Consider the following 115343-nt stretch of genomic DNA (forward strand, 5'->3'; position numbering starts at 1 on the left):
CAGCGGGCACCGGATCAGCGGCGCAGGCCGCGCCGTTCCATCTCGTCCTCGACCGCCTGACGGTCCTGCCGGACCCGGCGCTGCTCGTCGGCCAGCCGGTCGTACTGGTTCCTGAGGTCGCGGTCGGAATAGTCGCTGTAGGCGTTGCCGCGGCCACTGGCGGACGAGCCTTCATAACGGCGGTCGTCGCGGCTCCGGTCATCGCGGGCCCGGCCGGTCTGCGTCCCCGTCCGGTCGTCCGGGTAGTTGTTCGGGTTGACCGCCCGGTTCAACTGGTCGAGCGCCCCGCCCCACCCGCTGCCCTGCCCGCCGCCTTGCGACTGGGCGAGAACCGGCGACGAGAGGGCCAGAAAGGCCGTGGCCGCCAGGGCAACCACCGGAAAACATGCGCGCATCGGACGATCTCCCTCGATCGGTTGTCGTTTTCAAGGACAACCGCCGGGGACGCCATATGTCACGCCGCCGCCAGCTCCGGATCGGGACCCAGCCCGCCGCGGCCGTGCGGCGCGTCGAGGTCGAGGCGCGGCCCCTTCGGCACGATCCCCGTCGGGTTGATGGTCGGGTGGCTGCCGTAATAGTGCCGCTTGATGTGGTCGAAATCGACCGTCGCCGCCACGCCCGGCACCTGATAGAGGTCGCGCAGATAGCCCGACAGATGCGGGTAGTCGGCGATGCGCTGCCGGTTGCATTTGAAATGCCCGACATAGACGGCGTCGAACCGCACCAGCGTGGTGAACAGCCGCCAGTCCGCCTCGGTCAGCCGGTTGCCGACCAGCCAGCGCTGCGTCGCCAGCCGGGCGTCCAACTCGTCCAGCGCGGCGAACAGCGCGTCGAAGGCGGCCTCGTACTTGTCCTGGGCGGTGGCGAAGCCGGCCTTGTAGACGCCGTTGTTGACCCGGTCGTAGACGAAGGCGTTGACGCGGTCGATCTCCTCCACCAGGTCGGGCGGGCAATAGTCGGCCTTCGCGTCGGTGAAGGCGTCGAACGCGCGGTTGAGCATGCGGATGATCTCCGCCGACTCGTTGTTCACGATGGCCCCGGTCTTTTTGTCCCACAGCACCGGCACCGTCACCCGGCCGCTGTAGCCCGGCTTGGCGCGGGTGTAGACCTCGTGCAGGCGGGTGGCGCCGGTGACCGCCTCCGGCTGCGGGAAGGTCCAGCCCTCCGCCAGCATCAGCGGGTCGACGACGCTGACGCCGATCACCGCGTCCAGCCGCTTCAGCGCCCGGAAGATCAGCGTGCGGTGCGCCCAGGGGCAGGCCAGCGACACCATCAGGTGATAGCGCCCGGCCTCCGCCGGGAAGGGGGTGGAGCCGTCGGCCGACACCCGGTCGCGGAACTGCGCCTCCGTGCGGACGAACGCGCCGCCGGTCGTCTTGGTGTCGTACCACTGGTCGTGCCATTGTCCGTCGATCAGCAGGCCCACGGTTCCCTCCCTTCGGTCGGTATCATCTCGACGGCCCTTGATGGTGACCCATCAAGGGCCGTTGCCTCAATCGCCGGCGCGGGCGTCCGCCCGCTTGGCTTCGCGGGCATGTGCCCGCGGAGCCGCCGTCGCGGCCCTCCAAAGGCACCGGACAGCATCCGGCGCCTTTGGCTTCAGCGCGATCAACCGTGCAGCTTCGTCGCGATCTCGGCGATGTGGCGGCCCTGGTAGCGGGCGCCGTCCAGCTCGACCGCGCTCGGCCGGCGCGAGCCGTCGCCGCCGGCGATGGTGCTGGCGCCGTAGGGCGAGTTGCCCATCACCTCGCTCACGCCCATCTGCCCCTGGAAGGCATAGGGCAGCCCGACGATCACCATGCCCAGATGCAGCAGCACGATGTGGGTGCTGAGGATCGTGCTCTCCTGCCCGCCATGCTGGGTGCCGGTGGAGGTGAAGGCGCCGCCGACCTTGCCGACCAGCGCGCCGCGGGCCCACAGCCCGCCGGTCTGGTCGAGGAAGTTCTTCATCTGCGCCGCCATGTTGCCGTAGCGGGTCGGCGTGCCGATGATGATCGCGTCGTACTGCGGCAGCTCGTCGACGGTGGCGACCGGGATGTTGCTCTCGTCCTTGTAGTGGGCGGACTGGCGGACGCTGTCCGGCACCAGTTCGGGCACGCGCTTCACCGCGACCTCGGTCCCGGCGACGCCGCGGGCGCCCTCGGCCACCGCCTGCGCCATCTCCGACACGTGACCCCAGCTGCTGTAGTAGAGCACCAGAACCTTCGCCATCGTCGCCACTCCCGTTTTGGTTGTCGTTTCGCGGTGGTCGCGGCAAACGGCGCCGCCCGCGGTTCCCCAGAGATAGGGCGTCGGCGCGATTCTGGTAATACCGGATCTTGGCACCTCATTGTTTCTGGGTGTAGAACAATGCCATGGATCGCCTCGACGACATGCTCGCCTTCATCAAGGTGGTGGACACCAAGAGCTTCACCGCCGCCGCCGACCGGCTCAACCTGTCGAAGTCGGTGGTCTCCCGCCGCATCGGCGAGCTGGAGAACCGGCTGGGCGCCCGGCTGCTGAACCGCACCACCCGCAAGCTCAGCCTGACCGAGGTCGGACAGGCCTATTACGAGCGCTGCAGCCGCATCCTCGCCGACCTGGAGGAGGCGGAGCAGGCGGTCGCCGACCTGCACGCCGCGCCGCGCGGCCGGCTGAAGCTGAACGCGCCGGTCAGCTTCGGCGTGCTGCACCTCGCCCCGGCGGTGGCGGAGTTCCTGGAGCGTTACCCGTCGATCGAGATCGACATGGACCTGAACGACCGTTTCGTCGATCTGGTCGACGAGGGGTACGATCTGGCGATCCGCATCGGCCGGCTGCGCGACAGCTCGCTGATCGCCCGGAAGCTGGCGCCGGCCCGCGTCGCGCTGTGCGCCAGCCCGGCCTATCTGAAGAAGCACGGCATCCCGGAGACGCCGGAGGATCTGGGCCGGCACAGCTGCCTGCTCTACACCAACCTGCCCTCGCCGGAGCTGTGGCCGTTCATGGTCGACGGCGAGCTGCGCAACATCCGGGTGTCGGGACCGATCCGCAGCAACAACGGCGACCTGCTGCGCGAGGCGGCGATCGCCGGGCTGGGTCTGGTGATGTCGCCGACCTTCCTGTGCGGCGAGGCGCTGTCGCGCGGCGAACTGGTCACCGTCCTGCCCCGCCATGTGCCGTCGGACACCAGCGTCAACGCGGTCTACCCGCAGAACCGCCACCTGTCGCCCAAGGTGCGGGTGTTCGTCGATTTCCTGGTGCAGCGCTTCGGCCCGCGCCCCTATTGGGACTGCGCGCTGCTGGCGACCATGGCGGCGGATGTGGACACGGAACTGGACGCCGAACCCGGCGCGCTCTGACGGCCTGCCGCCAGGACCGCCCTTACGACGGCGAGTTCGGCCGGCGGCGGGAGCGCAGGTTCAGCGCGGTGGCGAAGGTCGTCTGCGGACCGACCACCGGGCCCTGCGGCACCGGCTTCTTCGGCGCGGTGGACAGGAAGCCGCCGACCCGGCTGCGCAGTTCGACCGCATGGTGCGCCGCCTCGTCCGCGTTGCCCGCCACCTGGCGGCGGACCTCCGGATCGAGCGTGTTGAAGGCGCGCGAGGCGAACTCGAAGGCCGGCTGCGACTTGGTGGCGATCACCTGGCGCAACGCCTTGGACACCAGGACCGTATCCAGCCCGCCCGGCCCTTCCACCCCATCCAGCACGTCGGCGAGGATGCCGATGGCCTGGATCGTGCGGTTGTCGTCCAACGAAAGGTCTTGCGCGTCCATACGGGTCTTCCGATCGTCTCAAGCGGCCCAGCGGGCGCTGCGGCGGTGGGCACCGGAGCGGTTCGGGTCTTGCCCCCGTCTTGGCCTCGGGAGGCACACCCGGTTTGCACCAGAAGCGAATCATAGTGGCTGTGCCGCCATCTGGCAATGGACGCCCGCCCGGCCGCCGGCGAAATCGTTAAGATCGTGCCGTCCGGGTCACGGACCGGGCCGACGCTCAGCGCGGGAACGGAACGGCCGCAGCCAGTTCCGCCCGCAACGCCGGCCACAGCGCCGGCCAGTCGCCGTCATGCGCCATCCCCGGCACCACCCGGACCGGGGCGCCGACGCGGGCGGCGAAGGCGCGCACGACCTCCGGCGGCACCACCCGGTCCTTGCCCCCGGCGATGTGCGATTGCGGCAGCCCGGCCAGCCGCCCGGCCCCCTTCGCCTCAACCTCCGCCGCCGGGTCGAGCGAGCCGGCCAGCGGCGTCAGCCCCTGCGCCTTGACCCAGGCGGCGAGGTCGAGCGGCGCCACCAGCGTCACCAGCCCGTCGACGTCGGTGCGGCGGGCGGCCAGCAGCGCCGCCACCACCCCGCCACCGGAATAGCCGACCAGCAGCAGCCGGTCCGCCCCGCAGGCCCGCTCGGCCTCGTCCAGCGCGCGGCCCAGCGCGTCGACCACCTCGGGCGCGAAGCGGCGGCTGGTCCAGAGCGGGACGGTGCAGGCGGCATCGCCCGCCACCCCACCATACTGGCAGGGCCGGGCGAGATAGAGCAGCCGCGGCGCCGGGTCCAGGCGGGCCAGCGCCAGCGCCACCGGGTTGTGCGGGGTCGGGTCGCGCGACGGCTGGGTCGGCGTGGTCCAGGCGTGGCCGTCCCCCTCGATGTAGACGACCAGCGGCCCCGCCGTCCCGGGGCGCAACCAGCCGGCCAGGGTGAAGGGCGGCGCGGCGAAGCGCTGCGGCATCATCCCGGCCGACCGCGCGGCCTCGTCCGCCGCCTCATACAGCGCCTCCGGCGTCGTGGCGCAGCCGGCCAGCAGGGCGAGCAGCAGCAGGGCTCCGGCCCGGATCACGGCGTCGCCGCCCGGCCGGGCAGGCTGGTGGCGAAGGCGGGCGGCAGGAAGCGTTCCATGCAGTTCGCCTCCTCCCCCACCGCCAGCGTCTCGATGAAGCGCGCGGCGATGGTGCGGCCGCAGGCGCTGGCGCCCAGCACGTCGTGCCCGAGCCCGCGGAACGGCAGCAAGGCCGCCCGGTGCAGCGTCCGTCCCAGCGCCTCCGCCCGCGCCGGCACGGTCAGCGTGTCGTAGACCCCGGTCAGGATCAGCGCCGGCACGTCGGATTCGACCGGCCGGTAGAAGCCACCGTCGGCCGGCGCCAGCGCCAGCGCCGGGCAGGCGGCGTCGTAGTCAGTCTCCACCGCGTCGGCGACGATGTAGGGCCGCAGGCTGACCGCCGCGCGCCGGGCCGCCGCCGCGTCGACGCGCGGGCGGTTCTCCCGGCAGCCGACCGTCAGGTTCAGCCCATAGGCCAGCGTGTCGAGCGCGTGCCAGAAGGAGGACGGCATGACCAGCGCCGCCACCGCCGGGTCGTCCAACACCCCGGCCCCCCCGATCCCGGCGTCCGCCTCGCCCCGCGCGCTGACGACCCGCTCGGCGTGGTCGAGCAGCGCCGGCAGCGGAACCATCCCGCCGGCGTTGCCCAGCCGCAGCGCCAGCACCGCGGCGACCATCGGCCAGTCCAGCCGCAGGTCGCTGACCCGCCCGCTGCCGGGATGATGCAGCCGCAGCGTCAGCGGCCGGCGCTCCAGCGCGGCGGCGAGCCGTTCGACCGCGTGGTCCAGGCGGGGAAAGGCGCGGGCGCAGGCCGGCTGCGCCGCGCAATCCTCCACCATGCGGCGGTGGGCCTGCCGGATCGCGGTCAACCGGTCGAGGTCGAGCCAGGTCGCGTCGGCCGCCGCCGGGGAGTTCAGCACCAGACTGCGCACCGCCGCCCCGTCGATCCGCAGCAGCGCCTGCGCCAGCACTCCGCCGTAGGAGGTGGCGACGACGTTCCACGCCGCGATCCCCAGCGCGCCGCGCAGCGCCCGCAGGTCGGCGGCGCTCTGCCCGCTGTCGAAATCCTCCAGCCGATAGCCGGCGTCGCGCAGCGGCGCGAGGCAGGCGACGGCGTCCGCCGCGGTCACGCCGCCGAACCAATAGCGCAGCGGGTCCAGCGCCGGGCAGCGCAGCGAGGGCCGCGACCGCCCGGTGCCGCGCTGGTCGACCAGCAGCACGTCGCGCGTGGCGCGCATCGGCGCCAGGATCGCCGCGGTGCCGCGCGGGTCGTCGCTGCCGCCCTGCCCCGGCCCGCCGCTGAGCAGCACCACCGGATCGACGGCGGTGGCGCCGTTCAGCGCCGGCAGAATCATCACGAACAGGTCGAGCGGCGGACTGTCCGGCCGCTGCCAGTCCGACGGCACCCGGACGCTGCGGCAGCGGGGCGCCGGCCCGGCCGGCAGCGGCCCGTCGGGGCACGGAACCTCGCCCAGCACCGGCTGGACCGGCAGCGGCGCGGCCACTGGCGCGGCAGCGGCCGGCGGTGCGGCGGGCACCGGTTCGGGAGCCGGCGACGCCGGCGTGGCGACGGTTGCCGGCGCTGGTGGAGCGGCCAGCCGGTCGATGGCGTAGCCGAGCAGCCCGCCGGCCGCGGCGCACAGCGCCAGCAGGCCGACCGCCCAGGCGAACCGCCGCCGGCCCGACACCGGCTACTCGGCCACGGTGGTGAAGAAGGCGGAGCGGGCGTCGTAGCCGGTGGGTTTGTCCCCCGGCTTGTCCTTCGGCAACGCCGCGCGCAAGGCCGCGAGATAGCCGCCGGCGGGTTCAACCTCCGGCCGTTCGGCGGCGAACAGCGGATCGCGCGTCACCAGCGCCAGGATCATCGCCGGCCCATAGGGCGGGGTGATGGTGTAGACGCGGTCGCTCGACGACTTGGCGACGCCCAGCGTGATGGATTTCGCCGAATCGCCCAGCGCCAGCCGGTTGTCCCGCCGCAGCGGCATCGGCAGCATGTGGATGACGTTGCCCTCGATGTCGAAGTAATCGACGGTCAGATAGCCGCCGGTGGCGCCGGCGGTGACGTTGACCTCCAGCTTGTCACCCTTGCGATAGACCAGCGACGGCCGGTTGAAGGCGAGGCCGAGGCTGCCGCCGTCGATCCCGTCGGCCGATCCCGGCAAGCCGGCGACGCCCAGCGCCTCGCACAGCGGCCAGGGCCGCAGGTCGACGCGGGCGCTGACGTCGATCCCCGCCGGCAGGCCGGCGATCAGCGTGCGCAACGCCTGCGCGTCGTCGTCCTTGCCGACATAGCCGGTGATCCGCAGGCCGCTCGCCCCGTCCTCCACCGTCCGCAAACCGGCGCAGGCGAAGCGGCCGGTGCCCGCCTCCAGCGTCCGGCGCGCGTCGGCCAGCGAGGGGCCCGGCGCAGGGGTCGGCGGCGCGGTCGGAACGACCGGAGCAACCTCCGGAGCGGGCGGGGGCGCTGCGGCCGGTGGGACGACCTGTGGAGGCGCCGGAGGCTGCACCGGCGGCGGCGTGACCGCAGGCGCGGGGCCGGGCGGCGTCGACGCCACCTCCGTCGCGGGCGGCGGAACGGCGGCCGGTGCAGGGGCCGGCGGCGTGGCCGCCGTGGTGGTCCCCGTGATGGCCGCCGTGCCAGCGGTGGTGGTCGCCGTGGTGGTGCTCGTCGGCGCCGGCACCGGCGCCGGCGCCGGGGACGGCTGGCCGAACAGGACGAAGCCGGCGACGCCCGCCGCGGCGACGCCGACGCCGGCCGCGGCGATCAGGCCGACCGGGGTCTTCTTCTTCGGCCCAGCCGGAACGGCCGCGTCCCGCGCCGGCTTGGGCGTGTCGGCGGGCGGCGGCGGCGGGGTCACCGCCGGAAAGGGCGTCGCCTCGAAGGGGGTGATGTCCGGCGGGCGGTGGGTCAGCGCGCCGACCAGCTCGGCCATCGTCTTGACGCGGGCCTGCGGGTCGGGCTCCAGCATCGAGCGGAGGACGCCGCGCAACGGCTCGTCCAGGGCGGAGAGGTCGGGCACCGTCATGCGCCGCTCGATCATCGCCTGCGGCGTCCGCCCCATGTCGAGCGGCCGGCCGAGCGCCACCGCGGCCAGCACCAGCCCGGCGCTGTAGATGTCGGACTGCGGCCCGACCTGCCCGCCGAACAGCCCGAACTGCTCGGGCGAGGCGTAGCCGTATTTCCCGGCGAAGGCGTCGCCGATGACCGTCCCCGCCCCTGCCGCCGTCTGCTTGGCGATGCCGAAATCGATGATCTTGGCGTCGGCGATGCGGCGGCCGGGCAGGATGACGTTGTCGGCCGACATGTCGCGGTGGATGATGCCGCGCTGGTGCGCCGCCGCCAGCCCCGAGGCGATGCGGTCGAGCAGGATGGCGACCGACCCGGCGTCGAGCGGCCCCGCCTGCATCACCTCCTGCAGGGACGGGCCGTCGAGAAACTCCATCGACAGCAGCAGCCGGCCGTATTCGTCGCGGAAGACGCCGTCATAGGCTACCACCGCCTCGTGCCGGATGTCGCGCAGCGCCGCCGCCTCGCGCCGCAGCAGCTCGACCATCTTGGCGTCCTGCGCCAGCTCCGGCCGGATCACCTTGACCGCGTGCCAGGTGTTCATGTCGATGTGGCGGGCGCGGTGGACCTCGCCCATGCCGCCGCGGGCGATCAGCCCCTCCACCAGATAGGTGTGGCTCAGCAACGTGCCCGGCCCGATCGGCGCCGGCGTCCCCCGCGCCGCCTCCACCCCCGACAGCGAGGAGGCGGTGACCGGCGGCGCCGTCAGCCGGGTCGCCTCCTGGTCGGTCGTCTGCGGGCCGGCGGCGGGCGGCAGCGCGGTGGGCTCGGAGGGGTCGGCGGGCGTCTGGGCCATGGCGCTGGGCAGTCCGGCTGAAGGTTGTGAAGCGGGCGGTGTCCGGGACGGAGGGATCAGCCGGACCCGTCCGTGCCGGCGCGCCCGTCGCCGCGCCCATCGCCGCCCGCGTCGCCGCCGCCGTCGCCGCGGACGAACCGGTCGTACTCGCGGGCGATGGCGTCACCGACGACGCGGTCGAAATCCTCTTCCAGCTCGACCACCAGATCCTTGTACAGCGCCTCGTACTGGTCCCAGTAGCGGGCCTTGCGCGCGGCCGGGACGATGCTGTCGAGCAGCCGGGTTTCCAGCCGCTGGCTGAGCGCGCCGGGGTCGAACTTCGCCACCACCTGCTTCAGCGCGGTCTGCAGCGCCGCGGCGTAGGCGAGGTGGTGGACCTGCACGTCGCTCGCCGCCTCGCGCACCGCGTCGGCCATCGGCAGGAAGCCGCGCAGGCGCGGGTCGGCCAGCACCGACACCGCCTCGTCCAGCGTGGCGCAGCGCTTCAGCGGGTTCTCGCCGGCCGGACGGAAGCTGGTCTGCTCCAGATGGAACTCGTCCTTGAAGTGCGAGCGCGCCTGCAACGAGGCGTGCAGCGCCCCCAGGCTGGCCCGCAGCGCTTCGCCCAGGCTGCGCATCATCGCGGTCGGATCGGGAACGCCGCCCGGCGGCAGCGCCGCGCCGAACCCCTCGTAGAAGGCGGCGATGGCGGCGGCGGGGGCCGGATCGGACACGGCGTCGGCCACCCGGACGGGGGTGGGAGGAGGCACCGGAACGGCCGGCGGGCGCGGCGGGGTGACGGCGGCATCCAGGTCCGCTGGCAAGTCCGCTGACAAGCCCGCCGGCAGATCCGCCGGCAAGGGCGGCAGCGGATCGGCGGGCGTGCCCGCCACCGCGGCAGCCGGGATCGGCGCCGGCCACGCCTCGTCGGCGGCCGGCTCCGGCAGCGTCTCGTCGATGTTCCAGTCGTCAGGCAATGGTGCGGGCAGCGGCTGGGCACTCGCCGCCGGCACCGCGAAGACCGGAACCGCGGGCGCCGCGGACGGCGGCGTGCCGAAGATCTCGTCGTCCCAATCGTCGGGGATGGTGCCGAGGCCGGACGGCGCGCGGTCGTCCAGCGGCGGAAAGGGCGGGCTGACCGGGCTGATCGACAGCGCCTGGTTCAGCGCACCGGAATGGTCGTCGACGGTGCCGAAGCGCCAGTCGTCGTGCCCGGCCCCCTCGCGAGGCGGCTCGCCGCCGCTGTTCGACGCGGTCCAGACGTCGAAGGGCGCATCCTCCGACCGCAGCGGCTGGTGTTCGAAGGGACGGGACGCCGACGGCCCGGCGTCGACGCCGAACGGACCGTCCAGCGGCCCGGCCCCCGCGTTGCGGTCGAAGGGAAAGGCGCCGGCGATCTCGGTGAAGGACGGGGCGGCCTGCGTGTCGATGGTCGCTTCGATGACGAAGCGGCCGATGCGGATGCGGTCGCCCGCCGACAGCACCGCCGGCACGTTGCGGCCCAGCGGCCGGTCCGACCCGTTGAGGAAGACGCCGTTGGTGCTGGTGTCGACGACGCGGAACTGGGCGCCGGCGGTCTCGAACACGCAATGCTGGCGCGACAGCAGCAGGTCGGGATCGGGCAGGATCCAGCCATTCTCCGCCCCGCGCCCGACCGTGAGGCGGCCGCCCTGCAACGTCTTCTCGGCGTTGCCGCCCAGCGACGCCCGATGGTCCGACACGATCCTCAGCCTCAGCATGCCACGCTCCGCCCTTGCGCCTCAGCCACCGACGATCACCGTCGGGGCGCCGGTGACGATCACCCCGCCATGGGCGGTCTGGTCGCCCAGCCGCGCCGCCGGACGGCCGCCGACCACCACGGTGGCCGATCCCTTGACGATCACGTCGGGCGGGCCGACGCAGACGCACAGGTCGGTCACCACCGCCGCCGGCAGGAATTCGATCAGCACGGTCGGCACGCCCGGGCTGACGATCGGCCCGCCGACATGGGGAACCGGGCCGGTCGTCATCGGGCAGCTGTGCATGTCGGTCAGGCGGGCGGCGGGCGGCATCGACGGGTTCCTCACGCGACAGGGTGTCAGGCCCGCGGCGCGGCGAGCGGGATTTCGGCGCGGAGCGGCACGCCGTTCGGTGCTTCGAACAGGACCAGCGCGCCGGCCGCCGCATCCTCCATCATGAACCGGAAGCCCGGGCCGAACAATGCGGCGCACTGCGCCGCGTCGCAGGTCGGCAGGAAGGCGGCCAGCACCACCGGGTCGTAGAAGCGGAACAGATAGGTCTCCCCCGCCTCGCCGTTGACGATGGTCAGCTTGCGGAAATGCCGGCGCACCGCGTCGATGTCGCGGTCGGCCAGCACCAGGATGCCCCAGCCGCGGCCCCAGCCGTCGCCCAGCAGCCAGTCGGTGACCGCGCTGCCGCGCTCCAGCCGCACCAGATAGGGCGCCACCTCCGCCAGCTCGCCGGCGGTGTCGCCCTGGTAGAGCGAGCGCATGTCGGCGCCGTCCTCGTGCGCCAGCAGGCCGGGGTAGAGACCGGGGTCGCGCGCGGCGTCGACGATCATGTACAGCGCGCGGGCGTCGCCCTCCGGCCACAGATGGTGGGCGAGGCGGGCGGGAATGCCGGCGGTGGCCGGATTCCCGGCCGGACCCAGGCTCGATCTCATGCGGTCCCCGCCCCCTCGCAGATCTCGCACAGCGGCGTGTTGGCCGCCGCGGCGTTGCGCATCACCATCGCCTGGGCGGCGGCCTTCGGGGTGTGACTTTGCGCCGGGCGCGGCAGTTTCGCCTTGGGCGGCGGCGCCAGCGTGCCGCCCTTGTCCTTGTCGGCCGGCGTCGGCTTGTCCGGCGTCGCCGGCGTCGCCACCAGGCCGTTGGGCGCGCCGCCGCTGTTGATCAGCACCATGGTGCCGTTCATGGCGATGCCGGCGGCGCTCAGCGTGATGAAGTTGCCGCCGACCTTCAGCGTCAGCGACGCGCCGGCCTCCAGGCACAGGTTGGCCCCGGCCTTGACCGCGTAGTTGGTGCCGATCTTGTCGTGCAGGTCGACGCCCACCGTGCGCGACACGCCGCCGCCAACCGATTCGACATGGTCGCCGTCGATGGTGGCGTGGTGGTCCTTGCCCACCCGCTCCCACAGGCCGCCGGCGACCTCCAGATGCTGGCCCGCCGCGACCGAGGTGCGGCTGTCATGGCCGATGCGCAGGTCGTAGTCGCGCTGGGCGTGGATGAAGACCTGCTCCTTCCCCGCCTTGTCCTCGAAGCGGACCTCGTTGAAGCCGCCGCCGCCGGGCGTGCTGCGCGTCTTGACGCCCGAGCGCGTCTTGTGCTCCGGCAGGGCGTAGGTCGGCAGCGCCTCGGCGTTGTTGACGACGCCGATCACCAGCGGCCGGTCGGGATCGCCGTCGACGAAATCGACCAACACCTCCATGCCGATGCGCGGCACCGTCTGCACCCCCCACTGGTGCCCGGCCCAGCTCTGCGCCACCCGGATCCAGCAGGAACTCTTCTCGTCCGACCGGCCGCGGCGGTCCCAATGGAACTGCACCATGATGCGGCCGAACTTGTCGGTGTGGATCTCCTCCCCCGCCGGGCCGACGACGAAGGCGGTCTGGATGCCGCGGACCGACGGCTTGGGCGTCCGGCGCTGCGGCCGCACCACCATTTTCGCCGGCAGGGCGCGGAACTGGTTGGTGTAGGAGGCCTTGCGCTTGTCGCCGGGCAGGAAGCCCTCGTTGCAGGCGTCGAACGCCACCTCCGCCACCACCACCGGCTGGTTGTTCTCCGCCGCGGTCGGGTGCTCGGCCAGGGCGAAGGTGACGCCGGGGTGCAGGGTGCGGCAGGCGCTGGTGCCGCGCACCCCCTCCAGCCCGTGCTCCTCCGTCTCCATCCGGCGGCGGGCCAGCGCGCTGCCGGCGTCGCGGCTGGCGTAACGGCCGGGATACTCGAACAGCTCGTACTTGGTCGAGACCGGCACGGTGGCGACCGACGACTCGCTGCTGTCGAGCGCGGTGCGCGGCGCCTGGAAGTCGTAGTCCTTGGTCGCCCAGCGGCCCGACGCCACGGCGTACACCCGCTCCCACCGCTCCACCTGGTCGGCGTACTGGCCGCTCGGCATGAAGCGCAGGGTGTTCGGCGTCATCTTGGCGTAGCCGGCGGCGCTGTCGGACAGGACCAGCGTGTGACGGTCGCGTTCGTGCGTGAAGTAGTAATAGATCCCCTCCTCCTCCAGCAGCCGGCTGATGAAGTCGAAGGCGGCCTCGTTGTACTGCACGCAATATTCGCGCGGCTGGTAGCTGCCGGTCAGGCTGCGGAATTCGAACTGGGTGAAGCCGAACTCCTGGAAGATCGTCTCGACGATCTTCGGCACCGTCATCGGGCCGCCGCCGCCCAGGCTGTGGAAGATGCGGCAATCGCTGGTGTAGGACAGCAGCGACAGCCAGGGCACCACCTCGATGCTGTAGCAGCGCTGGTCGCGCCCGACCGGCACGCCGACGCCGAGCGAGCGGGCGATGCCGTTGACATAGTGGCGCTGCCCATCGGGCTGGCGGACGCCGATGGTGACGCTGTTGCCGACGATGGTGTCCGGCGTCAGCGGGTCGATCGGGCCGAGCGCGTCGATGGTGTAGAGGAAGGGGCTGGACAGTGCCTCCCGCCCGCGCACCCGCTCCGCCAGCAGCAGGTCGGGGCCGGCCGGGGTTTCCAGCGACAGCAGGCGGTCGTCCTGGACGAACTGCATCACGCCTCCTCCGCGTCGAACGCCGGCCAGTCGGATGCCGGCCCGTCGCATGCCGGGTCAGCCAGGAACGCGGTGAACGCCGCGGCGTCGGGCAGGCCGGCGGTGGCGAAGCTCCGCCCGTCGCCGCCCTCACCGCCCCCCGGCCCATTTGTCGTCCACCAGCGGGCGCCGGCGGGCGCCGACGCGCCGGCGGGTGGGGCCGGCAGCGCGGCGATGGCGGCGACGAAGGCCTCGACGTCCAGCGTGTGGCTCAGGGCCGACAGCGCCAAGCCCTCCGCCGCGTCGAACCAGCCCTGGTCGGTGTCGGCGCCGCCGGGGGTGAAGAGCGTCACCAGCGTCAGCGGGAAGTGGCGGCCGGCCTTGTCGACGCTGGGCATCAGCACGCCGGCCGCGGCCAGCGGCCCGCAGACCCCGGCGCCCAGGGTGAAGCGCCAGACCGGCGCGTTGAGGTAGCGGCCGAGCCAGCCCTCCCCCAGCGCCGCCCGGCTGGCCTGCATGCCGTCGAGCAGCCAGTCGTGCCAGGGATCGGCGAAGGCGCGCGGCAGCCCGCGCAGCAGGAAGTCGCCGCGCGCCGGCAGCTTGCCGAAGCAGCCGGCGTGCCCCCTCGCAGGCGGGCCGATCACAGGCTGACCCGTCACAGGGCGTCTGGGCATCGGAAGTCCTTGAGGTCGCGGATCGAGAAGGGGTTGAGCGCGCTGGTCATCCGCACGTCGAACCCGACCGACTTGCCGGCGGCGCCGAAGGACAACGGGATGCGGTCGGGCACCGACCCCTTGCGGCCGCGGTTGGCGTCCAGCGTGCGGAACCACGCCCAGCTTCCGGTGCGCTGGGTCGTCTCCGGCGGCTCGGTCGGCTGGCCGGTGAAGGTGACGCGCAGGTCGCCCGCCCCGCCCGGCTTGGGCCATTGCAGCCCCTGCGCCAGCGTCGCGTTGCGGGCGAAGGTCAGGTGCTGGCCGTCGACATCCAGGTCGACCTGCTCGACCCCGGGGCCGAGAAAGGTCGGCCGCAGCTCGAACCGCAGCGACGGCACCCGGCCGCCGTCGGGGAAGAAGGCGTCGCGGATGGCGCCGGCGTGCTGGAACGCCGGCAGCACCGCCGCCGGAATGCCGAGGTCGGCCGCCGCCGCCTGCCAGCGCCACGGCTCCCGGGTGGTGTCGACGAAGGGGCGCAGGCGGTTGGTGAAGAAGGCGTCGATCAGCCCGCCCGGTGCAAACAGGCGGGCGAAATCGTCCATCCCGACATCGGCCGACGCCCCGCGGACGAAGGGATAGCGGTTGTCGAGCGCGCGGCGGCACCAGGGCAGCACGTTGCTCTGCCATTCGGCGTTGATCTGCGCCCGCGCCCCGCTGAGCGTCCGCGCGGTGCCCTGCGCCACCAGATCCTCGGTCCAGCGGCGCACCGGCTGCGGGTAATAGGCCATGTCGGTGGCCAGCGCCTGGAACACCTCGCCGCCGCCGTTGGCCGCCAGATCGAACAGCCGCTGTCCGGCGCCCTGCCCCAGCGACAGCCGGGCCAGCACGGCGTGCACCCCCTCCAGCCGGCGGACCAGCTCCTCCAGCCGGGCGTTGCCGCTGTTGCGGGTGAAGTCGTTGAGCGGGCGGAAGCGGTCATCGACCATCTGGCCGACCAGCTTGGCCATGCCGCTGTCGGCGACCGCCGCAGCCACCGCGGCCACGGCCGGCGACGATGCGGGCGAGAGGGCGGCCGGCGCCTCCGGCAGCCGTTGCAGGGTGGTTTCGCCGGCCACCGCGCCCAGCAGCTTCGCCAGCGGCGAGGCGCGGCCGGACAGGATGTTGACCTCCTCGCCCAGCGCCTGCGGCGTCGCCGCCGGCACCAGGGTCAGGTCGTTCAGCAGCGTGTCCCAGCGGCCGGCGTAGTCGCGCAGGTACAGCGTCAGCGCCGCCGCCTCCAGCTCCGCCCCCGCCTCCTCGCCGCGCGGCGGGCCGAGCAGCCAGCTCAGGTCGCGCACCGACCGCCCCGCCGCCGGCAGCGACGGCAGCATCACCGTGGTGAAGCCCTGCTGGGTGTAGAAACCGGCGATGCCGTCGCTGAGCCGGGCGCCCGACAGGCGGCGGAACACGCGGTCGCCCTCCGGTCCGGCCTGGTCGGACGGCCGCCATTCCGGCAGCTTGCGCGCCGCCTCGCCGTCGCGGATCGCGGCGTAGACGCGGGCGGCCAGCGGCGTCCGGGCCAGCACCTCGCGCGCCTGACGGACCAGGGCGGCGTCGAGGTTGACCTTCGGCAGGCCGGCCGGGCTGGCCAGCCCGGCGTCGAGATGGGCCAGCAGTTGCTTGGTCTCGTCCTCCGCCACCGGCGGGGCGGCGCGGCGCAGCCAGCCGGCCAGCCACGCCTTCACCGCGTCGCCATCGACCGGCCCGGCGCCGCCCAGCCCGAGATAGAGGCGGAACAGCGCCTCGACCGCCGGGGCGTCGTCCGCCTGCAGGCGGTCGCGCAGGTCGCGCTGCACCCGCACCAGCAGGCGCGGCACCAGCAGCCCGTCGACCGCGCGGCGGTACAGCGCGTCGCCGGCCTCCTCCAGCTTGTCGCCCTGGTACAGCCCGAAATCGAGCGCCAGCTTCCGTTGCAGCGCCAGCGTGTCATGGCCAGCGGGCAGGCCCCGCAGGTCGTTCAGCACCGGCAGGACGCGGCGCAGGTCGTCGTCGGCGACGGTGCCGGCGGCCAGCGCCTCGGCCTTCGGGCGGTAGGCGTCGACCGCCTGCTGCTCGCGGTCGATCAGGCCGCTGTTGCCGAGATAGGCGGCGACCCAGGCCGCCGTCGCCGCCAGCGTGACCAGCCCGAACAGGCTGTAGGCGATGCGCGGCAGCCAGACGCGGCGACGCTCCGCCGCCGGGTCGAAGCCCACCATGTTGGCTTCGCGGAACACCAGGTCGGACAGCAGGCTGCCGAGGAAATAGCTGCGCTGCTGGCCGGCGGCGACCGCGCCGCCGCGCAACGGCGCCGCCGGCAGGCCGAAGCTTTCGGCCAGCCCGCCGATCAGCCGGTCGATCTGCGTGCCCTCCTGCGTGCCGCTGGTGAAATAGACGCCGCGCAGCCGCAGGGCCGGTTCGTAGCGGTTGGCCTTGAAGGCGGCGGCGACGAAGTCGAGCAGCGGCTCCTTCAGCGAGGCGAGCTGCGACGGGAAGGCGAAGATGGCGCCGCGGCGGTCCTGCGTCTGCTCCTGCTGGATGCGGTCGACGGCGCGCGCCGACAACCGGCCGGCGATGCCGTCCAGCTCGCTGCCCAGCGTCGCCATGCCGGCGTCGGTCAGCTCGCTGTCGGCCGCCGGCAGGGTGACGCCGACGATCTGCCGGCGCTCGTCGCGGTTCAGGTCGTGGAAGAACTCGTTGAAGCCGGCGATCAGGTCGGCCTTGGTCAGCAGCAGATAGACCGGCGCCTTGACCTTCAGCGTGTCGTACAGCTCGCGCAGGCGGCGGCGGATGGCGGCGGCGTGCTGCGCCCGCTCCTCCGGCCCGGCGGCGGCGAGGTCGGGCACCGCCATGGCGACCAGCACGCCGTTGATCGGCTGGCGCGCGCGCGACGTCTTCAGCAGGGTCAGGAAGGCGCCCCAGCCGGTCTGGTCGACCGCCTCGTGGCTGTCCTGGGTGGTGTAGCGGCCGGCGGTGTCGAGGAAGATCGCCTCGTCGGCGAACCACCAGTCGCATTGCCGGGTGCCGCCGACGCCCTTCAGCGGCCGCCCGCCCGCCGCCTCGGCCAGCGGGAAGTTCAGGCCGCTCTTCAGCAGCGCGGTGGTCTTGCCGGCGCCGGGCGGGCCGATGATGACGTACCAGGGGGTGGTGTAGAGATAGCCGTCGCCCAGCCCCCGCTGCTTGCGCCCGGCCTTCAGCAGCGCCAGCGAATCGGCGAAGGTCTTGCGCAGGCCGGCGACCTCCTCGGCCGATTCCATCGCGGCGATGCGGGCGCCCTCGCCCCCGGCCCCGCCGCCGGTCAGCTCGGCGGTCATCCGCTCCTCGGCGCGGACGTCGCGGCGGCGCAGCAGCAGCAGGACGAGGACCAGGATCGGGAAGGGCACGGCGGCGGCCACCGCCAGCCACGGCATCTCCAGCCCGGCCAGCGGCGCCAGCAGCGCGATCAGCGCCGCCGCGATCACCGCGCCGATCAATCCCAACACCGCCCGAGAGCGCAATGTGGCGGTCAGCCGACTCATTCCAGCACCCCTGTCCTTGGCTCAAGCCATTGGCTCGAAGGGCCCCCCGGCGAACCGGACGGGCCACCGCTCACTTCTTCAGAATGATGTCGATCCGGCGGTTCGCCGCCCGCCCCTCGGCGGTGTCGTTGGTCGCCACCGGCTCGGTGTCGGACCGCCCCTCCGCCTTCAGCCGCGCCTTGTCGGCGAACAGCGGCGCGAACTCCGCCAGCACCGCCTCGGCCCGCGCCTTGGACAGGTGCCAGTTCGACGGGAAGCGCAGGCGCCCGCCGCCGGTCATCGGCACGTTGTCGGTGTGGCCGGTGATCAGCACCGCCCCCGGCTCGTCCGCCACCGCCTTGCCGACGCGCAGCACCGACGGCCGCACCTTGCCGTTCAGCGCGTCGCTGCCGCTGGCGAACAGGTTGGAGCCGCGCATCCGCACGGTGACGGTCAGCGCGTCCTCCGTCACCTCGACCAGCCCTTCGGCGATCTCCGGTTCCAGGAACTTGCGCACGCGCTGGACCTGGGTGGTCTGCGGCGGGGGCGGCGGTTCGATCTGCGGCGCCGGGGCCGCCTGCGCCGCCGCGATCGGCGCCGGGGTCTCGATCACCACGGCGCCGTGCGGCGGCAGGCCGCCCATGCCGGCGAACAGCCGGTCCGACCCGCCGTTCAGCAGCAGGCTCAAGCCCAGGAACAGCAGCAGCAGGAACAGCGCGGTGCCGGCGCCGGTCACCCAGACCGGCGCCATGCTCTTCGGCGGCCGGTACTCCATCGCCAGCGCCGCGGCGTTGGGGCACAGGATGCGGTCGGCGCTGCCGCGGTGCTTGACCAGGATGGCGTAGACGTCCTCGCGGATGCGGGCGTGTTCGCCGTCCTGCCGGCCGGCGACGCGGTAACGGCCGCGAAAGCCGAGCGACAGGCAGAGATACATCAGCTCCAGCAGGTCGCCGTACTTGCCCGGATCCTGCCGGGCCGCGGCCAGCCGGTCGTAGAACTGGTCGCCGCCGACCACGTTCTTGTGGAACATGCTGGTGACGTTCTGCCGCGTCCACGCGCTCTGGCTGCCCCAGGGGGAGTTCAGGACGATGTCGTCGATCAGCGCGCACAGCGCGTAATGGGCGGTGGCCTGCGTCGCCGGGTCCAACCCGGATTTCATCACCCAGAGCTGGAAGTCGCGCAGCGCGGCGATCACCCGCTGGCGCAGCGCCTCCAGGTCGGGCACCCCGATCTCGGTCAGGGTGGCCTCGGTCAGGCGGGTCGCCAGCAGCAGCACCGGCCAGGCGGCGGCGACCAGCGCCGACCGCGCGGCGAAGTTGGCGGCCGGCAGCGGCTCGCCGGCGCCGGCCGCCTCGGCCCGCACGGGTGCCGCCGTCGCGCCGCCGCTTGCGGCCGGGCGCCGCCCGCCCGGCGTCGGCATCAGGACCGTGCGTTCCGGTTCCTGTTCGGGCAGGCCGCCAAACTGATCGCCGCCTTGCATATCCACCCCAACACGCGCGCCGGCCCAGGGGTGGGCCGGACCGTCTTTTCCAGCAGTGTGAACGAACCAACCACGATGAATCTAGCCATTTCTGGCAAGCGATTCCGGCAAGTTCCGCAACCTATGGTGAAAGAGTTACCCCGTTCGGAGAGGACGCCTCAGGGCGACGCCCCCGGTGACGAGGCCAGCGGAAACGGGTTCAGCTCGTTGCCGCCGGTCTTGAAGATGGCGGACTGGTGCCACTGCTTCTCCTTGGCCATGCGAGGCACCGCCCGGTTGACATACTGGCCCAGCGTCAGGTTGTAGATCGCCTCGTCGCCCGGCAGCAGCGCCTTGCCGTTCAGCCCGTCCAGCACCGCGCGGGCGAAGATGCCGTTGCGGCCGTCGTAGCTGTCCAGCGCCTCCTCCTGCTCCGACGAGGCGGCGAGGAGATAGCGGGACCCCATGTCCTGGTACAGCTTGTCGACCGAGCCCGCCGACACCGCGCCCGAATGGCAGGTGTCGAGCAGGACCAGCACGTTGCGGGCGGAAATCGCGCTGACCAGCCGGTTCAGGTCCTTCTCGGACAGCGCCTGCTCGTTGATCGACTGGGCGGTGGCGGCGGTCACGTCCTGGGTGACGAAGTGATAGAGCTTGACCGACGGGTCCTTCGGCGAGGGCACGATCACGCCATGGCCGGCGAGGTAGAGGACGACGGTGTCCTCCTCCCGCGCGGTGGTGGCCAGCGCCTCCAGCCCGGCGACGATGGCGGCGCGGCTGGCCTGCTCGTCGTAGAGGGTGGTCGACAGCGCCAGCGACCGGTCGCGGTCGTAGCCGGCCGGGATGCGGTCGCGCAACGCCGCCGCGAAGGACGAGGCGTCGGCGCGGGCGAAGTGCAGTTGCGTCCCCGCCGGCCGGTAGCGGTCGATGCCGACGACCAGGGAGAGCAGCCGCGGCTTGCCGGCCAGGGTGCGGTCCGCCGGCGTCGCCTCCGCCGGCTTGGCCGTTGCGGCGGGCAGCACGAAATCGACCAGCGGCGAGCGCTCGTAGATCGCGTCCGACCCGTTGTAGGCGCGGATCTGGACCCGGTTCGACCCGGCGTCGAGCCGGACCACATTGACCCGCTCCACCGGATCCGGCGCCGGTGCCGGGTCGCTGGTGCGGGAAAACGCGCGCGAGGCGTCCTGGCCGCTGACGTTGCGGCCGTTGCGGAACAGGTCGACCGAGCCGATGCCGCCACCGGTGTCGGTGACGCGGTAGCGCAGCCGCACGGCGCCGACGCCCTCCGGCACGGTGATGGACAGGCGCGGTTCCTCCGACGCCGTCTCCAGCGCCGGGGATGCCGGCGTCGGCTTGACCGGATCCTTGACGCGGGAGAAGGCGCGGCTGACCGGCGTGGCGTCGAGCGGATGGCAGGTCTCGGTGTCAGCCGGGACCGAACTGGTCGCGGCCGGGGCGGCGGGCGCCGGCTCCGCCGCGCCGGTGCCGAGCGCCAAGCCACGGCTGGCGGCGGGGACGGTGCAATAGTCGAGCAGCGCCACCTGCGGCCGGCGCTGGGTCAGCAGGCGGATGTCGCCGATGGCGGCCAGACGCGCCGCGATGTCGGCCTGGCCGGTCTGGCGCAGCTTGGCCCGCACCAGCTCCGGCGCGTCGAACACGCGGTAGACCTGCTTGAACTCGACCCACTGGCTGCCCTTCTTCTTCGGGTCGTTCAGGTGGAAGCCGACCAGCGTCTCGCCGCCGCTTTCGGAATGGTCGAAGAAGGCCTCGGGCGTCCACAGCACCCAGCGGCGGCCGTCGCGGTGGGGGAACAGCGCCGCCAGCTCCTCCAGCGGGCGGGCGCCGCCGGCCAGCGCGTACCAGCGCAACGTCCCGTCGCCCAGCGCCGCCACCGCCACCCGCCCGTCGGCCGAGGCGACCACGCCCCACACCGCGGCCGGCACCTCGGCCCGCGCCAGCTCCGCCCCGGCGGAATCGAGCAGGCGCAGGCTGAACTCCCCGCCCAGCAGCACCCGGCGCTGCCCGCCCAGCACGGTGACGCTGCGCGCCCACTCGCCGCTGTCGAGCTTCACCGGCTGGCGGTTGACCGTCGGGTTGCGGCTGTTGCGCCAGTCGGCGACGGCGATCCCCGGCCCCTCGGCGGTCGGGCGGTTCATGCCGGGAAGCGCGTCCGGCGCGGTGGTCAGGCTGCGGGCCAGCACGTCGAAGCGCATCGGCCGGCGGCCGCCCTGCTCCATCCCGAAATCGACCACCAGCCCGTCGTCCGACAGGGCGAAGCGGCCCTGCGGCAGGTCGCGGAAATCGGCGACGTCGCCCATGCGGGTGTAGAGCGCGGCGCCGGTCGGCCCGATCACCCCCCACCCCGGATCCGCCGCGGCGAAGGCGACGCCGCCGCCATGCAGGGCCAGCAGATGGGTGACCGAATCGCGGGCGACCGGCGTGTCGCCGTAGGCGCCCTTGCCGCCGTCGGCCCAGCGCCGCACCACGCTGCGCTTGCCGTCGGTGCTGGCGGTGCCGGCGGCGACCAGCGCCGCGTTGGGGCCCGCCCCGTCCCAGGCGACGGCGGCGAAGCTGCCGCCGGTGATGCCGGTGGTCTTGGGGCTGAATTTCGGCTTCAGGTCGCCGCCGCCCAGCACGTCGACCCGAGTCTTGTCGGCGTAGCCGACCGCCAGCAGCGCTCCGTCCGGGGAAAAGGCGACCGAATAGGGCGTGCCGCCGTCGGCCGGCTTGCGCTTGGCCTTCGGCTTGAAGGCGGAATCATAAAGACGGATGTTGCCGTCGAAGGAGGCGGTGGCCAGCCGCCCGTCGGGGCTGAAGGCGACGGCCGACGCCCGCGCCTCGTACCCGGCATCCTCGGCGACCAGCCGGAAGCTGGCGCTGTCCCACACCCGCAGGCCGGCGGTGCCGCCGAACACCCCGGCGACGAAGCGGCCGTCGGGGGAGAAGGCCAGATCGTTGACCACCTGCGGCTGGCCGGGAAGCCGCGCCTTCAGCCGCTGCGCCTTCACGTCGAACAGGTACAGCGTGACGCCGTCGCCCCAGCTCGCCCCGGTGTTGCCGGCGGCGACCGCGGTGGCGCCGTCGGCCGACAGCGCCACGGCGTAAAGCGCCCCCTCGTCCCCGACCTCCATCGGCACGCGCAGGACGCCCAGCGGCTCGCCGCTGTCGCGCGCCCACAGGCGCAGGGTCTTGTCGTTGGACACGGTGGCGATCAGCCGCCCTTCGGCGTCGGCCGCCAGCCGGTTGACCCGGGCGGTGTGGCCGCCCGTCTCGATCCGCAGGAACGCGCCGGTGGAGGCGTCCGCCGCCAGCGCCAGCCGCGCGGCCGGGGCCACGGCGACGGTCAGGACGGCGGACGCGACGAGCGCGACCAGCAGGGCGGCGGCATGGCGCCGCAGACGGTGGACACAACCGACCATGATCAATCCGCTTGCACTGTTTCGTCCGGCGCCGCTGGAACGCGCGGCGCCGGAGACGTTCGGAAAACCGCCGGTCAGACGGCGTCGAGGGCGGCTTCCTTCTGCGCCATCTGCTGGATGGCGTTGGTCGAGGCGTTGATCCGCTCCGAGGTTTCGAAGGCGGTGTTGGTGCGGGCGACGACCGGGTTGGTGCTGGCGGTGGTGGTCGCCTTGGCCTTCTTCTTGGTCGGCGCCGGCTTGGCGGTCACGGCGTTGCTGCGGATCTTCTGGGCGGAGCCCGGCTCGATGTTGTCGGCGGCGACCAGATACTCGTCGCGGCGCTTGACGATGTTCTGGTTGATGCTGCTGGCGATGGCGTAGTCCTTGTCCAACTGGCCGCGGATCAGCGCCAGACGCTGCTCCGCCTCCGGCTTGCCGAGGCGGTTGGCGCGGTAGTCGGCCTTGACGCGGGCGATCTCGGCCCGGCGGCAGTTGACCAGCTGGTCCAGCGCCACCTGGGTGCGGTCCAGGTTCTTGTTCTCGGTGTCGAGGTCGTTCATCACGCCCAGGATCGCCTGATCACGGCCCTGCTGCATGCGCGAGTTCCAGTAGCCGCCCAGCGTGCCCACCGCGGCCCCCGCCGCGGCGCCGATCAGCGCGCTCTTCAGGTTGCCGCCGGCCAGCGCGCCGGTCAGCGCACCGGCGCCGGCGCCGATGGCGGCGCCCTTCAGCATGTCCTCGGCGTAATAGTTGCCGGTCGAATCGAGCGCCACCCGGTACTGGTAGCAGGCGTCGCTGCCGTCGTTGGCGCCGATTCGATCCTGCTGGGTGGTGACGCAGCCGCTTACGGCCATGGCGAGAATGGTGACGGCGACGAAGCCGGCCTTGGCGCGGTTGGTTCTCATAACCTTGATTCCCGTGTTTTTCATCTTTTGGTGTCTCGCTTCGACCCGGCCCGATCGCATGGCGGCGCCCCCACAGCGGCGAAAGCGATCAGCGGCATCGGGTTTCAATCGCAACCGTGCCACAGCAATCACGGCAGAGGAAGGGGACATTACTACCAATTCGTGCGGCCTTTTATGGATTACCGCTGCGCGCAGCCCAGTCACGGCGCAGTGGGCGCTTAGTAACGGGCGGCGGCGCGCGACGCCTCATAGTGTTTTCCGGATAGATATATTCGCCAAACATGACCATGGCATAGGCGGTCATAGCGCGCCCGGCGAGCATTACCGGCACGCTTCGATACCATCACTCGACCGGCGGGCGGGAGATGACGCGTGCAGCGTCGCAGCCGGGCAACTCTGGCCCGGAACGCAAAATCTCAGGTTGCCAATGGAAGCCGAGGCCAGCCGGGCCCAGCGACCGGAGCCGGCCGGCGTCCAAACGCGGAAAGGCCGGCGTCGTTGCGGAACGCCGGCCTTTCGAAACGGGGGTGGTCCGGTCAGATCGAGATGCGCAGCGATTCCCGGTTGACCGGCGGCGCGTCGGCGGCCGGGGGGGTCATCGGGCGCGGCGGCATCGCGGCGGCCGGGCGCAATCCGGCTGGGCCGGCCGGGGGAGCCGCCGCGACAGCGGGAGCCGGGGCCGGGGCCTGCGCCGCCTGCTGGGCGGCGACGAACTCGCCCTGGGCGGTCAGGCCGCTGGCGACGTTGCGGTTGATGTTGACCAGCGTTTCCGTCTTGGAGAAATCGAGGTCGATCAGGCGGGCGGTGGTTTCGCGGTCGACCAGCAGCGACAGGGCGGCGATGTTGGTCCGCACCTCCTGCGGGTGTCCGCAATCCTCTTCCGTGATCGCCGCCTGGAAGATGGTCCACAGGCGCTGGTTCAGTTGCAACGCCTCGCGGAAGGCGGTCTGGTCCTTGGCATGGCTGGCGGCGATGATGCGGCGCGCCGCCTCCGCCAGGGCCCAGGCCTCGACGTCGCGCGGATTGTCCGAGGTCGGCTTGTTGGCGTAGGTGGGTGTCGGCTTCATTCCAAAACCTCGGGGGAAAACCCATCCGATCGGGGCACGTTTGCCCCTTACGTTGCTGCCGAAGTGTTGATCATCCAACCGGCTTTGTCAACGCAACGGGGGTAGCCCGACCGCTTCCCGGGGGCGTTGCCGCAAACTGGTCACACGGGTTACCCCCTTCGGATCGGTCCGCCAGCAGGGCGGCGGCCACCGCCGCAACATTATCCTCCGTGATACCGTCCATCAGGCCGCGGGCCTGGCCGTCGGCGGCGACGCGGCGCAGCAGCTCGTCGCGCGGGACGCTGCCGGTGACCACCCGGCCACGCGGGCCCCACGGGCCGTAGATCTCCGGATAGCCGGGGCCGAACAGGCCGATGGTCGGCACCCCGGCGGCGGCGGCGATGTGCATCAGGCCGCTGTCGTTGCCGACATAGAGCGCCGCCCGCTCCAGGCAGGCGGCGGCGGCCATCGGATCGGTGCGGCCGGTCAGGTCGATGGCGCGCGGCCCCAGCGCGTCGAGCACCGGCCGCGCCCGCTCGCGCTCCGGCCCGGCCGCCAGCACCGCGACCCGCGCGCCGTCGAGTGGCCCGCCCGCCCCGGTCAGCCGCAGCGCCAGCCGGGCGAAACGGTCGGCCGGCCATTCCTTGCCCTGCCAGTTGGCGGTCGGCCCGATCGCCAGGAACGGCCCGGTGCCGGCCGGGATCAGGGCGTCGGCCTCCGCCCGCGCGGCGGCGTCGATCCACAGCCGCGGTGCCGGCGGCGGCGACAGGCCCAGCACCGCCGCGTTCTCCTCCACCTTGTGCATCGGCTGCGCCGCCTTGGCGTGGAAGGCGCGGCGCCGCGCCGGCACCAGCCGCCCGACCGCCGAGTTGCGCAGGTCGACCACCAGATCCCAGCGCGTCGTCACGCAGTCCAGCCACAGCCCGAGCCAATGGCGGGCGTAGGACCGCTTCGGCAGCGGGATCAGCCGCTCCAGCCCCGGCACCGCGCGGAACAGCGGGGCCGGCAGCGGTCCGCAGGCGATGGTCAGCCGCGCGCCCGGCCAGGCGGTCGTCAGGTGGTCGAGCAGCCCGGTCGCCAGCACCGCGTCGCCCAGCCGGTTGGAGGTGATGAAGAGGATGCGGCTCACGACACGCCGTCCGCGGCGGCGCCGGCCTCGCCCGCGGCCGCGGATCCACCGGTGCCGCCGCGCCGACGTCCGCCCTTCAGGGTCAGCCCGCGCGACATCACCCACAGCGCCGGCAGCAGCGCGGCCAGCGGCATCGCGTACATCAGCGGCACGAAGACCGTCGCCTTGCCGGCGAGGCTGGTCAGCCCCAGCGCCCCGGCCTGCAGCCCCATCACCAGCAGCACGGCGATGGTGACGCGCGAGGACTGGCCGCGGCGGTTGAACTCGCCCGACAGCAGCGCCGCCAGCGCCACCAGGGCGTAGCTCAGCGCCAGCAGCGGCGAGGAGAAGCGGTGGTGCAGCTCGGCGATCAGGCCGCGGCGCATGCGGTCGTCCTGCGCCGGGACGCCGCCCGCCATCAGTTCGGCCGTCGAGCGTTCGCGCGCGTCGGGCCAGCGTTCGGCCGCCTGCGGCGCCACCGCCTTCAGATCGACGGCGTAGCGTTCGAAATACAGCTGCGACAGCCGGTTGGTCTTGCGGTCCAGCTCCTGCCGGTTGCCGTCATAGACGACGAAGCGGGTGCCGTCCGGCCCGGTCTGCATCACCGCGCGGTCGCCCATGATGGTCACCGGCTTGTCGGGCTGGCGGCCGTCGTGGATCAGCACCTTGTGCAGGTTGCCGTCGGCGTCGCGGTCGCGCAGGAAGACGCTGAAGCGGTCGCCGACCTCGTTGAACACGCCCTCGCGCAGGAACAGCTGCGAATAGTCGCTGCGCACGGTGTATTCCATGCGCACCAGCTCGCGGTGGGCGGCCGGGGTGATCCAGATGTTCAGCGCGTAGACGACGACCATCACCCCCAGCGCCATGACGATGGCCGGCGTCGACAGCGAGAAGGGGCCGACGCCGGCGGCGCGCATCACCACCAGTTCGCTGTCGGTCGCCATCTTGTTGTAGGTGAACAGGATGGCGCCGACCAGCGCCAGCGGCAGCACGATGCCGAGGAAGGTCGGCACGGTCAGCAGCAGCAGCCACAGGAACATGCCCATCGGCGCGCCGGCGCTGACCACGATCTCGATCAGGCGCAGCGACTGGCTGAGCCAGATGGTCAGCGTCAGGCCGGCCGTCGAGTAGAGGGTGGCGATCAGCAGGTTGCGGAACAGGTACCGTTGCAGTCGGTTCATGGACATCGGCCGGGGCTATGCTCGGGCCGCAAGCTGACCGCCCCGGCCCGCCGGGTCAAGTGTTGAAAACCGGGGGCGGAAACACGGGGTGGGGAAAGCGCTGGCGTCCGCCGCGGCCAGCCGGTAAGACGAAGGTCATGGCGACGATCCAGGACGCGCTGACCGCAGCGCTGGCGCATCATCAGGCCGGCCGGCTGGCCGAGGCCGCGGCGCTTTACCACGCCGTGCTCGACGCCGCCCCCGGCCACGCCGACGCCGCCCATCTGCTGGGGGTCGTCCATCTCCAGTCCGGCCAGCCGGAACGGGCGGCGGCGCTGATCCGCACCGCAATCCAGGCCAGCCACCGGGTCGCCGACTATCACGACAACCTGGGCAGCGCGCTGAAGGCGCTCGGCCGGCTCGACGAGGCGGTGGCCGCCCACCGGCAGGCGCTGCGGCTGCGGCCGGACTTCGCCCAGGCGCTCTACAACCTCGGCAACGCGCTGGAGGCGCTCGGCCGGCTGGAGGAGGCGGTGACCGCCTTCCGCCAGGCGGCGGCGCGACGGCCGGGCTACGCCCGGGCGCGCTTCAACCTGGGCAACGCGCTGGCCGCGCTCGACCGCCGGGCGGAGGCCGACGACGCCTACCGCGCCGCTATCGCCGACGATCCCGGCTTCGTCGAGGCGCACGCCAACCGCGGCGCCCTGCTACTGGCGCTGGGCCGCCCGGCCGACGCCGCGGCGGCGCTGGCCCGCGCGCTGGCGCTGCGGCCCGACCACGCCCCGGCGCTGGCCAACCGCGCGGCGGCGCTGCGGTCGCTGGGCGACGGGACCGCGGCGGAGCGGGCAGCGCGGCGCGCCGTCGCCGCCCGGCCCGATCTGGCCGACGCCCTGCTGCGGCTGGGCGAGCTGCGGCAGCAGGACAACCGGCTGGGCGACGCCGCCGCGGCCTACGCCGCCGCCCTCGCCTGGGACCCGGCGCTAGCGGCGGCGCACGCCAACCTGGCGCTGGTCCGCCAGATCCAGGGGCTGCTCGACCCGGCGGAGGCCGGCAACCGCCGGGCCCTGGCGCTCGACCCGGCGCTGGCCGAGGTGCGCTCCAACCTCGCCTATCTGCTGCTGTTCCGGCCGGGGGTGACGCCGGCGGCGGTGCTGGCGGCGCACCGGGAGTGGGACGCCGTCCATGGCGCGCCGCACCGCGGGCGCTGGGCCAAGCCGCCGAAGACTTCACCAAAATCTCCGCTGACGGTGGCGATCCTGTCCGGCGACTTCCGCCGCCACCCCGCCGGCCTGTTCGCCGTCCGCACGGTGGAGGCCCTGCCGGAGCACGACGTCCGCCTGCTGCTCTACGCCAACCAGACCGAGGCCGACGCCGACGACGTGACCGCCCGGTTCCAGCGGGCGGCGGCACGCTGGACCCCGGTCGCCGGCCTGCCGGACGCGGAGGTGGCGGCGCGCATCCGCCACGACCGGCCCGACCTGCTGATCGATCTGGCCGGGCACAACGCCCGCGGCCGGCCGGGGGTGTTCGCGCGCAAGCCGGCGCCGGTGCAGGTGGCGTGGTCGGGCTACATGGCGACCACCGGGCTGGCCGCGATGGACGCGCTGGTCGCCGACCGCCACCATGTGCCGCCCGGCCTGGAGGTCTTCTACGCCGAGCGGGTGTTGCGCATGCCCGACGCCTTCATCGCCTACGACCCGCCCGGCGGCGACGACGCGCTGCCGCTGACGCCGCCGCCCTGCCTGTCGGGGCAGCCGGTGGTCTTCGGGTCGTTCAACATCCTGACCAAGCTGAACGACACGGTGCTGGCGGCGTGGGCGGCGATCCTTGCCCGGCTGCCGGACGCCACGCTGCTGATGAAGACCAAGGCGCTGTCCTGCCCGGCGACCGCCGCCCTGTGGCGCGGCCGGCTGGCCGCCGCCGGCATCGCGCCGGAACGGGTGACGATGGTCGGCGCCAGCTCCAGCCTGGACCACATGCGCTGGTGCGCCTCGGTCGACGTCGCGCTCGACCCCTTCCCCTTCGCCGGCAGCACGACGACGCTGGAAACGCTGTGGATGGGCGTGCCGGTGATCACCCTGCCGGGCGACACCTTCTCCAGCCGCCATTCGCTGGCCTTCCTGAGCGTCGCCGGGGTCGAGGGCTGCGTCGCCGCCGACGCCGCCGACTATGTGGAGCGCGCCGTCGCCTGGGCGAACGACCGTCCGGGACTGGCCGAGTTGCGACGGACGCTGCGGAGCCGCATGGCCGGCGGGCCGCTGTGCGACGGGCACCGGCTGGCCGCGGCGCTGGCGGCCGAACTGCGGGCGCTGTGCGCGCCGTCGTGAGCGGCGGTTGCAACGGGTGGTGGGCGGGCCATCCGGTTCGCGTCGCCGCCGCCATGACAGAGTTGTAACGCATCACAGATTGTAACCGATCTAAATTGTCGCCATGATCAAACCATCCGGCGGATCGAAACGAACCCCGGAGCCCCCTCTGGCCGGAGAGCATCGATGGTTGATCCGGCGGCGATACGTCGCGCGATCCTCGAGGTTGAACAGGCGATCGGCGCGGCGCGGGCGCGCGGGGAGGCCACGGCCCGCGACGGCGCGTCGGTCCTGGCCCGGCTCTACACCGTCTACGCGCAGAGCGTGCTGAACGCCCACGGGGTGGCGGTCGACCTGGACGACCTGTGCTGCCGCAGTTGCCGCAGCTGCGGCCCCGGCCTCTGCGTGCGCGACCAGCCGGGCAACGCGCTGCGCGCGCTGTAGCATTCCCCGCCATCCCCCCATCCGATTGGAACAAACCCGACGCCGCCACCGTTGAGCGTGGGCAGTACCCCACTGCCGACCAATGCGGGATCCCGGCGCATGCGCAGCCCTCACGCCCTTGCCCTCACCCTGTCCGCGGCGGTGGCCGCGCTCACCCTCACCGCCTGCGGCGACGAGGCGAAGCTGCCGGTGTCGGCCGGCACCGGCCCGAGCCCGACCCTGCCGGAGCCACGCTCCTCGCTGATCCCGACGGTCAACATCGCCGACGCCGTCGGCTGGCCGCAGGGCGCCCAGCCGGTCCCGGCCGAGGGGTTGACCCTGACCGCCTTCGCCGGCGGGCTCGACCACCCGCGCTGGCTGCTGGCCCTGCCCAACGGCGACATCCTGGTGGCGGAGACCAACGCCCCGCCCAAGCCGGAGGACGGCAAGGGCATCAAGGGCTGGATCATGGGGCTGGTGATGGACAAGGCCGGCGCCAAGACGCCCAGCGCCAACCGCATCACCCTGCTGCGCGACACCGACGGCGACGGCAAGGCCGACAGCCGCACGCCCTTCATCGAGGGGTTGAACTCGCCCTTCGGCATGGCGCTGGTCGGCAACGACCTCTACATCGCCGACAGCGACGCGGTGGTGAAGGTGCCCTACCACGAGGGCGACACCAAGGTCACCGCCGCCCCGGTCAAGGTGGTCGACCTGCCCGCCGGGCCGATCAACCACCATTGGACCAAGAACATCATCGCCAGCCGCGACGGCTCGAAGCTCTACGCCACCGTCGGCTCGAACAGCAACGTCGCCGAGAACGGCATGGCGGCCGAAGAAGGCCGCGCCGCCATCTGGGAGATCGACCTGAAGACCGGCGCCCACCGCATCTTCGCGTCGGGCCTGCGCAACCCCAACGGCCTGGGGTGGGAGCCCGACAGCGGCGCCCTGTGGGCCGCCGTCAACGAACGCGACGAGATCGGCAGCGACCTCGTCCCCGACTACATGACCTCGGTCAAGGATGGCGGCTTTTACGGCTGGCCCTACAGCTATTACGGCCAGCATGTCGACAAGCGGGTCGAGCCGCAGCGCCCCGACTTGGTGGCCAAGGCGATCCCGCCCGACTACGCGCTGGGGCCGCACACCGCGTCGCTCGGCCTGACCTTCTCGCGGCCGGGCAACCTGCCGCCGTCGCTCAGCCACGGCGCCTTCATCGGCCAGCACGGCTCGTGGAACCGCGAACCGCGCAGCGGCTACAAGGTGATCTTCGTGCCCTTCCAGAACGGCATGCCCTCCGGCCCGCCGGTCGACGTGCTGACCGGCTTCCTCGACAAGGACGGCAAGGCGCAGGGCCGCCCGGTCGGCGTCACCCTGGACCGCAACGGCGCCCTGCTGGTCGCCGACGACGTCGGCAACACGGTCTGGCGCCTCAGCGGCGGCGCCGCCGCCCAGTCGGCGGAACGGCCCAGCCCGACGGAGTGACGAAGGGGCGGAGACCACTCCCCTTCCGCCGCGGTTGGGGCGATACTGTGAGCCCGTCGCCCCTCAGCCGCCGGCCCGCCATGATCTACCTCGACCATCTGGCCTCGACGCCGCTCGACCCGCTGGTGCTGGAGGCGATGCTGCCCTGGATGCGGCCGGACGCGGCCGGCAACCCGCACGCCGCCCACGCCGCCGGCTGGCGCGCCGCCGACGCCATCGAGCGGGCGCGGGCCGAGGTCGCCACGCTGGTCGGCGCCCAGCCCGGCGAGGTCGTCTTCACCGCCGGCGCCACCGAGGCCAACACCCTGGCCCTGCTGGGAAGCCTGCCGCCGGAGGGCGCCTGCGTCGTCTCGGCGGTGGAGCACGCCAGCGTGCTGGGCTGCCTGCCGGAGTTGCGGCGGCGCGGCCATCCGGTGACGGTGCTGCCGGTCGACGGCGACGGCCGGGTCGATCCGGCCGCGGCGGAGCGGGCGCTGGCGTCCCTGGACGGCACGCCGGCGCTGCTGTCGGTGATGGCCGCCAACAACGAGGTCGGGACGGTCCAGCCCCTCGCCGAACTGGCCGAGATCGCCCGGCGCCACGGCGCCCTGATGCACAGCGACGCGGTGCAGGCGCTGACCACCCGGCCAATCGCCATGGGGCCAATCGACATGGCGGCGCTCGGCCTCCACGGGCTCAGCCTGTCGGGGCACAAGATGTACGGGCCGATGGGCATCGGCGCGCTGGTCGCCCGCCCACCCTTCCGACCGGCGCCGCTCTCCCCCGGCGGCGGCCAGCAGCGCGGGCGCCGTCCGGGCACGCTGCCGACACCGCTGTGCGTCGGGCTGGGCACCGCCTGCCGGCTGGTGCGGGAGCGGCGGGAGTCCGACACCGACCGCATTCATAAGTTGCGCGACAGGCTGTGGCAGCGGCTGCGGGACGGGCTGCCGACGATCCGGCGCAACGGTGCGGCGGACGGCTTGGCCGGCTGCCTGAACGTGACCCTTCCCGGCATCGACGCCGCCGACCGCCTGCTGGAACTGCCCGACCTCGCAGCCGCCACCGGCTCCGCCTGCCACAGTGGCGCCGGGGAGCCGTCGCATGTCCTGCTGGCGATGGGGCGCAGCGCCGCCGACGCGCACGCCACCCTGCGCTTCGGCCTTGGCCGCGACACCACCGCCGCGGAGGTCGACGCCGCGGCGGCCCGGCTGATCGCCGTCCTCGGTGGATGAGGCTTCAGAACGTCATGCGCGCGCCGAGCTTCATCACCGCCCCGGCCGACTCCGGGCCGGTTTCCAGATTGGTGTCGGCGACCAGCTCCCAGCGCGGGGTGACCTGGTAGGACAGGTCCGCAAGGTACCGGTCGGTCGGCGCCGCCCCGTCCGGCGCGGCGCGGCGCAGGCGGAGCGACAGGGTCATGGCGCCGCGGGCGTAGGCGACGGCGGCGTTCCAGCTGCGGACCGACACGCCGTCGGCCTCCTCCTGCCGGCGCAGGTCGCCGTCCAGGGTCACGCTGCGCCACGCCAGTTGCGTGCCGACGATCCAGGATTCGCGCGGCAGGCGCCGGGACCAGTCGCGCACCCGCGCCCGGCTGGTGCCGGCGGTCAGACGGGCGCTCACGCCGCCGACGCGGGTGGTCTGGCGCACCGCCGCCTCGACCATGTGAAGCGCCTCGCGCGGGTCGGGCACTTCGCCGTTGCCGCGCGGCAGCGGGGTGTAGCTGGCCCCGATCTCGAACCCGCGCAGCATCGGCGTGTAATAGGTCAGCTTCGCCGTGCGGCCGCCCGCCGCGGTCAGCGGCTGGGCGCCGGGCGCCACCAGCCGGCTGCGGGCGCCGTCGGTCTGCCCGATCTCCAACTCACCCCAAGAGCCGTCGACGGCCAAGAAATGCTTTTGATTGGAAACACCAGCCTGATTGTAGAGAATATCCGCGGATGCCCCACCGGCCGAAAAGACCGCCATCGCTGCCAGACATGGCATGGTGATATGTCGTTTCATCGGTAAGACCCGCGCTGTTTTGTCAGGGTTCGACTGTCCGCTCCGTCGATCCCGCTGCTGTCTATCCTTTCGCATTTGAAAGATGTTCGTCGAAAAATCGGACAAAAATGTGGCCTGTCCTTTGTTCGTTGCGGCGCAAAAAATTGGGCGGGTTCGCTCATTACGCGAACCCGCCCCAGGGGAGGACATTCAGGGTGTTTCGGCCGTCACACCAGGGCGCGCACCGTCACCCCGGCCTGTTCCAGCGCGCGGCGGACCGCGGCGGCCATGGCGACCGCCGTCGGGGTGTCGCCGTGGACGCAGATGGTGTCGGCGACGATCGGCAGGCGGGTGCCGTGGCGGCTTTCCACCGCGCCGTCCAGCACCATCCGCACCACCCGCGCCGCGGCAAGGTCGGGGTCGTGGATGACCGAGCCAGCGATGCTGCGCGGGGTCAGGCTGCCGTCGTCCTCATAGCTGCGGTCGGCGAAGGCTTCGCGCCCGACCCGCAGGCCGACCGCCTCGCCGGCCCGCTCCATCGCGCTCAGCGGCGGCACGACGAACAGCAGCGCCGGGTCGACCGCCTTGACCGCGCGGGCGATGGCCCCGGCCAGATCGGCCTCGACCGCCGCCATGTTGTAGAGCGCGCCGTGCGGCTTCACATGGGTGACGCGCTGCCCCGACAGCGCGGCGCAGGCCTGGAGCGCGCCGATCTGGTAGGCGACCAGCCGCTCCACCTCGGTGGCGCCGATGCCGCGGATGCTGCGGCGGCCGAAGCCGGCGCGGTCCTCGAAACCGGGATGGGCGCCGATCCGCACCCCCTTCTCCCCCGCCAGCTTGGCGGTGTCCGCCATGATGGTCGGGTCGCCGGCGTGGAAGCCGCAGGCGATGTTGGCGGAGGTGACGATGTCCAGCATCGCCCGGTCGTCGCCCATCGTCCAGGCGCCGTACCCCTCCCCCATGTCGCAGTTCAGATCGATGGTCGGCATGGTCATTCCCGCTCCTGATGTCCGGACGGCGCCGGACGGGTTTTGCTTCCGGGTGGGCAGCGCCCCCGGATCATTCCGTTCACACCGGATCCGACTGTCGCAGAGAGCGGATGAAGCCGGCAACCTGGGTCCGCATCGCGCCCATCTGGAGTGCGAGGGAGCCCGCCGCCCCATCCAGTTGGCGGGAGGCGTCGCCGGTCCGCTCCGCCGTGCCGGTCGTCGCGTTCACCTCGCCCAGCAGGGCGCGCACGCCCTGGGCCGCCTCGGCCACGCCGCGGCTGATCGCGCCGGTGGCGGCGTCCTGCTGCTCGACCGCCGCGGCGATCGAGGCGCTGGTCTCGCTCAACGCGTGGACGACGCGGGTGATCTCGACGATCTCGCCGGCGGCCAGACCGGTGGAGTCCTGGATCGCCCGGACTTGGGTCTCGATGTCCTCGGTCGCCTTGGCGGTCTGGGTCGCCAGCGCCTTGACCTCGCCGGCCACCACGGCGAAGCCCTTGCCGGCCTCGCCCGCCCGCGCCGCCTCGATGGTGGCGTTCAGCGCCAGCAGGTTGGTCTGCTTGGCGATGGCGTTGATCAGCGTCACCACCGCCGACACGCGGTCGGCCGCCTGCACCAGCCCGGTGACCTGACCGGTGGCGCTGGTCGCCCGGTGCGACGCCTCGCCGGCGATCGATTGCGCGTGCTGGGCCTGGGCCGAGATCTCGCGGATCGACGCCGCCAGCTCGTCCACCGCCGCCGCCATGCCCTCGACGGAACCGTTGACCGACGCGGCGTTGACCGCCGCCTGCCGGCTGGCGTGGCCGTTGCGTTCCGCCATGTCCGACAGGGTGCGGGTGGCGTCGCCCATCGCCCCGGCGGTGTCGGCGACCTCCGACAGGACGCTGCCGACCTGACGCTCGAAGTCATCGGCGACGCTGGCGATGGCGGCGCGGCGCTCCGTCTCGGCGCGGCGGTGCAGCTCCACCTGCCCGGCCTCCAGCCGCTGCTTGGCCGCGCCCTGCTCCTTGAACACCTGGACGGCCGCGGCCATCCGGCCGATCTCGTCGCGACGCTCCAGCGACGGCACCCCGACCTCGCTTTCACCACCCGCCAGCCGGGTCATCACGGCGGTCAGCCGGACGATCGGCCGCGTCGCCCGGCGCACGATCAGGAACAGCGCGCCGCACAGCGCCAGCAGCGCCGCAAGGCCGCAACCGGCCAGCCGCCACGCCCGCTCCCACGCCTGGCGCTCGGCCCGGCGCGGCGACAGGTGGATCTCCACCGCGCCCAGCCGGTCGGTGCGGCTGCCGGCGCTGCGCAGGATGTCGGCGCGACGGACCAGGGTGGCCGGATCGGCCGCCGACACGTCGCCGCTGGCGGTGAACACCGCGCCCTTGGGGTCGAGCACCCGGCTGCCGACGTAATCGGGGTCGTTGGCCAGCGCGGCGAGCTGCGCCGCGGCGGACTCCTGGTCGACGTTCCACAGCGGTTCGGCCAGGCCGCCGGCGATGACGCGCACCGTCACCGCGGCGCGGTCCTCCAGCGCGACGCGGGCGTCGTCCCGGTTCATGGCGACCACCGCGGCGATCGCCGTCCAGGCGATCACCGTCACCATCAGCGCGATCGGCCAGACCACCCGGAGCGCCAGGGTCCGGCCCACAAGCTGCACCATCATGTCCATTCCCCCACTGGTCGCCGGACGGGCATCGTCAGTCCCACCCGGTGATGGCGCCGCCGATCAGGTTGAAGCTGAGCAGCCGGGCGCTGTCGGTCAGCGCGAAGCCGCCGGCCGACCGCAGCAGCCCCGGCAGGCCGGCCAACACCGCGCGGTGGCGCGCGCCGATCCGCCCGGCCTCGGCGGCGTCGACGGCGCGGAAGCGCACCGGGTCGCCCGGCCGCATCTGCGCGAAGCCGCCGATGTCCGGCCCGATCACGCAGGCGATCTTGGGATAGCCGCCGGTGGTCTGGCGGTCGGCCAGCAGCACGATCGGCCGCCCGGTGCCCGGCACCTGGATCGCCCCCAGCGGAATGCCGTCGGAGGTGATGTTGAAGCCGCGGGCGTGCTCGATCGCCGGGCCGTTCAGCCGGCAGCCCATGCGGTCGGCCTCATGGCTGACGGTGAACGCCTCCTCCAGGAAGGCGGCGATGCCCCGGGGGGTGAAATAGTCCTGCTGCGGCCCCAGCATCACCCGCACCGTGCCGCCCCGCGCCGGCAGCAGCGACGGGTCGAGCCGCTGCTCCCCGCGGTCCGCCGCCCGGTCGAGGCGCAGCGGCAGCCGGTCGCCGGCCTTCAGCGTCCCGCCGTCCAGCCCGCCCAGCCGGCTGCGCACATGGGTGGCGACGCTGCCCAGCACCGGGCGCAGCGCAAAGCCGCCCTCCACCGCCCAATAGCCGCGCGTGCCGTTGCGCAACGGGCCGATGGTCAGGGTCTGGCCGTCGCGCAGGCGCAGGCTGGTCCAGGACGGCACCGGCTCGCCATCCACCGCCAGGGCGGCGTCGGCGGCGACGGCGACGCGCACCGGCCCGCCCTCCGCCGTCAGGCTGTCGCCGGCCAGGGTGAACTCGACCGCCCCCTCCGCCGCCGGGTTGCCGACCAGCGCGTTGGCGGCGGCGTGCAGCAGCGGATCGGCCGCCCCGGCGACCGACACGCCGTAGCGCTGGTAGCCGATCCGGCCGCGGTCCTGCACCGTGGAACTGGGGCCGGCCGCGACGATGCGGAGATGCGCGGTCATGCGACGGCTCCCTGGTCGGCCCCGCGGTCGGCGGCGATGGTCTCGCTGTCCGGGACGAAGCCGGGCAGCGCCTCCAGCCGGTCATACTCGGCGGCGGAGATCGCGGTGAAGCGGATGCGGTCGCCCGGCGCCAGCAGGAAGGGCGGCTCGCGCCGCAGGTCGAAGGTGCGGGCCGGCGTCCGCCCCAGCAGATGCCAGCCGCTGGGCATGGCGATCGGCGAGATGGCGGCCTGCTCACCGCCCTGCATGACGCTGCCGGCCGGCGTCACCATCCGCGGATTCTCGCGCCGCGGCTGGTGCAGCACCGCCGGCAGGCCGCCCAGATAGGCGAAGCCCGGCGAGAAGCCCAGCATGTAGACGCGGTAGTCGGCGGCGCAGTGCAGCGCGACCACCTCCGCCGCCGTCAGGCCGCTGCGCCGGGCCACCTCGTCCAGATCCTCGCCATGGGCACCGCCGAAGCAGACCGGCACGATCCAGCGCAGCGCCGGTTCCGCCGCCGCCGCGCCGAGACCGGCGGCAAGGTCCAGCAGCGCGCCGCCCAGCGCGTCGGCGCCGGTCAGCGCCGGGTCGAACTGCACCAGGATCGAGCGGTATGTGGGTACCGTCTCAACGATGCCGGGCAGGCCGGCGTCGGCGATGCGGCGGTCCAGCCGGTGGACGGCGTCGTTCAGGGCCGGCTCGATGCCGTCGCCGAGTTCCACGATCAGGGCGCTGTCGCCGGCGGCCCGCAGGATGGGCGGCGGGACGGCCGGCGGGACGAATGGCGACGGAGGGGTCACGCTCATGGATGGTCCCAAGGCTGTCGGGGTGGAACGCCGGTCCGACGGATCGGGCCGGCGCCGTGATCAGCGGGCGTACTTGTCCAGCACCCGCTGGTAGGCGCCGCTGGCCTTCATCGCCGCGACGCCGGCGTCGAAGTCATCGCGCAGCTTGGTCGTGTCGCGCGCCTTGGTAAAGGCTATGTAGCTGGGGATGTCCTGCACCGCCGGCGTCAGTTCCGTCACCCGGTCCAGCGCGCCGGCCTGCTTCAGGAAATACTGGGCGACGTAGCGGTTGCTCGGCATCACCTCGAACCGGCCGGACAGCAGCTTCTTCACGTTGCTGTCGCTGTCGTTCGACTTCTCCACCGCCGGCAGGATTCCGGTCTTGACCGCGTCGTCGATGATCGGGCCGTAGCTGATCTGGTTGACGACGCCGAACCGGTGGCCGGCCAGCTTGGCGAGGTCGCCGTCGAAGCGGACCGGGCTGTCCTTGGCGACGAACAGCGACACCACCTGCGGCACCAGCACCTGGGTGGAGTAGGTCAGGAACTGCTCGCGCTCCGGCGTCTTGTAGGCGGTGAAGACGGCGTCGGCCTTGCCCTCCCGCACGGTGTCGAGCGCGCGGGCCCACGGCATGATCTCGACCGACACGCTGTGGCCCGCCGCCGCCATCGCTTCGGTCACGATGTCGTAGGCGATGCCGGCGGGCTTGCCGCCGTCGTCGTAGATCAGCGGCGGAAAGCTGAGCGCCACCATCTTGAGGTCGGCGGCGGCGGCCGGCAATCCGGCGGTGGCGAGCAGTCCGCTGGCGAGCAGAATGGTCTTCAGCGTGCTGGGCACGGGGCAAATCTCCTCTCATGCCCGCAGGACGGGGTCTTGCGGGGCGGCCGGGAACGAACGGGCGGACGGAAGAGGCGGGCGGCTACAGCACCGACAGATGCGTGTTCAACAGGTCGGTGATCAGCATGGCGCCGGGGCTGTGGGTGATGGCGATCGGCGGGCGGGCGTTGCGGATCGCGACCTGTGGCGTCACCCCGCAGGCCCAGAACACCGGCACCTCGCCGGGCTCCACCGGCACGGCGTCGCCATGTTCGGGGGCGGCGATGTCACGGATGCCGATGGCCGCCGGGTCGCCGAAATGCACCGGCGCGCCGTGCACCGACGGGAAGCGCGAGGTGATCTGGATGGCGCGGATGGCGTCCTTCGGCACCATCGGCCGCATCGACACCACCATCGTGCCTTCGAAGCGGCCGGCCGACACGCAGGGGATCGTCGTCTCGTACATCGGCACGTTGCGGTCCAGCGCGATGTGGCGCACCGGCACGCCGTCGGCCAGCAACGCCTCCTCGAACGAGAAGGAGCAGCCGATCAGGAAGGACACGAAGTCGTCGCGCCACAGGGCGGTGACGTCGGTCGGGCTGTCGGTCAGCACGCCGTCGCGATAGACGCGGTAGCGCGGCACGTCGGTGCGGATGTCGATGCCGGCGCCGAGCGTGGGCAGCGCCGGATCGCCGACCTCCGACACCGCCAGCAGCGGGCAGGCCTTCGGGTTGGCCTGGCAGAAGCGCAGGAAGTCGCCGGCCCAGTCGGCCGGCAGGATGGCGAGGTTGGCCTGGACATGGCCGCGGGCGAGCCCGGCGGTCGGGCCGGCGTGGGCACCGCTGCGGATGCGCAGGCGTTCGGCGGCGGCGGAGAGGGGGGTGGTCATGGGTGGGGATCCGGGGTTCGAATGTTTCGTGGAACAGCTTTGGCTTCGCATTGCCCCCACCTCAACCCTCCCCCGCTCTCGCGGGAGAGGGCGCCTTCTGCGAAGCGGCGGCAGTCCCCTCCACCTCGAAGAGGGGGAGGGTTAGGGAGGGGGCAACCGGGCGGAAGGCCCTCACATGCCCAAATACGCCTGCCGCACCTCGTCGTTGCCGAGCAGGTCCTGGCCGGACCCTTCCATCACGACGCGGCCGGTCTGGATGACATAGCCGCGGTCGGCGATCTCCAGCGCGCGGTGGACGTTCTGTTCGACCAGCAGCACGGTGATGCCGCGCTGGCGGATCAGCTGGATGGTCTCGAAGATGCGGGTCACCAGCTTGGGCGCGACGCCCCAGGACGGTTCGTCCAGCATCAAGAGGTCGGGCTGGCTCATCAGGCCGCGGCACATCGCCAGCATCTGCTGCTCGCCACCCGACAGGGTGCCGGCCTGCTGGCGGCGGCGGTCGCCCAGCACGGTGAAGGTGTCGTAGGCGAATTGGAGCGTTTGCTCGCGTTTCGCCGCATCGCTGGTGGTGAAGCCGCCCAGCATCAAATTCTGCTCCACCGTCAGGCGGGGGAACAGGCGGCGGCCTTCCGGCACCAACACCAGCCCGCGCTTGACCCGCTCGTGCGCCGGGACATTCGACAGTTCCTGCCCCTTCAGCGTGATGGAGCCGCCGTCGAGCACGTTCAGCCCAGCGATGGCGCGCAGCGTGGTCGACTTGCCGTTGCCGTTGCCGCCGACGATGGCGACGATCTCCCCGCGGTTCAGCGACAGGCTGACGTCGCGGATGGCGGGGACGCGGCGGTAGCTGGACTGGATGTTGCGGACCTGCAGCATCGGTTCCGCCGACATCGACGGCACCGGCACCGAACGCACCGGTTCGGACAGGGTCGGTTGGAGCATGGTCTCACTCCCCCAGGTAGGCGGCGATGACCGCCGGGTTTTCGGCGATCTCCGCCGGGGTGCCGTCGGCGATCTTGGCACCATAATCCAGCACCAGCATGCGGTGGGCGATCGGCATGATGCCCTCCATCACATGCTCGACGATGATGCTGGCGATGCCGCGCAGGTGGATGCGGTGGACCAGTTGCGACGCCTCGCGCACCTCGGTCGGGTTCAGCCCGGCCATCACCTCGTCCAGCAGGATCAGCTTGGGCTCGGTGGCGAGCGCGCGGGCGACCTCCAGCCGCTTCTGCTCCGACACCGTCAGGTCGGACGCGGGGGTGTCGGCGCGGTGGGTCAGGCCGACGAACTCCAGCTCCTGCTCCGCCCGCTCCCGTGCCTCGGCCACCCGCTTGTTGCGCAGCATGGCGCCGACCATCACGTTCTCCCGCGCCGTCATCGACTGGAAGACGCGGACGATCTGGAAGGTGCGGGCGATGCCGAGCGCCGCCGCCGCTTCCGGGGTGGAGCCGGTGATGTCGCGCCCCTCGAAGGCGATGCGGCCGCTGGTCGGCGTGTGGAAGCCGGCGAGGCAGTTGAACAGGGTGGTCTTGCCGGCGCCGTTCGGGCCGATCAGCCCGACGATCTCGCCGTGGTGGATGATGAAGCTGATGTCGCGGTTGGCGATCAGGCCGTCGAAGGCCTTGCCCAGGCCGTCCACGGCCAGCAGGGGGGCGGTGTTCACGGGCGGACCTCCAGCTTGTCGGCCTTGGCCGTCTTCGTTCCGCCCGGCAGACGGCGACCGATATGGCGACGCAGATCGGACAGCAGCCCCAGCACGCCGGACGGGCTGAAGACGGCGACCAGGATGATCATGGCGGCGTAGATGATCATGTCAGTGCCGGACCCGGTGCTGCCGAACAGGGTGCGGCTGTACTCCTCGATGGTGATCAGGATCACCGCGCCCAGCACGGGCCCCAGCAGCGTGCCGACCCCGCCCAGGATGGCGATCAGCGCGATCTTGATCGACACGGTGGTGGCGAAGACCGAACCGGGGTCGATGAACATCTCCTTCTGGGCGTAGAAGCTGCCACCCAGCGCGGTCAGGAAGGCCGACACCGACAGCGCGATCAGCTTGTAGCGGGTCAGGCTGACGCCCAGCGCGCGGGCCGCTTCCGGCTCGTCCTTGATGGCGCGGAAATAATAGCCGATGTGGCTGCGCTCGATCGCCCAGGCGACCGCCACCGTCAGCACCAGCAGGCCGAGGATCAGGTAATAGTAGGGCAGCTTGGCCAGGAAGATCAGCGCGCCCCAGCCGCTGCGGTCCATCGGCAGGGTGAGTCCGACGGCGCCCTCCAGAAGGTCGCTGTTGGTCACCAGGATCTGCATGATCTCCGCCACCGCGATGGTCGCCATGGCGAAATAATGCCCCTTCAGCCGGAAGCAGGGCCAGCCCATGGCCAGCGCGAACAGCGCCGCCACCAGCCCGCCGGCCACCGCGCCGATCCACGGGCTGATGCCGAGCGACACCAGCAGCATGGTCGAGGTGTAGGCGCCGATGCCGTAGAACACCGCATGGCCCAGCGAAACCTGACCGGCGTAGCCGCCGACGATGTTCCAGGCCACGCCCATCTGGGCGCCCATCAGGATCAGGATCAGGAAGTTCTGCTGCGACGGTTCGGTGACCGCCAGCGGCAGGACGGCGGCCAGGGCGAGCAGGGCGACCGCCCCGATGGCCTTGCGCGATTGCGTCATGGTTCCGGTCGTCATCAGGCTTTCCCCAACAGGCCCCGCGGGCGCACCAGCAGGACGATCAGCAGCAGCGACAGCACGATGGCGGTCTTGTATTCCGGGCCGATCAGGAAGCCGCCCAGCACCTCGATCAGGCCGACGATGATGCCGGCCAGGAAGGCGCCGGTGATGCTGCCGAAGCCGCCCAGCACCACCACCACGAAGGCGATCAGGATGAAGTTCGATCCCACCTCCGGGAAGATCGGGAAGAAGGTGGCGATCAGCCCGCCGGCCAGACCGGCGCAGGCGGCGCCGATGCCCCAGGCCAGCGCGAACATCTTCTGCCCGTCGATGCCCATCAGGGTGGCGGCCTCGCGGTCGATGGCGGTCGCCTCCAGCGCGGTGCCCAGGCGGGTGCGGTGCAGGAACAGCCACAAGGCCCCCGTCACCCCGACCGCGCCCAGCGCCGCGACGAACTGCGGCAGGCCGAACTGCACCGGCCCCAGCGCGATATTGCCGCTGATCAGGCTGTTGGAGATCAGCCGGTGGTCGGGCTTCCAGAAGAACTGCGCCAGACCGCGCAGCAGGATCATCAGGCCGAAGGTCGCGAAGATCTGCGACAGCATCGGCGCCTTCAGGATGCGGCGGATGACGGTCTGGTAGACGATGACGCCGACGGCGAACAGCAGCAGCGCGGTCATCGGCAGCGCGATGATGGGATCGATGGCGAACAGGGCGAAGGCCCAGAAGCTGGCGTACATGCCCAGCATCAGGAATTCGCCGTGGGCGAAGTTGACGATGTCCATCACGCCGAAGATCAGCGTCAGGCCGACGGCGACCAGGGCGTAGATCAGCCCGATCAGCAGGCCCGAGACGAGCACTTGGATGAGAATGTCGGCGGTCATTGCCGCGCCCCCTTTGGCAACAGGGTGGGCCGGAGGGTGATGACGCCCTCTCCCGCCTCTCGCGCAAACGCAGTTTGCGCTGACGGCGTCAGGCGGATCGAAGATCCGCCGAGAGCCCCGGGAGAGGGGGAAAACCCCCACGTGGGACGTTCAGACGCTCAGCGGCCGTCCCAGGCGGGCATCGGGTAGACGACCGGCTTGGTCGCCACGTCGAACGGCCACACCGTCACATACTGGCCGTTCTGGACCTGCACGATGATGCCCTGGCCCAGCTCGTTCTGGCCGTTGGCGTCGAACTTGACGCCCTTCCACGGCATGATCAGCCCGGCGGCGGGAATGTCGGTCTCCTGCAGCGCCTTGCGGATGGCGTCCGGCTGGGTCGAGCCGGCGCGGTCGATGGCGTCGGCCAGCACGGCGATGGCGGTGAAGGCGCGGGCCGAGTTGCCGTTGAAGTTCACGCCCGACCGCTCGCGCATCAGGTCGTTGACCTGGCGGATCAGCGGGTTGCGGTCGGCCTGGTCCAGCGCCCAGACCTCGCGGCTGATGATGTCCTCGCCATCCTTGCCCATGGTCTTGAGGAATTCGCTGTCGTTGAAGCCGGCGTCGTTGGCCAGCAGCATCTTCGGCAGGAAGCCCAATTCCTTGTAGGTCTTCATCGACAGGATGGCGTCGCCGAGGTAGCTGGATTGCATGATGACGGCCGGGTTGGCGGCCTTCAGCCGCTGCACCTCCGACGTCATCTGCGTCGTCTTGGCCGGGTAGACGATCTTCTCGGCGATGGTGAACTTGCGCTCCTCGGCCAGCTTGGTCTGCAGCTTGGTCGTCTCGTTGCCCCACAGCGTGTTCTCGTTGAACAGGCCGATGCCGCGCAGGTTGTCGCCGGTCTTCTTCTCCATATCCTCAAGGAAGGTGAAGAAGTTGGTGACGAACAGGTCGTCGTGCGGGGTGGTGCGGAAGAACCATTTGAACTTGCGCTGGGTCAGCGTCGCCGACGAGGACTCGCCGTTCAGGAACGGCACGCCATAGCGTTCGGCGACCTGGCTGGCGGTGGCGGTGACGTTGGAGAAATAGGCCCCGGCGAGCGCCGACACCTTCTCGCTGGTGATCAGCCGTTCCGCCTCGGTCGAGCCGACCTGCGGGTTGCCCTGGTGGTCGCCGAAGATCAGCTTGATCTTGGCGCCCTTCAGGTGCGGCATGCCGACGCCGGCGACCAGGCCGGCCGGCGCCGGGATCTCCTTGTTGACGATGGCGGCGGCCAGCTCGGCCGCGGCCTTCAGCTCCACGCCGGTGGAGGCGGCGGCACCGGTCAGCGGGTAGATCACGCCGATGCGGATCTCGTCCTCGGCACGGGCGGCGCCAGCGGTCAGGCCGCCCAGCGCGGTGGTCGCCAGCAGGGCCGCCGCGGCGATCATGCGGGTCATCGTCCGGCGCCGGACCGGCATCTGGCGGGTGAGTTGTCGGCGCACAGGGGCCGTGGCCGAAGACCGCGTCTTCGTACCCGTAAACCGCATCGTGGAATCTCCTCTGTTCAGTGCCGTCGATGAATCGTTGGGATGGATCGGTGGCGGGTGGCGCGGCCTTTTCGGCTCGGTTGTTTGCGCCTCTGACAGAATGATGACACGAACAGTATCAACCCCGTCCAATCGTATCTTTTGATCTCAATTGATAATCAGACGCTATCAATCGGCGACCGAACTCCCGCCCCGTTCTCCGCCCCGCCGGGCATCATCGCCTGATACTGGCCGGCCACCTCCACCGCCAACTGGGCAACGACCGAGGCCATGTGGTTCTCGCCATTGGCGGGATAGGCGGCGCAGAAAGTCATGCCGGGCAACGGCTCCTGCGCCCGGATCAGCCGCAACCGTCCTTCGGCCAGCTCGCGCTGGACGATGACGGTGGGGATGACGCTGACGCCGACCGCGTCGACCGCCATGCGCACGACGCTGGCGAGCGAGCTGTTGCCGAACATCCGCACCGGCAGCCCGATCGACGAGAACATCTCGCGGATGACGCCATAGGGCTGGGTGGTGCGGGAAAAGGTGATGATCGGCCAAGCCGCCAGATCCTGCAGCGACACCGGTTCCGCCGGCAGCGCCAGGGCCGGGCTGGCGACCCAGCCCAGCGGGTAGCTGCCGACCGGCATCGTCTTGAACCGGATGTCGGTGTAGGAGGCCAGCATCACCGCCACGTCGATCTCGTGCCGGGTCAGCGCGTCGCGCAGGCTGGGCGAGGTTTCGACCTCGATCTCCAGCGACACGGCGGGGTAGAGCGCGTTCAGCCGTTCGATCAGCCGGCTGAGCCAGGTGTGGACCACCGTCTCCGCCACCCCCAGCCGGATGACGCCGCGGATGGCGCTGCGGTCGGCCACCGCGCTCAGCAGTTCGGCACGGAGTTCCATCATCCGCTCGGCGTAGGTCAGCAGCACCATCGCCTGCGGCGTCGGGGCGACGCGCCGCCCGACCCGCTCGAACAGCACGACCCCCAGCTCGTCCTGCAACTGGGCGATCCGGGCGGAGACCGCCGGCTGCGTGGTGTTCAGCCGCTCCGCCGCCCGGCGGAAGCCGCCCAACCGCATGGTCCAGATGAAGGTCTCCAGCGACTTCAGATCCAGCATGCTCCCCCCACCCGGCGCGGACGGCCGATCATAGCATGCGGTTGCGCCTCAGCGATCGCCGTCCAGCGCGGCCAGTTCAGCCTCCACCACCGCCAGCCGCTCGCGCAGGCGGTCGCGTTCCGCCTCCAGCGCCTCGCGCCGGCTGACATGGTCGATCGCCTTGTCGCGCAAGTCCCGCTTGAAGCGGACGATCTCCGGCCGGGTGACGTCGGGACGGATCAGGTTGCTCTGGTCGGCCAGCCGGAGCTGCTCGGTGGTCAGGGTGGCGAGCTGGTAGACGGTGGCGTAGCTCGGCGGCAGTTTCGCCCCCGGCAGCCGGCCGCTGTCCACCGCCTCCGCCACCATGCGCAGCTGGTAGGCGACCTGATAGCCGAAGGGCAGCTCGTTCTCGACCATCGCCTGGAACTCGCCGTGCGGCAGCCGCATCCGCGCCTGGACCAGATAGCGGCCGATCAGCAGGAACTTCTCCTGGGCGCTGCGCCACAGGGTCGAGATTTCCTGGACGAACTCCTCGCGCCGCAGCAGGTCGATCGGCGCCTCCGCCATGCGCTCGATGCGCTCGTCGACCGCCATGTGACGGCGGGCCTGCGCCTTGGACACCTGCTTGAACCCGCTCATTGCGCCAGCTCCAGTTCGTGACGGACGAAGGCCCAGACCCCGGCCACATGCTCGGCACCCTTGCCGCCCTTCAGTTCCAGCAGGCCGAGCCCGCGCCCGGCGGTGAACTGGATGTCCTCGTAGTCGGGCACCTCGACCGGGCAGATCCGGCCGTCGCCCAGCAGCTTGCGCTGCGCCTCGGTAAAGCCGCGGGTGCGCGGCTTCACCCGGTTCATCACGAAGGCGGCGTTCTTGCCGTAGCGGCGGACGAAGCGCATCCACGGCCGCACCGAATCCAAATCGTCGTCGCTCTGCCCGGTCGGCACCACGATCAGGTCGGACGACAACGCCAGCAGCTTGAACTCCTCCGGATGGTCCTCGATCGACGGCGGGGTGTCGATCACCAGCAGGTCGAAGCCGTCGATGCCGTTCAGCGCCGCGCGGATGTCGACCGACGTCATCCCGCCTTCGAAATGGGTGATCGGCACCATGCCGTCCGGCCGCTTGGCGAACCATTTGGTCAGGCTGCGCTGCGGGTCGAGGTCGAGCGTCGCCACCGCGCACCCGTCGAGCGCCGCCGCCACCGCGATGTTGCGGCTGAGCGTCGTCTTGCCGATCCCGCCCTTTGGACCGTTGACCAGCAGGCGCTTCACCGGCCTGTGTCCCGTGTCGTTCGTCATGCTCGCGACCCTTTCCGCCATCGGCTGCTGCCGTCTTGTAGCAAAGCGGAACCGTGGCGCAAATCTAAGACATGTCTTAGGTTCGACGCGCCCGGTCCAGGGTGTCGTTCGCGCCACAGCCCCAGAGGTCGCAGACCGGGGTATGCAAGACCGAACCGCCCCATCATCGCATACGCCGCACCGCGCCGGCCAGCACCGGTCGCACCGCCGCGGCTCCCGTCCCGCCACCGCTGCCTCCCGCCCGCTCCCCGGCCAGCACGATGGCACGCAGACGGTCGGCCAGCGCACGCTCGCCGGCGCAGGCCTCCTCGCACAGGGCGCGGATCTCGGCGATGCTCGGCCGCCATTTGCGGGTCCGCCGCCAGACCCGCGCCGCGTGGTCGATCGCCCAGGCCGGAAACTCGCCCAGATCGTCGGCCCAGTCCATCGCGAGCAATTGCTCCACCTCCGGCGTCGTCGCCTTCGCCGGGAAATGGCTCAGCAGCGCCAGCACCCGGCCGAGCAGATGGTTGGCCGAGGCTGGAGCCAGGATGCTCTCCTCGATCTCCACCAGCGCGCGGCGGGCGAGCGCGGCGTGGCGCGGCGTGACCTGCGCCGGCGGGGTCCATTCCTCGGCGACATCGGCGAAGCCGTCGTCGGTGAAGCGGCTGCGCCGGCCGATCCGGCCGCTGTCGAGCAGCTCCCGCAGCGGATCCGGCAGCGCCTCGCGCAGCAACCGCCCGCGCAGGGCCGGCGCCATCGCCGGGTCGAACGGCAGCGGCAGGCTCGGCGTGGCGGCGGGCGTCGCCGGTCCGGGAAAGGGGTGCAGGTTGGTCATGCCCGCACCCACGGGCCGGCCGCGGTCGGCGCCATCGCCCCGGATCCGGCGTCGCCGTTCAACCGCGCGGCGACGCTGGCCCAGGCCGACAGCCGTTGTTCGGCCTCGGCCGACCGCGATGGTGTCGGCCGGACCGCCGTCCTGTCCGCCTTGCGGCCGCGGTTGCCGGCCGCGCGGTCCGTCGCGGACCCAGCGGGAGCGACCAACCGCGCCATGTCCTGCAGCAGCCACGACCGCCACGCCGCGCCGGCGTCGCGGTAGCGGTAGCCGTGGGCCCGGCATTGCTGGACGAAACGCTCGGCGTGGCGATCGATGTCGGCCGCCGGGAAGCGGGCCTCGGCCCACCGGCGGTCGGCGGCGGTCGGCACCCAGTCCTCCGCGACCGTTTGAGCGGCAATCGGTTGACCCGTGCCTCCATCCGCACGCTGGTCGAGCGAGTCCGGAATCTGTTCTGGTTCAGGCTGTTCCTGACTCGCCGCTGGACAGGGGGAGTCCATGGCCGAGTCAGCGGGACTGTCCACCCCCGCACCCCCGCCGCTGCGCGTTCCCGCCCCTTGCGGGTCCGTCGCCGGCGTCAGCGCCAGCCGATAGCGGCAGCTCAACCGGCCGCCGTTGGCCGAGCGGCGATGCTCGATCGCCACCAGCCCGAGCGCGTCGAGCCGGCCCAGGATCCGGTTGACGGTCGGCCGGCTGCGTTTCAACTTGCCGGCCAGCGTCGCCTGCGACGGCCAGCAGACCCCGCTGTCGTCGGCGTAGGTGCTCAGCGCCGCCAGGACGGCAAGGCCATCGGCGTCCAGCTCCGGATGGTCGAGCCACCAGGCGGGGATGCGGCCCCAGCGGCCCGGGTGGGGGGCAGGGGCTGCGGGTGTGGTGTGGGCGGTCATGCGATCGGAACTCCTCCGCTCATCTGCGGTCACGTTTGGACCGGAGGATTCGAAGCGCTCCGCGGCAGAGTCGAATCGCGGGCTCCGGCTCCATGGAGCGGCAGCCCGCAGCCCGTCAGCCATAGCCCGCGACCGTGAAGCCCCGGCCCGCGATCCTGGAGCAACAGCCCGCGATGCCCGGCCGAATCGGAATCCTGGCGTGTTTGGCCGCGGATATGGAGCCCCGGCCCGCGATATCCCGCCCCCGGTCATGGAGCCATAGCCCGCGTTTCGGCCGTTTCCGGCCGGGTGCGCCGCTGGCTGCGGCCGTTCCGGGGGTGGCATGGAGCCACAGCTCGCGGTTCCCATCCCCCCGCCGCCCGGTTCCCGGCCGATTCCCTATGGAGTCGCAGCCCGCGGTCGGCCGGTGGCCTTATGCCCAGGCCGGCCGCGGCCCAATCGCGGGCTGTTGCTCCATCACCGCGGGCAAAGGCTCCATCATCGCGGGGAAGGGCGCCATCACCGCGGGCTGTCGCTCCACCCCGAAGGCGGTAAAATCCTTCGGTTCTGTTGCACCCGGCGCCGTGGCGGGCCATGGTTGGTCCCGACCTTCGGAGACGATGATGAGCAAGATGGCCTCGACCAGCGCCGCGCAACTGATCCTGTTCGAGCTGGAAGACCGTTCGCAGTCGCACCTGATCGCGCTCTACGATCTGGCGCCGCGCTTCGTCTTCGTCTCGCGCGACAACGACAAGGACAAGGTGGCGAAGGACAAGGGCGAGGTCGTCACCAAGGACAGCTTCATCAAGTCGGTGCGGCGCGAATTCGCCTTCCGCGGCCGCAACTACCGCCTGACCGTCCAGCCCGCCCGCATCGACCGGCTGGGCCCGGCGAAGAAGGACGACCGCGCCCCCAGCGGCGCCCCGGATCTGGTCGAGGTCGAGATCTTCCCGTCGGAGCGCGAGCAGGTGGTGGAGCAGGTGGTGCGCCGCCTCGCCATGGACCGCTCGCGGCTGTCGCTGACCGGCGAGAACCGCGACAAGGTGCAGATGCGCTTCAGCCTGTATGAAATCCAGCGGGAGCTGCGGGCGGTCAACCACACCCTGTCGATCCAGGACATCCGCGAATCGCTGACCATCCTGGCGCGCTCGCGCATCATCATCTCCACCGGCGGCAGCGCCGAGCCGGGCAAGAAGAGCCGCGGGCAGAACCTGCTGGAATCCACCGCCTTTCCGGTGCTGGCGATCCGCTCGCGCCCGGATCTGGTCGACGAGGACGGCGGCGTCGAGGAAACCTACCTGGAGTTCAACCCGCTGGTCTCCGCCGCGATCCGCGACCTGGAGTTCAAGCCGGTGTCCTACGCCTGGCTGATGAAGCTGAAGTCGCCGGTGTCGCGCTGGCTCTACAACCGGCTGTCGATCGAATACGACACCGCCGACGACGACGCCAAGCCGGTGTCGATCAGCGCCGACGAGATCATCAAGAACAGCGGCATGAACGAGTGGTCGCGCCGCCGCGACACGCTGCGCGTGGTCACCTCCGCGGTCGACGCGCTGGTGGAGGAGGGCATCCTCGACATCGCCGACAAGGAATACACCAAGGTCGGCAAGCGCATCGACGCCATCGACTACGTGCTGACCCCCTCGGCCAAGTTCCTCGATCAGGTGCGGCGCGGCCGGCGGGTGCAGACCACCAACATCGACCTGCTCAAGGCCCTGGTCGGCAACGCGATGCGCCCCGACGGCTTCGTCCCGCTGAAGGCCGGCGAGGCGGCGGAGATGCGCCACAAGCGGGCCAAGCGGCTGGCCGGGCAGGCCCAGTCGGAACAGGCGGCGCTGCCGTTGCCGAAGAAATGACCGGTTGGTAGACGGCGGAGGCTGGTGTGGCCCTGACGGTGGCGACCTGCCAGTTTTCGGTGTCGGCTGATCCAAGGACCAACGGGGCGGAGATTCGCCGGTTCATCGGTGAAGCAGCGGCGCAAGGCGCCAACATCGTTCATGTCGGGGAGTGCGCCCTGTCCGGCTATTGCCGGTCGAACTTTCCCTCTTGGGAGGGCTATAACTGGCTCGCCCTGCGTGATGAAGCGCAACGGGTGATGGATGCCTGCAGTCACCATGGCATCTGGGCTGTGGTCGGCAGCAGCCATCCGCTGTCGAACACCAACCATCCGCACAATTCTGTCTACATCGTCACGCCGGACGGGCGGCTTGCCGACCGCTATGACAAGCGCCGCTGTTCGCCGGGAGATCTGACCTGCTACACGCCGGGAGATCACCCCGTTGTCTTCGAGGTGAAGGGAGTCCGTTGCGGCGTGCTGGTTTGTATGGAGGAGCGCTTTCCTGACCTTTGGCAGGCTTACGCGAATGACGGCGTGACTCTCGTCTTTCACAGCACCTCGGGCAGCCTGACGGCCGCGGCTGACACCGACTGGACGGGAATGACCGGCATTCTTGCCCGGGCCAATGCGCAGCACCATCAGCTGTTCATCAGCCAGGCGTCATGGTGCCCGCCCTTCCAAGAGTTTCCCAGCCTGTGGGTGGAGCGCGGCGGGCATGCGTTCCGCCAATGCGACCGGCATGTGGCCGGAATGATGCTCAACCGGATTCCCGACGATGCCGAGAAGGACGGGTTTTACGGAATGGTTCGGCGTTTTCGCGCCGAGGCGCGGAGTGGGGCTCTGTATGCCGGTCACCGGTGCGACGACCCGCGAAGCCGGGACCGGACAACGCTCTGAGGCATGATGACGGGTTCAGGACGTCTTGACTCCCGAACCCGCCACCGGGCCACGCCGGGTACTAAGCCGGCGTCGCGCATGAAAGCGCTCAGCGCGGCAGCAACCGCCGCGCCAGCAGGGTGATCGCGGTCCCCAGCACGGCGCCGGCCAGCACGTCCGACGCCCAATGCCGGTGCCGCACCACGCGGCCGCTGGCCAGCGCCGCCGCGGTCCCATAGATCACCAGACTTTGCGCCGGCGACCGGCTGACGGTTGCCAGCGCGGTGGCGGCGGCGAAGGCGCTGGCCGCGTGGCCAGACGGCAGCGACCGGGCGCTGATGCGCCAGCCCCGCTTGCGGCGTGGCGCGCATTCGTCCGGACGGCGGCGCTTGACGAAGCGTTTGATCGAGCGGCTGGCGGTGGCGGTCGCCACCAGACCGACCACGCCGACGCCGCCGGCGCGGCGCAGATCGGCGTTCCCGGTCAGCACCCCGACGCCGCAGGCGATGGCGAAGCCGGGGATCAGGACATGCCGCTTTATGACGTAATGGCCCGCGGTTGCCAGCGCTTGGCTGACCGGGCCGGGGTCGCAGGTGACGGCGTCGTGGAGCTGCCCGTCCAGGCTGTCGATCGCGCTCAGGGCGGGCTGGAGAAGCTCCGGTGCCGGCGTGCCGCCATAGCCGATCGCAATCGCTCCATCCCCGCCCGTCGTCCCTGCCGTCTCCCTCGTCGTCCCGATGGTGTCGCTCATGCCGTCATTCCCCTGCACGTCGCGCCGCATGCGCCGGCGCCGCAGGGGAACGCGGCCTGGGCGGGAACGGTTCCGCCGACGGCGGGCGGATCAGCCCTGCGCCGGCCGCCAGCCGACGACGGCGTCCAGCACCGCCGCCAGCACCCGTTGCAGCCGCTCCGCCCGGTCGGGGCGGTAGGCGAAGGGCGGCGCCTCCTCGTCCATGTAGCGGTCCTGGGCAAGCTCCATCTGCAGCGCCTGGACGCCGTCGGCCGGGCGGCCGTACCAGCGGGTGATGTGGCCGCCGACGAAGCGGCCATCGGTGACGCAGCTCAACCCCTCCGCCGCCGCGGCCCGCTCCATCGCTGCGACGACACCCTTGATCAGCCCCGGATCGGCGCTGGTGCCGCGCGCGGTGCCCAAATTCAGGTCGGGCAGCCGCCCGTCGAACAGCCGCGGCACATGACTGCGGATCGAGTGGGCGTCGTAGAGCAGGGCGAAGCCGTGGCGGGCCTTGACCCGCGCCAGCTCCGCCGCCAGGGCGTCGTGGTAGGGGCGCCAATAGCTCTCGACCCGCTGCGCCACCTCCGCCGCGTCGGGCGCCCGACCGTCGCGGTAGAGCGGGGTGCCGTCGAACAGGATGTCCGGGCACAGGCCGGTGGTTGCCTGCCCGGGATACAGGCTCTCGCCGCTGGACGACCGGTTGAGGTCGATGACATAGCGCGACAGGCGGGCGCTCAGCAGCGTCGCCCCCCGGCCGCGGGCGAAGCCGTACAGGCGTGGCATGTGCCAGTCGGTGTCGCGCAGGGTCAGCGCCTCGTCGGTCAGACGCTCCGCCAGGCCGGGGAAAAGGCCGGTGCCGCAATGCGGCATGCTGATCACCAGCGGCCCGTCGCCCCGAACCAGATCATACACCGCGTCGCTCATCGCACCGCCTCCAGATCCACCGGCATCAGCGCGTCCAGCGCCCCGTCGCGCACCATGGCGCCGATGGCGGCCAGATCCGGGGCGAAGTAGCGGTCGACCTCATAGCGCGGCACCTGCGCCCGCACCGTGGCGATCGCCTGTTCCAGCCGGTCCGACGTCGTCAGCGGCCGGTGGAACTCCAGCCCCTGGATCGCGGCCAAAAGCTCTATGCCGACGATGTCGGCGACGTTGCCGGCGATGTCGCCCAGCCGCCGCGCCGCAAAGGTCGCCATGCTGACATGGTCCTCCTGGTTGGCGGAGGTCGGCAGGCTGTCGACGCTGGCCGGGTGGGCGAGCGACTTGTTCTCCGACGCCAGCGCCGCCGCGGTGACATGGGCGATCATGAAGCCGGAGTTCAGCCCCGGCTCGGCGACCAGGAAGGGCGGCAGGCCGCTGATGGTGGTGTCGATCAGCATGGCGATGCGGCGTTCGGCCAGCGCGCCGATCTCCGACGCGGCGATGGCGAGCTGGTCGGCGGCCATCGCCACCGGCTCGGCGTGGAAGTTGCCGCCGGACAGCACCTCGTCGGTGTCGACCAGCACCAGCGGGTTGTCGGTGACGCCGTTCGCCTCGATGGTCAGCGTTCGCGCCGCCTGCCGCATCTGGTCGAGCACCGCGCCCATCACCTGCGGCTGGCAGCGCAGGCTGTAGGGGTCCTGCACCCGGTGGCAGTCGGGACCCTGGTGGCTGGCGTTCAGCGCGCTGCCGGCCAGCACGTCCCGGAAGGCGGCGGCGACGGCGATCTGACTGGGCTGGCCGCGCAGCGCGCTGATCCGGCCGTCGAACGGCCGGTGGCTGCCCTTGACCGCCTCGACCGACAGGGCCCCGGCGACCAGCGCCGCCTTGAAGGTCCGCTCAATCTCGAACAGCCCGGCCAGCGCCAGACCGGTCGACACCTGGGTGCCGTTGATCAGCGCCAACCCTTCCTTGGCCTTCAGCTCGAAGCGCGGCAGGCCGGCGATGCGCAGCCCCTCGTCGGCCGGCAGGATCTCGCCCTTCACCCGGACATGGCCGATGCCGAGCAGCACGCCGCACAGATGGGCGAGCGGCGCCAGATCGCCCGAGGCACCGACGGAGCCCTTGCCCGGCACCACCGGCAGCACGTCGGCCTCATAGAGCTTCAGCAGCGCGTCGACCAGCGCCGGCCGCACGCCCGACGCGCCGACCGCGAGGCTGACCGCCTTGATCACCAGGATCAGCCGGACGACTCCGTCGGCCAGCGGCGTGCCGACGCCGGTGGCGTGCGACAGGATCAGGTTGCGCTGGAGAGTCTCCAGATCCGCCGAGGCGATGTGGGTGTGGGCCAGCTTGCCGAAGCCGGTGTTGACGCCATAGACCGCCTCGTCGCCGCCGGCGATCTTGTCGATCAACGCCCGCGAGCGCTCCATCCGCGGGTAGGCCGCCGGGTCGAGCGTCAGGGCCGGACGGCCGCGATAGACCGCGCGCAGGGTGTCGAGCGACAGGTCGCCCGGAACCAGAGTGATGCTCATCCCAGAAGTCTCCCAAGAGTGTTCTTGAAGCGGTCGGCGATCTCCTCCTCGCGCGGGTGGCGGCGGTCGCGGACGATCGGGCGTCCGGCGATCACCACGTCGCGCACGAGGGGGGCGTTGCCGGCGAAGATCCAGCCGTCGAGCAGCGCGTCGCCCTTGCGCGCCGCCAGCAGCGGGTGGTCGGTGTCGAGCGTGACGAGGTCGGCGCGCAAGCCCACGGCGATGCGTCCGGCGGCGAATCCGCTGGCCTGCGCCCCGCCCGCCTGGGCGTCCTCGACCAGCCGGCGCGCGGTGGAGCGGCGCGGGCCGCCGGCCAGCACGGTGCGCCGGCCGCTGGTCAGCCGCGCGCTATATTCCAGCCAGCGCAGATCCTCCACTGGGCTGACCGAGATGTGGCTGTCCGACCCGATGCCCCAGCGCCCGCCCTGCTCCAGGTACGGCTCGGCGGCGAAGAAGCCGTCGCCCAGATTGGCCTCGGTCGTCGGGCACAGGCCGGCGACGGCGCCGCTGGCGGCGACGCCGCGCAGCTCCGCGTCGGTCATGTGGGTGGCGTGGATCAGGCACCAGCGGCCGTCGACCGGCTGCGTCTCTAGCAGATGCTCCACCGGGCGGCGGCCATGGTGGGCGAGGCAGTCCTCGACCTCGCGGCGCTGCTCGGCGATGTGGATGTGGATCGGGCCTTGCGGGTGGGCGGCGACCGTCTCGCCCAGCAGGGCGTCCGGCACGGCGCGCAACGAATGCGGGGCGATGCCCAGCCGCACGTCGTCGTCGTCGCCATAGGCGCGGCGCAGGGCCTCGGTCAGCCGCGCGAACCCTGCCCCGTCATGGATGAAGCGGCGCTGCCCGGCGGTCGGCGGCGTGCCGCCGAAGCCCGACGCGTTGTAGAGCACCGGCAGCAGCGTGATCGGCAGCCCGACCGCGCGGGCGGCGGCCACCGCGCGGTGGCTCATCTCCGCCGGGTCGGCGTAGGGCCGCCCGTCGCGGTCGTGGTGCAGGTAATGGAATTCGGCGATGGCGGTGAAGCCGGCCTTCAGCGTCTCGACATAGAGCTGGGCAGCGACCGCCTCGAAATCCTCCGGCCCCATGCGGTCGAGCGCCCGGTACATCACCTCGCGCCAGCTCCAGAAGCTGTCCGACCCGTCGCCCGAGGCCTCGCCCATCCCGGCGATGGCGCGCTGGTGGGCGTGGGAGTGCAGGTTGGCGATGCCGGCGACCGCCGCCCCGGCGAAGCGCTCGGCTTCGGCCGGGCAGGGCGCGCCGCTCACCACCGCGACGATCCGCCCGCGGTCGTCGGTGGTGACCAGCACATCCTCCGCCCAGCCGTCCGGCAGCAGCGCGGCGGCAAAAAACAGGTTGCTCATGCAAGCGCCCTCGCTATTATAGACAACACTATACAAGTATAGGCAACCGGCTGCCAAGAGGGTTGCTGAACGAACTTTCCCTCTCCCGCCCCGGGAGAGGGAGGGGACCCGCCGAAGGCGGGGAGGGTGAGGGGCAGGGCAAGAGTCCAGGAGCGCATGGTTCCTTGGGCAAACCCTTACCCTTCCCATGGCCCGCGCCATGGGCCCCTTCCCTCTCCCGGGGCGGGAGAGGGTGCAAGGAAAGGACCGAACCGATGCCGACCAGCGCGCCGTGGGATTCCCTGTGGATCGACCTGTCCGTCGCGACGATGGACAGCAAGGCCGGCCCCGACGGCTACGGCGCCATCGCCGACGCCGCGGTCGGCATCAAGGACGGCCGCATCGCCTTCGTCGGCCCGCGCAGCGCCTTGCCCGACGCGCCCGACGCGCTGGCGACCGAGGTCCAGTCCGGCGGCGGCGGCTGGATGACCCCCGGCCTGATCGACTGCCACACCCACCTCGTCTATGGTGGCAACCGCGCCCGCGAGTTCGAGATGCGGCTGAACGGCGCCACCTACGAGGAGATCGCGCGGGCCGGCGGCGGCATCCTGTCCACCGTCACCGCCACCCGCGCCGCGGACGAGGACACGCTGCTGGCCGCCACCCTGCCGCGGCTCGACAGCTTGCTGGCCGAGGGCGTCACCACGGTGGAGGTCAAGTCCGGCTACGGCCTCGACACCGAGACCGAGACGCGCATGCTCTGCGTCGCCCGCCGGCTGGGGCAGGTCCGCCCGGTGGAGGTCCGCACCACCTACCTCGGCGCCCACGCCCTGCCGCCCGAGTTCAGGAACGACCCCGACGGCTACATCGACCGCATCTGCGCCGAGACGCTGCCGGCGATCGCCGAGGCCGGTCTGGCCGACGCGGTCGACGCCTTCTGCGAGGGCATCGGTTTCTCGGTCGCCCAGACCCGCCGGGTGTTCGAGACGGCGCGCCGCCTCCGCCTGCCGGTGAAGCTGCACGCCGAACAGCTCAGCAACCTCGGCGGCGCCAAGCTGGTGGCGGAGTTCGGCGGCCTGTCCGCCGACCACATCGAGCATCTCGACGAGGACGGCGTCGCCGCGATGGCGCGGGCCGGCACGGTGGCGGTGCTGCTGCCCGGCGCCTTCTACGCCCTGCGCGAAACCAAGATGCCGCCGATCGACGCCTTGCGCCGGCATGGCGTGGCGATGGCGCTGTCGACCGACAACAACCCCGGCACCTCGCCGGTCTGCTCGCTGCTGCTGATGCTGTCGATGGGCTGCACCTTCTTCCGGCTGACCCCGGCGGAGGCGCTGGCCGGCGTCACCCGCCACGCCGCCACGGCGCTGGGGCTGGACGACCGCGGCGTGATCGCGCCGGGCAAGCGCGCCGACCTCGCGGTCTGGCGCATCGAGCATCCGGCCGAACTCGCCTACGCCATCGGCCTCAACCCCTGCGTCGCCGTGGTCAACGCCGGCGTCGCCCGCTCCCCACGCATCGGGGGAACTGCGGCATGAGCGACGTCGTCTCGGTCACCCAACCGCGCTACGCCCAGATCAAGGACACCATCCGCCGCCGCATTCGCTCCGGCGACTGGCCGGAGGGCTTCCAGATCCCGTCGGAGCACAAGCTGCTGGAGGAATTCTCGGTCAGCCGCATGACCGTCCACCGCGCGCTGCGCGACCTGACCGACGAGGGGCTGCTGACCCGCGTCCAGGGGCTGGGCACCTTCGTCGCCGAACGGCCGCCCAGCGCCGACGTGGTGGAGCTGCGCAGCATCGCCGACGAGATCGCGGCGCGCGGCAATCGCCACGCCTGCCGGGTGGAGCAATTGCTCGCGGTCACCGCCGACGCCGGGCTGGCCCGCCGCTTCAACCTGCCGGTCGGCGCCAAGCTGTTCCATTCCATCGTCGTCCACAGCGAGAGCGACGTGCCGGTGCAGCTGGAGGAACGCTGGGTCAACCCGTCGGTGGCGCCCGACTATCTCGACCAGGACTTCACCCGACAGACCCCCGGCGACTATCTGATTCGCCTGGAATCGGCACCGCAGGTCGAGCACGTCATCGAAGCGGTGGCGCCGACCGCGGAGATCGCCCGGCTGCTCGACATCCCGGTCAGCGAACCCTGCCTGCGCGTCACCCGCCGCACCTGGGTCGGCGGGCGTGTCGTCACCGTGGCGATGCTGGTCCATCCCGGCAGCCGCTATCGGTTGGGCGCCCGCTTCCAGTTGCCGCCGCCCTAGACGCCGTCGCCCGCGGCCGCCCCCCATCACATCATCCTCCCACCAGGAGCCTGCCACCGATGTCCTCCCGCCTCGACAACCAGCGCGTCATCCGTGCCCCGCGCGGCCCCGAACTGAGCTGCAAGAGCTGGCTCGCCGAGGCGCCGATGCGCATGCTGATGAACAACCTCGACCCCGACGTCGCCGAACGCCCGCAGGAGCTGGTGGTCTATGGCGGCATCGGCCGCGCCGCCCGCGACTGGGACAGCTACGACCGCATCGTCGCGGCGCTGAAGACGCTGAACGACGACGAGACGCTGCTGGTGCAGTCGGGCAAGCCGGTCGGCGTCTTCCGCACCCACGCCGACGCGCCGCGCGTGCTGATCGCCAACTCCAACCTGGTGCCGCGCTGGGCGACCTGGGAGCATTTCAACGAGCTGGACCGCAAGGGTCTGGCGATGTACGGCCAGATGACCGCCGGTTCCTGGATCTACATCGGCAGCCAGGGCATCGTGCAGGGCACCTACGAGACCTTCGTCGAGGCCGGGCGCCAGCATTACGACGGCAGCCTGAAGGGCAAGTGGATCCTGACCGGCGGGCTGGGCGGCATGGGCGGCGCCCAGCCGCTGGCCGCGACCATGGCCGGCGCCTGCATGCTGGCGGTCGAGTGCCGCCCCAGCAGCATCGAGATGCGCATCCGCACCGGCTACCTCGACCGCCACACCGCCGACCTCGACGAGGCGCTGGCCTGGATCAACGCGGCCTGCGCCAAGGGCGAGGCGATCTCGGTCGGCCTGCTCGGCAACGCCGCCGACGTCTTCCCCGAGCTGGCGCGCCGCGCCGGCACCGACCTGACCGCCCGGCCGCACATCGTCACCGACCAGACCTCCGCCCACGACCCGGTCAACGGCTACCTGCCGCAGGGCTGGACCCTGGCGGAGTGGGAAGCGGCGCGCGAGAGCCAGCCCGCTGCGGTGGCCGCCGCCGCCCGCAAGTCGATGCGCGTCCAGGTCGAAGCGATGCTGGCCTTCCACGGCATGGGCATCCCGACCGTCGATTACGGCAACAACATCCGCCAGATGGCGAAGGAGGAGGGGCTGGAGAACGCCTTCGACTTCCCCGGCTTCGTCCCCGCCTACATCCGCCCGCTGTTCTGCCGCGGCGTCGGCCCCTTCCGCTGGGCCGCCCTGTCCGGCGATCCGCAAGACATCCTGAAGACCGACGCCAAGGTGAAGGAGCTGATCCCCGACGATCCCCACCTGCACAACTGGCTCGACATGGCGCGCGAGCGCATCCAGTTCCAGGGCCTGCCGGCGCGCATCTGCTGGGTCGGGCTGGGCCAGCGCCACCGTCTGGGCCTCGCCTTCAACGCGATGGTGAAGTCGGGCGAGCTGAAGGCACCGATCGTCATCGGCCGCGACCATCTCGACAGCGGCTCGGTCGCCAGCCCGAACCGCGAGACCGAGGCGATGAAGGACGGCTCCGACGCGGTGTCGGACTGGCCGCTGCTGAACGCCCTGCTGAACACGGCGAGCGGCGCCACCTGGGTCAGCCTGCACCATGGCGGCGGCGTCGGCATGGGCTTTTCGCAGCATTCCGGCATGGTCATCGTCTGCGACGGCACCGACGCGGCGGCCCGCCGGATTGAGCGCGTGCTGTGGAACGACCCCGCCACCGGCGTGATGCGCCACGCCGACGCCGGCTACGACATCGCGATTGAGTACGCCAAGGAGCAGGGGCTGAACTTGCCGTTCTTGGGGTAGGGGGTTTGGGTTTGTGAGAGTGGGGGCGTGGGAGGCGATGGGCCTCCCACATCCCCTGTCAGCGGCGGAAAATAGGTCGTGCTGTCGTAGAGCCAATTGAGGGTGTGGATTGGAAATTTGCTCTCTCGTAATAAGAGACTTGGCACGAATTGTCGCACAAAATGCGATATTTTGATCATTTTTCACCAACCAGCGAGCGGCTTCTTGACGAGCTGTTGTATCCGAATTATCGTGGCGGCCATTTTTAATAGAGAAAAGATCGGCAGGCTTCCATGCGTACTTTTACAGGAGAAGAATTCGAAGATGAGGTAAAAAGAATTTGCAGGAGCCTTTTTTCCGACTCGATCGGCCAGGGCTCGGAGAAAATTGATGGCCGAGAACGTGATGGTGTGTTTTGGAATGGAAGTTTTTTCACAGTTGTTGAAGCAACAACGGACAAGAAAAAAGACAAGGCGTCATACGATGCCAAAAAAACTCATGATCTTGTCGCGAAGAAGCGTTCTGAAGGCAACATGGCCCAAGGGTATTTGGTAACCTTACATGAGCCAACGGCTGATCAGCGTGCGGTAGTAAAGAAATATGAGAAAACGACGAAGATTATATCGTTTGACGAGTTGAGGTCTCTGCTTTTTGATGCGGCAGGATATCTGAGAATCCGGTCGGAAAAGCCATTCGGATCGGTATATAACCATGTTTCTCATACGTTTGAAGTTCCGCGCTCTGAATTTGTTGCGCCAACTATTACCCGCGCTCGTACTGGAGAAATTGTATCTGTTGATCACATCAGCCAAGTGGTACAGCATTCCGCGAGGATGATTATCACCGCAGAATATGGTATTGGGAAGAGTATGTTGTTGCGAGAAGTTTATTTCTCGCTTCTAAAGGAGTTTTCTCAGAATAATAGTTTTCGTTTTCCGATTGCGATCAATTTGCGAGAACATCTAGGGCAATCGGATCCCGTTGAACTTCTTGAAAGGCACGCCAGGAATAACGCAGCTGATCCTAGGAGATTGGTTGCTGCCTGGAGTGCCGGGTATGTAGATTTGATTATCGACGGCTTTGACGAGTTGTCGACGCGAGGTTGGACTGGAGATCATCGAAAGTTACGAGAGTTCAAGCGTAACACGCATGCCGTGGTAAAGAATCTGATCAAACAGACTCCAAGTAAGTCCTCTATCATCATTGCTGGCCGGGTGGCATATTTTGATTCCGACAGCGAAATGCGGGAAGCTCTTGGAGCTCCAGACGGGTTATTTGATCATTTTCTGATTCAACCCTTCGATTCAGACCAAGCCGCTGAATTTTTGAGCCGAAAGGGACGCGATGACCCACTTCCGCAGTGGCTTCCAACGCGTCCGCTTTTCTTGAGCTATTTGATAAACAAAAATCTAATTAAAGAAGCTGTAACTATTTCCTCGCATGGCTCGTTCCCTGAGGGCGCAGCTTGGTCGGCGCTTCTTGGAATGATTGCGTCACGCGAGAGTGAGCAGTCAGAGGGCGTAGATAAAGACGCGATCCTTCAATTTTGGGGGTTGTTGGCTACCAAAGCCAGACAAGGCAATGCTATTCAGAAAAGCTTCTCTCCAAAGGAAATGGATGAAGTTTTTCATGAGGCCACTGGAAATACCGTAAGCGAAGAGGAGCGTCGAGTGCTCCTTCGGTTGCCTGGCTTGGGCATCTCTCCAAATGACGCCTCGAATCGGACCTTTATTGATGTCGACTTTCTTAATGCAGCGAGTGCAAATCTAGTAATATCGCATATTAGGTACCCTTATGGTGATGAGGCATATAGAGCTGACCTCCGCAGCATTGCTCAGCAACTCAATCAGGTGGGGACTCATGTTGTCTGTTCAATGATCGAGACTGAAGGCATCTCTCCAGGCCTACTTAGCGCATGTCTTTCTAAAGAGATAGATGAAGGAAACTATGCGCTAGCTTTTGATCTTTTCTTTCCTGCGATTTTTCTAGGGGAATCGCAGAAATACATGAAATTTGAGGGGCTAGATATTGAGGAACTTGATATCTGCCAAGAAGTATGGGACTCAATCAGGGTTAAATTTTGTAATTGTCTGATTTCAAACTTGGTTCTTCCTCCGGATGGCCCGCTTCCTTTAGATCTACAATTTGTAGATTGCTTAATAGGCAATATTGATGGTCGCTCATCTGAGCGAGATTTGCCGGAAAGAAGCTTTGTAAACTGCGAAGTTGGGAATTTCTCAAGCTCGTATTCAGTAAATAATGAAGTTCTAGGATCCGAACTGCCAATAGGGGTTCGAGTCTTGGTGGTTACACTGAGAAAGGTGTATGCTCAATCCGGTATTTCCAGGCTTGAAAGTGCTTTGCTGCGCGGTTTGGATCATAGATCGCGAATGATCGCTCCAGATGTCATTGAGTATCTAAGGAAGCACGGATTTCTTGTCGAAAGTGGAAGGCAGGGGAAAACTATCTATGCAGGAACACGCTCTATGCGTAAGGATGCGCTTGCAATCATTCAGTCTCCTGCAACACACCAAGCGCCGGTTCTAGATGCGTGCAGGAAGCTCTCCTGAATAATGAGCTTTTTGCCACCTCAAGCCATCCAATGGCTTGGAGAAATCGTTGGTCTAGATGGGCGGTTCCAACCTCCGCTTATCAGCCCCCCGCCGTCGTGATAGGAATGAACAACTCCTGTCTCGGCCGCGGAGGGACCGGCATGTTCCATCGGCACCCGTCATCCGCAACCCTCTGCAACATCGTCATTCCCGGGCATCCGCGAGCCCGCTCCGCCACGGTGCCCGCCCGCCGATCCGGCGCATGGAACAGTGAAACAGGACGCCGTTCCTGTTTCACCCGGTTTCAAACGTTCCATCCGCGTTCATCCCACGGCGGCGCTCCCGGTCCCTCCGACCGCCGTTGCCCGTCAAGACCCCAGGTTGATGATCTCCACCCGGCGGTTGACCGCGCTGGCCGGGTCGGCGGGGTTCAGCAGTTGCTGCGCGCCGCGGCCGACCGCCACCAGCCGGCCGGGCGCGACGCCGAAGGTCCGCGTCAGGTAGGCGCCGACCGAGGCGGCGCGGCGCTTCGACAAAGCGAGGTTGTAGTCGGGCTTGCCGACGCCGTCGGTGTGGCCGGTCAGTTGGAAGCGGTAGGCGCTCAGCTCCGGCGAGGTCAGGGCGCGGCCCAGCTCGTTCAGGATGCCGGTCGCCGTCGGCGTCAGTTCCGCCGAGTTGAAGGCGAACTCGACCTGGAAGCTGATCCGCGGCGCCGCCGCCGGCGGTTGGGCCGGGGGCTGGGCTTGGGCCTGCACCGGGGCAGGGGCAGGGGCAGTCATCGGGGCCTGGGCGGCGGGAGGGGCGGCCGGCCTCACGGTCGTGATGGTGGCGGGCGGCGCCGGGGGCGTGGCCTCCGTCGCGTCGCCGGTGCCAAGCGACAGGCCGCGCGTCCTCGGCGCGTCGGCGTTCGATGGGCCGGCCGGCGCGTCCTGCGGGATCAGCGCCCGGATGAAGTCCTCCGTGGTGGTCGGCGCCCCGCTTGGGTCGGTCGCCTGCGCGGCGCCGCCCAGCGCCAGCAGCAGGGCCAGACCGGCGGCGCCCGACCGCCACAGCCTGGGGCACAGCCTGGGGGTGAGCGCCCCGTCGGCCATCGTCCCGGCCATTGCCCCGGCCGTCGTCCCGTTCCTCATCGCCGCTGCCCCCCGGTTTCCGATCCAGACCAATTCGGCCGCATGCTAAACGATGGCGTGCCGGCGTTCCAGGGGGCGACCGGGGGCGTGACGGCGGCGGACCATTTTTGCCGCAGCGTCGGGTGGTGCCCGGTCTTGCTCCCGCCACAGTGCGGCGATACCGTGCAGCCCACGCCGCAGCCGTCCCGTGGGATCATGCACGACATCGTCATCCAAGTCCTCGGCGTTGCCGGGCTTCTCGCCCTCGTCAGCTTCCTGCCGCCGCTGGCCGCCCGCTTCCAGGTGCCCTACACGGTGCTGCTCGCCGGGGTCGGGGTGGCGCTGGGCGCGGTGATCCAGACCTTCGCCGGGATGCCGGGCAAGGACCCGTTCCACGACTTCCTGAACTCGCTGGCCGAGCTGGACATCTCGTCCGACGTGCTGCTGCACGTCTTCCTGCCGATCCTGCTGTTCGAAACGGCGCTGGCGGTCGATGTGCGGCGGCTGTTCGACGATCTCGGGCCGATCCTGCTGATGGCGGTGGTGGCGGTGTTCGTCTGCACCTTCACCGTCGGCTACGCCGTCAGCCTGTTCACCCCGCTGGGGCTGGTCGCCTGCCTGCTGCTCGGTTCCATCGTCGCCTCGACCGACCCGGCGGCGGTCATCGGCATCTTCCGCGACCTGGGCGCGCCGCGCCGGCTGACCACGCTGGTCGAGGGCGAGAGCCTGCTGAACGACGCCGCCGCCATCGCGCTGTTCACCCTGCTGCTCGACATGCTGACGCGCACCTCGCACGGCGGCGGTGCCGGGGTGGCGGCGCTCGATTTCCTGCGCGATTTCTCCGGCGGCGTCGTCACCGGCTACATCTGCGGCCGCATCGTCTGCATGCTGGTGGAGCCGGTGCGCAACCAGCCGATGGCGGAGATCACGCTGACGGTGGCGCTCGCCTACCTCTCCTATGTGCTGGCGGAGCATTACGTCGGCGCGTCGGGCGTGGTGGCGGTGGTGTCGTCGGCGCTGGTCATCGGCTCGGTCGGGCGGACCCGCATCTCGCCCGCCACCTGGGGGGCGATGGAGCATGTCTGGCGGCAGCTCGGCTTCTGGGCCAACTCGATGATCTTCCTGCTGACCGCCATCCTGGTGCCGCGCCTGATGGCCGATGTCGGCTGGGGCGAGCTGGGGCTGGTGGTGGTGGTGGTGGTCGCCGCCTTCGCCGCGCGCGCGCTGGTGCTGTTCGGCCTGCTGCCGCTGTTGTCCTGGGCCGGCCTGGCGCAGCGGGTCAGCCACTCCTACAAGGCGGTGATGCTGTGGGGCGGCCTGCGCGGGGCGGTGTCGCTGACGCTGGCGCTGGCGGTGACCGAGAATTTCCGGGTGAACGACCGCGTCCAGAGCTTCATCGCGGTGATGGTCACCGGCTTCGTCTTCGTCACCCTGTTCGTCAACGGCGCCACCCTGCGCTGGCTGATCCGCGTGCTGAAGCTGGACGAGCTGACGCCGGTGGAGCGCGCCATGCGCAACCGCGCGCTGGCGCTGTCGACCGACAGCATCCGCGACCGCGTCGCCGTCGTCGCCAAGACCTACGAGGTCGACAGCGTCGTCAAGGACGTGATGGTCGCCCGCTACGAGGAGCGGCTGAAGCAGATCGACCAGGAGCGGCAGGAGGAAGCGCCGCTGCGCGACGAGGACCGGGTGACCATCGGCCTCGCCATCCTGGTCAATCGCGAGGAAGAACTCTATTACGCCCACTTCTCCGAAGGGGTGGTGTCGCGCGGCGTGATGGACATGCTGGCCGGGCGCACCGGCCGGCTGCTCGACGCGGTGAAGCTCCAGGGCCGCAACGGTTATCGCGCCTTCGAGGAGCCGTTCATCGCCTTCTCGCCCTGGATGCGCGGGGCGAGCTGGCTGCAGCGCCGCTTCGGCATCCACCGCCCGCTGGCCCGCCGCCTGTCGATGCGGTTCGAGGTGCTGGTGGCGGTGCGCACCGTGCTGCGCGAGCTGCTGGCCTTCACCCGCGACCGGCTGGCCCGGGTGCTGGGGCCGGAGGTGGCGTTCGAGCTGGAGGGCATGCTGGTCGGCCGGCTCGGCATCGTCGAACAGGCGCTGGCGGCGCTGAAGCTGCAATACCCGGACTACGCCGTGGTGCTGCAGAGCCGCTACGTCGGCCGCGCCGCCCTGCGGCTGGAGCACGCCGAATACCGCGCCATGCACGCCGAATCGATCATCAGCCAGGAGGTGCTGACCGACCTGGAGCGCGACCTGGAGCAGCGCCGCCGCGCGTTGGAACGGCTGCCCAAGCTGGACGTCCGCTTCGACGTGGCGGAGCTGGTGCGCCGGGTGCCGTTGTTCGCCGGGCTGCCGGCGGAGCGGGTGACGACCATCGCCACGCTGCTGCGCGCCCAGCTCGCCCTGCCGGGGGAGACCATCGTCCGCAAGGGCGACCGCGGCGACGCCATGTTCTTCATCGCGTCGGGCGCCGTCGAGGTGCTGGTGCCCAACCTGGCGGAGCCGGTGAAGCTCGGCACCGGCGACTTCTTCGGCGAGATGGCGTTGCTGTCCCGCCAGCGGCGCAATGCAGACGTGCGGGCGCTGGGCTATTGCCAACTGCTGCTGCTGGATGAGAAGGATTTCCGCCGGCTGGTGCAGAAGGACGCGGACCTGCGCTCCCACATCCAGGCGGTCGCCGAGGCGCGCCGTCAACCGACCCCGTCGGCCCCGGCGGTCCCCGCGGCGGGCTGACCGTACGGGAAGGGGACATCGAATGAGTGAGGCCGCAACCGGCGCCAAGGTGGGGGGCGGCCAGCCCTGGCTGCGCCTGATGCCGGGACTGTTCGTGCTGCTGTGGAGCACCGGCTTCATCGGGGCGAAATACGGCCTTCCCTATGTGGAGCCGCTGACCTTCCTGCTGCTGCGGCTGGGGCTGGTCGCCGTGCTGCTGGCCCTGGTGGCGCTGGCGACCCGGGCGCCCTGGCCGCGCGACTGGCGGACGGCCGGCCGCATCGCGCTGGCCGGGCTGCTGGTCCACGGCGTCTATCTCAGCGGCATCTTCATCGCCATCGCCCATGGGCTGCCCGCCGGGGTCACCGCGCTGGTGGTCGGCATCCAGCCGCTGCTGACCGCGGCGCTGTCCGGCCCGCTGCTCGGCGAGCGGGTGACCGGCCGGCAATGGGCGGGCCTGCTGCTCGGTCTGGTCGGTGTCGGGCTGGTGGTGCGCGAGAAGCTGGCGGTCGACGCGGCGCATCTGGGTCCGCTCGGCTTCGCCCTGGTGGCGCTGGTCGGCATCACGCTCGGCACGCTCTACCAGAAGCGCCACGGCGGCGGCATGGATCTGCGCAGCGGCACCGCCATCCAGTACGCTGCCACCGCCCTGGCGCTGGCGGTCGTCGCGCCGCTGACCGAGACGATGCAGGTGCAATGGACGGGGGAGTTCGTCTTCGCCCTGCTGTGGCTCTGCTTCATCCTGTCGGTCGGCGCGATCTTCCTGCTGTTCGCGCTGATTCGCCGGGGCGCGGCGGCCAAGGTCGCCAGCCTGTTCTACCTGACCCCGCCGGTCACCGCGCTCATCGCCTGGGCGATGTTCGGCGAAAGGTTGGGCGTGGTGGCGGTCGCCGGCATGGCGGTGGCGGTCTGCGGGGTGGCGCTGGTCAACCGGAAGTGACGGCCTGAGGTGAGCGTGGCGGTCCGGCGGACTGACGCTGGCTGGAAACGGAACGGTCGGCGTTGGCGTCCGGCGTTGGACGTTGCGAGGACCGATGCCGAGAGATTTCGCTGGATCGTCAGCCTCATCAGCAATTTAATACGTCTGACAAATCGATAAATCCCCGGGAGGGAACCGATGGCGGACGCGCTCGATTTCGGCAGCTTCGACTACATCATCGCCGGCGGCGGCACGGCGGGCTGCGTGCTGGCCAACCGGCTGTCGGCCGATCCGGAGGTGTCGGTGCTGCTGCTGGAGGCCGGCGGCAAGGACAATTGGGTGTGGCTGCACGTGCCCGCCGGCTATCTGTTCTGCATCGGCAACCCGCGCACCGACTGGTGCTTCAAGACCGAGGCGGAGGCCGGGCTGAACGGCCGCAGCATCCATTACGCCCGCGGCAAGGTGCTGGGCGGCTGCTCGTCGATCAACGGCATGATCGCCATGCGCGGGCAGGCGCGCGACTACGACGAATGGGCCGAGCTGACCGGCGATCAGCGCTGGCGCTGGGACGAGGTGCTGCCGGTCTTCAAGGGGACCGAGGATTACTGGCGCGGCGCCGACGACATGCACGGCGCCGGCGGTGAATGGCGGGTGGAGCGGCAGCGGCTGCGCTGGGACCTGCTCGACCGCTTCGCCGAGGCGGCGCAGCAGGTCGGCATCCCGCGCAACGACGACTTCAACCGCGGCGACAATTTCGGCGTCGGCAGCTTCGAGGTGAACCAGAAGGGCGGCGTCCGCTGGAGCGCCGCCAAGGCGTTCCTGCGCCCGGCGCTCGACCGGCCGAACCTGAAGCTCGCCATCGAGGCGTCGATCGACAAGGTGGAGATCGCCGACGGCCGCGTCACCGGCCTGCGCTTCACCGTCAAGGGCGAGCCGGCGCGGGCGACGGCGCGAATCGAGACGGTGCTGGCCGCAGGATCCATCGGCTCGCCCGCCATCCTGCAACGCTCCGGCGTCGGCCCGGCCGATCACCTGAAAAAGCTGGGCATCCCGGTGGTGCTGGACGCGCCGGGCGTCGGCGCCAACCTGCAGGACCATCTGCAACTGCGCATGATCTACAAGGTCGACGGCATCGTGACGCTGAACAAGCGGGCCGGCAGCCTGATCGGCAAGGCGATGATGGGGCTGGAATACGCGCTGTTCCGCAAGGGGCCGCTGACCATGGCGCCGAGCCAGCTCGGCGTCTTCGCCAAGTCGGGGCCGGAGGCCGCGACCGCCGACCTGGAATACCATGTGCAGCCGCTGTCGCTGGAGAAGTTCGGCGACCCGCTGCACGCCTTCCCGGCCTTCACCGCCAGCGTCTGCGACCTGCGCCCGGCGTCGCGCGGCTGGACCCGCATCACTTCGGCCGACCACCGCGACAACCCGGCCATCGCCCCCTGCTACCTGTCCGATCCGGTCGACCGGGCCAAGGCGGCCAAGGCGCTGGCGCTGACCCGCCGCATCGTCTCCCAGCCGGCGCTGGCGCCCTATCACCCGCAGGAATACAAGCCCGGCCCCAGCTTCCAGACCGCGGAGGAGCTGGCCAGGGCGGCCGGCGACATCGGCACCACCATCTTCCACCCGGTGGGGACCTGCCGCATGGGCCGTCCGGACGACCCCACCGCGGTGACCGATCCGGAGATGCGGGTGAAGGGGCTGCGCGGGTTGCGGGTGATCGACGCCTCGGTCATGCCGACCCTGACCTCGGGCAACACCAACACGCCGACGGTGATGATCGCCGAACGCGGCGCCGCGCTGATGCGGGCGGAGCGGCGGGCGGCGCTGCGCGGCTGAAGCTCAGGGCTAAAGGTCGGGGTCATCCAGCAGGGCGGCGAACACCGGGCCGGGAACACCCCGGCCGATCGGCCGCCCATCCACCGACAGCAGCGGGCGCAGGCCGAGGCTGTTGGTCAGCAAAGCCTCGTCGGCGTGGGCAAGGTCGTCGAGGCCGAGCGGCGCCTCGACGGCGCCGTGGCGCTCCAGCAGCAGGGCGCGGCGGATGCCGGGCAGGGCGCCGTCGGACAGCGGCGGGGTCAGCAGCCGGCCGCCGATCGCCAGGAACAGGTTGGCGACGCTCGATTCGGCGAGGCGCCCGGCGCCGTTCAGCAGCAGCGCCTCGTCGGCGCCGCGGTCGGCCGCCTCCTGCCGCGCCAGCACCGAATCCAGGTAGTTCAACGACTTCAGCCGCGACAGCGGCGAGTGTTCGTTGCGCCGGGTGCTCCGCGCGACGATTGCCGTGACCGGCGTGGTGAGGTGCCCGGCCGGGGCCAGCGTCATCAGCACCGTCGGGTTGGCGTCGGCCGGCGGCAGCACGCCGCGCGCCCCGGTGCCGCGCGACACCGTCAGCCGCAGCACCCCATCGGCCACGCCGCGGGCGGCGATCAGCGCCGCCATCGCCGCGGCCATCGCCGCTGCGTCGTGGGGCAGCGCCAGCCGCAGCACCGCCGCCCCGGCGGCCAGCCGCTCCAGATGGCGGGGGAGGTGGCGCGGCGCGCCGTCCTTGACGCGGATCGTCTCGAACAGCCCGTCGCCGAGCGTGAAGCCGCGGTCGGCCGGGTCGATCCGCGCCGCGTCGGCGGCCTGCAGGCGGCCGTTCAGCCAGACGGTCATGCCATCCCCTCATCGCCCAGCTTACCGACCGCCCGCAACTGCGCGCGCGCCTTGACCAGCATTTCCTCATGCTCCGCCGCCGGGTCGGAATCGGCGACGATGCCGCCGCCGGCCTGGGCGATCACCGCGTCGGGCGTCACCGACAGGGTGCGGATGACGATGTTGCTGTCCATCGCGCCGTCGAAGCCGATCCAGGCCACCGTGCCGCAATAGGCGCCGCGGCGGGCGACCTCCAACTCGTCGATGATCTCCATGGCGCGGATCTTCGGTGCGCCGGTGATCGACCCACCGGGGCAGGCGGCGCGCAGCAGATCGACCGGGCCCAGGCCGGGCCGCAATTTGGCGGTGACCACCGACACCAGGTGATGGACGCTGGCGAAGCTCTCCAACCCGTAGAGCACCGGCACCCGGACGCTGCCGATCGTGGCGACGCGGCCCAGGTCGTTGCGCAGCAGGTCGGTGATCATCAGGTTTTCCGCGCGGTCCTTGACGCTGGCGACCAGTTCCGCCGCCGCCGCCGCGTCGGCCGCCGGATCGGCGTAGCGCGGCCGGGTACCCTTGATCGGCCGCGTCTCGATGGTGCCGTCGGCGCCCAGCCGGATGAAGCGCTCCGGCGACGCCCCGGCCAGTTGCAGGCGCGGCCCGCAGTTGAGGAAGGCGGCGAAGGGCGCCGGGCTGAGGCGGCGCAACCGCTCGTACAGCGCGTAGGCGTCGACCGGCGCGGTCGGCGTGTCCGCCAGGAAGCGCTGGGTGAAGTTGGCCTGATAGATGTCGCCGGCCCGGATATACTCCAGCACCCGCCCGACCCGGTCGAGATAGTCGGGGCGCGACAGCTCCGACCGCCAGGGCAGGGGCGCCGGCCCGGCCGATGGTTGCGCCGATGGTTGCGGGGGCGGAACGGACAGCCGTTCGGCCATGCGGCGGGCGCGGTCCTCCGCCTCCGGCCGGGCGGCGATGACCCAGGCGCGCCGTTCCAGCCGGTCGAAACCGGCGACCACGTCGTAGAGGCCGAACGCCATGTCGGGCTGGCCGCCGGGGTTGCCATGGCGGGAGCGCAGCCCTTCCAAAGCCGTTCCGGCTTCGTAACCGATCAGCCCGACCGCGCCTCCGGTGAAGGGCACTGGTCCCGGCGGGGCGGGCGCGTGGGCGGCGAGCGCCTCGGCCAGCGCGTCGAAGGGCGATCCGGCGACCGGCCGGCCATCCACCAGCGTCTGCCCGCCGACGGACTCGACAGTTTGATACGGTTCCGCAACGATATAGGCGTGGCGGCCATGGCTCGGGTGGGCAGCCGCGCTGTCCAGCAGCATCGCCCAGGGCTGGGCGCTCCACGGGCGGAAGGCGGCGGCGGGATCGTCGCAGGACAGGGGAATCGTCAGCATGGCGGCACCCGTGCAGCGGCCCTCACATCTGAATCGTAGCACCGCCGTCGACGACCAGCACATGGCCGTTGACGTAGGAGGCCGCGGCGGAAGCGAGGTACACCGCCGCCCCGGCGATCTCCTCCGGCCGGCCCCAGCGGCGCATCGGCGTGCGGTTGGCGAAATAGGCGGCGCGTTCGGGATCGCCGGTGATGGCGGCGTTCGTTTCGGTTGCGAAAAAGCCGGGGGCGATGGCGTTGCTGGTCAGCCCCTGCGGCCCGTACTCGGCGGCCAGCGCCCGCACCATGCCGGTCAGCCCGGCCTTGGCGGCGGCGTAGACGCTGTCGTTGGCCCGGGCGATCTGCCCGGCGATCGAGGTGACGGCGATCAGCCGCCCGGTCCGCCGCGGCAGCATCAGCCGCGCCGCCTCCCGCGCCAGGATCAGGCCGGAGGCCAGATCGACGTCGAGCAGCGCCGAAATCTCGTTGTCGGAGAACTCGGCCAGCGGCTTGCGGTTGCGCTGCCCGACATTCTGCACCAGCACGTCGAGCCGGACATGCTCCCGCTCGATCCGGCCGAAGGCGTCGCGCACCGCCGCCCGGTCCGACACATCGAAGGCCAGCGCCGACGCCGTCCCGCCGGCCGCGGTGATCTCGGCCACGCGGGCCTCCAGCGCCGCGGCGTCCCGGCCGTTCAGCAGGACATGCGCCCCGGCCCCCGCCATCGCCCGCGCGATTTCCAGCCCCAGCCCGCGCCCGGACCCGGTCACCAGGGCCATCTGGCCGGCGAGCGAGAAGGTCGACAGGTAGGGTGTGATCGGTCCGGCCATGGCTGCCCCCGGGATGTCGCGGAACCGCTCCCGTCCGAGCGGCGGTCCGAGATGTAGCAGACCCGTGGGCGCGATGGCACCCCGGACGACGCCGGCGCCCGGACGTCGGCGCAACACCGCTTTTGATTGCAGGAGCTGGGGCTCAGTATCGGGGCGGCGCAGTTGATAATCGCCGGAAGCAATTGATCATCTTTCACGAAAGAAATATTCGCGACAACGTTCATTCCGATCGAGCTTGAGCTTGTGCGTTTTCGCGCCTCTTCGTATGATTTCGCCGACGCGATTGAGGTAATCACGCAACCCGGCACTGGATTGTGTCCGGTGTCTTCCGGAGAGGGTTTATGACGAGACGGCGTTCCAACGCGGTGATGGGTGCGGTTCAGGCCGGCGACATCATGGTGAAGAACTGGCAGGGCATGACCAGGAGCGGTGTCATCATCAGGCTCGGGCAATTGTTCAGCAAAGGCAAATCGGACTTCACGCACGCCGGCATCGCCAGCTCGCCGACCGCCATCATCGAGACGAACAGCGCCGGCCTGCAGGAAAACAGCCTGCTGTCGACCCGGGGCGATCTGACCTACGACGTGTTCCGCTGCCTCATCCCCGGCATCGGCGCCGGCGCGGCCCAGGTTGCCGCCATGATGCTGCAGAACTTCACCCAGGGCGGCAGCGCGCAATTGCCCTACGACAGCTGGGGGGCCGTCAAGTCGCTGGGCGGCGGCTCGGCCAGCCAGTCGTCCGACCGGGTCAACAAGCTTCTCGACAAGCTGCTGGCCGGGGGCTCGGAGGGCTTCTTCTGCTCCGGCCATGTCGTCTACTGCTACATGGTGGCGATGGAGCAGGCCAACATCGCGGTGCAGGGCAGCTTCCCGCTTCAGAACATGCAGGCGGTCTTCGGGCTGGAAAGCCGTTACTACAACCCGTCCTTCCTGCACAAGCATCTGAGCGGGAACCAGAACTTCAAGTTCATCGGCAAGGTGAAGGGCGCCGTGCTGGTTTAAGCGCGCCGGACGCCCTTTCCCCAAAAAAACAGGCTCCGGATGCGATGCATCCGGAGCCTGTGCTTGTGCGTGACAATCGGTCAGCCGTCCGGCGTCAGTGGACCGACGCCTCCCGCCCCGGTGCGCTGGTGGGGACCGCCGGCAGGGCAAAGCCGAGCGGCGGGCGTTCGGGCGCCTTGAAGCCGTGCGGCCGGTCTTCCTCGACCACCACGCCGTCCAGGGCCAACCGTCCATCCACCACCGACAGGGTCATGGTGGTCTTGCCCTCGACCTCCTCGTCGAGCAGGCGTTCGGCGATGGGATCCTCGACGAGGCCCTGGATCGCCCGCTTCAGCGGACGGGCGCCGAAGGCCGGATCCCAGCCCAGATCGCCCAGCCGCCGCTTGGCCGCGGCGTCCGCCGCCAGGGTAACGCCGCGCTCGGCCAGCCGCTCGTTGACGCGGGCGAGCTGGATGTCGACGATCCGCGCCATCTGGTCGCGGCCCAGCCGGCGGAAGATCAGCACGTCGTCCAGCCGGTTCAGGAACTCCGGCCGGAAGGCCTTGCGGACGGCGTCCATCACCTCGACCGTGGCACCCGCCATGTCCTCGTCATCGCCCAGGGCGCTCAGCGCCTCGGCCCCCAAATTGGAGGTCATGATCAGGATGGCGTGGCGGAAGTCGGCGGTGCGGCCCTGGCCATCGGTCAGCCGCCCGTCGTCGAGCGCCTGCAGCAGGACGTTCAGCACGTCGGGATGCGCCTTCTCCACCTCGTCCAGCAGCACGACCTGATAGGGCCGCCGCCGGATCCGCTCGGCCAGCGAGCCGCCGTCGTCGTAGCCGACATAGCCCGGCGGCGAGCCGATCATCCGGCTGACCGCGTGCTTCTCCATGTACTCCGACATGTCGAGGCGGGTGATCGCCGTCTCGTCGTCGAACAGGAAGGCGGCCAGCGCCTTGGCCAGCTCGGTCTTGCCGACGCCGGTCGGGCCCAGGAACAGGAAGGAGCCGGTCGGCCGGCTGGGGTCCTTCAGCCCGGCGCGGGCCCGCCGCACCGCCTTGGACACCGCGCGCACGGCCTCCTTCTGGCCGACCACGCGTTCCGCCAGCTTGTCCTCCATGCCCTTCAGCCGCTGGCGCTCGCCCTCCAGCATCCGCTCGACCGGGATGCCGGTCCAGCGGGTGACGACGGCGCCGATGTCCTTGGCCGTCACCTCGTCACGCTCGGTGCTGGCGCGCGATTCGGCGTCGGCCAGGCGCTTTTCCAGGTCGGGCACCACGCCGTAGGCCAGCTCGCCGGCCTTGGCCCAGTCGCCGTCGCGCTGGGCGCGCTCCAGCTTGGTGCGGGCCTGGTCCAGCTCCTCCTTCAGGCGGCGGCCCTCGGTGCGGCGGGACTGCGAGGCGCGCCACTCCTCCTCCATCGAGGATTGGCGGGCTTCGGCCTCGACCAGCTCGCCCTCCAGGACGTGCAGCCGTTCCTGCGAGGCGGCGTCGGGCTCGGCCTTCAGCGCCTCGCGCTCGATCTTCAGCTGGGCGACGCGGCGGTCAACGGCGTCCAGCGCCTCCGGCTTGCTGTCGATCGCCATGCGCAGGCGGCTCGCCGCCTCGTCGACCAGATCGATCGCCTTGTCGGGCAGCCGGCGGTCGCCGATGTAGCGCGAGGACAGGCTCACCGCCGCGACCACCGCCGCGTCGGCGATGCGCACGCCGTGGTGCACCTCGTACTTGCCCTTGATGCCGCGCAGGATCGACACCGCGTCGTCCACCGACGGCTCGTCGACCGTCACCGGCTGGAACCGGCGGGCGAGCGCCGCGTCCTTCTCGATGTACTTCCGGTACTCGTCCGGCGTGGTGGCGCCGACACAGCGCAGCTCGCCGCGCGCCAGGGCCGGCTTCAGCATGTTGGCGGCGTCCATCGCCCCGTCGGTGCGGCCGGCGCCGATCAGCGTGTGCAGCTCGTCGATGAACAGGATGATGCGGCCATTCGCCTCCTGCACCTCGGCCAGCACCGACTTCAGCCGCTCCTCGAACTCACCACGGAACTTGGCGCCGGCCAGCAGCGCGGTGAGGTCGAGCGCCAGGACGCGGCGGTCCTTCAGCCCTTCCGGCACGTCGCCGGAGGCCAGGCGCTGGGCCAGCCCCTCGACCACGGCGGTCTTGCCGACGCCGGGCTCGCCGATCAGCACCGGGTTGTTCTTGGTGCGCCGCGCCAGCACCTGGATGGTGCGGCGGATCTCGTCGTCGCGGCCGATCACCGGGTCGAGCCGGCCCTGCCGCGCCTCTTCGGTCAGGTCGCGGGTGTAGCGGGCCAGCGCCTCGCCGGAGGTCGTTTCGGTTTCGGCATCGGCCGGATGGTCCTTGCGCTGGGCGTCGGCGGCGGCGGCCAGCGCGTCGGCGTCGACGCCGGCGCGGCGGAACAGCGCGCGCAGCGGCCCGCTCTGGCGGGCCAGGCTCTCCAGCAGGCGTTCGGCGGTGACGAAGCGGTCGCCGCCGCTGCGCGCCGCGGTGACGGCGCCCTGCAGCACGGCGGCCAGCGCCGGCGACATGTAGAGCGGCTGCGGACCCTGGTTCGGACCCGGCTGCACCGGCGCGTGGGCCAGCTGCTCCTCGGTGGCGCTCTTCAGCAGGTCGGGGTCGCCGCCGGTGTCACGCACCAGCCGCGCCGCCACGCCGCTGGCGTCGTCGATCAGGGCCTTCAGCAGATGTTCGGGGAGAAGCTGTTGATGCCGCTCGGCAAGGGCGGCGATCTGCGCGGCCTGAATGACGCCGCGCGCGCGATCGGTGAATTGACCGAAGTCCATCCGGCACTCCGTTTCCATGGTCTCCCGCCCAGCCATCCGGCGCGGGAGAAGCGCCCGCCCGGCCCGCAGAATGCGCGGCCGCCCGGTGCTTCATCGTAGAAATGGTTAACGCTCCGGCGGCGGTCAAGAGGGGGGCCGGACCGGTGCCGTGGCCGTCGCCGTGGACGATTTGAAACCGGATGAAGCCTTCTGGGCCGCACCTGGACCGCACCCCGGCGATCCCTGCAGTTTTTGGATGAGCGGCCGGCGGCGCCCTGTGCCAACACTGTGGGGCGGACCCGCGGCACCCGCGGCTCCGCGCGCTCGAACACAGGAGTGACGTGAATGTGTCTGTTGTGCGAAACGGCGGCGGGTGGACTGTCGCGCCGCCACCTGTTCCGGACCGGCGCCGCCCTGGCCGCCTCGGCCGGCGCCTTGACGATGCCCTCCGTTCCGGCCCTGGCCAAGGAGGCGGCGCCGGCCGCCAACGCCATCGCGCCCGACAAGGCGTTGCAGCGCCTGCTCGCCGGCAACGCGCGCTATGTGGCGAACGTCTCCCGCAACAAGGACTTTTCCGCCGGGCGGATGGCGCGGGCGCGGGCGCAATTCCCGATCGCCGGCATCGTCAGCTGCGCCGATTCGCGGGTTGCCCCGGAACTGGTCTTCGACCAGGGCCCCGGCGAACTGTTCATCGTCCGGGTGGCCGGGAACTTCGTCAATGACGACGGCTTGGCGAGCCTCGAATACGGCGTCAAGTTCCTGAACATGCCGCTGATCCTGGTGCTCGGCCACAGCGGCTGCGGCGCCGTCAGCGCCACGATCAAGGCGATCCAGGACAAGGCGGAGCTGCCCGGCCATCTGCCGGCGCTGGTCGACGCGCTGAAGCCCGGCGTCGAGGCCGCCATTGCCCGCAACCCCGCCAACCTGCTGGCCGAGGCGACCGCCGAGAACGTCCGTCACAACGTCCGCCGCCTCGGTCAGGCGGAGCCGATCGTGTCGGCGCTGGTCGCCGAAAAGCGGGTGAGGGTCGTCGGCGGCGTCTACGACATTGCGACCGGCAAGGTGACGCTGCTCTGACCGTGGATGGCCCGATCCGCGTCGGCCCGTTCCGCCGCCGCGGCGAGCCAGCTCACCTGTTGGCAGAACCAGCGCTCGATCGTCCCGGAGAAGCGGGGGGCAAGGCGCAGGCGTTGGCGGCGGTCGTCGTGGAGAACCAGACCCCGCCGTTCCATGGCGTTGATCAGATTGCGGATGTGCGACTTCGACACGCCAAGCGACCGCGCAAGGTCGGCCGCGGGCGCCGCGAGCCAGCCGCCCGGCGACAGCCGGAGGGATTGCTCGGCCAGCGTCAGGGCGAGGTACAGGCCGCTGTCATGCTCGTCGAGCCACGCCAGATCGGGAAAGCGCGTCAGCGGCCGGATCGAACGGTCGAGCCACGGCGCGCACTGGTGGATGACGGCGTCGAAGAAGGCGCGATCCGAGCGGAGCCGGCCGGCATGCCCGCCGCCGATCACCGACAGCTCCGCACCCGACAGCCCAGCCGCCGCCAGCCGTTGATGGCAGTCGAGATGCAGCGCCACCCAGTCGCGCAGGCCGTCGAGGATCAGTGGTCCGGGCACCAGATAGCGGATGCGCCCATCCGTGGCGTCGCGCTCGGCCTGGACGATGCCGAAGCCGCGCAGCAGGGCGATGAAGGCGGCGGTCTGGCGGGCGCCCGGCAGGCGATCCTGGATCCGCGTCACCGTCGGGCGGTCGCCGGGCGACCGGGCGGTGACGTGCATCATGACGATCAACGCCGCGATCTCGGTCGGCGCCCGTTGCCCGAACAGCTTCATCATCAGGCGCTGCCCGCGCAAGGGCGCGACGAGGCTGTCGCAGTAGAAGGCCAGGACCGCGGGAAAGTCGGGATGCCGGCGCAGCCATTCCGGATCCGATGCGGCCGGATAATCAGCGTCCATCACTCACGCTCCGTTGTCATGTCCCGATGCCAGTGCCCGTGCCCGAGGCGCCGGCGGCCCGTCCGTCCCGATTGTGCGGCATCGGAATGGTTACGACACGATCATGATGACGGGAGGGGGCGGTGTCGACCGGCTTCGACGCCGGCCCCGGCGCGCCGCCCGCCCACGCCATATTGACACGCGATCCCCGCCTCCCCCTTCATAGCGCAGCGTTATCGGGGTGAGGGGGCCGCGCGGCCATGGATCTGCGGCAGTTGCGTTACTTCCTGGGCATCGTGGAGCATGGCTCGATCTCCCGCGCGGCCGACGCGCTGCGGGTGGCGCAGCCGGCGCTCAGCCTGCATCTGAAGCGGCTGGAGGAGGATTTCGGCTGCCAGCTCGTCCTGCGCACGGCGCGCGGCGTGGTGCCGACGGAGAGCGGGCGGCGGCTGGCGCAGCGGGCGGTGTCGCTGGTCGAGGCGATGGACAGCCTGCGCGACGAGGTGCGCGCGGTGGAATCGGTGCCGGCCGGGCCGGCGACCGTCGGCATCCCGACCTCGCTGGGGCCGGTTCTGACCGTGCCGCTGGCGCTGGCGGTGCGCCGTGCCCACCCGCACATCCGCCTGCGCGTGGTGGAGGGGCTGTCCGGCCACATGCTGGAATGGGTGCTGTCGGGGCAGGTCGATCTGGCGCTGGTGTTCGGGGCCAAGGACATGGGCGGGCTGGAGACCGAGCTGGTGGCGCGCGAGAAGCTGCATCTGGTCGGGCCGGTCGACGACCCGCTGCTGCGCGGCCGCAACGCGATCCCCTTCGCCGAGGTGCTGGCCCTGCCGCTGATCCTGCCCGGCCGCCCCCACGGCGTGCGCGAGGAGGTTGAGCACGCCGCCCTGCTGGCGCGCGGCAGCGTCGGCGTCGCCATGGAGATCGACGCGCTGGAGCAGATCAAGGCGCTGGTGGCGGAAGGCTGCGGCTACACCGTGCTGTCGGAGCGGGTGGCGCGCTACGGCGCCGCGGCGGACCGGCTGACCGGCCTGCCGATCGCCGACCCGCAGATCGACCGCACCATCCTGCTGGCCCACGCCGCCGGCCGGCCGATGACGGTCGCGGCGCGGGCGGCGCACGGCATCCTGCGCGACATCCTGGCCGGGCTGACGGTGGACGGCGGCTGGCGCTGAGGGCGGGCACGCCTGCCTACCCGTTCAACGTCGCATTCAGGGCCGCGTTCAGGGCGTCGCGCAGGCGGGCGGGCTGGATCGGCTTGTGCAGCAGGGCGCATTGGGCGCCCGCCGCCTCGCGCAGGCGGTCGGCGGAGGTGTCGCCGGTCAGCAGCACGCCGGGCACCTCGCGCGACAGCCGCCGGCGGACCATGTCCATCACCATCAGGCCGGTGGTTCCCTCCGGCAGGCGGTAGTCGGCGAGGACGAGGTCGGGGGCCTCGCCGGCGTCGAGCCGCTCGCTCGCCTCGGTCCCGCTGCCGGCCTCCACCACCCGGTAGCCCCAGTCCTCCAGCATCAGGACCAGCGCCATCCGGATGACGGCGTCGTCCTCCACCAGCATGATCAGGTGGTCGCCGTTGGCCGACAGGGGAGGGTGACGGCCGCCGGCGCCGTCGGCGGCGATCCGCTCGTCGGTCAGCGGCAGGCTGACCAGGAAGCGGCTGTCGCGGCCGAGGGCGGAGGTGACGTCGATGCGGCCGCCCAGCATGGTGACCAGCCGCTTGGCGATGCTCAGCCCCAGCCCCAGCCCCTCGCGGCGGTCGCGGGCGGCGTTGCCGACCTGGAAGAAGTCCTGGAAGATGCGGTCGATGTGCTGGTCGGCGATGCCGATGCCGGTGTCCCACACCTCGATCTGCAGACGGCCGCCGCGCCGTCGCGCGCCGAACAGCACCCGCCCGCCGGGGGCGTAGCGCAGCGCGTTGGCCAGCAGGTTGCGCAGCACCCGTTCCAGCAGGCCGGGGTCGGTCCGCGTCGTCAGCGCCGGCGCCACCAGCCGCAGCCGCTGCCCGCCCTTCGCGGCGACCGGCGCGAACTCGCCGTGCAGGCGCGTCATCAGGGCGCCGACATCGACCGCGACCGGGTCGGGCCGGATCAGCCCGGCCTCCAGCTTGGAGATGTCGAGCATACCGTCCAGCATGCCGCCCAGGCCGCCGATCGAGGATTGCAACTGCTCCGCCAGCCGCCGCGCCTCGTCGGGCAGCGTCTCGTTCAGCATCAGGTTCGACAGCAGGATCAGCGCCTGCACCGGCTGGCGCAGGTCGTGGCTGGCCGCCGCCAGGAAGCGTTCGCGGGCGTCGAGCGCCACGTTCAGCTCGCGCTCCAGCGCCTTCACCGCGGTGATGTCGGCGACGCTCGACACCACCGCCTCGACACCGCCGGCGGCGTCGGCGACGGGGTGGCTCGACACCCGCAGCCAGCGGGTCGGCGCGCCCGCCTCCTCGCCCTCGACGATGCCGACGATGCGCTCCACCACCGGGGCGCCGCTGCGCGCCGCCTCGGCCGCCGGCGGCAGGCCGTGCAGGCGGTTGCCGTTGGCGTCGATGAAGCGGCGGCCGGCGGTGGTCCCCGGCAGGCGGGCCGGCCCGTCGGCGTCGAACGGCGCCGCCGTCGGGTCGAGCAACGGCCGGGCCGGGCCGTCCATCAGCCGCTCGGCCATCCGGTTGGCCAGCAGGATGCGGCCGTCGGAATCGATGCCCAGGATGCCGTCGCCGACCGACTGCAGGATGTGGTGGTAGTCGGCGCGGGCGCGTTCGGCCTCGTCGCGGGCGCGCTGGACCTCGCGCAGCCAGGCGTTCCGCTCGGTCAGGTCGGTGATGGTCAGCAGCACGTCGCCGCGGTCGCCGTCGTCCAGCGCCACGGTGCGGGCGTCGGTCAGCCCGTCGATGACGGCGCCCTGCGGCCCGACATAGCGGAACTCCTGGCGCAGCCACTGGCCGGTCTGGCGCAGCCGGGTCAGCGCGCTGAACAGCCGGCCATGGTCGACCGCCTCGACCAGCAGGGACAGCGGCCGGCCCTTCAGCCGCAGCATCGGCAGGCCGAACTGGCGCTCCGCCGCGGCGTTGGCCTCGCCGACGATGCCGGTGGCGTTGACCGCCAGACAGGCCAGCGGCACCGACTGGAAGAGCTGGAGATATTGCAGGCGCGACGCCTCCAGCGCCTGCTGGGCGCCGCGCAGCTCCTCGTTCTGGATCTCCAGCTCGGCCTGATGGACGTACAGCTCGTGCAGCACCTCCTTCAGCGAGGTGGCGGTGACGTCGGCCGCATCGAACCCGCCGCCGCTGAGGATGGTCTCGGCGCGGCGGCGCAGGCGGCCCGAGGGATCCTCGGTCATCGGCCGCCCCCGGCCGCGGCCGTATCGCCGGCGGCGTCGCCATCCCGGTCGTCCAGCCGGCGTTCCATCAGCTTGCGGTTGGTGATGTTGATGTGGCTGACGACGAGGCCGCCGTCGCGGTCGTTCAGGCGGGTGGCGTGCATCAGGAACCAGCGCTGTTCATCGGCCGAATGGCAGGGGTATTCGATGGAGAAATCCTCGGCCGTGCCGTCGAGGATGGCGCGCAGCCCGTCATGGACCGCGCCGGCGGCAGAGCCGGGGCCGGCGTCGCCGTCCGGCGGCCGGCAGACGTCGAGATAGTTGCTGCCGACCCCGCAACGCTCCAGCGCCGGGGCGCCGTTGCGCCGGGCGAAGCCGCGCCACGCCGCGTTGACCATGACGATGCGGCCCTGCCGGTCGGTGACCGCGATGTGTTCCGGCAGGCTGTCCAGCACGGTCTGCAAGCGCTCCTCCGCCCGCTTGGTCGCGGTGACGTCGACGAAGGTCACCACCACCCCGGCGACCTGGCTCTTGTCGGTCAGGTAGGGCAGGATGCGGGTCAACGCCCAGCGCCCGTCATGCACCCGCACGGTGCGTTCCAGCGGCTCGTGCCCGTCGAACACCGTCCGGATGTCGGTCAGGAAGTCGGGATAGTCGATGGTGGTCGACAGATGGGCGATCGACCGGCCGACGTCGCGCGGGATGATGTTGATGAAGCCGGCCGCCGCCGGGGTGAAGCGGCGGATGACGAACTCGCCGTCCAGGAACACCGTGCCGATCTCGGTCGAGCGCAGCAGGTTGTCGAGGTCGTTGGTGATCTCGGTCAGCTCCTCCACCTTCGCCTGGTACTCGGCGTTGACCGAATAAAGCTCCTCGTTGACCGATTGCAGCTCTTCGTTGGTGCTCTGCAGTTCCTCGTTGGAGGCGAGAAGCTCCTCGTTGGTGGCCTGCAGCTCCTCGTTGGCGGTTTCCAGCTCCTCGATGGTCGCCTGCAGGTTCTCGCCGCGCGACAGCAGCTCCTGCTCCAGCCCGCGGATGCGCTCGGCGGCGTCGGCGTTGAGGTCGAAGTCGGACTCCGCCACCGGCAGGCTCGGCGGGTGGGCGCGGTCCAGCACCACCAGGGCGAAGCGCCGCCCGGTCTTGCGCGAGACGCAGGGCTGCACCCGCAGGCTGACCGCGGTCACCCCGTCGCGGTCCTTCACCGGAATGCCGGACAGCGCGAACTCCTCGCCGGAGCGGAAGGCGCGGTTCAGCGCGGTGCCGGTGACCATGGCGACCGACGCCGGCAGCAGCTTCAGCGCGTTCAGCGTCGCCCCGCCGGCCGGCACCTTCAGCAGCGACGACGCGTCGCCGAACACATGCAGGATGGTCATCTGGTCGTTGACCAGCAGGCAGGGCGGCACATAGGCCTTCATCAGCGTGCCGATCGCCTCGTCGATCACGCTGCCGTCCTCCGGCGCGTGGGGGTTCGGCGTGCCGTCGTCGCCGGGGCGGTCCGGCGGCGCGGCGACCGTCGGCACCAGCAGCCGCGACAGCCGGAACGGCCCGGCGCGCAGGCTCTGGAACAGCTTGCTGCGGCTGTCGATGGTGTGGAAGTCGGGCTGCAGCTCGCCCAGCGTCTCGCTGGTGCCGAGGAACAGGAAGCCGCTCTGGCGCAGCGCGTACTGGAACAGGCTCAGGACCTTCCGCTGCAACGGCTGGTCCATGTAGATCAGCAGGTTGCGGCAGCTCAGCAGGTCGATCCTGGTGAAGGGCGGGTCGCGCATGATGTTGTGCGCGGCGAAGACCACCATGCGGCGGATGTCGCGCGTCACGGCGTAGCTGTCGCCGCGCGCCGTGAAGAAGCGCGCCAGCCGCTCCGGCGACACGTCCTCGGCGATGGCGCGCGGGTATTCGCCCAGGCTGGCCTGTTCGATGCTGTCCTGGTCGATGTCGGTGGCGAAGATCTTGACGTCGACGCTGCGGCCCATGCGTTCCTGCGCCTCGGCAAGCAGGATGGCGATCGAATAGGCCTCCTCCCCGCTGGCGCAGCCGCAGACCCAGACGCGGATGGTGTCGGTCGGGCTGCGGTTGGCCATCAGGCTGGGGATGACCTTGTCGGCCAGCACCCGGAACGCCGCCTCGTCGCGGAAGAAGCGGGTGACGCCGATCAGCATCTCCTTGTAGAGGGTGACCGTTTCGGCGCTGTTCCGCCGCAGCAGCGCCGCATACTCCTCCATCGACTCGCATCCGGCGCTCTGCATGCGCCGTTCGATCCGCCGCAGCAGGGTGGCGAGCTTGTAGTGCGAGAAATCGACCCCGGTGACCGAGCGGATGACCGCGATGATCTGGGCCAGCGGGTCGGCGGTCTCGTCGCGCGGCTGCCGGTCCGGCATCGGCCGGGCGCGGGCCAGCGCCTTGCGCGCGTGCTCGATCAGCGTCGCCGGCAACTCGTCCGGCGGCAGGGCGGCGTCGATCGGACCGCTCGCCAGCGCGCTGCGCGGCATGCCGTCGAACTGGGCGGTGTCCGGCTGCTGCACGGCGGTGAAGCCGCCGGCCGAGCGGATCGCCATCAGGCCGCGCGTGCCGTCCGACCCGGTGCCCGACAGGATGACGCCGATGGCCAGCGGCCCCTGGTCGCGGGCCAGAGCGGTCAGGAAGATGTCGATCGGCAGGCTCATGCCGCTGCCGGCGTCCTTGGCGCTGAGCCGCAGGTGGCGGTCCTCGATGCTCAGGGTCTTGCCGGGCGGCAGCAGGTAGACGGTGTTGCGCCGGACCGCGACGCCGTCGGTCGCCTGCACCACCGCCATCGCGGTGTGCTTGGCCAGCAGGTCGACCATCAGGCTCTTGTGGACGGGGGACAGGTGCTGGACCACGACATAGGCGAGGTCGCTGTCGCCGGGCACCGCGTCGAAGAAGCGCTGCAACGCCTCCAGCCCGCCGGCCGAGGCGCCGAGGCCGACGATGCAGCAGGCCGGCTCCTCCGCGTCCCTGGGCTCCGGCTCGGCCGATCTGGTATCGGCATCGGCATTCAGAGTGACGGCGCTGTCGGAATCGGCACGCGTATCCGGGTTGTCCGAAGGCACGGTGAGGATCTGGTCCTTGTCGAGAAGACGGGTAAAAGCGCCCGACCGCTATAGCCAACCGCTTCTACCCCGTCAACTTGGCTTGTGTACGGGTGTCCGTTCCGAAAGCCGGATCAGCCGAAGTTTATTTGGCGCCGACCTTTGCCGTCATCGACTGATCATTGGTCCTATATCGAATGTATCAGGTCTGAAACAATTTCGATCGGAAAGCAACCCCGAGGGGAGTCGCCCCGGCGGGAAAGCGGGCCAAGGGGCCTGACGCGCGCGAAAATGCTGCTATGTTTGTTGTCTCGCGCATCGGATGCGGAAGGCAGCAGGGACCGGTCATGAGCTTCACCTCGATCTATCGGCACGGGTTCGCGCGCGTGGCGGCCTGCACCACCCGCTGCACCCCGGCGGACCCCGCCGCCAACCTCGCCGCGGTGCTGGAGGCGGCGCGCGACTGCCACGACCGGGCGGTGGCGGTGGCGCTGTTCCCCGAACTGGCGCTGTCCGGCTACGCCATCGACGATCTGCTGATGCAGGACCCGCTGATCGACGCGGTGGAGCGCGCGGTGCTGGATCTGGTGGCGGCGTCGGCCGACCTGATGCCGCTGCTGCTGGTGGGCGCGCCGCTGCTGCACGAGGGGCGGCTCTACAACGCGGCGGTGGCGGTGCAGCGCGGCCGGCTGCTGGGCGTGGTGCCCAAGGTGCATCTGCCGAACTACCGCGAGTTCTACGAGCGTCGCCAGTTCGCGTCGGGCGCCGGGACCGAGGGTGGGACGATCCGGATCGGCGCCCCCGCGTCGGGCGGTTTGACGGCGCCCTTCGGCCCCGACCTGCTGTTCGCGGCCGAGGACCAGCCCGGTCTGGTCGTCCACGCCGAGATTTGCGAGGATCTGTGGGTGGCGGTGCCGCCCAGCGCCACGGCGGCGCTGGCCGGGGCCACCGTGCTGACCAACCTGTCGGCCAGCAACATCACCATCGGCAAGTCCGACACCCGCCGCCTGCTGGCCAAGTCGCAGTCGGCGCGCTGCCTCGCCGCCTATCTCTACTCGTCGGCCGGGACCGGGGAATCGACCACCGACCTCGCCTGGGATGGCCAGACCTCGATCTTCGAGAATGGCGAGATGCTGGCGGAAACCGACCGCTTCCCCGACGGCGCCCAGATGGCGGTGGCCGACGTCGACCTCGACCTGCTGCGGCAGGAGCGGCTGCGGATGGGCAGCTTCGACGACAACCGCCGCTACCACGGGCTGGCGGCCGGCGATTTCCGCACCGTCGGCTTCCGTCTCGACCCGCCGGACGGCGACGTCGGCCTGCTGCGCGTGGTGCCGCGCCTGCCCTTCGTCCCGGCCAACCTGGAGCGGCTGGAGCAGGACTGCTACGAGGCCTACAACATCCAGGTCGCCGGGCTGGTGCAGCGGCTGCGCGCGGCGCGGATCGAGAAGGTGGTGATCGGCGTGTCGGGCGGGCTGGACAGCACCCACGCGCTGATCGTCGCCGCCCGCGCCATGGACCGGCTCGGCCTGCCGCGCTCCGGCATCCTCGCCTACACCATGCCCGGCTTCGGCACCAGCGAGGGCACCAAGTCGAACGCGTGGCGGCTGATGACCGCGCTGGGGGTGACCGCCAAGGAACTCGACATCCGGCCGGCCGCCAACCAGATGCTGAAGGACATGGACCACCCCTACGCCCGTGGCGAGGCGGTCTACGACGTCACCTTCGAGAATGTGCAGGCGGGGCTGCGCACCGACTATTTGTTCCGGCTGGCCAACCACCACAACGGCATCGTGCTGGGCACCGGCGACCTGTCGGAACTGGCGCTGGGCTGGTGCACCTACGGCGTCGGCGACCAGATGTCCCACTACAACGTCAACGCCGGCGTGCCGAAGACGCTGATCCAGCATCTGATCCGCTGGGTCAGCCGCACCGGCCAGTTCCAGCAGGCGGTGTCGCAGACGCTGGACGCCATCCTGATGACCGAGATCTCGCCGGAGCTGGTGCCGGCCGGGTCGGACAAGGCGCTGCAAAGCTCCGAATCGGTGGTCGGGCCGTACGACCTGCAGGACTTCAACCTGTTCTACGTGCTGCGCTACGGCTTCCGCCCGTCGAAGATCGCCTTCCTTGCCCGCCACGCCTGGGGCGACGTCGCCAAGGGCGACTGGCCGGAGGGCTACCCGCTGGAGAAGCGCCGCGCCTACAGCCCGGCCGAGATCCGCGACTGGCTGCGCGTCTTCCTGCGCCGCTTCTTCGGCTTCAGCCAATTCAAGCGCTCGGCGATGCCGAACGGGCCGAAGGTGACGCCCGGCGGCTCGCTGTCGCCGCGCGGCGACTGGCGCGCCCCGTCCGACGGCAACGCCCGCATCTGGCTGGAGGAGCTGGAACGCGAGGTCCCGGCGGAGTGACGCGGCTCGGGATGGGTTGACGAGGGCGTTCAGCCCCGTCGCCCCCTCAGAACCCCACGAACCGGGTGAAGCCCGCCGCCGGTTCCCGCTCCGTCGTGAAGTTGTTCTCCGGCGCCGACCAGTCGGCGACGCCCAGCGCCATGCCGCTGGCGATGATCTCGCTGTCCGGCAGGCCGAGATGCCGGGCGGTGATGGCGTGGCGGTAGCAGAAGGCGGCCTGCGGGCAGGTCTCCAGCCCGAAGCCGCGGGCGACGATCATCACATTCTCCATGAACATGCCGAGGTCGAGCCAGCCGCCCTTGCCCATGTCGCGGTCGATGCTGAAGAACAGGCCGACCGGCGCGCCGAAGAACAGCCAGTTGCGGCCGTGCTGGCGCGCCATCGCCGCCCGGTCGCCCTTGGCGATGCCGAGCGTGCCGTAGAGGTCCCAGCCGACCTTGCGGCGGCGGCCGAGATAGGGCTCCCGCCAGGATTCGGGGTAGTAGGGGTATTCCGGCACCTCCGGCTCGCCGGCCTCGTGGGCGGCCAGCAGCTCCGCCGACAGGGCGGCGCGCGCCTCCCCGGCGATGGCGTGGACCTTCCAGGGCTGGATGTTCGACCCGCTGGGGGCGCGGGCGGCGAGGTCGAGGATGCGCTCCACCGTCGGGCGCTCCACCGGCGTCGGCAGGAAGGCGCGGACGCTGCGCCGGCCGGCGACGGCGTCCAGAACCGGAAGGACGGGGAGGGCGGGGTGCTGGTCCATGCGTCGTGCGCTCGCGGCTGGCTTCATTCGTCCGGCAGTATGCCCTGCGGCAGGTTCTCGCGAAAGATCACCTCGGCGCGTGGCGTCTCCACGCCCTGCATCGGCGGACGGCCGGCGCGCAGGTTGGTGAAGATCGACACGCCGGCCGACAGCGTGTTGCGCGGGTCCTGGGTGATGACCGCGTCCAGCGTGCCGTCGATCAGCAGCCCGCGCGTCTCGTTGGTCAGGCCATGGCCGATGAAGACCATCTCGCGCTCGCGCCGGGTTTCCTTCAGGGCGCGGGCGACACCCTCCGCCCCGCCGCCGATGTTGTAGACGCCGGCCAGATCGGGGTGCAGCCCCAGCAGCATGCGGGTCTGGCGGCAGCTCTTGCCCTCGTCGTCGTGGCCCTCGCGCAGGCCGACCACCTCGATGTCGGGCGCGATCTCCTTCAGGACATGGAGGAAGCCCATCTCGCGGTCCTCGTGCGCGCGGTAGCTCAGGCTGCCGGCGATCATCGCCACCTTGGCCGGGCGGTGGCGGAGGAAGCGGGCGATCAGGTAGCCAGCGGTCCGCCCCGCCGCCCGGTTGTCCAGCCCGACATAGCCGGCGCGGCGGCAGTTCAGGATGTCGGAGATCAGCGTCACCGTCGGCACGTTGCGTTCGGCCAGCGCGTTCACCGCCTCGCGCACCGCCGGATGCTCCAGCGCCATGAAGGCGACGCCGTCGGCGCGCCGCCCGTGCTGGAACAGGCTGCGGGCCAGCAGCTCCGGGTTGAAGCTCTTGATGAACTCGACCTGCGCCTTGACGCCTTGCGGGGCCAGCGTCGCGTCGGCGCGGCGGATCATCTCGCCCAGCCCGGTCAGGAAGCGGTTGTTGCCGGCCGGCAGCAGGAAGGACAGCCGCATCGGCTTGGGCGCCGCGGCGGCGCGCAGCTCCGCCTCCGGCAGATAGTCCAGCTCCGCCGCGGCCTTCAGCACCCGCTGCACGGTGGCGGCGCGCACCCCCGGCCGATGGTTCAGCACCCGGTCGACCGTGGCGGTGGACACCCCCGCCGCCTGCGCGATGTCGGCGACGCGCGGCAGGCCGCGGCCGGGGGCGGTGCCGTTCGTCGCGTCAGCCACCGGGTCATCCCTCACAGAAGCCATCAAAAACCATCATCATTCGCGTTTGACACTGATCGGTCGCGGACCTACCGTCCATTCAACAATCATCAATTGACATCAGATCACATCAGAAACGCAAGGCCGCAAACAGCCGCGACGGCCGGAACCCCCTGGGAGGATCGACATGACCATTCTGACCCGCCGCACGATGCTGAAGGCCATGGCGACCGCGCCGGCCATCGGGGCGGCCGGTGCCGTCATCGGTATGCCGCACGTCGCCCACGCCGCGGAGTATGAGCTGAAATACGGCAACAACCTGCCGCTGACCCACCCGCTGAACATCCGCGCCCAGGAGGCGGCGGCGCGCATCGCCAAAGAGTCGAACGGCAAGGTCGAGGTTAAGATCTTCCCCAACAACCAGCTGGGCGGCGACACCGACATGCTGAGCCAGGTGCGCAGCGGCGGCCTGACCTTCTTCACGCCGTCGGCGCTGGTCATCGCCACGCTGGTCCCGGTCGCCGCGATCAACGCGGTCGGCTTCGCCTTTTCCGACTACGACCAGGTCTGGAAGGCGATGGACGGCAAGCTGGGCGCCCATGTCCGCGAGGCGATTTCCAAGGTCGGGCTCTACGCCTTCGAAAAGATGTGGGACAACGGCTTCCGCCAGATGACCAGCGGCGACAAGCCGATCAACAGCGCCGCCGACATGGCCGGCCTGAAGATCCGCGTGCCGGTCAGCCCGCTCAGCATCGCCATGTTCAAGGGCCTGGGCGCCGCCCCGACCAGCCTGCAGTTCAGCGAGGTCTATTCCTCGCTGCAGACCCGCATCGTCGACGCCCAGGAAAACCCGCTGCCGATCATCCAGGTCGCCAAGCTGTTCGAGGTGCAGAAATACTGCTCGCTGTCGAACCACATCTGGGACGGCTTCTGGTTCATCGCCAACGGCCGCGCCTGGAAGGGGCTGCCGCCGGACCTGCAGGCCATCGTGGCGGGCGCCATCAACGACGCCGGCATGGCCCAGCGCGGCGACATCAAGGCGCTGAACCAGTCGGTGCGCACCGACCTGGAAGCGAAGGGCCTGGCCTTCAACCAGCCGGGCCCCGACAGCTTCCGCGCCAAGCTGCGCGAGTCCGGCTTCTATTCGGAATGGAAGGGCCGCTTCGGCGACGAGGCCTGGGGCCTGCTGGAGGACGCGGTCGGCAAGCTGGCCTGACCGCAATCGTCCCCCGGCCTCGCCCCCCGCATCCGATGAAGGAGCCCCCCGCCGTGTCGCACCTGACCGAACCGGTCCACGGTTTCGCCGAGCCGCCCGCCGCTGTCCGCGATGACGGCCTCGCCGCCACCCTGCTGCGCCGGATCGACCATGGCCTGTCCGTCGGGGTGGAGGTCGCGGCGGGCCTGCTGGTCCTGGTGGAGATCGTCGTCCTGCTGCTGGGAGTCTCCTTCCGCTACCTGTTCCACACCCCGCTGGTGTGGTCGGACGAGCTGGCCTCGATCCTGTTCCTCTGGCTGTCGATGCTGGGGGCGGTGGTGGCGCTGCGCCGGGGCGAGCACATGCGGATGACCGGGCTGGTCAGCCGCGTCGGCCCGCAGACGCGCGGCGTGCTGGAATGCATCGCCATCACCGCCCCCGTCGCCTTCCTGGCGCTGGTGCTCTACCACGCCGTCGACTACGCGATGGAGGAGCAGTTCATCACCACCCCGGCGCTGGAGGTGTCGAACGCGTGGCGCGCGGCGGCCCTGCCGGCCGGGCTGGGGCTGATGCTGGTGGCGGCGCTGTTCCGGCTGCTGCGGGTCGGTCGGCCGCGGACCGTGGCGGTGGCGCTGCTGCTGACCGGCGCCGTCGTCGGCGGCTTCTGGCTCGCCGGGCCGGTGCTGAAGCCGCTGGGCCAGCTCAACCTGGTGATCTTCTTCGTCGGGCTGGTCGCCGCCAACGTCTTCGCCGGGGTGCCGATCGCCTTTTCCTTTGGGCTGGCCACCTTCGGCTACCTGGCGCTGACCACCTCGACCCCGCTGCTGGTGATGGTCGGCCGGCTGGACGAGGGCATGAGCCACCTGATCCTGCTGGCGGTGCCGCTGTTCGTTTTCTTGGGATTGCTGATCGAGATGACCGGCATGGCCCGCGCCATGATCCAGTTCCTCGCCAGCCTGCTCGGCCATGTCCGCGGCGGCCTGTCCTATGTGCTGATCGGGGCGATGTATCTGGTCTCCGGCATCTCCGGTTCGAAGGTCGCCGACATGGCCGCCATCGCGCCGGTGCTGTTCCCGGAGATGAAGAAGCGCGGGGCGCCTCCCGGCGATCTGGTGGCGCTGCTGGCGGCGACCGGCGCGCAGACCGAAACCATCCCGCCCAGCATCGTCCTCATCACCATCGGCTCGGTCACCGGCGTGTCGATCGCGGCGCTGTTCACCGGCGGCATGCTGCCCGGCGTCGTGCTGGGCGCGGCGCTCTGCTCGGTCGTCTGGTGGCGTTACCGCAAGGAGGATCTCAGCCATGTCGAGCGGACGCCCGGCCGCGAGATCGCCCGGCTCGCCGCCATCGCGCTGCCCGCCCTGCTGCTGCCCTTCGTCATCCGCGCCGCGGTGGTCGAGGGGGTGGCGACGGCGACCGAGGTGTCGACCATCGGCATCGCCTATTCCACCGTCATGGGCCTGTGCGTCTACCGCCAGTTCGACTGGCGCCGGCTGAAGCCGATGCTGATCGAGACGGCGTCGCTGACCGGGGCGATCATCTTCATCGTCGGCTGCGCCACCGCGATGGCCTGGGGCCTGACCCAGTCCGGCTTCTCGACCGACCTCGCCCGCCTCATGGGCGGCATTCCCGGCGGCGGCTACGGCTTCCTCGCCATCTCCATCGTCGCCTTCATCATCCTGGGCAGCGTGCTGGAGGGCATCCCCGCCATCGTCCTGTTCGGCCCGCTGCTGTTCCCCATCGCCCGCGCCGCCGGCGTGCACGAGGTGCACTACGCGATGGTCGTCATCTTCGCCATGGGCATCGGCCTGTTCGCGCCGCCCTTCGGCGTCGGCTACTACGGCGCCTGCGCCATCAGCAAGGTGCACCCCGACGAGGGCCTGAAGCACATCTGGGGCTACGTCGCCGCCCTGCTGGTCGGGCTGGTCGTCGTCGCCGCCATCCCCTGGATTTCGACCGGCTTCCTGGCCCGCTGAACTTGGCCTGCTGAATTTGGCCCGCTGAATTTGGTTGGCCGGGGCCGCCGGTCCCTCCCGATCCCCTCACACCCGGAGTTCGTCATGAGCCGATTTTTCGGCCAGATCCGTCAGGCTGGCTACGTCGTGCGCGACATCGAGGCCGCCATGGACCACTGGAGCCGCACGCTCGGCATCGGTCCCTGGTTCTACAACGAGCGGGTTCCGATCCGGAACTACACCTACCGCGGCGAGGCCTACGAGGTTCACAACTCGGTGGCGCTGGCCAACTCCGGCCCGTTGCAGATGGAGCTGATCCAGACCCGCAACGACGCGCCGTCGATGTACCGCGACTTCCTCCAGGCGGGGAACACCGGCCTGCAGCACGTCGCCTACTGGACCGAGGATTACGACGCCGACCTGGAGCGCCTGCTCGGCCAAGGCTTCAAGCCGGTGATGAGCGGCGAGGTCGGCGAGAAGGGCCGCTTCATCTATTTCGACACCGAATACCACCCCGGCACGGTGATCGAGCTGTCCGAGGTCGCCGGACCGAAGGGCCGGATGTTCGACCTGATCCGCGAAGCGTCGACGGGCTGGGACGGCTCCGACCCGGTGCGGCCGTTTCCGGACCTGAGCAGGCTGTAGGCGGGCGGCGTTAGACCCCCACCCTAACCCTCCCCCGCTGGGCGGGGGAGGGAACTCCGCCGCCTCCCCGCTAAAGCGCTAATCCCCCTCCCCCGCCCAGCGGGGGAGGGTCGGGGTGGGGGCATCCGGCGACCACTTTTCCATGTGACCGAACAAGGCACACCCCATGCACGCCGACCGCATCGAAGCCACCTATCTGATCGAAACGCCGCTCGACCCCGCCAAGGTGGCGGAGGTGATGGCGGGCGAGCAGTCCTGCGGCACCTTCACCCGCGTCCACGGCGAGACCGACGACCTGCGCGCCCGCGCCCGCGCCGTGGTGGAGCGGGTGGAGGAACTCGGCAGCGCCGACACGCCCAGCCTGCCCAACACTTGGCTGGAGCGGCAACGGACCCCCGGCCCCTGGCGGCGCGCCCGCATCACCATCGCCTTCCCCACCGTCAACATCGGCGCCAACCTGCCGACGCTGGCGGCGACGGTGGCGGGCAACCTCTACGACCTGGGCGAGGTCACCGGCCTCCGGCTGGAATCGCTGCGCATCCCGCAGACCTACCGCGCGCGGTTCGACTTGCCGCGCCATGGCGTCGCCGGGACGCGGCGGCTGACCGGGGTGGCGGACGGGCCGCTGGTCGGCTCCATCATCAAGCCGAACGTCGGGCTGTCGGCCGAGGAAACCGGGGAGCTGGTCGGCACGCTGTGCGCGGCCGGGCTCGACTTCATCAAGGACGACGAGATCTGCGCCGACCCGGCCCACGCGCCGCTGGCCCAGCGCGTCCCGGCGGTGATGGACCGGGTGCGCCGCCACCAGGACCGCACCGGCAAGCACGTGATGGTCGCCTTCAACATCACCGACGAGACCGACGCGATGCGCCGCCACGCCGATCTGGTGGAGCGCGAGGGCGGCTCCTGCGTGATGGTCAGCCTGAACTGGTGCGGCTATTCCGCGGTGCAGACGCTGCGCCGCCACAGCGGGCTGGTGCTGCACGGCCACCGCAACGGCTTCGGCGCGCTGTCCCGCCACCCGCTGCTCGGCATCGGCTTCGACGCCTATCAGGCGCTGTGGCGTCTGGCCGGCGTCGACCACATGCACGTCCACGGCCTGAACGGCAAGTTCGCCCAGCCCGACGATGAGGTGATCGACGGCGCCCGCGCGTGCCTGGCGCCGCTGGCGGCGGATGCGCCGGCTCCCACCGACGCCGTCCTGCCGGCCTTCTCGTCCGGGCAATGGGCCGGCACGGTGCCGGTCACCTGGGAGGCGGTGGGGACGGCCGACCTGCTGTTCATGTCCGGCGGCGGCATCATGGCCCATCCCGACGGCCCGGCGGCGGGGGTGCGCAGCATCCGGCAGGCGTGGGACGCGGTGCGCGCCGGGCGCACGCTCGACGAGGCGGCGGTGGACCAGCCGGAGCTGCGGCGGGCGCTCGACACCTTCGGCCGGAAGGGCTGAGCATGGCCATCCCCCAACGCGGCAGCCCGTGCGGCCCGCAACTCGGCCCGCAACTCGGCTGGTACGGCGACGACTTCACCGGGGCGACCGACACGCTGGCCGCGCTGGCGAAGGCCGGGCGGCGGGCGCTGCTGTTCCTGGAGGTGCCGGACGTCGCCCGGCTGGGTGCCGCCGGGCGGCTCGACGCGGTGGGGATCGCCGGCGCCTCGCGCAGCATGACGCCGCATGCGATGCGGGCGGAGCTGGAGCCGGTCGGCCGCTTCTTCGCCGCGCTCGGCGTGCGGGTGCTGCATTACAAATGCTGCTCGACCTTCGACAGCGCGCCGCGGGTTGGCAGCATCGGCGTCGCGGTGGACACACTGCGGCCGTTCTTTCCGAACCCGTTCCTCCCGGTGGTCGGTGGCCAGCCGAACATCGGGCGCTATTGCCTGTTCAGCACGCTGTTCGCCGCCGCCGGCACCGGCGGCGCGGTCCACCGCATCGACCGCCACCCGACGATGAGCGTCCATCCCGTCACCCCGATGGCGGAGGCCGACCTGCGCCGCCACCTCGCCGCCCAGGGGCTGGAGGGCGTGGCGGCGCTGCATTACCCCGACTATGGCCTCGACGACAGCGCGCTCGACGTCCGGCTGGAGCGGTTGCTGGCGGCGGCGCCGTCGGCGGTGCTGCTGGACGTCGGGCGGACGGCGGACCTCGCCACCGTCGGCCGGCTGATCCGGAGCCACGCCCGGCGCCAGCCCCTGCTGGCGGTGGGGCCGAGCAGCGTCGCCCAGGCGCTGGCCACCGACTGGGACGCCGCCACCGCCGGAGTCCTGATCGAGGATACGCCGCTGGCCCCGGCCGCCGGCCCGGTCTTCGTGCTGGCCGGCAGCCTGTCGCCGGTGACGCGCCGGCAGGTCGAGGGCGCGCACCGCTTCACCCGCATCCAGGCCGACGCCGCCGTGCTGTGCGACGACCCCGCCTACGCCGAGGCCCTGCTGATCGAGGTGGCCGGCCACCTGCGGAACGGCCGCCACACGCTGGTGTGGACGGCGCCCGCCGATCCCACCGCCGCCGACACCACGCAGGCCGGCCGGATCGCCGCGACGACGGCGGACTTCGTCGCCGCGGTCCTGCGCATGGTGCCGCTGCGCCGGGTCGGCATCGCCGGCGGCGACACCTCCAGCCTCGCGGTGCGGTCGCTCCGCTGCTGGGGCCTGTCCTACCGCGGCACGCTGGCGCCCGGCGTCACCGTCAGCCGCACCCACGCCGACGACCCGGCCGTCGACGGGCTGGAACTGATGCTGAAGGGCGGCCAGATGGGCGGCGACGACCTGTTCGAACGGCTGCTGGGTTAGCCGGCCGCGACCTCGACCACCGGCTCATGCCGCACCGGGAAATTCACCGAGCGGGCGATGAAGCACTTCTCCGCCGCCTCGTGGTGCAGGGCGACGGCGCGGTCGCGGTCGGATCCCGGCGCCAGCGTCACCCGCGGGCGCAGCACGGCGGCGGAGAACTGGCCGGCGCCGTCGGCCTCCTCCTCCATCACGCCCTCGGCGTCGTCGCTGTAGGCGATCACGACGATCCCGGCGGTGGAGCAGAGATGCAGGTACCAGAGCTGGTGGCAGGAGGACAGCGCGGCGACCAGCAGCTCCTCCGGGTTCCAGCGCGCCGGATCGCCGCGGAAGGCCGGGTCGGACGTGCCGGGGATCGCCGGCTTGGTCCCGGCGGTCAGGGCATGGTCGCGGCTGTAGCCGCGGTAGGACGAGGTGCCGGTGCCGAGATTGCCGGTCCAGTCGAGCCGGACGCTGTAGCGGTGCTGTCGGTTCGCCATCGTTCACTGTCTCCCGTTCTGGCCGTTTATGGCATGACCACCATCAAGAGCGCCGGCAGCGCGACGAAGGCCATGGCGGTGGAACCCAGCACCATGCCGGCCACGTCCTCCGGCGCGTTGCCGTAGCGCAGCGCCCACAGATAGTTGAACACGGCGACCGGCATGGAGCTTTGCACCAGCACGACGCCGCGGATCGGTCCGGTCAGCCCCATCGCCCAGATCACCAGCAGCCCGACGGCGAAGCCGCCGGCCAGCCGGAAGGCCGACATCGACAGCGCCCGCACCGCCCCCGACAGCCGCAGCTTCGACAGCGCGACGCCCAGCGACAGCAGCATCAGCGGCACCGCGCAGTTGCCGAGCAGCGTCGCCGTGTTGCCGATCCAGTTGGGCAGGGCGGCGCCGGTCAACTGGATCGCCACCGCCACCGCCACCGCGTAGATCGTCGGGGTGCGCGCGATCACCCCCAGGTCGAAGCGGCCGGCGGCCATCGCCGGCCCCAGCGTGAACTGCCCCACCGACATCACCGCGTAGAACAGCACGGCGAGGCTGAGCCCGGATTCGCCGAAGGCGAACAGGCAGACCGGCAGCCCCAGGTTGCCGGCGTTGGGGAAGGCCATCGCCGGCAGGTAGACCCGCAGCGACAGGCGGGTCGCCAGCAGCAGCGGCACCGACAACAGCGCGGTCACGCCCATGCAGAGGGTGGCCGCCACCGCCATCTCCGCCATCACGCCGGCGGGCAGGTGCAGCCGGGTCAGCGCCGAGAAGACCAGGCAGGGCGACGACACGTTGACCGCGAAGGTGGTGATGAAAGCGCTGTCATAGGGCAGGTCGGCGCGGTTCCAGCCATAGCCGATGGCGGCCACCAGGAACACCGGGGCCAGGACGGCGAAGGCATCGGACAGAAGGGCAAGCGCGGGCATGGGACGGGACGAGGGCCTTTTGCGCGGACGCCGCAACCGGGGGATCAAGTGGTGGCGGGCCGACGGATGGGGAGGCGGGCAGTCCGCCACCATGGCGGCAACGCGGCCGTTCGTCATCCCCGCAAGCCCGCGCCGGGATGCAAGGCAGCCGCGCAAAGGAACCGGGGGAGCAGTGACCGCCGCCACCGCTCCCGAGTCGCGATGCGAGCAGCGGCGGTTTGCCGCCCCCACGCCGGCCCTCTAACCAAGCTATGGGATTGACAACGCTTGCCTGCGAACGCTTCCGACCGATCAAGCCCGACTTTATGGAAGATTTATCACGAGGCAGTAACGAATTGTAACGAACCTTGAGGCATAAGGGGGCACTCACTTATGGTGAGCTGTTCTCAGCCTGCGGATCCGCATGACATCCTCGCCCGGCGCCAAGACCGTTGTTCGCCCCCTGAACAACAAGGCGCAGCAACAGAAACGCCAGCCCAATCCAAACAGTCGCCGATTCTCGCTGCGCGCGGTTTTGCTTTGGCTTCTTTTGTTGCTGTCGGCTGGTTTGTTTCTTGCCCTCGCTGCGCTTCCCGTGGGTCGCTTGGCCAGCGCCGCGATTTCCGTCGGGGTTGTGGCGGCGGCGTTCGTGCTGGGCCGCTTCGCGCAGAGATTCTGGCACGCCCGCACGCTGACCGTGCTGCTGCTGGCCTTCGTCACCTTCCGCTATTTCTTCTGGCGGCTGACTGGCACGCTGCCGCCGGTGGACGACCCGGTGAACTTCATCCCCGGCGTCACCCTGTTCGCGGCGGAGGCGCTGTCCTTCGTCCTGTTCCTGACCTCGCTGTTCGTCATCATCGACCCGCTGGCGCGCGAACCGTCGGAACCGACCGGCGACCCCGCCTTCTGGCCCAGCGTCGACGTCTACATCCCCTCCTACAACGAGGAGCCGGAACTGCTGGAGACGACGCTGGCCGCCGCGGTCTGCATCGACTACCCGCGCGACAAGCTGCACGTCTATCTGCTGGACGACGGCGGCACCGACCAGAAGCTGGCCCACGCCAACCCGGCGCAGGCCGCCGAGGCGAAGCTGCGGCGGGAGACGCTGACCGCGCTGTGCGAACGGCTGCAGGTCACCTACATGACCCGCCCGCGCAACGAGCACGCCAAGGCCGGCAACATCAACCACGCCTTCCAGAAGACGTCGGGCGACCTGGTGCTGATCCTCGACGCCGACCATGTGCCGACGGTGGGCATCCTGAAGGCGACGGTGGGCTTCTTCCAGCAGGACCCCGGCCTTTTCCTGGTGCAGACCCCGCATTTCTTCGTCAACCCGGACCCGGTCGAATACAACCTCGGCACCTTCGAGCGGATGCCGAGCGAGAACGAGATGTTCTACTACTCGATCCAGCCCGGGCTGGACCGCTGGAACGGCTCCTTCTTCTGCGGCTCCGCCGCCATCCTGCGCCGCGCCGCGCTGGAGGAGGTCGGCGGCTTCAGCGGCGACACGGTGACCGAGGATTGCGAGACCGCGCTGGAGCTGCATTCGCGCGGCTGGCGCAGCGTCTACCTGCCGCGCCCGCTGATCGCCGGCCTGCAGCCGGAAACCTTCGACAGCTTCATCGCCCAGCGGTCGCGCTGGACCCAGGGCATGATCCAGCTCTTCCTGCTGAAGAACCCGCTGTTCAAGAGCGGCCTGACCGTCTCGCAGCGCCTGTGCTACCTCAGCACGATGCTGTACTGGTTCTTCTGGTTCTGGCGGCCGATCTTCCTGCTGTCGCCGCTGTGCTACGCCCTGTTCGGGCTGGAGATCTACCGGATCAACCTGCCGGACTTCGCCTGCTTCGTCATCCCGCACGTCTTCGCCGCCGCCTTCCTGTCGCAGTTCCTGCACGGGCGGATGCGCTGGCCGCTGTTCTCGGAACTGTACGAGTATCTCCAGTCCTTCCACGTTTCCCGCGCGGCGCTGGCGACGCTGATCCGGCCGCGCGACCCGGTGTTCAAGGTCACCGCCAAGGGCCAGTCGGTGGAGGAGGACGGCTTCTCGCCGCTCGCCACCCCCTTCATCGTCACCACCCTGCTGCTGGCCGCCGGGCTGGCGATGTGCGCCTGGCGCTACTCGATGTTCCCGGAGCACCGCGCCGCGATCCTGCCGGTGGCGGTGTGGAACTCGCTGAGCTTCCTGCTGGCGCTGGGCGGGCTGGCGGTGGTCTACGAGCGCAAGCGCGTCCGCCGGCAGGAGCGCTTCACCGTCGACCGCGCCGCGGTGCTGAGGTTCGCGGACGGCACCAGCCTGGATGTCGTCGTCGCCGACGTGTCGGCCGGCGGCGTCGGGCTGAGCGTCGACCCCAAATGGCGCGAGCTGCTGGGCCAGCCCGGCACGCCGGTGCTGACCATCGCCGCCACCGAGACGGAGGCGGCGACCACCACCGGCGTCCGCGTCTCGCGGCTGGAGATGCGCGGCGGCGAGCTGTCGGTCGGCGCCGGCTTCGCCCCGCGCGACCGCCAGGACATCGTCGAGATGGCGCGCTTCGTCTTCGGCAACAGCGTCGGCTGGGACGACTTCCTCGACCGCAAGCGGGTGTCCGCGCCGACCTTCTTCGGCGGCCTGCTGTTCTTCGCCACGCGGGTCGTGCCGCGGTTGGGCCATGTGCTGCTCGCCCTGCCGGGTGCGCTCCGGCGCATCCTGACCTTCCAGGCGCCGTGACGGCCATGATGGCGGGGAACGCGGGCCGGGATGGCCGCCGATCGGGTTGGGTGGGATCGCGCCGCGGCGGCGCGGTCTGGCCGCGGCTGGCCGCGCTGGCGCTGTGGGCGACGCTGCTCCTGGCGGCGGCGGCCCCGGCGCAGGCGCTCGACCGCCGGGTGATCCCGCTGTCGAACCTGCGCGACGGCCAGCCGGAGGTGACGCTGCACGGCGAGACGGAAACGGTCGCGCTGCGCGCCGTGCTGCCGCCGGTGATCGGTCTGACCTCCGTCGTGCTGGCGCTGACCTACGAGAACGGCATCGACATCCTGCCCGAAAAGGGCTCGCTGGCGGTCTACATCAACGGCTCGCCGGTCGCCGACCTGCCGCTGGCCGCCTTCAAGGGTCCGGTCAACGCCGCCATCACGCTGCCGGCCAGCCTGTTGCGGCCGGGCGAGAACCAGATCGTCTTCCAGACCAGCGCCCAGCACCGGGCGATCTGCACGGTGCGCGGCACCTACGACCTGTGGGCGCGGGTCAACCTCGCCGCCTCGTCGCTGACGCTGCTGTCGGACGGCGGCGTTCCCGACCCCGATCTGGCGATGATGCGCCGCCTGCTGGTCGCCTCGGACCGCGCGCGCGATCCGCTGGCGTTGGTCCAGGTCGGCGGCGACATCGACGCCGACCATCTCGGCTGGGGCGCCATCCTGGCGCAGTCCTACGGCCTGCTGCTGGGCGACCAGACGCCGCGCGTGGTGGCGGTCACCGTGCCGCCCAAGGGGACGGGCGGCGGCGCCCAGCCGGCCGTCCCGACCACCATCGACACGCTGCCGCTGCCAAGCGGCAAGAGCATCCTGGTCGGCACCCGCGACCGCATCGCCCCCCTGCTGGGCGAGGCCCGCGCCGCGGCGATCACCGGCCCCTTCCTGGCGGTCTATCCGGTGGCCGGCGGTGCCGGGGGGGCACCCGGCGGCGCCTTCGTCGCCGTCGCCTCCGGCCGCACCCAGCAGGAGGTCGATCAGGCGGTGATGCGGCTGGCCGACATCAACCGGCCGCTGCCGACCCAGAGCGCGATGATCGTGGCCGACGCCGCGCCCCCCGCCGCGCCGCCGCCGCGTCCGGTCCAGGTGGAGGGGCGCTACCGCCTGTCGGAGCTGGGTTTCCCCACCGTCCAGCACAGCGGCTACCGCTACACCGGCCAGGTCGCGCTGACGCTGCCGACCGGCTTCGCCCCGGTCAGCGACCGCGCCATCCTGTTCCACGTCAACGCCGCCTTCGAGGGCAACCTCGGCCCCGGCGCGGTGCTGAACGTCCGGGTCAACGGCCGGTCGGCCGGCGCCATGGAGATCGACAAGCGGTCGAGCGGCGTCATCGAGAATGGCGAGATGCCGTTGCCGATGGCGCTGTTCCGCCCCGGCCCCAACATGATCGAGCTGGAGGCGGAGCTGCCGCCGGCCGGCGGCACCGACTGCGTCTTCGCGGTGCGGCGGCCGACCTTCACCCTGCTCGACAGCTCCAGCATCGAGATCCCCGGCTTCGCCCGGCTGGTCACGCTGCCCAGCCTCGGCGGCTTCGCCAACACCGCCTACCCCTACGGCGGCAACGCCGGGAACGAGCCGGCGCCGCCCTTCGACCTCGTCGTCCTCGGCCGCGACCCGGCCTGGTTCGGCGCCGCCTGGAGCCTGACGGCCAAGCTGGCGCAGCGGGCGGGCGACCTGATGTCGGTGGTGCCCTACACCGGCTGGGACGGCGCCCCCGGTGACAACGCGCTGATCGTCGGGCCGGTCGCCGCCCTGCCGCAGGCGGTGTTCGCCTCGGCGCCGCTGCCGGCCGACCGGCTGGCCGGGCTGCTGGAGGCCGGCGCCCTGATCGCCCAGGCCGGCGCCCGCGGCGAACCGATGCCGGCGGCCGACCGCCGCGCCCTGGCCGACCGGCTGCGGCTGGGCTGGTCCGGCAACGGCACCCGCCCGGCCGTGGCGCGCGCCGGCTCCGTCGCGCCGGTGGCGATGGGCGGGGCGGGCAGCGCGCTGGCGGCGGACGGCGGCGCGCAGAGCCGCTGGCAGCGCATGGCCGGCGACGTCAAGGACGGCGCGGCGCCGTCAAGCGGCTGGGTCCCCGACTGGGCGCGGCGCGGGATGGCGGCGGCGGCCCGCTACATCAACCACTGGACGGTGGAGGAGGCGCCGGTCGACGTCGTCGCCCTGACCGAGAACACCGAGACCCTGCCCGAGGCGGCCCTGCTGCAATACCGCGCGCCGGGGGCGGAGGCGCTGACCTGGACGCTGCTGACCGCGTCGGACTCCCGCTCGGTCGACCGCGCCATGCGCAGCCTGGGCGAGTCCGGGCTGTGGGACAAGCTGCGCGGCGGCGGCGGGCTGTGGAGCAGCGCCGCCCCGGCGATGACGACGCTGGAGGCGTCGCGGCCCTACCAGATCATTCTCAATCCGTTTGACATCGGCAATCTGATCCTGATTGTGGCACGCAACCTGTCACAGCGGATCGAGCTGCTGTTCGCGCTGCTGCTGGGCACGGCGGTGGTGCTGACCGTCAGCATGCGCCTGCTGCTGAAGCACGGGCACCAGGAGCGCAGCGGGTCGGAAGGGGGCCAGCCTTGACGATGGCCTTGAGGGGGATGGTCCTGGGAACGATGGCGGAAGGTCGGGTGGCATGAGGCCGACGAGGCGCGATGTGGTGATCGGGGCGGCCGCCGTCGGCGTGGCGGCGGCGCTGCCGCGTGCCGGGCTGGCGGCGCCCTACGACGCCGCCGCGTGGCGCCGCTACGCCGAACGCTTCCTGCTGCCGGAAGGGCGGATCGTCGACACCGGCAACAAGGGCGTCAGCCATTCCGAAGGGCAGGGCTACGGCATGCTGCTGGCGGTGGCGGCCGGCGACCGTGCCGCCTTCGACCGGATGTGGGGCTGGACCCAGCGCACTCTGCTGGTGCGCGAGGACGGGCTGGCGGCGTGGCGCTGGAAGCCGGACGAGGGCGTCACCGACCGCAACAACGCGTCGGACGGCGACACGCTGATCGCCTGGGCGCTGCTGCGCGCCGCCGACGTCTGGCAGGCCGAGAATTACCGCACCGCCGCGTCCGCCATCGTCAAGGCGCTGGCCGCCGGGCTGCTGGTGGAGCAGGCCGGCCTGACCGTGCTGCTGCCGGGGCGCGACGGCTTCCGCAAGGGCGAGACGCTGGTGCTCAACCCCAGCTACTGGATCTTCCCGGCCATCCGCGCCTTCGCCGCCCTGCCCGGCGGCGAGCGCTGGGGCAAGCTGGCGGAGTCGGGGCTGGTCCTGCTGTCGAAGGCGCGGTTCGGCGCCTTCCAGCTGCCGCCGGACTGGATGGCGCTGAACCCCGCCGGCACCGTCACCGTGGCCGAAGGATACCGCAAGCAATACGGCTACGACGCGGTGCGGGTGCCGCTCTATCTGGCCTGGGACGGCTACCGCGATCCCTATTATTTCCGGCCCTACGCCACGCTGGCGGCGAAATACAGCGGGGCGGCGATCCCGGCGACGCTGTCGCTGCCCCAGGGCACGACGACCCAGGTGGCGGCGTCGGTCGGCATGCTGGCGGTCTACCGGCTGGCCTGCCGCCTTGCCGGGGGCGGCAACGAGGTGACGGTGCCGCCGCTGGCCGCCGACGAGGATTACTACTCCACCACCTTGGCCCATCTGTCGGCGCTGGCGGCGCAAAGCCTGGGGATCGAGCCATGACGCGTTCCGCCCTTCTCCTGCTCGGCGCCGCGGCGCTGGCGCTGCCCATCGCCCTGCCGCCCGCCGCCTGGGCGCAGGCGAACGGCGGCGGCCGCGCGCTCGCCCCCGGCGTGAAGGTGGAGGTGGCGCCGGCGCCCGGCAGCGGCTCCGCCCCCGCCGCCGGCAAGGTCGACGAAACCGCGCTGCGCTATTACGCCCGCATCGGCGACGTCGAGCGGCTGGAGGCGGAGATCGCCCGCCTGCGCGCGCTCGATCCCGGCTGGGAGCCGCCGAAGGACCTGTTCGCGCCGCAGGCCACCACGCCCGGCGTCGACGAAAGCCCGTTCTGGAGCCTGGTGTCGGCCGGCAAGGTGGCGGAGGCCCGCGCCGCCGTCGCCGAGCAGCGGCGCAAGACGCCGTCCTGGCAGCCGTCGGCCAAGCTGCTGCAGGAGCTGGACGTCGCCGAGGGCGCCGGGCGCATCCGCCAAGCCAGCGACACCAAGCGCTGGCAGGAGGTGATCGACGCCGCCGCCGCCCAGCCGGAGGCGGTTGCCTGCAACCGGCTCGACAACGCCTGGCGCCTCGCCGAGGCCTACGCCGAGCTGAAGCAGGCCGACCGCGCCTTCGACACCTACAAGACCATCGTCACCAGCTGCCCCAAGGCCAAGGAGCGGCGCGACACCATCTTCAAGGCGTCGCGCTATCTCAGCCCGGAGCGGCTGCGCGAGCTGACCGCGCTGGGCGCCACCAGCAACCCGGCGACGGGGGAGGATTATTCCACCGTCCGCACCGCCGAGGCGGAGCTGGAAACCGGCCGCCTGCTGGAGCGGCTGGGCAACGCCCGGCCGGGCACCCTGTCGGAGTCCGACCGGATGCGGGTCGAAGGCATCGTGCGCGAGAAGCAGGATGCCGACGGGGCCGTCGCGCTCGGCTGGTACTTCCAGAAGCAGAAGAAGTACGCGGAGGCGCAGTCCTGGTTCGCCCAGGCCAACGGCTGGACCCCGTCGGACAAGGCGGCGGAAGGGCTGGTGCTGGCCTACAACGGGCTGGGCGAGAAGGCCCGGGCGCGCGAGGCGGCCGCCCCGTGGAAGGGCAGGTCGGGCCGCGTCGACCAGGCGCTGAAGGCGGTCGATCCGCCGCGCGGGGCCGGCGGGACCGGCGGCGGCCGTGCCGTGCCGCAGGGGCCGAGCCCGCTCGACCAGGCGCTGGCCCGCCACGACTTCGCCGGCTGCCTCAGCATCATCCGCAGCACCATCGCCAGCAGCGGGCCGACCAGCGCCCTGATGCAGCAGCGCGGCTGGTGCCTGCTGGAGCTGAAACGCCCGTCGGAGGCGGAAGCCGCCTTCGTCGAGGCGCAGGCGCTGGCCGCCAGGGAGCCGGCGGCGAAGGAACCGGCGGGCGGCTCCCGCAAGCCGCCGTCCGCCGGGGTGCCGGCGGCGGCGACGCGGGCGCAGGAGAACGCCTATGGGCAGGCGATCGCCCGGCTGACGACCGGCGACGTCGCCGGGCTGACCCGCGACCTGCCGCGCGCCAACCTGACCCCGGCGCAAAAGGCGGAAATCCGGGCGGCCCTGATCGCGACCGAGGCCAACCGGGCGCTGGAGGACAAGCGCTACAACGACGCGCTGCGCCTGCTCGACGCCCGGCGCGAGCTGGAGCCGGAGCCGCGGAACCTCGGCATCCTGCGCGGCTGGGCGCTGTACAACCTGATGCGCTACGACGAGGCCTACCGGCAGTTCAAGACCATCGACGACCGGCTGAGCACCGAGGAATCGCGTGAAGGCCTGAGCACCGCCTGGAAGACGATCTACCATGACTGGTGAGGGGGAGCGGGTGTCCGGCACAACCACGATGATCCAGGCCACGATGATCCGGCGGGCGGGCCGCGCCGCGCTGTGGGCCGGCCTGTGCGCCGCCACCCTGCTGACCAGCGGCTGCGCCGGCTGGGTGCGGGACAATCTCACCCAGTCGCCGACGCCCTGGCGCCGCGTCCAGCCCACCGCCCTGCCGGTGACGCTGCCGGAGAACCGCGACTTCCCCATCGTCGCCGCCCGGCTGCGCGACACCGGGACGGTCTACAAGTCCTACATCGTGGCGCTCGGCAACCCGACCGTCCTGCCGGGCGAGAACCGCCTGTCGGTCGATGTGCAGACCCTGCCCGACAGCCTGTTCGGCGCCCTGGTCCAGCCGCCGCGCGTCTTCCCGGTGCCGCTCTACACCATGGAGACGCTGACCGAGACGACGAAGCGCGAGTTCCCGGCGATGCGCATCAAGGTCGCCGACGCCGCCCGGCGCAACCATTACGGCGACTACGACTACGTCACCGCGCAGGACGCCGAGAACACCTGCGTCCTGGCCTGGCAGTTGATCACCGACCACAAGCGGATGCTGCCCGAACGCATCGAGGCGGTGCGGCTGGAATACCGGGTGTGCGGCGTCGGTTCCAACGTCCGGTCGCTGCTCGCCCCCTTCGACGGCCTGACCCTGACCCTGCCGGAAACCGTGCTGGAGGCGCTGGAACCGGGCGGGCTGTAGGCGGGGAGGGCGAAGCCCCCTCATGCCGCCTTGGCCGGCCGCGACCGCAGCCGCTCCTCCAGCGCCCGCCAGCGCGGCTCGACCGCCTCCCAGGCGCGCTGCTTGACCGGGCCGAAGCCGCGGATCTCCTGGGGCAGGGCGGCCAGCTCCACCGCGGTGCCCAGAGTCTCCGCCGACAGCCGCTCCAGCATGCCGTCGACCGTCGCTTCGTAGCGGGCGATCAGGGCGCGCTCCATCCGGCGCTCCGCGGTGTAGCCGAACGGGTCGAGCGCTGTGCCGCGCAGCCGTTTCAGCGCCGCCAGACCGCGGAACACCGGCAGGATCCAGCCGCCCAGCGCCATCTTGCGCGGCTCGCCATGGCCGTTGGTCGCGCGCGCCAGCAGGGGCGGGGCGAGGTGGAAGACCGGCTTCCAGTTGCCGTCGAACCGCTCCTTCAGGCGGTCGGCGAAGGCCGGGTCGCTGTGCAGGCGGGCCACCTCATACTCGTCCTTGTAGGACATCAACTTGAAGGCGCTGCGCGCCACCGCCTCGGCCAGCGCGGTGGAGCCGGACGCGATGCGCGCCTCGGCCCGGCGCGCCCGCTCGACCAGCGTGCGGTAGCGCTCGGCGTAGGCGCGGTCCTGGTAGTCGGCCAGGAAGGCGGCGCGGCGCTCGACGATGGTGGCGAGGTCGGTGGCCGGCGCCTCCTCCTCCCGGCCCAGCGTCGCCAGCGCCTCGGGCCGGTGGGCGGCGAGGCGGCCGAAGGCGAAGGCGCGCAGGTTGGCGGCGACGCCGGTGCCGTTCAGCTCGATGGCGCGGGTCAGCGCCTCCAGCCCGACCGGCAGCAGCCCCTTCTGGAAGGCGACGCCCATCAGGAAAACGTTGGCCAGGATGCTGTCGCCGAACAGCGCCGTCACCACCCGGTTGGCGTCGACCACCGCGACCCGGTCGGCCCCGGCGGCGCGGCGCAGGCTGCGCAGCAGGGCGCCGGCGTCCGGCAGCGCCGCGGCGTCGCGGGTGAAGGCGCCGGTCGGGGCGACATGGCCGTTCGCCACCACCCGCGTCCGCCCCAGCCGCACCGTCTTCAGCGCCTCCGGCGAGGCGGCGACCACCGTGTCGCAGGCCAGCACCAGCTGCGCCTGCTTCGGGTCGATGCGGGCCTGATTCAGCCACCCGGCGTCGCGCGCCACCCGCAGGTAGCTGTAGACCGCGCCGCCCTTCTGCGCGAAGCCCATGAAGTCGAGCACGGAGGCCGCCTTGCCCTCCAGATGCGCCGCCATCGCCAGCACGGCGCCGACCGTCACCACGCCGGTGCCGCCGACCCCGACGATCAAAATTTCCGCCGGGTCTTCCGCCACGTCGCGGATCGGCAGCGGCAGCGCCGCCAGATCGTCGGCGAAGCGGGCGGCGACGCGGTCGGGGTCCGGCTTGCGCAAGGCTCCGCCGATCACCGAAACGAAGCTGGGGCAGAAGCCCTCGACGCAGGAATAGTCCTTGTTGCAACTGGACTGGTCGATCTGGCGCTTCACCCCGAACTCGGTCGGCTTGGGCTGCACCGACAGGCAGTTCGACTTCTTGCCGCAGTCGCCGCAGCCCTCGCAGACCAGATCGTTGATCACCACGCGGCGCGCCGGGTCGGTCATGCTGCCGCGCTTGCGGCGGCGGCGCTTCTCGGCGGCGCAGGTCTGCTCGTAGACGATGGCGGTGACGCCGGGGATGTCGCGCAGCTCGCGCTGCACCGCGTCCAGTTCGTCCCGGTGGTGCACCGTGGTGAAGGGGGCGAGGCCGGAGCGGCTGTCGTAGTTCTCCGGCGCGTCGCTGACCACGGCGATGCGGCTGATGCCCTCGGCCGCCAGTTGGCGGGTGATGGCGTCGACCGAGATCGGGCCGTCGACCGGCTGGCCGCCGGTCATGGCGACGGCGTCGTTGAACAGGATCTTGTAGGTGATGTTGACATTGGCGGCGACCGCCTGCCGGATCGCCAGGATGCCGGAGTGGAAATAGGTGCCCTCGCCCAGATTCTGGAACATGTGCGGGCGTTTGGAGAAGGGGGCCTGACCGATCCAGCTCACCCCCTCGCCGCCCATCTGGCTGAGGCCGATGGTGTCGCGGTCCATCCAGGACGCCATGAAGTGGCAGCCGATCCCCGCCATCGCCTTGCTGCCGTCGGGCACCTTGGTCGAGCTGTTGTGCGGGCAGCCGGAGCAGAAATAAGGCGTGCGCGGCAGCGCCGGGGCCGGCGGCGCCTCCGCCGGCATCAGCTCGGCCAGCCGGTCGGACAGGTCGCGCTCGGGGAAGCGGTGGCGGATGCGCTCCACCAGCGCCTTGGCGACGATCCACGGCCGCAGCTCGCCCGTGGCCGGCAGCAGCGGGGCGCCGAACTCGTCGGTCTTACCGACCACGGCGCGCGGCCGCTCGTTGGCCGGCAGGTGATAGAGCAAATCCTTCAACTGGCCCTCGACCACCGGCGCCTTCTCCTCGACGACCAGGATCTCCTCGCCGCCGCGGGCGACGGACAGGGCGAAGTCGGGTTCCAGCGGCCAGGACAGGCCGATCTTGTGGACCGACAGTCCGATCTCCGCCGCCTCGCGCGCGCCGATGCCCAGCAGCCGCAGCGCCTCCATCAGGTCGAGATGGGCCTTGCCGGTGGTGACGACGCGCAGCCAGCCGCCGCGGCCCAGCACGCTGCGGTCGATGCGGTTGACCCCGGCGAACGCCTTGACCGCCCGGACCTTGGCGGCCAGCCGCTCTTCGATCCGCAGGCTCGGCAAATCGGGCCAGCGGTAATGCAGCCCGCCCGGCGGCGGCTCGAACGCCACCGGCCGAAAGGCGGCGTCAAGCGCCGGCAACTGCACGGTGGCCGAGCTTTCCACGCTCTCCGAGATCGCCTTGAAGCCGACCCAGGCGCCGGAAAAGCGCGACAGCGCGTAGCCGTAGAGGCCGAAATCGAGATACTCGCGCACGCCCGCCGGGTTCAGCACCGGCATCGACCACGCGATCATCGCCAGGTCGCTCTGGTGCGGCATGCTGGACGACACGCAGCCATGGTCGTCGCCCGCCACCGCCAGCACGCCGCCATGCGGCGAGCTGCCATAGGCGTTGGCGTGCTTCAGCACGTCGCCGGCGCGGTCGACCCCCGGCCCCTTGCCGTACCACAGGCCGAACACGCCATCGACGGTGGCCTCGCCCGAGGCTTCGACCTGCTGCGACCCCATCACCGCGGTGGCGCCCAGATCCTCGTTCACGCCGGGGACGAAGGTGATGGCGTTGCGCTCCAGATGCGGGCGCGCCTGCCACAGCGCCTGATCCAGCCCGCCCAGCGGCGAGCCGCGATAGCCGCTGACGAAGCCGGCGGTGTTCAGCCCGGCCCGCCGGTCACGCTCCGCCTGGAGCAGCAGCAGCCGGACGAAGGCCTGGGTGCCCGACAGATAGACCTGCCCCTCGGCCCGGCCGTAGCGGTCGTCCAGTCGATAGCCGCGGTCGATCGCTGTGCTGTCCGCGCGCAGGCCGCTCGGCATGCCGTCCATGTCCCGTCCCTCGATTTTCATTCGTTGGGACGAGTGTGCGCCGTTTGCAGGCAAATGATTTTGCGGGTTGGGCCGGGATGAGGGGTGTTCGGAAAATCCTATTGCGGATTGTTTGGGTGTTGAGCGAAATCTTTGCGCGGTGGCCGGGGAAGCGTTTGGGAATTTCCCCCTCCCCGGAGCGAAGGTCGGGTGGAGGAGGCATTGTGCCCTTATGCACCTTTTCGACGGTGGATCTGCCTTTCGGAAAGCAGAATTTCTCATGAAGAGCCGATCATAATCATTTCCGGGGGGCGACGCCTCCGTGACGTCCCAAGCCAAAACCCACCCGATAAAGATCGGGCATGTCGATTCGGTCATCTTTTCGAGTTACAAGTATGCCGAGGCGTTCCAAATCCTTCCGAACCCCATCCCAGCTTCCGGCATGCTGTGGGGGCAGATGGTCTGATGGAATCGCGCTGGCTCCTCCCGGAAACGTTTCGCTCCAGGCACGGGAAATCGTCTCAAAATCGCAGGGGACATTTATCCCTTTAAGGGGCTGCATTGCCGCAGGCACCCATGGATCGTCCTCCGCGACTTGCTCCACACGAATCTGCGACGCCTTCTGAATGCCACGCTTCAAGCTTTCGTAGTGAAGTGCCAGCGGGTAGTCGGCATAGCGGTCAGCGCTATCTTCTGCCGCGCCCATGATAGCGGCTAGGAATGAGCGTGGGGACGTCCAGCCATGACCGTCGGCCAGATGACCAACACTCCAAATATAAGGCACGCCACGACGAGCATCCTTGCCCATTTTGTCCCCGGCCAAAGCTTCGAACAAGCGCCGCTGATAGGGCGAGTCCGACGTCAATACCGGCGGTAGTGACCAGTAACTTCCATGATCGGTCAGCGCATCGGAAGTCGGCAAGACAGACGTCACCACGGAGCGCAGATAGGCGCCGTGCGGTTCTGGGGCATTTATGAGACGCTGCCAAAGCATGGCGTGTAAATCATGCCGGTCCCAGGTGAGGTTGACGCCTGTGGATGTAATTTTCGATGCATCGGGGAAGGAAGTAACGGTGCGCTCCATCTGATCAGGGCGCAGGAATATTTTTGCGCGCACTCGGGAAAGGTCGCGCAGCCATAAGGCAACCCGCAGCAGATCACGGACGATGCGGTTCATCGTTCCCCAATCGTGGCTCGTACGGTCCAGAGCGTCAAAGACGATGAGGCCGAATTTATCGTCAATGAATAGTTTCTGGTTGGCGGCCTCGACAATCTGGGCGAAGGGTTCCGGATGCCGCTCCACCCATTCCGCCGTGGCCATCCATGTCTCGACCGGAACTGATCGATCGGCAATCTGCGCCAGCCACCTCAAAACAACTGCCCGCCAGACGCTGTACGGTTCATGTCCCGCATCAAGCAGGGCCTTAAACGTATCGGGGTCCGGGTAGGACTGGAGGTTCGGCCTCGCCGCATGACCGATCCGAATGATTGTATTGAGCAGTTCGGGTACAGTCGCCCCAATCTGGAAGCGTAATTCAGGGGCGCCCAATGCAGCGGTCCAAAACGACTTGCCAACCCCACGAGCGCCAATGACCAGAACGGCTTCCCGTGTCAGTGCTTTGCGATGAGCCAGCGGAATGTGAAGCGTACCCGGCTTGGGGATATCGCCCGTGCTGTCCAACTCGAACGGGGCCTCTTGGATAGCCTGCCGTATTGCTTGCGGAGTCATCACATCGACCTCCCTTGGCCCACAGCGCGCTCCAGGAAATCCAGCAGCATTCCGAAGACGGCCTTCACTTCCGCCTGATCCACGTGAACCATACGTTGCTGCAAGCTCATCATGCCATACCAGCCCCGGTTCCAGCGGACGGCCAGAGGGGAATGGGGAGCGACGTCATCGTCTTCCTCGAAGTTCCAGCCGCTGATTTCACCAGGCTTGACTTCGTCATAGGTGTCCTCGAACAACGCGTAGGAATCGCTCCTCAGCGCTGTTAGATACTCCAACCGGCGCTCGTCATCCGGCACAAGGCCCGCGACCAGTTGCAGGCGATCCCGAATTTTGGTGATGACGTCGCGGCGCTGCCGCCAATAGGAAAACAGCGCGCGGTATCCGGTCCAGGTCTGCTGGCCTTGGATTGCGAACATCAGCACCGTATGTGCCCCAAGATCGGTCACGCAGGCAGCGGCCACTTCATCAATGCCGGCGCGGGAATCGATGAGGATGACATCCGCCCGATGACGAACCTCCAAGCGGTCGACCAGTCGTTTCAGGCGCATTGACCAGGACTCCAGCGTTCCGCGGTCGTTGCGCTTGGGCATCCAACAACGTCCAAGCTTGGACACATATTCCCCGATTTCCCGGCCATGGGCGGGCACCAGATGAATTGAACCGCTGGTCGGGAGGTCACTGGTGCCGTAGATGTCGGCCAGCAGGGAGTCCCCATTGTCGACCAAATCCTCGACCAGCCAGTCGGTGATGCCGTATTCAGGTTGTCTCTCCGGTGGAAGCAAGGCACTGGAAAGTCCCGGTGATTCGAGATCCAGATCCAGAACGAGCACCCGCTTGCCTTGCATGGCTAATGACCATGCGCTGGCCGCAAGCGTAGTCGACCGACCGACTCCGCCTTTGATCGAAAAGAACACGATGCGTGGTGCGCCGGGGGAGACGTCTGCTATCGACTCCCAGCGGCTTTCCGTTGCCAGACGGTCAACGAACCAAGCCTTGTCGACACCGTCAAGCGGGAATGCCGATGCCCCCTGGCAAGCGTCTTCGCGTGAGGTTTCATAGAGAATTCCCGACCCTGGCGAATGCGCATGAGGTTTGATCCGCTCAGCCAATTCCCCATACACGGCCTCAATCTGTTCTCGGAGGCCAACGGCTGAGGCTGCGCTTTCCGGCACGATCAAGCGAACGCGCCCGTTGAGGTCGCGGTTCACCAACAGCCATTCCAGTTTTGCAATCACCTCACGGTGTGTCAGCAGCACGTCTGTCGTGATGGGCAGGATCCTGTCGAACGTGATCATATCAGCCCCTCCCGCTGTGCCTTTCTAATCAACTCACGGACAACCTGCGCGCCATTCCGATGGGGATCCACCCGAACCGCATCGAAGCTTCCATGATGGGCATAGCGTTGCTCCGCTTTCCAATCGCCAAATGGGTTTGGATCGGGCAACTGATACCCCGTGCCGTGAGGATGGCCGTTCCGATAGCTCTCGAAGCGCATCCATATCTCATTGGCGTGCTTTCGATCTCTATTCCGATCCACCGGGTCTCCTGTGGCGGGGTCTACCGCCATGCCGAACGCCGCCATCAGCCGTTTGAGGCCGCATTCGGAGGCCATGCCATAAAGGTGATCGGCATTTGCCAAGCGGCCTGCTTGGAACAGACGCTCGGCATCGTCCAGGTGCCGCTCGTGCGCATCCAGGAAATCCGCCCGCAAAGTCCTCTCCCCAAAGTCGCTCGGTAACCCTTTGGCCAGGAAACCCGCCATCCGGCCAGGAACATGACTGATGGTCGTCAGCGGCAAGCCATCCTTTAGCACCTTATGACGGCCGATGATAAGTCGTCCGTGGTGGGGTGCACCGTTCACCCTGAAACCGGCTTCCTAACTCCGGCCCCACGCTGCGAAGGCGCGACAAGCCCGCCTTTAACCAAAAACCCAAAACCAGAAAATATTCCTATATTCTCCCCCGCGTGTCCCATCCTCCCGTGGAGCCGCGCCATGCCTCTCGACGCCCGCACCCTTCCCCAGGACCGTCTCCCCCGCTGGGCGGAGGAGCCGCCCGATCCGGCCGACGGCTCGCTGGTTCCCGGATCGCAGTTCCATGAGGAGCAATGGATCATGGCCGCCGGCATGCTGGCGCGCGGCGCCTCCTTCCTCCAGGTCGCCCGCGCCATGGGGTGCAGCCGCACCACGCTGTGGCGGGCCTATTACGGGTCGAAGGATTTCCGCGTCCGCGTCTGGTGGGAGCGCGAGGCGCTGAACCGGGAAGCCGAGTTGCGGCTGTCCTCGTTGCGCGCCCTGGTGGCGGAACAGATCGAGCGGCTGGTGTCGGCCGGCGACCCCTCGACGGTGCGCTGGCTGGCCGAGCGGCTCGGCCTGTTCGCCGGCCTGGACGTCGCGGCCACTTCCGCCAGACCGGCGAGCCGCGCCAGCCGGTTCCCCGAGCCGCCTCCGGCCCCGTCGCCCGCTCCCGACGCTCCGTCCCCCATGCCCGACGCTCCGCATGAAGACCGCCCCGGCGCGCCGCTGGTGGGCCGCCGGGAGGGGGCCACGAATCTCAACCCCGTGACCGCGGCTTCCGCCCCGACCCCCGCGCCGGCGTCCGCATGGAACACCAGCCCGAAGATGTTCCACGATGTTCCATCCGCCACCACCGCCACCGCCGCCCCCGTCACTCCCGCCACGGCGGACGGCCGGCGGCTCACGCCCCGCGGATCAACCCCGCGTACCAGCGCGCCGATTCCTTCGGAATCCGCGCTTGCGTCGTGAAATCGACGCGGACGATGCCGAAGCGGGTGCCATAGCCGCCACCCCATTCGAAATTGTCCAGCAGCGACCAGACGAAATAGCCGCGCACGTCGGCCCCGCGCGCCTTCGCCTCGGCCATCGCGGCGATGTAGGCCTGGAGGTAGGCGAGGCGGTCGGCGTCGACCACCCGGCCGTCGGCGTCCGGCGTCTCGGGCGCCTTGGTGCCGTAGCCGTTCTCGGTGACGTAGATCGGCAGGCGGTAGCGCCGGGTCAGGTCGATCAGCGTGTCGCGGAAGCAGTCCGGATCATAGGGCCAGTCGATGGCGGTCCGTGTCATCTCCGGCGGCGGCGAACCGAAGCCGAAGCCCCAGATCAGGCTGTCGTCGCGGCGGCCGTAGACCGGGGCGTAATGGTTCAGCCCGAACCAGTCGAGCGGCCGGGCGATGCGCGCCATGTCGCCGGGCCGCACATGGGGCTCGATGGCGCGGGCGATGCGCGGCGGGTAGTGGGCGCGCAGCTGCGGGTCGGGGAAGGCCCAGTTCCAATGCTCGTCGAACAGGGCGGCGGCCTCGACATCCTCCGGCCGGCTGGAGGCGGGGCGCATCGGCTGGACGCTGTGCACCGCGCCGATCGAGGCACCGGGCACCAGGGCGCGCAGCGTGTCGACCCCGGCGCCGTGGGCGAGGTTGACGTGGTGGATCACCGCCAGATGGGTGGCGCGGTCGGCGATGCTCGGCGCCCCCCAGCCGAAGGCGTAGCCGAACAGGGTGAAGACCGAGAACTCGTTGAAGGTCGCCCAGCGCTTGACCCGGTCGCCGTAGCGGCGGGCGCAGAGCGCGGCGTAGTCGCCGAACCAGCCGACGCTGTCGCGGTTGGCCCAGCCGCCCAGATCCTGCAACGCCTGCGGCAGGTCCCAATGGTAGAGGCACAGCCACGGCTCGATGCCGCTCTCCAGCAGCCGGTCGATCAGCCGGTCGTAGAAATCCAGCCCCGCCTCGTTCACGCCGCCGCGTCCGCGCGGCAGCACCCGTGGCCAGGAAACGGAGAAGCGGTAGGCGTCGACCCCCAGCCCCGTCATCAGCGCCACGTCGTCGGCCATGCGGTGGTAGTGGTCGCAGGCGACGTCGCCGGTGTCGCCGTTCACCACCCCGCCCTGGGTGCGGCAGCGGACGTCCCAGATGCTGGGGCCCCGCCCATCCTCGGCCGCCGCCCCCTCGATCTGGTAGGCGGAGGTGGAGACGCCCCAGACGAAGCCGGGCGGGTAGGGCTGGGCAGCGGAGGGGCCGGGGGAGGGCGATGCGTCGGTCATGGCGGGCTGCCCCTGTTTCTTGGGTCGTCGGTGTGTCAGGCGGCGATGCTGTTGATGTCGCGGCAGCGGGCCTCGAACGCGTCGGAGATGAACTCCGGCCGCTTGTAATAGCCCTTGATCCAGCTCGCCAGCAGGCAAAGCTCCTCCAGCTTCACCAGCTCGTCCAGCGTCCCTTCGGGGAAGCGGATGCCGAAGCTTTCGGCGATGTATTCCAGAACCTGCTCCACCTGGTCGATCGACAGCTGGATGTCGGTCTCCAGCGTCGCGTTCCGGGTCAGCAGCGTCTCGTCGACCCCGTATTCATCGCGGATCAGCTTCACGATCCAGCGGAACATGTGCATCCAGTTGGAAACACCCTCGATCGACTTACTCATCGCGACACTCGTTTCGGACGAAGGGGGACCGGGCGGCAGAACCGTGCGAAAGGGGTAGGCCGGTCGGCACTATACAGAAGCGGCGGTGAAGAATAACTCAGGATCCTCCACCATTTTGTCCGGACGTGGCAAAAAATCGCGCGGGATTTGCCACCTGCACGGGCATCCGCCCGGCGTGGCTGCCCATGGATTGGGCATGAACCGTCCCGCCAACCGAGCGCGCCGCGCCCCCCGCCGCGGCACGACCCATGCATCGATGGCCGCCAGACCGCAGCGCGAGGCACCGCCATGACGTCACCCATCACCCGAACCGCAACACACCCGGTCGACGAATTCCTGGCGCCCTGGCGGCTGCTGGCGCTCGGGCTCCAGCATGTGCTGGTGATGTATGCCGGCGCCATCGCCGTGCCGCTGATCATCGGCGGGGCGCTGAAGCTGCCCAAGGACCAGGTCGCCATGCTGATCAACGCCGACCTGTTCGCCTGCGGCGGCGTCACGCTGATCCAGGCGGTGGGGATTTGGCGCTTCGGCATCCGGCTGCCGGTGATGATGGGCGTCACCTTCGCCGCGGTCGGGCCGATGGTGGCGATGGCGGCCAACCCGTCGATCGGGCTGCTCGGCATCTACGGCGCGGTGATCGGCTCGGGCGTGTTCGCCATCCTGGCCGCGCCGCTGGTCGGCCGCCTGCTGCCGCTGTTCCCGCCGGTGGTGACCGGTAGCGTCATCGCCATCATCGGCATCTCGCTGATGCGGGTGGGGGTGACCTGGGCCGGCGGCGGGGTGGGCAACCCACGCTTCGGCGACCCGGCCTTCCTGGGCGTCGCGGCCTTCGTGCTGGTGGTGATCCTGGGGCTGATGAAGCACGGGCGCGGCTTCGTCCGCAACGTCGCGGTGCTGCTGGGGCTGGTCGCCGGCATGCTGCTGGCGATGGCGCTGGGCATGGTCGACTTCAAGGGGCTGGCCGACGCGCCGTGGCTGGCGCTGGTCCAGCCCTTCCAGTTCGGCTGGCCGACCTTCGACCCGGTTGCCATCGTGACGATGTCGCTGGTGATGATCGTGGTGATGATCGAATCGACCGGCATGTTCCTGGCGGTGGGCGACATGGTCGGCCGTCCGGTGACGCAGGAGGATCTGGTCCGCGGCCTGCGCACCGACGGGCTGGGCAC

General features: G+C 70.7%; 88 protein-coding genes (1 of these 88 cut by a window edge). 30 read left to right on the top strand and 58 right to left on the bottom strand.

The genetic code is table 11. The annotated features are described in order from the left end of the window. Positions 1-14: 14 nt before the first annotated feature. The 3 genes from TSO352_RS27715 to wrbA form a co-directional block, all read right to left on the bottom strand. Positions 15-395, bottom strand: a complete 381-nt coding sequence (locus tag TSO352_RS27715; RefSeq protein ID WP_109110285.1) for a hypothetical protein — start codon at positions 393-395, stop codon at positions 15-17. A 59-nt stretch (positions 396-454) separates the two neighbouring features. After that, positions 455-1426, bottom strand: coding sequence for a glutathione S-transferase family protein (locus tag TSO352_RS27720; RefSeq protein ID WP_109110286.1), 972 nt, complete (start codon positions 1424-1426; stop codon positions 455-457). Positions 1427-1608: 182 nt separating this feature from the next. After that, the gene (gene wrbA, locus TSO352_RS27725) at positions 1609-2211 is read right to left on the bottom strand and encodes an NAD(P)H:quinone oxidoreductase (RefSeq protein ID WP_109110287.1); all 603 of its coding nucleotides are present in this window, start codon (positions 2209-2211) and stop codon (positions 1609-1611) included. A gap of 143 nt (positions 2212-2354) precedes the next feature. On the opposite strand from wrbA, the gene TSO352_RS27730 reads away from it, so the two are divergent. Further along, positions 2355-3320, top strand: coding sequence for a LysR family transcriptional regulator (locus tag TSO352_RS27730; protein ID WP_109110288.1), 966 nt, complete (start codon positions 2355-2357; stop codon positions 3318-3320). A gap of 22 nt (positions 3321-3342) precedes the next feature. On the opposite strand, the gene TSO352_RS27735 is transcribed toward TSO352_RS27730, so the two are convergent. The 16 genes from TSO352_RS27735 to lptF all read right to left on the bottom strand — a co-directional run bounded on the left by TSO352_RS27735 (position 3343) and on the right by lptF (position 26594). After that, entirely contained in the window at positions 3343-3735 is a 393-nt protein-coding gene (locus TSO352_RS27735) for a hypothetical protein (RefSeq protein ID WP_109110289.1), read from the bottom strand. A gap of 217 nt (positions 3736-3952) precedes the next feature. After that, the gene (locus tag TSO352_RS27740) at positions 3953-4792 is read right to left on the bottom strand and encodes an alpha/beta hydrolase (RefSeq protein ID WP_109110290.1); all 840 of its coding nucleotides are present in this window, start codon (positions 4790-4792) and stop codon (positions 3953-3955) included. Continuing rightward, positions 4789-6459, bottom strand: a complete 1671-nt coding sequence (locus TSO352_RS27745) for an alpha/beta fold hydrolase (protein WP_109110291.1) — start codon at positions 6457-6459, stop codon at positions 4789-4791. Before TSO352_RS27745 ends, TSO352_RS27740 begins: the two co-directional genes overlap by 4 nt. Positions 6460-6462: 3 nt before the next feature. Beyond that, positions 6463-8634, bottom strand: coding sequence for a serine/threonine-protein kinase (locus TSO352_RS27750; protein ID WP_109110292.1), 2172 nt, complete (start codon positions 8632-8634; stop codon positions 6463-6465). A gap of 56 nt (positions 8635-8690) precedes the next feature. After that, entirely contained in the window at positions 8691-10352 is a 1662-nt protein-coding gene (gene tagH / locus TSO352_RS27755) for a type VI secretion system-associated FHA domain protein TagH (protein WP_109110293.1), read from the bottom strand. A gap of 21 nt (positions 10353-10373) precedes the next feature. Continuing rightward, a complete protein-coding gene (locus TSO352_RS27760; RefSeq protein ID WP_109110294.1) occupies positions 10374-10664 on the bottom strand; it encodes a PAAR domain-containing protein in 291 nt (96 codons plus the stop codon). Positions 10665-10690: 26 nt separating this feature from the next. Further along, positions 10691-11275, bottom strand: a complete 585-nt coding sequence (locus TSO352_RS27765) for a DUF4123 domain-containing protein (RefSeq protein WP_109110295.1) — start codon at positions 11273-11275, stop codon at positions 10691-10693. Next, positions 11272-13347, bottom strand: coding sequence for a type VI secretion system tip protein TssI/VgrG (tssI, locus tag TSO352_RS27770; RefSeq protein ID WP_109110296.1), 2076 nt, complete (start codon positions 13345-13347; stop codon positions 11272-11274). Before tssI ends, TSO352_RS27765 begins: the two co-directional genes overlap by 4 nt. Continuing rightward, complete coding sequence (gene tagF / locus TSO352_RS27775) at positions 13347-14000, bottom strand: type VI secretion system-associated protein TagF (protein ID WP_247872467.1); 654 nt, start codon at positions 13998-14000, stop codon at positions 13347-13349. The genes tssI and tagF overlap by 1 nt, the downstream gene beginning before the upstream one ends. After that, a complete protein-coding gene (gene tssM, locus TSO352_RS27780) occupies positions 13982-17512 on the bottom strand; it encodes a type VI secretion system membrane subunit TssM (protein ID WP_109110298.1) in 3531 nt (1176 codons plus the stop codon). The genes tagF and tssM overlap by 19 nt, the downstream gene beginning before the upstream one ends. A gap of 70 nt (positions 17513-17582) precedes the next feature. Then, positions 17583-18911: a type VI secretion system protein TssL, long form gene (tssL, locus tag TSO352_RS27785; protein WP_247872468.1), complete on the bottom strand. Its 1329-nt coding sequence runs from the start codon at positions 18909-18911 to the stop codon at positions 17583-17585. Positions 18912-19129: 218 nt separating this feature from the next. Then, positions 19130-22369, bottom strand: a complete 3240-nt coding sequence (locus tag TSO352_RS27790) for a caspase family protein (RefSeq protein ID WP_109110910.1) — start codon at positions 22367-22369, stop codon at positions 19130-19132. A 74-nt stretch (positions 22370-22443) separates the two neighbouring features. After that, positions 22444-23253, bottom strand: coding sequence for a YMGG-like glycine zipper-containing protein (locus TSO352_RS27795; protein WP_109110300.1), 810 nt, complete (start codon positions 23251-23253; stop codon positions 22444-22446). A gap of 536 nt (positions 23254-23789) precedes the next feature. Then, entirely contained in the window at positions 23790-24320 is a 531-nt protein-coding gene (locus TSO352_RS27800; RefSeq protein WP_109110301.1) for a flagellar biosynthesis regulator FlaF, read from the bottom strand. 70 nt (positions 24321-24390) lie between these two features. Beyond that, positions 24391-25428, bottom strand: a complete 1038-nt coding sequence (locus TSO352_RS27805; protein ID WP_109110302.1) for a glycosyltransferase family 9 protein — start codon at positions 25426-25428, stop codon at positions 24391-24393. Then, positions 25425-26594: an LPS export ABC transporter permease LptF gene (gene lptF, locus TSO352_RS27810; RefSeq protein WP_247872469.1), complete on the bottom strand. Its 1170-nt coding sequence runs from the start codon at positions 26592-26594 to the stop codon at positions 25425-25427. The genes TSO352_RS27805 and lptF overlap by 4 nt, the downstream gene beginning before the upstream one ends. Positions 26595-26725: 131 nt before the next feature. On the opposite strand from lptF, the gene TSO352_RS27815 reads away from it, so the two are divergent. The 4 genes from TSO352_RS27815 (at position 26726) to TSO352_RS27830 (ending at position 31989) form a co-directional block, all read left to right on the top strand. After that, positions 26726-28894, top strand: a complete 2169-nt coding sequence (locus TSO352_RS27815) for a glycosyltransferase family 41 protein (RefSeq protein WP_109110303.1) — start codon at positions 26726-26728, stop codon at positions 28892-28894. 165 nt (positions 28895-29059) lie between these two features. Further along, positions 29060-29317, top strand: a complete 258-nt coding sequence (locus TSO352_RS27820; RefSeq protein ID WP_109110304.1) for a hypothetical protein — start codon at positions 29060-29062, stop codon at positions 29315-29317. 99 nt (positions 29318-29416) lie between these two features. Further along, positions 29417-30778: a sorbosone dehydrogenase family protein gene (locus TSO352_RS27825; protein ID WP_109110305.1), complete on the top strand. Its 1362-nt coding sequence runs from the start codon at positions 29417-29419 to the stop codon at positions 30776-30778. Positions 30779-30825: 47 nt separating this feature from the next. Next, positions 30826-31989 carry a cysteine desulfurase family protein gene (locus TSO352_RS27830; protein ID WP_247872470.1) on the top strand — a complete coding sequence of 388 codons (1164 nt, stop codon included), beginning with the start codon at positions 30826-30828 and terminating at the stop codon, positions 31987-31989. A gap of 4 nt (positions 31990-31993) precedes the next feature. On the opposite strand, the gene TSO352_RS27835 is transcribed toward TSO352_RS27830, so the two are convergent. From TSO352_RS27835 to TSO352_RS27915, 17 genes are all read right to left on the bottom strand, one after another. After that, the gene (locus TSO352_RS27835) at positions 31994-32944 is read right to left on the bottom strand and encodes a porin (RefSeq protein ID WP_348770668.1); all 951 of its coding nucleotides are present in this window, start codon (positions 32942-32944) and stop codon (positions 31994-31996) included. Positions 32945-32961: 17 nt separating this feature from the next. Then, entirely contained in the window at positions 32962-33729 is a 768-nt protein-coding gene (locus TSO352_RS27840; protein WP_199231737.1) for a 5-oxoprolinase subunit PxpA, read from the bottom strand. 73 nt (positions 33730-33802) lie between these two features. Then, positions 33803-35380 carry a HAMP domain-containing methyl-accepting chemotaxis protein gene (locus TSO352_RS27845; protein ID WP_158284637.1) on the bottom strand — a complete coding sequence of 526 codons (1578 nt, stop codon included), beginning with the start codon at positions 35378-35380 and terminating at the stop codon, positions 33803-33805. A gap of 34 nt (positions 35381-35414) precedes the next feature. After that, a complete protein-coding gene (locus TSO352_RS27850; protein WP_109110309.1) occupies positions 35415-36437 on the bottom strand; it encodes a biotin-dependent carboxyltransferase family protein in 1023 nt (340 codons plus the stop codon). Next, entirely contained in the window at positions 36434-37222 is a 789-nt protein-coding gene (gene pxpB, locus TSO352_RS27855; protein ID WP_109110310.1) for a 5-oxoprolinase subunit PxpB, read from the bottom strand. The genes TSO352_RS27850 and pxpB overlap by 4 nt, the downstream gene beginning before the upstream one ends. Positions 37223-37282: 60 nt before the next feature. After that, positions 37283-38038 (bottom strand): transporter substrate-binding domain-containing protein, encoded by a 756-nt coding sequence (locus TSO352_RS27860; protein ID WP_109110311.1) that lies wholly within the window; start codon positions 38036-38038, stop codon positions 37283-37285. A gap of 82 nt (positions 38039-38120) precedes the next feature. Next, the gene (locus TSO352_RS27865) at positions 38121-38906 is read right to left on the bottom strand and encodes a putative hydro-lyase (protein ID WP_109110312.1); all 786 of its coding nucleotides are present in this window, start codon (positions 38904-38906) and stop codon (positions 38121-38123) included. A gap of 171 nt (positions 38907-39077) precedes the next feature. Next, complete coding sequence (locus TSO352_RS27870) at positions 39078-39797, bottom strand: ABC transporter ATP-binding protein (protein WP_199231778.1); 720 nt, start codon at positions 39795-39797, stop codon at positions 39078-39080. A 55-nt stretch (positions 39798-39852) separates the two neighbouring features. Further along, entirely contained in the window at positions 39853-40572 is a 720-nt protein-coding gene (locus TSO352_RS27875) for an ABC transporter ATP-binding protein (RefSeq protein WP_247872473.1), read from the bottom strand. Continuing rightward, a complete protein-coding gene (locus TSO352_RS27880) occupies positions 40569-41597 on the bottom strand; it encodes a branched-chain amino acid ABC transporter permease (RefSeq protein ID WP_109110313.1) in 1029 nt (342 codons plus the stop codon). Before TSO352_RS27880 ends, TSO352_RS27875 begins: the two co-directional genes overlap by 4 nt. Beyond that, positions 41597-42463 carry a branched-chain amino acid ABC transporter permease gene (locus TSO352_RS27885; RefSeq protein WP_109110314.1) on the bottom strand — a complete coding sequence of 289 codons (867 nt, stop codon included), beginning with the start codon at positions 42461-42463 and terminating at the stop codon, positions 41597-41599. The genes TSO352_RS27880 and TSO352_RS27885 overlap by 1 nt, the downstream gene beginning before the upstream one ends. A gap of 158 nt (positions 42464-42621) precedes the next feature. Beyond that, positions 42622-43884, bottom strand: coding sequence for an ABC transporter substrate-binding protein (locus TSO352_RS27890; RefSeq protein ID WP_109110915.1), 1263 nt, complete (start codon positions 43882-43884; stop codon positions 42622-42624). A gap of 248 nt (positions 43885-44132) precedes the next feature. Next, on the bottom strand, positions 44133-45077 hold the full coding sequence (locus TSO352_RS27895) for a LysR family transcriptional regulator (RefSeq protein WP_109110315.1): 945 nt from the start codon (positions 45075-45077) through the stop codon (positions 44133-44135). 48 nt (positions 45078-45125) lie between these two features. Next, on the bottom strand, positions 45126-45695 hold the full coding sequence (locus TSO352_RS27900; protein ID WP_109110316.1) for a hypothetical protein: 570 nt from the start codon (positions 45693-45695) through the stop codon (positions 45126-45128). After that, entirely contained in the window at positions 45692-46354 is a 663-nt protein-coding gene (locus tag TSO352_RS27905) for a ParA family protein (protein ID WP_109110317.1), read from the bottom strand. Before TSO352_RS27905 ends, TSO352_RS27900 begins: the two co-directional genes overlap by 4 nt. A 163-nt stretch (positions 46355-46517) precedes the next feature. Beyond that, the gene (locus TSO352_RS27910) at positions 46518-47171 is read right to left on the bottom strand and encodes a hypothetical protein (RefSeq protein WP_109110916.1); all 654 of its coding nucleotides are present in this window, start codon (positions 47169-47171) and stop codon (positions 46518-46520) included. Then, positions 47168-48055, bottom strand: a complete 888-nt coding sequence (locus tag TSO352_RS27915; protein WP_109110318.1) for a helix-turn-helix domain-containing protein — start codon at positions 48053-48055, stop codon at positions 47168-47170. Before TSO352_RS27915 ends, TSO352_RS27910 begins: the two co-directional genes overlap by 4 nt. 602 nt (positions 48056-48657) lie before the next feature. Between TSO352_RS27915 and TSO352_RS27925 the strand changes: the two genes are divergently transcribed. After that, positions 48658-49890, top strand: a complete 1233-nt coding sequence (locus tag TSO352_RS27925; RefSeq protein ID WP_109110319.1) for a plasmid replication protein — start codon at positions 48658-48660, stop codon at positions 49888-49890. A 26-nt stretch (positions 49891-49916) separates the two neighbouring features. Further along, a complete protein-coding gene (locus TSO352_RS27930) occupies positions 49917-50768 on the top strand; it encodes a carbon-nitrogen hydrolase family protein (protein WP_109110320.1) in 852 nt (283 codons plus the stop codon). A gap of 88 nt (positions 50769-50856) precedes the next feature. On the opposite strand, the gene TSO352_RS27935 is transcribed toward TSO352_RS27930, so the two are convergent. The 4 genes from TSO352_RS27935 to TSO352_RS27950 form a co-directional block, all read right to left on the bottom strand. Continuing rightward, positions 50857-51498: a phosphatase PAP2 family protein gene (locus TSO352_RS27935; protein ID WP_109110321.1), complete on the bottom strand. Its 642-nt coding sequence runs from the start codon at positions 51496-51498 to the stop codon at positions 50857-50859. 90 nt (positions 51499-51588) lie between these two features. Further along, positions 51589-52404 (bottom strand): N-formylglutamate deformylase, encoded by an 816-nt coding sequence (hutG, locus tag TSO352_RS27940; protein ID WP_109110322.1) that lies wholly within the window; start codon positions 52402-52404, stop codon positions 51589-51591. Next, positions 52401-53933 (bottom strand): histidine ammonia-lyase, encoded by a 1533-nt coding sequence (hutH, locus tag TSO352_RS27945; protein WP_109110323.1) that lies wholly within the window; start codon positions 53931-53933, stop codon positions 52401-52403. Before hutH ends, hutG begins: the two co-directional genes overlap by 4 nt. Further along, positions 53930-55294: a formimidoylglutamate deiminase gene (locus tag TSO352_RS27950; protein ID WP_109110324.1), complete on the bottom strand. Its 1365-nt coding sequence runs from the start codon at positions 55292-55294 to the stop codon at positions 53930-53932. The genes hutH and TSO352_RS27950 overlap by 4 nt, the downstream gene beginning before the upstream one ends. Positions 55295-55548: 254 nt before the next feature. On the opposite strand from TSO352_RS27950, the gene hutI reads away from it, so the two are divergent. The 4 genes from hutI (at position 55549) to TSO352_RS27970 (ending at position 61827) form a co-directional block, all read left to right on the top strand. Continuing rightward, entirely contained in the window at positions 55549-56811 is a 1263-nt protein-coding gene (gene hutI, locus TSO352_RS27955) for an imidazolonepropionase (protein WP_109110325.1), read from the top strand. Beyond that, the gene (gene hutC, locus TSO352_RS27960; RefSeq protein WP_109110326.1) at positions 56808-57536 is read left to right on the top strand and encodes a histidine utilization repressor; all 729 of its coding nucleotides are present in this window, start codon (positions 56808-56810) and stop codon (positions 57534-57536) included. The genes hutI and hutC overlap by 4 nt, the downstream gene beginning before the upstream one ends. 59 nt (positions 57537-57595) lie before the next feature. After that, positions 57596-59278 carry a urocanate hydratase gene (gene hutU / locus TSO352_RS27965; protein WP_109110327.1) on the top strand — a complete coding sequence of 561 codons (1683 nt, stop codon included), beginning with the start codon at positions 57596-57598 and terminating at the stop codon, positions 59276-59278. A gap of 272 nt (positions 59279-59550) precedes the next feature. Further along, entirely contained in the window at positions 59551-61827 is a 2277-nt protein-coding gene (locus TSO352_RS27970) for an NACHT domain-containing protein (protein ID WP_109110917.1), read from the top strand. A 350-nt stretch (positions 61828-62177) separates the two neighbouring features. Here TSO352_RS27970 and TSO352_RS27975 read toward each other — a convergent pair whose 3' ends face one another. Beyond that, positions 62178-62939: an OmpA family protein gene (locus tag TSO352_RS27975; protein ID WP_247872474.1), complete on the bottom strand. Its 762-nt coding sequence runs from the start codon at positions 62937-62939 to the stop codon at positions 62178-62180. Between the two features lie 195 nt (positions 62940-63134). On the opposite strand from TSO352_RS27975, the gene TSO352_RS27980 reads away from it, so the two are divergent. From TSO352_RS27980 to TSO352_RS27990, 3 genes are all read left to right on the top strand, one after another. Continuing rightward, positions 63135-65654, top strand: coding sequence for a cation:proton antiporter (locus TSO352_RS27980; RefSeq protein ID WP_109110329.1), 2520 nt, complete (start codon positions 63135-63137; stop codon positions 65652-65654). Positions 65655-65676: 22 nt separating this feature from the next. Then, positions 65677-66573 carry a DMT family transporter gene (locus TSO352_RS27985; protein WP_109110330.1) on the top strand — a complete coding sequence of 299 codons (897 nt, stop codon included), beginning with the start codon at positions 65677-65679 and terminating at the stop codon, positions 66571-66573. Positions 66574-66750: 177 nt separating this feature from the next. After that, complete coding sequence (locus TSO352_RS27990; RefSeq protein WP_109110331.1) at positions 66751-68388, top strand: GMC family oxidoreductase N-terminal domain-containing protein; 1638 nt, start codon at positions 66751-66753, stop codon at positions 68386-68388. Between the two features lie 9 nt (positions 68389-68397). Here TSO352_RS27990 and TSO352_RS27995 read toward each other — a convergent pair whose 3' ends face one another. Genes TSO352_RS27995 through TSO352_RS28005 form a run of 3 tightly spaced genes read right to left on the bottom strand, consistent with a single transcriptional unit; the run spans position 68398 to position 71391 of the window. After that, the gene (locus TSO352_RS27995) at positions 68398-69204 is read right to left on the bottom strand and encodes an aminotransferase class IV (RefSeq protein WP_109110332.1); all 807 of its coding nucleotides are present in this window, start codon (positions 69202-69204) and stop codon (positions 68398-68400) included. After that, complete coding sequence (gene pabB / locus TSO352_RS28000; RefSeq protein WP_109110333.1) at positions 69201-70583, bottom strand: aminodeoxychorismate synthase component I; 1383 nt, start codon at positions 70581-70583, stop codon at positions 69201-69203. The genes TSO352_RS27995 and pabB overlap by 4 nt, the downstream gene beginning before the upstream one ends. A 22-nt stretch (positions 70584-70605) precedes the next feature. Further along, positions 70606-71391 carry an SDR family oxidoreductase gene (locus TSO352_RS28005; RefSeq protein ID WP_109110334.1) on the bottom strand — a complete coding sequence of 262 codons (786 nt, stop codon included), beginning with the start codon at positions 71389-71391 and terminating at the stop codon, positions 70606-70608. 341 nt (positions 71392-71732) lie between these two features. On the opposite strand from TSO352_RS28005, the gene TSO352_RS28010 reads away from it, so the two are divergent. Next, entirely contained in the window at positions 71733-72392 is a 660-nt protein-coding gene (locus TSO352_RS28010; RefSeq protein ID WP_146210803.1) for a hypothetical protein, read from the top strand. Positions 72393-72486: 94 nt separating this feature from the next. Here the strand turns inward: TSO352_RS28010 and clpB are convergent, their stop codons facing one another. Then, positions 72487-75171 (bottom strand): ATP-dependent chaperone ClpB, encoded by a 2685-nt coding sequence (gene clpB, locus TSO352_RS28015; protein ID WP_109110336.1) that lies wholly within the window; start codon positions 75169-75171, stop codon positions 72487-72489. 324 nt (positions 75172-75495) lie between these two features. Between clpB and TSO352_RS28020 the strand changes: the two genes are divergently transcribed. Beyond that, on the top strand, positions 75496-76227 hold the full coding sequence (locus TSO352_RS28020) for a carbonic anhydrase (protein ID WP_109110337.1): 732 nt from the start codon (positions 75496-75498) through the stop codon (positions 76225-76227). Here TSO352_RS28020 and TSO352_RS28025 read toward each other — a convergent pair. Further along, on the bottom strand, positions 76191-77108 hold the full coding sequence (locus TSO352_RS28025) for a hypothetical protein (RefSeq protein WP_199231738.1): 918 nt from the start codon (positions 77106-77108) through the stop codon (positions 76191-76193). The two genes, TSO352_RS28020 and TSO352_RS28025, sit on opposite strands and share 37 nt — an antisense overlap. 239 nt (positions 77109-77347) lie before the next feature. Here TSO352_RS28025 and TSO352_RS28030 point away from each other — a divergent pair, with 239 nt between their 5' ends. After that, positions 77348-78262 carry a LysR substrate-binding domain-containing protein gene (locus TSO352_RS28030; protein WP_109110338.1) on the top strand — a complete coding sequence of 305 codons (915 nt, stop codon included), beginning with the start codon at positions 77348-77350 and terminating at the stop codon, positions 78260-78262. A gap of 16 nt (positions 78263-78278) precedes the next feature. Here the strand turns inward: TSO352_RS28030 and TSO352_RS28035 are convergent, their stop codons facing one another. Together TSO352_RS28035 and TSO352_RS28040 are read right to left on the bottom strand one after the other, a co-directional pair. After that, entirely contained in the window at positions 78279-80414 is a 2136-nt protein-coding gene (locus TSO352_RS28035) for an ATP-binding protein (RefSeq protein WP_109110339.1), read from the bottom strand. Further along, positions 80411-83458, bottom strand: coding sequence for a chemotaxis protein CheB (locus TSO352_RS28040; RefSeq protein ID WP_109110340.1), 3048 nt, complete (start codon positions 83456-83458; stop codon positions 80411-80413). Before TSO352_RS28040 ends, TSO352_RS28035 begins: the two co-directional genes overlap by 4 nt. A 326-nt stretch (positions 83459-83784) precedes the next feature. Between TSO352_RS28040 and TSO352_RS28045 the strand changes: the two genes are divergently transcribed. Continuing rightward, the gene (locus TSO352_RS28045; RefSeq protein WP_109110341.1) at positions 83785-85845 is read left to right on the top strand and encodes an NAD(+) synthase; all 2061 of its coding nucleotides are present in this window, start codon (positions 83785-83787) and stop codon (positions 85843-85845) included. Positions 85846-85891: 46 nt separating this feature from the next. On the opposite strand, the gene TSO352_RS28050 is transcribed toward TSO352_RS28045, so the two are convergent. After that, positions 85892-86587, bottom strand: coding sequence for a nitroreductase (locus TSO352_RS28050; protein WP_109110342.1), 696 nt, complete (start codon positions 86585-86587; stop codon positions 85892-85894). Positions 86588-86610: 23 nt separating this feature from the next. Next, positions 86611-87690, bottom strand: coding sequence for a LacI family DNA-binding transcriptional regulator (locus TSO352_RS28055; protein WP_247872475.1), 1080 nt, complete (start codon positions 87688-87690; stop codon positions 86611-86613). Between the two features lie 166 nt (positions 87691-87856). Between TSO352_RS28055 and TSO352_RS28060 the strand changes: the two genes are divergently transcribed. The 5 genes from TSO352_RS28060 (at position 87857) to TSO352_RS28080 (ending at position 94248) form a co-directional block, all read left to right on the top strand. Then, positions 87857-88885, top strand: a complete 1029-nt coding sequence (locus TSO352_RS28060; protein ID WP_109110344.1) for a TRAP transporter substrate-binding protein — start codon at positions 87857-87859, stop codon at positions 88883-88885. 53 nt (positions 88886-88938) lie between these two features. Further along, the gene (locus TSO352_RS28065) at positions 88939-90840 is read left to right on the top strand and encodes a TRAP transporter large permease subunit (protein ID WP_247872476.1); all 1902 of its coding nucleotides are present in this window, start codon (positions 88939-88941) and stop codon (positions 90838-90840) included. Between the two features lie 84 nt (positions 90841-90924). Then, on the top strand, positions 90925-91464 hold the full coding sequence (locus tag TSO352_RS28070) for a VOC family protein (RefSeq protein WP_109110346.1): 540 nt from the start codon (positions 90925-90927) through the stop codon (positions 91462-91464). Positions 91465-91630: 166 nt separating this feature from the next. Further along, positions 91631-92911: a ribulose-bisphosphate carboxylase large subunit family protein gene (locus TSO352_RS28075; RefSeq protein ID WP_109110347.1), complete on the top strand. Its 1281-nt coding sequence runs from the start codon at positions 91631-91633 to the stop codon at positions 92909-92911. Positions 92912-92913: 2 nt separating this feature from the next. Next, positions 92914-94248, top strand: a complete 1335-nt coding sequence (locus TSO352_RS28080; protein ID WP_109110348.1) for a four-carbon acid sugar kinase family protein — start codon at positions 92914-92916, stop codon at positions 94246-94248. On the opposite strand, the gene TSO352_RS28085 is transcribed toward TSO352_RS28080, so the two are convergent. Beyond that, entirely contained in the window at positions 94245-94724 is a 480-nt protein-coding gene (locus TSO352_RS28085) for an OsmC family protein (RefSeq protein WP_109110349.1), read from the bottom strand. The genes TSO352_RS28080 and TSO352_RS28085 overlap by 4 nt on opposite strands. Positions 94725-94750: 26 nt before the next feature. Further along, positions 94751-95644, bottom strand: coding sequence for an AEC family transporter (locus TSO352_RS28090; RefSeq protein ID WP_109110350.1), 894 nt, complete (start codon positions 95642-95644; stop codon positions 94751-94753). 403 nt (positions 95645-96047) lie between these two features. Between TSO352_RS28090 and bcsA the strand changes: the two genes are divergently transcribed. The 5 genes from bcsA to bcsN are packed head-to-tail and all read left to right on the top strand — an operon-like array spanning position 96048 to position 104537. Continuing rightward, positions 96048-98330: a UDP-forming cellulose synthase catalytic subunit gene (gene bcsA / locus TSO352_RS28095; RefSeq protein ID WP_109110351.1), complete on the top strand. Its 2283-nt coding sequence runs from the start codon at positions 96048-96050 to the stop codon at positions 98328-98330. A 50-nt stretch (positions 98331-98380) separates the two neighbouring features. After that, positions 98381-100924, top strand: coding sequence for a cellulose biosynthesis cyclic di-GMP-binding regulatory protein BcsB (locus TSO352_RS28100; protein WP_247872477.1), 2544 nt, complete (start codon positions 98381-98383; stop codon positions 100922-100924). A 52-nt stretch (positions 100925-100976) separates the two neighbouring features. Then, positions 100977-102023, top strand: coding sequence for a glycosyl hydrolase family 8 (locus TSO352_RS28105; RefSeq protein ID WP_109110352.1), 1047 nt, complete (start codon positions 100977-100979; stop codon positions 102021-102023). Continuing rightward, entirely contained in the window at positions 102020-103825 is a 1806-nt protein-coding gene (locus TSO352_RS28110; RefSeq protein ID WP_109110353.1) for a hypothetical protein, read from the top strand. Before TSO352_RS28105 ends, TSO352_RS28110 begins: the two co-directional genes overlap by 4 nt. After that, complete coding sequence (gene bcsN / locus TSO352_RS28115; protein WP_109110354.1) at positions 103815-104537, top strand: cellulose biosynthesis protein BcsN; 723 nt, start codon at positions 103815-103817, stop codon at positions 104535-104537. The genes TSO352_RS28110 and bcsN overlap by 11 nt, the downstream gene beginning before the upstream one ends. Positions 104538-104557: 20 nt before the next feature. On the opposite strand, the gene TSO352_RS28120 is transcribed toward bcsN, so the two are convergent. The 4 genes from TSO352_RS28120 to TSO352_RS28135 all read right to left on the bottom strand — a co-directional run bounded on the left by TSO352_RS28120 (position 104558) and on the right by TSO352_RS28135 (position 111549). Continuing rightward, the gene (locus TSO352_RS28120) at positions 104558-108043 is read right to left on the bottom strand and encodes an indolepyruvate ferredoxin oxidoreductase family protein (RefSeq protein ID WP_109110355.1); all 3486 of its coding nucleotides are present in this window, start codon (positions 108041-108043) and stop codon (positions 104558-104560) included. 277 nt (positions 108044-108320) lie between these two features. Beyond that, positions 108321-109751 carry a hypothetical protein gene (locus TSO352_RS28125; protein WP_109110356.1) on the bottom strand — a complete coding sequence of 477 codons (1431 nt, stop codon included), beginning with the start codon at positions 109749-109751 and terminating at the stop codon, positions 108321-108323. After that, complete coding sequence (locus TSO352_RS28130) at positions 109751-111046, bottom strand: AAA family ATPase (RefSeq protein WP_109110357.1); 1296 nt, start codon at positions 111044-111046, stop codon at positions 109751-109753. The genes TSO352_RS28125 and TSO352_RS28130 overlap by 1 nt, the downstream gene beginning before the upstream one ends. After that, entirely contained in the window at positions 111043-111549 is a 507-nt protein-coding gene (locus tag TSO352_RS28135) for an SAM-dependent methyltransferase (protein ID WP_247872478.1), read from the bottom strand. The genes TSO352_RS28130 and TSO352_RS28135 overlap by 4 nt, the downstream gene beginning before the upstream one ends. A gap of 195 nt (positions 111550-111744) precedes the next feature. Here TSO352_RS28135 and TSO352_RS28140 point away from each other — a divergent pair, with 195 nt between their 5' ends. Beyond that, on the top strand, positions 111745-112515 hold the full coding sequence (locus tag TSO352_RS28140) for a hypothetical protein (protein ID WP_109110358.1): 771 nt from the start codon (positions 111745-111747) through the stop codon (positions 112513-112515). On the opposite strand, the gene TSO352_RS28145 is transcribed toward TSO352_RS28140, so the two are convergent. Both TSO352_RS28145 and TSO352_RS28150 read right to left on the bottom strand, forming a co-directional pair. Further along, positions 112448-113803 (bottom strand): GH1 family beta-glucosidase, encoded by a 1356-nt coding sequence (locus TSO352_RS28145; RefSeq protein ID WP_109110359.1) that lies wholly within the window; start codon positions 113801-113803, stop codon positions 112448-112450. The two genes, TSO352_RS28140 and TSO352_RS28145, sit on opposite strands and share 68 nt — an antisense overlap. 35 nt (positions 113804-113838) lie before the next feature. Beyond that, positions 113839-114177: an acyl carrier protein gene (locus TSO352_RS28150; RefSeq protein WP_109110360.1), complete on the bottom strand. Its 339-nt coding sequence runs from the start codon at positions 114175-114177 to the stop codon at positions 113839-113841. Between the two features lie 288 nt (positions 114178-114465). Between TSO352_RS28150 and TSO352_RS28155 the strand changes: the two genes are divergently transcribed. Further along, positions 114466-115343: the 5' portion of a nucleobase:cation symporter-2 family protein gene (locus TSO352_RS28155; RefSeq protein WP_109110361.1), read on the top strand. The gene runs 490 nt beyond the window's last position; only the first 878 of its 1368 coding nucleotides appear in the window; its start codon is at positions 114466-114468; the stop codon falls past the right edge of the window.

It is taken from the genome of Azospirillum sp. TSO35-2, assembly GCF_003116095.1.
In the GTDB taxonomy this organism is placed as follows: domain Bacteria; phylum Pseudomonadota; class Alphaproteobacteria; order Azospirillales; family Azospirillaceae; genus Azospirillum.

What these genes read in the sequence shown, in the direction of transcription:
- TSO352_RS27715 (WP_109110285.1), bottom strand. Translation starts at nt 395, where the DNA reads ATGCGCGCATGTTTTCCGGTGGTTGCCCTGGCGGCCACGGCCTTTCTG.
- wrbA (WP_109110287.1), bottom strand. Translation starts at nt 2,211, where the DNA reads ATGGCGAAGGTTCTGGTGCTCTACTACAGCAGCTGGGGTCACGTGTCG.
- TSO352_RS27730 (WP_109110288.1), top strand. Translation starts at nt 2,355, where the DNA reads ATGGATCGCCTCGACGACATGCTCGCCTTCATCAAGGTGGTGGACACC.
- TSO352_RS27735 (WP_109110289.1), bottom strand. Translation starts at nt 3,735, where the DNA reads ATGGACGCGCAAGACCTTTCGTTGGACGACAACCGCACGATCCAGGCC.
- TSO352_RS27750 (WP_109110292.1), bottom strand. Translation starts at nt 8,634, where the DNA reads ATGGCCCAGACGCCCGCCGACCCCTCCGAGCCCACCGCGCTGCCGCCC.
- tagH (WP_109110293.1), bottom strand. Translation starts at nt 10,352, where the DNA reads ATGCTGAGGCTGAGGATCGTGTCGGACCATCGGGCGTCGCTGGGCGGC.
- TSO352_RS27760 (WP_109110294.1), bottom strand. Translation starts at nt 10,664, where the DNA reads ATGCCGCCCGCCGCCCGCCTGACCGACATGCACAGCTGCCCGATGACG.
- TSO352_RS27765 (WP_109110295.1), bottom strand. Translation starts at nt 11,275, where the DNA reads ATGAGATCGAGCCTGGGTCCGGCCGGGAATCCGGCCACCGCCGGCATT.
- tssI (WP_109110296.1), bottom strand. Translation starts at nt 13,347, where the DNA reads ATGCAGTTCGTCCAGGACGACCGCCTGCTGTCGCTGGAAACCCCGGCC.
- tagF (WP_247872467.1), bottom strand. Translation starts at nt 14,000, where the DNA reads ATGCCCAGACGCCCTGTGACGGGTCAGCCTGTGATCGGCCCGCCTGCG.
- tssM (WP_109110298.1), bottom strand. Translation starts at nt 17,512, where the DNA reads ATGAGTCGGCTGACCGCCACATTGCGCTCTCGGGCGGTGTTGGGATTG.
- tssL (WP_247872468.1), bottom strand. Translation starts at nt 18,911, where the DNA reads ATGCCGACGCCGGGCGGGCGGCGCCCGGCCGCAAGCGGCGGCGCGACG.
- TSO352_RS27790 (WP_109110910.1), bottom strand. Translation starts at nt 22,369, where the DNA reads ATGGTCGGTTGTGTCCACCGTCTGCGGCGCCATGCCGCCGCCCTGCTG.
- TSO352_RS27795 (WP_109110300.1), bottom strand. Translation starts at nt 23,253, where the DNA reads ATGAGAACCAACCGCGCCAAGGCCGGCTTCGTCGCCGTCACCATTCTC.
- TSO352_RS27800 (WP_109110301.1), bottom strand. Translation starts at nt 24,320, where the DNA reads ATGAAGCCGACACCCACCTACGCCAACAAGCCGACCTCGGACAATCCG.
- lptF (WP_247872469.1), bottom strand. Translation starts at nt 26,594, where the DNA reads ATGTCCATGAACCGACTGCAACGGTACCTGTTCCGCAACCTGCTGATC.
- TSO352_RS27815 (WP_109110303.1), top strand. Translation starts at nt 26,726, where the DNA reads ATGGCGACGATCCAGGACGCGCTGACCGCAGCGCTGGCGCATCATCAG.
- TSO352_RS27820 (WP_109110304.1), top strand. Translation starts at nt 29,060, where the DNA reads ATGGTTGATCCGGCGGCGATACGTCGCGCGATCCTCGAGGTTGAACAG.
- TSO352_RS27825 (WP_109110305.1), top strand. Translation starts at nt 29,417, where the DNA reads ATGCGCAGCCCTCACGCCCTTGCCCTCACCCTGTCCGCGGCGGTGGCC.
- TSO352_RS27835 (WP_348770668.1), bottom strand. Translation starts at nt 32,944, where the DNA reads ATGTCCTCCCCTGGGGCGGGTTCGCGTAATGAGCGAACCCGCCCAATT.
- TSO352_RS27840 (WP_199231737.1), bottom strand. Translation starts at nt 33,729, where the DNA reads ATGACCATGCCGACCATCGATCTGAACTGCGACATGGGGGAGGGGTAC.
- TSO352_RS27845 (WP_158284637.1), bottom strand. Translation starts at nt 35,380, where the DNA reads ATGATGGTGCAGCTTGTGGGCCGGACCCTGGCGCTCCGGGTGGTCTGG.
- TSO352_RS27850 (WP_109110309.1), bottom strand. Translation starts at nt 36,437, where the DNA reads ATGACCGCGCATCTCCGCATCGTCGCGGCCGGCCCCAGTTCCACGGTG.
- pxpB (WP_109110310.1), bottom strand. Translation starts at nt 37,222, where the DNA reads ATGAGCGTGACCCCTCCGTCGCCATTCGTCCCGCCGGCCGTCCCGCCG.
- TSO352_RS27865 (WP_109110312.1), bottom strand. Translation starts at nt 38,906, where the DNA reads ATGACCACCCCCCTCTCCGCCGCCGCCGAACGCCTGCGCATCCGCAGC.
- TSO352_RS27870 (WP_199231778.1), bottom strand. Translation starts at nt 39,797, where the DNA reads ATGTCGGCGGAACCGATGCTGCAGGTCCGCAACATCCAGTCCAGCTAC.
- TSO352_RS27880 (WP_109110313.1), bottom strand. Translation starts at nt 41,597, where the DNA reads ATGACGACCGGAACCATGACGCAATCGCGCAAGGCCATCGGGGCGGTC.
- TSO352_RS27885 (WP_109110314.1), bottom strand. Translation starts at nt 42,463, where the DNA reads ATGACCGCCGACATTCTCATCCAAGTGCTCGTCTCGGGCCTGCTGATC.
- TSO352_RS27890 (WP_109110915.1), bottom strand. Translation starts at nt 43,884, where the DNA reads ATGACCCGCATGATCGCCGCGGCGGCCCTGCTGGCGACCACCGCGCTG.
- TSO352_RS27895 (WP_109110315.1), bottom strand. Translation starts at nt 45,077, where the DNA reads ATGCTGGATCTGAAGTCGCTGGAGACCTTCATCTGGACCATGCGGTTG.
- TSO352_RS27900 (WP_109110316.1), bottom strand. Translation starts at nt 45,695, where the DNA reads ATGAGCGGGTTCAAGCAGGTGTCCAAGGCGCAGGCCCGCCGTCACATG.
- TSO352_RS27905 (WP_109110317.1), bottom strand. Translation starts at nt 46,354, where the DNA reads ATGACGAACGACACGGGACACAGGCCGGTGAAGCGCCTGCTGGTCAAC.
- TSO352_RS27910 (WP_109110916.1), bottom strand. Translation starts at nt 47,171, where the DNA reads ATGACCAACCTGCACCCCTTTCCCGGACCGGCGACGCCCGCCGCCACG.
- TSO352_RS27915 (WP_109110318.1), bottom strand. Translation starts at nt 48,055, where the DNA reads ATGACCGCCCACACCACACCCGCAGCCCCTGCCCCCCACCCGGGCCGC.
- TSO352_RS27925 (WP_109110319.1), top strand. Translation starts at nt 48,658, where the DNA reads ATGAGCAAGATGGCCTCGACCAGCGCCGCGCAACTGATCCTGTTCGAG.
- TSO352_RS27935 (WP_109110321.1), bottom strand. Translation starts at nt 51,498, where the DNA reads ATGAGCGACACCATCGGGACGACGAGGGAGACGGCAGGGACGACGGGC.
- hutG (WP_109110322.1), bottom strand. Translation starts at nt 52,404, where the DNA reads ATGAGCGACGCGGTGTATGATCTGGTTCGGGGCGACGGGCCGCTGGTG.
- hutH (WP_109110323.1), bottom strand. Translation starts at nt 53,933, where the DNA reads ATGAGCATCACTCTGGTTCCGGGCGACCTGTCGCTCGACACCCTGCGC.
- TSO352_RS27950 (WP_109110324.1), bottom strand. Translation starts at nt 55,294, where the DNA reads ATGAGCAACCTGTTTTTTGCCGCCGCGCTGCTGCCGGACGGCTGGGCG.
- hutI (WP_109110325.1), top strand. Translation starts at nt 55,549, where the DNA reads ATGCCGACCAGCGCGCCGTGGGATTCCCTGTGGATCGACCTGTCCGTC.
- hutC (WP_109110326.1), top strand. Translation starts at nt 56,808, where the DNA reads ATGAGCGACGTCGTCTCGGTCACCCAACCGCGCTACGCCCAGATCAAG.
- hutU (WP_109110327.1), top strand. Translation starts at nt 57,596, where the DNA reads ATGTCCTCCCGCCTCGACAACCAGCGCGTCATCCGTGCCCCGCGCGGC.
- TSO352_RS27970 (WP_109110917.1), top strand. Translation starts at nt 59,551, where the DNA reads ATGCGTACTTTTACAGGAGAAGAATTCGAAGATGAGGTAAAAAGAATT.
- TSO352_RS27975 (WP_247872474.1), bottom strand. Translation starts at nt 62,939, where the DNA reads ATGAGGAACGGGACGACGGCCGGGGCAATGGCCGGGACGATGGCCGAC.
- TSO352_RS27980 (WP_109110329.1), top strand. Translation starts at nt 63,135, where the DNA reads ATGCACGACATCGTCATCCAAGTCCTCGGCGTTGCCGGGCTTCTCGCC.
- TSO352_RS27985 (WP_109110330.1), top strand. Translation starts at nt 65,677, where the DNA reads ATGAGTGAGGCCGCAACCGGCGCCAAGGTGGGGGGCGGCCAGCCCTGG.
- TSO352_RS27990 (WP_109110331.1), top strand. Translation starts at nt 66,751, where the DNA reads ATGGCGGACGCGCTCGATTTCGGCAGCTTCGACTACATCATCGCCGGC.
- TSO352_RS27995 (WP_109110332.1), bottom strand. Translation starts at nt 69,204, where the DNA reads ATGACCGTCTGGCTGAACGGCCGCCTGCAGGCCGCCGACGCGGCGCGG.
- pabB (WP_109110333.1), bottom strand. Translation starts at nt 70,583, where the DNA reads ATGCTGACGATTCCCCTGTCCTGCGACGATCCCGCCGCCGCCTTCCGC.
- TSO352_RS28005 (WP_109110334.1), bottom strand. Translation starts at nt 71,391, where the DNA reads ATGGCCGGACCGATCACACCCTACCTGTCGACCTTCTCGCTCGCCGGC.
- TSO352_RS28010 (WP_146210803.1), top strand. Translation starts at nt 71,733, where the DNA reads ATGACGAGACGGCGTTCCAACGCGGTGATGGGTGCGGTTCAGGCCGGC.
- clpB (WP_109110336.1), bottom strand. Translation starts at nt 75,171, where the DNA reads ATGGACTTCGGTCAATTCACCGATCGCGCGCGCGGCGTCATTCAGGCC.
- TSO352_RS28020 (WP_109110337.1), top strand. Translation starts at nt 75,496, where the DNA reads ATGTGTCTGTTGTGCGAAACGGCGGCGGGTGGACTGTCGCGCCGCCAC.
- TSO352_RS28025 (WP_199231738.1), bottom strand. Translation starts at nt 77,108, where the DNA reads ATGGACGCTGATTATCCGGCCGCATCGGATCCGGAATGGCTGCGCCGG.
- TSO352_RS28030 (WP_109110338.1), top strand. Translation starts at nt 77,348, where the DNA reads ATGGATCTGCGGCAGTTGCGTTACTTCCTGGGCATCGTGGAGCATGGC.
- TSO352_RS28035 (WP_109110339.1), bottom strand. Translation starts at nt 80,414, where the DNA reads ATGACCGAGGATCCCTCGGGCCGCCTGCGCCGCCGCGCCGAGACCATC.
- TSO352_RS28045 (WP_109110341.1), top strand. Translation starts at nt 83,785, where the DNA reads ATGAGCTTCACCTCGATCTATCGGCACGGGTTCGCGCGCGTGGCGGCC.
- TSO352_RS28050 (WP_109110342.1), bottom strand. Translation starts at nt 86,587, where the DNA reads ATGGACCAGCACCCCGCCCTCCCCGTCCTTCCGGTTCTGGACGCCGTC.
- TSO352_RS28060 (WP_109110344.1), top strand. Translation starts at nt 87,857, where the DNA reads ATGACCATTCTGACCCGCCGCACGATGCTGAAGGCCATGGCGACCGCG.
- TSO352_RS28070 (WP_109110346.1), top strand. Translation starts at nt 90,925, where the DNA reads ATGAGCCGATTTTTCGGCCAGATCCGTCAGGCTGGCTACGTCGTGCGC.
- TSO352_RS28075 (WP_109110347.1), top strand. Translation starts at nt 91,631, where the DNA reads ATGCACGCCGACCGCATCGAAGCCACCTATCTGATCGAAACGCCGCTC.
- TSO352_RS28080 (WP_109110348.1), top strand. Translation starts at nt 92,914, where the DNA reads ATGGCCATCCCCCAACGCGGCAGCCCGTGCGGCCCGCAACTCGGCCCG.
- TSO352_RS28085 (WP_109110349.1), bottom strand. Translation starts at nt 94,724, where the DNA reads ATGGCGAACCGACAGCACCGCTACAGCGTCCGGCTCGACTGGACCGGC.
- TSO352_RS28090 (WP_109110350.1), bottom strand. Translation starts at nt 95,644, where the DNA reads ATGCCCGCGCTTGCCCTTCTGTCCGATGCCTTCGCCGTCCTGGCCCCG.
- bcsA (WP_109110351.1), top strand. Translation starts at nt 96,048, where the DNA reads ATGACATCCTCGCCCGGCGCCAAGACCGTTGTTCGCCCCCTGAACAAC.
- TSO352_RS28105 (WP_109110352.1), top strand. Translation starts at nt 100,977, where the DNA reads ATGAGGCCGACGAGGCGCGATGTGGTGATCGGGGCGGCCGCCGTCGGC.
- TSO352_RS28110 (WP_109110353.1), top strand. Translation starts at nt 102,020, where the DNA reads ATGACGCGTTCCGCCCTTCTCCTGCTCGGCGCCGCGGCGCTGGCGCTG.
- bcsN (WP_109110354.1), top strand. Translation starts at nt 103,815, where the DNA reads ATGACTGGTGAGGGGGAGCGGGTGTCCGGCACAACCACGATGATCCAG.
- TSO352_RS28120 (WP_109110355.1), bottom strand. Translation starts at nt 108,043, where the DNA reads ATGGACGGCATGCCGAGCGGCCTGCGCGCGGACAGCACAGCGATCGAC.
- TSO352_RS28125 (WP_109110356.1), bottom strand. Translation starts at nt 109,751, where the DNA reads ATGACTCCGCAAGCAATACGGCAGGCTATCCAAGAGGCCCCGTTCGAG.
- TSO352_RS28130 (WP_109110357.1), bottom strand. Translation starts at nt 111,046, where the DNA reads ATGATCACGTTCGACAGGATCCTGCCCATCACGACAGACGTGCTGCTG.
- TSO352_RS28140 (WP_109110358.1), top strand. Translation starts at nt 111,745, where the DNA reads ATGCCTCTCGACGCCCGCACCCTTCCCCAGGACCGTCTCCCCCGCTGG.
- TSO352_RS28145 (WP_109110359.1), bottom strand. Translation starts at nt 113,803, where the DNA reads ATGACCGACGCATCGCCCTCCCCCGGCCCCTCCGCTGCCCAGCCCTAC.
- TSO352_RS28150 (WP_109110360.1), bottom strand. Translation starts at nt 114,177, where the DNA reads ATGAGTAAGTCGATCGAGGGTGTTTCCAACTGGATGCACATGTTCCGC.